We start from the raw sequence: 98,709 nt of genomic DNA on the forward strand, positions 1-98,709 counted from the left end.
ACCTGTAAAGATTACCCTGCCTTTGCAGGACGAGGCCTGCAGCTACGTGCTTAAGCAGACCGGCTCTGTGCTATAAGGGTGAGTACCTCGTCCCTGTCCCAGCTAAGAGCTGCATTTTGAATGCTTCGCATAACAGCAACGTCATTAATTTCTCTCAGTGCAGCCAGTGACTCATCAGGCATACCACCAAACCTGAGGTCCATGATATCTTTAATTGAGTCAGCATAGCCTTCATCGTAGGCTTCCTGGGCAATGCGCTTATAGCTGGCCTCAATTCTGCTTCTTAAATCCATTTGTCAGGTTCTCGTTAGTTGCTGTCCTGCAAGATTGCCTTAGGGCAGTGAAGGGAAGCCCTGAGGCTGCTCCTGGTTACGACCTGTAAAGATTACCCTGCCTTTGCAGGACGAGGCCTGCAGCTACGTGCTTAAGCAGACCGGCTCTGTGCTATAAGGGTGAGTACCTCGTCCCTGTCCCAGCTAAGAGCTGCATTTTGAATGCTTCTCATAACAGCAACGTCCTTAATTTCTCTCAGTGCTGCCAGTGACTCATCAGGCATACCACCAAACCTGAGGTCCATGATATCTTTAATTGAGTCAGCATAGCCTTTATCGTAGGCTTCCTGGGCAATGCGCTTATAGCTGGCTTCAATTCTGCTTCTTAAATCCATTTGTCAGGTTCTCGTTAGTTGCTGTCCTGCAGGATAGCTTAAGGGCAGCCAAGAGGCTGCCCCTGTTTACTACCAGTAAATATATCACCATGCCTTTGCAGGCCGAGGCCTGCAGCTACGTGCTTAAGCAGGCCGGCTCTGTGCTATAAGGTTGAGTACTTCGTTCTTGTCTCCGTAAACGGCTGCATTTTTAATGCTTCGCATAACAGCAACGTCATTAATTTCTCTCAGTGCTGCCAGCGACTCATCAGGCATACCACCAAACCTGAAGTCCATGATATCTTTAATTGAGTCAGCATAGCCGATAGCAAACCCTTCTGCATAGCCTATAGCAAAGCCTTCGGCAAAGCCTTCTTCATAGCCTATAGCAAAACCTATAGCAAAGCCTTCAGCATAGCCTTTATCGTAGGCTTCCTTGGCAATGCGCTTATAGCTGGCTTCAATTCTGCTTCTTAAATCCATTTGTCAGGTTCTCGTTAGTTGCTGTCCTGCAAGATAGCTTAAGGGCAGCCCTGAGGCTGCCCGTCTTACTACCTGTTAAGATACCCTGTCTTTGCAGGCCGAGGCCTGCAGCTACGTGCTTATGCAAGCCTGCTCTGTGCTATAAGGTTGAGTACCTCGTCCCTGTCCCCGGTAACGGCTGCATTTTGAATGCGTCGCATAACAGCAATGTCATTAATTTCTCTCAGCGCAGCCAGTGACTCATCAGGCATACCACCAAATCTGAGATCCATGATATCTTTAATTGAGTCGGCTCTGCCTAGTGCAATGCCTTTATCTAGGCATTTATCCTCGGCTTCCTGGGCAATGCGCTTATAGCTGGCTTCAATTCTGCTTCTTAAATCCATTTGTCAGGTTCTCGTTAGTTGCTGTCCTGCAAGATAGCTTGAGGGCAGCCCTGAGGCTGCCCGGCTTACCACCTGTTAAGATTACCCTGCCTTTGCAGGCCGAGGCCTGCAGCTACGTGCTTAAGCAGGCCTGCTCTGTGCTATAAGGTTGAGTACCTGATCCCTGTCCCAGCTAAGGGCTGCATTGTGAATGCTTTGCATAACAGCAACGTCATTAATTTCTCTCAGTGCAGCCAGTGACTCATCAGGCATACCACCAAACCTGAAGTCCATGATATCTTTAATTGAGTCAGCTCGGCCGATTACAATGCCTTCATCTCTGCCTTCATCTCTGCCGATTACAATGCCTTTATCTATGCCTTTATCCTCGGCTTCTTGGGCAATGCGCTTATAGCTGGCCTCAATTCTGCTTCTTAAATCCATAAGAACCTCCTCTGCATCTAAATTGCTGCGAAGATCGTTGATACCTAAAATGTTTTTGGCATACTTGTCGACATATTCGACAACTGTACGCTTCTGAGAATCGTCAATCTCAGTGGTCCTGATTAATTCCTTCAAGTGTTGAATCAGTCTCTCAACATCATGAACTTCAGAGGGAGTCATAAATCCCAGCAGGCAAGTGCCGATATTCGCACAGGCTATCAATCGACTTATACCATAATTTCCAAGATCAATAAATACCCTGTTCTGCCTGCATGCGAACTCTTTAAATGATGCAGTGGTTTTGCTGTCAATAACACCACATATCCTTCCTTTATTCCATCCTTCAGAACCGGTGTAAATGACGATCTGAAGCATACCTGGCCTCATTTCTGTAGAAGAAAAGATGGCAAACTCTTCGTCACTGTTAGCAAGGCCACTGGCGTAGACATCAAGACGAAAAGGCATCAGGCGGTCAGGCTTGCTTTGAAACTCAAAGTGAATGATGATTCTTGATTCCGGATAGTCCCTTAATGAGACTGCGAACGCACTGTCGGCATATTTCGTAGTCCATTTGTCCGTGAGAATCTGGGTATCCAGTTTCCGGAAGCTGTCCCAGTCTATGTTTTTGACTTCAGGGAACTGATCTGAGCACAAAGAACTCACAATTTCCCTGCAGAAATGTCTGTTTCCTGTTAATAATTTAGCGCCACCATCGTGTGTAAATTCACTGGATCTCAGTACATTAATGGTGTCGTCTGCTTCTCTGTCTGCAACAAGATCATTATTGACCTCTCCCTCCATAAGCTCTCTCTTTCCTTCTGTTACCTTCTCTTTCCTGTCATCCATGCCTGCGTCTACGTTAACCAGGTCGCATTGCAGGTCTTTTGAACCAATTTCATTGCTCAAAATGGCTCCTCGCATACATTGCGTATGCACAAAGTACAAAGATGGCGATGCTCTTGAAAGCACCTTTTGCAGTATTAATATTAAATTAGAAAATACAAAAATAAGTTGACAGTGATCACAATTATGCTTAAATCTTTCATTGCCAAGTCAGAATTTAAACATTTCTAATAATTATGCCAGGATTATTTGACGGATCTGATGAAAATGGCAGTAAAATTCTAGCCATGTGGCGGCATCATGGCCTGAATTGACCCTCTCTGTCAGCAAAAATGACAGTTTCAATGTTAATTACATGCGTTATTTAGCTGGAAATGACTCCAATTCTCCAGTCAGAAGCTGTTTTTCATATAATTTACCATCAATGTATTGGTGCACATTTTGGGCTTTAATAAGCTCTGCTCGGGCCATATCTATTCTTTTTCTTTCCCCTGTGTGCTGTTTGATCAGCTCAATCAGCTTGTTGGTGGGTGCCCGGTAAGCTCTCGTACCGGACAGCAAAGACTATTTCTGATTCTGATACTGCGTATTGACGGCTCCCTGAGGGTAGCCTCAGCCGATGTTGGGGCTGGGAGGTGATCGGTATTTAGGAGTTTGCATCATTGGGGCTGCAGCTCCTGGTCTTTGCTGTTTGCTTTTTCTACTTCGGCCTGCTGTTATATGCAGGTGCCTGTCCTGTTGTGCCGCGTTTAAGGCTGGGGCCGATCTGTGGCTGGTTACAAATATGAATGGAGATATGGTATTCATAGACTGTTAAGGCTGCATGTATGAACATCAACATTTCAGCCGATTAGCCAGCAAGGGCCTGATAACAGCTGTTTGCCGTCCCTTACGGTTCTGTTTGCGATATTGGTTACAGTATCAATAAATCATGATTTTTAGAGCTTTTCATGTCTGTTATGCTGTAAGTGACGCAGCTGCCATCCTGGATAAAGGTTGCCGTGTTATGACTGAGCTGAGCCGGCTCAGCTTTATCTGTCTCGGGCATAAATATCAGGCTGCTCTCATGACGCCGCGCTGCTGTAGCTTGTCTGCGCAGCAAGATGGCAGGCCATGACTGACCCGTGCAAGACCTGTCTGGCCTGGCCGTACCGGTCTTGAATGGTCTGTCTAAGAAACGGTTTCCCGTATATGGTATGGCCTGCCCGGTACGGGACTGGTCTTGAATGGTCTGTCTGAGATGCTGGTTTTCCGTATCTGGCATGGTCTTTTCGGTACGGGACTGGTCTTGAATGGCAGGAAAGCTTTATTGGCACAGCGGGCAGGTGGTTGCCTTCATCACATGCCTTGTGAGCAATGCATGGTTTTTATCGTGGTGATTTTCTCTGGCTGGAGGCCTGGCAAAGCTGTGGCTCCGAGACCTGGTATGGAAGTTTGTCGTGGAAAACCAGGTATTTCTGAGCTTTGCTTTCTTACTTGAGAATCAGGGCACTGGTTTATCGGTCTACAGGTTTTGCTGGGACAGATGCGGGCGTCATTGCTGTTATCTTCGGCACACTGCTGGCCTGTTGAGGCCTGTAAGGAAAAATTTATGGCTGTTATCAAGCGTACTCTGACCCCTCTGGTCAGAGAGCACAATACCCGTAAGATTCTGGCTGTTTACGGCCCTCACTTCTGTGGCAAAAGCTCACTGGTAAACGAGATTCTTCAGGAAAGAGGCGCCAGCGTCAGCCTGGATGGCGGCGATCCCTCTGATACCCTGTACCTGAGATCAGTAAGTGAGGACAATGCCGCAGAGTTCCTGCAGGACAAAAATTCCCTGCTCATCAAGAATGCCCATAAGGTACCTGGCATCAGCAAGATTCTGTTTGCTCTGGCCCGCGCCAATAAAGCCAGTGAGCACCATAAGCTCATTGTGATAACAAGCGCCATTGACCTCAGACTCAACCGCTCTGATGATGATCTTTTCAGCTTCAATATCGAACGTCTGGTCAATATAGACGAGGAGTCCCTGCTCTTTACCGAGGTTTATCTCTGGCCTTTTACCCTCAATGAAATTGTCGCCAGTGATGATCCTCGGCGCGTCTCAGCGGAGGTCGATCTGTGCATGGTAAGAGGACTGATGCCTGAAAGTGCCACCGACAGTGAGGTCCGATCAGATAATGGCCGCGCTCTTATTACCACGCATGAACGCTTAAGGGTGGAGTGCAGTCAGCGACTCGAGTTGCTGCTCAATGATCTGTTGCTGGCCGCCCCACGTCTTAACAGAGACAAGTTTCATGAGTTGCTGGTACTGCTGGCCCAGAAGCTGGGTCGTGAGCTGGACCTTGATGAAATGAGTCAGGTTCTGGGCCTGGGACCTGAGGTGCTCAAGGAGTATGTATCGGCTCTGGAGCGCTGCCTTGCCATTAAATCCTGCCGTTCCCTGCATCTGGCCATTTCAGGTGAAAAAAGCGATGGCCTGCGCATTTACTTTACCGATATTGCCCTGCGCAATTTCCTGATCAATGATTTCTCCCCTGTAGCCGATCGCAACGAGCAGGAGCTTCAGGCCCTCTTTGCCAGCCTCTTCTTTATGGAGCGCTATAAGAAACATGACCTTGAGCGCCGTCAGATCAGTATTTTCTACTGGAAAAAGACCATAGCAGAGCCTGGCAGCACCAACTCAGTAGATTTCGTGGAGCTCGGTGACGGCATGCGTGCCTGGCAGTGCGGCTACCGTGAAGATTTGTGCGCGCATTTTGACCCTCAGTCCCTCTTTGTTAAGACCTACCACCAGTGCAGTCTCCACAGAGTAACTCCTGCATCACTGGCAGCCTGCCTGTAGCCCCTGTCAGCCGTGTGACCTCAGCCATCCGGGATTTGTTGTCACGCGGCTTTAATCATGACCCTCTAATCAAAGCAGAAGCACATCCGGTCATAGTGCTCGTGCCGCTGTCTGAAAACTTTTCCGCCTTTAAGGCCCGCTGCTTTTGCAGTCGGAGCGGTCCTCTGTGCCAGTGCTCTTTTGCTCCTGTTTCTACCCTGTTTCCGCCCCTGTTAGTATTTGACATGCATCCAGCACAGTATTCAGCCCTGCACCTGGTCCATGACATTTTCGCAGCCTTAAAGACCTTGAGCACCTTCGCTGCTGTGCCTCTAACCACCAGGCTCTGTAATTTTCTGCACCCTTTGACCTCGAGAGCAGCCCCTGTGCGGCTGCCTGCGCATGCTGGTGGCCATACAGCTGCTGTTTTTAACCACTCAGACAGTCTCAGTCAGTCAGCCCGCCAGACAGGCAGGTCCAGGAGTGGAAGCAGCGTTACCTTGCAGGACCTTTAGTCAATGAGACCTGGCGGGCGTTTGCAGTACTGATGATGTTAAGGCATAGGTAAGGTCCAGGTGCAGGTGCAGACAGGTGCAGGTGGTCTCATGGTACATAACAGCCGTGCTGCCGGGGGTACAGGTGACACTGCGCTGGCGCTTTGTGCTTTTCGGACTGGCCTGTACCTGCATGACATTGGCCTATGGGAAGCACTTCTGCGGACTACGGTCTGTTTGTGGTGGGTGTCAGTATAAATTTTCTGCGTAAGGGCGGTTTTGCCACCGTATTTTTTTGCGGTAAACCAGCTCAGTGGCGCATTGGCGGCCCCGGCAGGATCCATGCAGGGCTTTGTGCGGTTATAATGGGTGTTCAGGTTTTAATTTGGATGGGAGCTTACTCATAATGGATCAGCAAGCACGCCGCAGCGTCAGAAGCAGTCGTGACAACAGTGCCGCTCAGGACACCAGTGAGTATGCTGATGTCTTCAACGGTATTGTGCTGCTCTCTGATGATCATTTTGACAAGGAAAAGCTGCTGCGCGATCTGTGGCAGATCTGGCGTCTTAATGTCCAGAACATAGAAAATGCCACTGCCGGTGTGCCTACGCTCATTTTTACCTGTGAGCAGTGCCGCGTCATGATCTCCCTGCAGTCCCGTCCTGTAGGTGAACCACGCCTTGCCAGCTATATCCAGTCTCCTTTCCGCCGTAAGGGTGGCTTTAATCCCGTCCATCGTCATCAGGCCCACATAATTATTGCCATGCTCCCCATGGTAAGAAAGACTCAGCTTGAGCAGGCCTGTCTGTTTACCCGCATTATGGATGCCCTGAGCTGTCAGGAAAGTACCCTCGGTATTTTCTGCGGCCACATTGTCTATCATCCTGATTACTATCACGATTATGCTCAGGTACTGCAGCATGGTGAGCTGCCGGTATGGCTGTGGCTGTGGTACGAAAAAAGCGGCAGCGGAGCTGACTTTACTCTGCGTACCAGAGGCATGGACATGTTCGGCAAGGAGGAGCTCGAGCTTACTGATCCCCACGATCATGAGATGGTAGCCCTGGCCTTCTTAGGCGAGGCCGCTGCCCTGATTATCAAGGAAGATCTCAAGCTTACCGAAGGCAGCTTTGTTGAGCTCATGCCTGATTTTCGCCATCTTATTGGCCGCCGTCTGCTTGAAAATACCTTTACCGGAGATAAATCCCTGCCTGGTGAAGCGTCTGAGGCTGCCAGTGGTGCCCAGAATGCAGCCGTGCAGTCTGGCAGCGGCCGGGCTGGTCTGGTTCCAGCCGGCATCAGTACCCCAGGTCAGACCGCAGGTCTTACTGACGGCCTGTCTGCACAGACTGACAGCACAGGCAGGCCTGTTGATGAGCCTGGTCTGCTGCGCTCAGGTACCAGCGTACTGACCATTGCCGGTCACTATTATGATCATGTCCTTGATGACGAAAATTATGTCATCGACGACATGTCCTCCTATATGGAGTCAGCTCAGCGCCATCTTATTGAAGATCAGGGCATGGATCCGGGGCATATTGACCTGGCCCTTGCCGAGCTGTCAGCCTGTACCAATATGGCCTTCTATCTGCGCTGGTGTATTGAAAATGACATGGTCAGTCCCATGCTGCGTCAGACCTGCCCGGAAATGATAGAGATGGTGCGCAAGTCTCCTCAGAGCATCAATCTGCGCGGCCTCGTGCGTGATGTCTTCCATGGCCGTCTGCTGTCAGCCTTCTTTACCAGCAGAGGACGCTCTTTTGGTGACTTTATACACGTAAGAGAGCGCAAGGGCGGCCTTAATGAGCCTCAGCGCATCCCTGTAGAGATTAACAGCTGGAATGAGGCCGGTTATCAGCAGCGCGTGGCTCATTACAAAAAGGAAATGGTACGCTGGCAGGCCTATGATCTTAGCTCCAGCTCGCGCGAACCATCTCCTCTGGTACGTGCCTTTATCCGCTATATGGACTGCGACTGCACCTATTTCCCGGCTCAGCGCAAGGACGATCAGATTATCGCCGCCTGGCAGGAAGCCCGCGACAGGGGCCCAGCTCAGGGTACTTTCCCGCTGATTGTCATCCCTGATATCAGACTGTGGCGTACCATTATGGCCAACAGCGATCGCAGCAATTTTGACTCACCGGGCCTGCACTTTAACAGAGACAAGGTCATCAGCCTGCGCCAGCAGCTCATTGCCCACGATGTCTCCGATGGTGATGAGGTGCTGCGCAGCCGCTATGAAGGTCACGTCCGTCAGGTAGCCAGAGCAGCTTCAGATCGTGCCCGACTTGCTACCCGCGCTGCTGCCCGTGCCGCCCTGGCCTCAGGTCGCAGTACTGAGGAAAAGGTAGAGGCCCGTGCAGCTGCTGCCGGACGTGCAGCAGCCGCATCTGCAACATCAGCCATTACTGCCGCCTGGAACCGCCTTGGCAATGGCAGCTGGCAGCGTTTTGCTCACTGCGGTACCTCCTGCAGCCGTCTGAGCTCTTTCTGGAACAGCCGCCTTAATGTCAGTCTGCCTGTTATCCTGGCCCATATTCCTGTAACCCGCTGCCATGAAATCTTTGCCTGGCTGCCTGCAGGCCGCTGGGGTACAGCACCTGACAATACCGACCTCATGTCCGTAAGCTATTTGTGGCATCAGCGCTACGAGGCCGTACCGGCCGTGATTGGCTACAACCGTATGGAATTTGTCCTGCCTCGTGCCCCGGCTCCGGAAACAGTACCGGCCATCACCCGTGAGGTCAGCGCCCTGTGCCCTGACCTTACTGCCGCAAGCCACAGCCTTGATCTGCTGGCTGCCTCATTAAGCCGCTCCAGCGTCTGGCAGCTGTTCTGGCACTGATATCTTTACAGCCCTGCAGGCGCCGTCCGCCACCGGCCACCCCTGCAGGGCTGCACACCGCCTGTCACCAGTGTCGGCCAGAGCAGACCATGACTTTGCCTTCTGGCCCTTGCGCAAGGCCACACTCCAGTACCAGTCTCATCCCGTCCCGTACCTTACAAAACTGCAGCCCTGTTCCTGTCCCCTGCCTCCTGCCCTCTGTCTGTATTGTCAGCCTTCTTGCTCTGTCAGTGACATGTGGCCTCCATGCAGCACAGCCGCACCTGTTCATGTGAAAGCTTAATACAGCTCTACCCTGTAATTATGTGTAAAGTGCTTTAGTAAGCCATGGCATACCATGGCTGCTCCTGCAGGTTAAGAGGCTGTCCATGGCCTTGCCGCTTTCGTCGGTTAATGTACCGTGCCTGGCCTGGCTGTTCTCGTCATTGCAGGGACTGTGCTTACCCTGACTGCTCTCATCAGTGAAAGGACGATGATGGCGCCCGTTTACGGGCGCAAACAGAAAAGTCTCATTACCGTCCATGGCGGCCATTCAGGCCTGCACGAGAATGACAGTCAGTGCACTTAAATTATGTCTGGTGTGCAGCTGCGCGCGAAACCTTGCTTAAATGTTATATGCGTAAACAGATGAAAGTATGTTTGGCTTTCAATACTGCAGCCCTCAGGCTTCCATTTGATAAGGTAAAACGACATCATCATTTTCACCAGGCTGAACGTGCTTTGCTCATACAGCCTTTCCGGCGGGCTTGCTCACACTTTACTTCAGACTTTTCGCCACTTTGAGCAGGCAGCCTGATTTGAACACCTGCTGTCGGCTTTCATACCTGAATACAGGTCAGAACACAGCATATTGGGGTATGAGCAGTGCAGCAAGGCCAGTTGTGCATAAGAATCAGCCAGTTCCGGGCTGTCTGTGAGAGGCAGTTAAGTGTACGCAAACGCAGAGCACAGTAATCAGCTGGAGGTCTGGCTCAAGGTACAGCCAAATGCCGGAACAGTATGAGCAGCAGCGGATGTCCATAAGGCTTCAGCTGCGAGGGCTTTTGCAGGAGCCGGTGCAGCTGGAGGCTTGAGTTTGCACCACTGGTGCGATCCCTGTCGTAAAACGGGAGTGAAATTTTTCAAGTTGTCCTGATAAGTGCTATTCTGTGGCGTCTATTTAATCAGGAGTAACACAGACCATGTCTCATAATGAAGCTGATCAGCTGCCGGAGAATCCTCTTGAGCATCTGAACTTCAACCGCGCGGACTACTTTATCCAGTTCTTTATTGTTTCCCCTCTGCCTCTGATTTTCCTCGTCTCTCTTTACCAGTCCATAGAAAAGGGGGCCCGTAATATTGAGGACCTGGCCACTATCGGTCTTGGCCTGTACTTTATCTTCAGCTGGATACTCTATCCTCTGTCCTATCTTGCCATTCAGTTCATGGCCGCACGTCGTATCAATCTGCGCAAGGCGGCAGACAAGGCCTCAAGCCGTATTACCCTCAAGTATCTGAGTGTACTGGGCGGTTACTTCCTGGCTATTCCCCTGTCCTTTGTAGGCTATACCGTTTTCAACAATATCAAAACCTTCCGTGCCCTTAAGAAAGGCTGCCCATCCTGCGTCTCATCTCCGGCAGCAGCCGATGCCATGGCTGCGCAGCGCGCTCAGGCTGAGGCTGAAGAGCTCTCCGAGCTCAATGCAGCCAGTGACAGCAAAGACAGTGACACTAAGGATAATGCAGAAGGTCCTGACAGTGCTGACCTCAAGGATACACCTGCACCGGCTGCCAGGTCTGATTCTTCCTCTGCAGGCGCAAATGACAGTGGTGCAACAGCAGCCTGTGCAGACAGATCTGAACTCTCTGATAAGAAGTAAGCTCAGAGCAGGGGACTTACCATGAGCGCAGCAAGTGATGCACTGTATCAGGTCCCCCATTGGTAAGTGAGCACAGCATGCCGCACCTTTGATAAAAGCACTTTTGATAAAAGCCCCTCTTTCCCTCAGGGAATCAGGGGTTTTTTCATGCCTGCAGATAACCAGTGCACGGGCTGACTCTTTCCTGAGCAAGGCCCCATGACCCCTGTCTCCACAGGCCCAGGGCCCATATGCTCTAATTATCTTGCTGTCAGCGCCCGCTCCAGCATTCCCGGACGGAGCTCAACCAGCCGCCAGCTCGACTGACTGCATGGCACTGCCCAAAGCCAGGCTGCATGATTTCAGCTCACCATCTGCCCCATGCAGACTGTCCCTGCCTGTTTTCTCAAAGTACAGTCACCTGAGCCGCTTAAATCATCTCTCAACAGCATCGCTTCAGACGTCCCATCATCCTGTCTTTCCCCTACGTACTGTACTGTAATGATATTCATCCCGGCGTGAGTGTCAGAGTAACCCGGCTCCCCGGCCACTCCCTCGTCAGCAAGCCTGACTCCGCTGCGTTTATTGCACAGCAGTGTCGGTCTTACTCTCAGTCAATCGGCCCATCACAGTCCATGGGCCTGACACAACGGTTTGATGGGGTCGTTCTCACTCTCAGTTAATCGGCCGATCCCAGTCCATGGGACAGGCACAGCTGTATGAAGGTGTCAGTATCTCTCTGAGTTAAGGCCTTATGCTCTGTGTATGGGACTGACACAACAGCAAGAAAACGCCCTTTTTGCTGCGAATGGGCCTGAGTTGCCAGGATATGCACTGTAAAAGACTTTGCAGCACCATTTGGGTACTGGTTACAGCATCAACACACTGCAGAGGGCGGCAGACCAGGTGGCAGCAAGTCCACGGATATCTCTAGATGCAAGCTGATAAACAGGCCATTTCCTGGCAGAAAATTATCGCTCTTCAAAGCGGGATCCACATCATAGTTTCAAGCTTTTATCTGTGCCATGGCTTCAGGAAATTACTATTATGGATGTATCACTGCACAATTTTTACAGCTGCCATGATATGACAGCCAGGCAGGAACATTCACCTCAATCCCGCTCCACAGGTATAGAGCACAGGCAGTTTGTGGTCCACTTGAGCTAATGCAGAGCCCGGATGATGCCAGAGGAGCTTATCTGCCATGGCGACCTGAGCAGTTTGTGGTCCACTTGAGCTAATGCGGAGCCCGGATGATGCCAGAGGAGCTTATCTGCCATGGCGATCTGAGCGGCAAATGCGCAACAGCATAACAGCAGGCCGGTGAGCCTGCGCCGGAAAGCCTGACACCTGCAGAGCATGCAGGAATATGCATACCCATACTGTATTAAGCTCTATATGACTGCCATATTTATCCTGTACTTTGCTATGTCTAAATCGCAGGCGCTAAGCGCTGTGCAACAGTTGCAGCCCACTGCTCAGAACCTGCCTGAGTCGGTCGCCAGATGTGTTTTACCGGCTTATTGAGACAAGGTTTATGCCGGACACAGCGTGATTTTTAAGGGGCAGTTGCCGCACATGAGTCGCGGCTATCGGACTTTCATGGCTGACTGAGATCACCTGCAAACAGAGCAGCATACTGAGCTGCACACAGGGTTGCGCTTTATCAGCGGAGGCAGCATACGGCCGGTAATCATGGCATATGGGGCCTGTCTGCAGATGGCAGCATGGGGCTCATTGACAATGAAAGCCCAGTCACAGGCCTTATGAGGCCAGAAGGGTTTTGTCACCGCGACCCTTGAGGTCAGAGGCAACTGGTCTTAGGGATGGCGGGGAATGAAGGGAGTAACAGGAACATTTCCTGAACAGTATCCTGGCGCATTCAGGCTGGGGCAGTATCGCCCTGATATGAATGCAAGGAGGGAAAAATGAGTGTATGGGGGATAAGAGCACTGGAGTCCGATAAGGGACTTGATGCTATCGACTGTCTATCGGCCAGTTATCTGCGTGACAGACAGCAGATTAATCTTGAAGAAATGGCTCAGCTGCTGATGTCTCAGGGCCTGCTGGGCCGTGATGAGCAAAGCAGCAGTCTGAGCTCTGATACTACAGCCCTGGTGCTGGCCGAGCTGCTTTATGAGTGGCATGTCTATGGCTCTCCTGAGTATGACTGTGACTGTGCCGGAGTAATATGGCAAAGTATCACGGCATTCAGTGCCGCACCTGAATCGGTAGACAAACTGCTCCACCATGTGGAAGACATTTATGCCGATGTCTGCGCCCGCAATGACAGCCGCCCTCTGGTACGCTACTGGCTCCACAGCGCCTGCTGCAGCGCCTGGGTAGAGCACCTTGAAAACCTTATCCAGATGCTTACTGACCTCAGAGACGAAGCCCTCAGGCAAAATGCCCTGCAGGCTTTACACTGCAGTCAGCAGCTCAACATTGGAGCATGCCGTGCACCTTAGTATCAGCGCTCCATGAGTCAGGGTCAAGTGCGGGTCATCAGCAGTATCATGCAAGACAGCTGCTGGCCATTGGGCTCAGCGCTAACCGCTAACCAGTCACGGGCACATATCAGTCCGTCAGCCACAGCCGGGCCCGGCCCTGTCTCCTGAGGAGACAGCAGCAGCCTGGTAACTCATACCGTGGAAGTGAGTAAGTTAACAACCCGCCACACAGCCAGTTTAATTAACTGACAGACATGTACTTTAAATTCTGATTTGCAAGCCACAGCTCGTCTGTGGCTTTTTTATGCCCCTGTTATGCGCGCCACTCTCTTTAAATGACGCAATAGCCGATTCTCTGCAGGCGCCTGACGACTCCTGTAGCTGGCATCTTTCCTGGCGGCTCCCGGCATCCCCCTTATCCCCCGTACTTTCATCCGTTGGGCTTGCAGTCAGAACTGTGGTCCTGTCTTGTACATGCGCTGCAGCTGTGCTGATCTGAGCTGTGAATATGCTTTGCCTGCCCAGTCTGGCAGGCTCTGCCTTTTGCTGACCATTTGCCGATAATGATGATTCTGATGATGAAGTATGTCCCCCGGCAGTAAGGCGATGCCAGGAGCTGGTTAGTGGGGATATGACTTCATGAGGTCATGGGGGAGGACTGTGTCAGCGCTCATGTCAGCGCACATGGCAGCGCTAATTTCAGTGCTCATGGTAAGGATTCCATTTTTCAATGGCCTGCCTGGATATTGCTGGCTGCTGGTGGCCCCTGGAAGCACTGGGGCATACGCCGGTGTAAGGCAGGGTCAGTTGGGGTTTTGGCGCTGATGAAACTATAATAAGTCTCCAGGCCGCCCGGCCTGTTGTCCACGGCTGTGAGCCTGAGCCATATCCTGAAGCTGGCATGAGTGCAGTTTAATCCTGTTATGTGCTTTGCTCATGCCGGGGATGAGGGTTTGGTGCGGGCGGGCGTTCAGATGATATGCATCGAGGTTAAGGTTCATGCAAACAGTCTCTAATATGGATTTCAATGTCGACTACGACTTAACGCAGCATGGCTATACTCCCGAGCAGCTGAGATCCTTTGATCGTCATCTGGAGCTTAATTTCGGACCTGTTGACCAGATAATGGCCGCCCCGTCCTGCAGCAATCCAGTCATTGACCTTATTGTCCTGGCCCCTGACCCTTTAGCGGGCCGTAATTTTTATACCCTCCTTACCCGTGGTATGGGCAGTTACATTGCCCCTGCCCGTAATGATATGGAGCGCAGCCTGCCTGAGCGTGTTGAGCTCATCATGTTTATTGAGACAGCATGGGAGGCTCCGCGCATAAGTGCCGATACCGGACCTGACACATTCTGGCCTGCCCTGTCCATGCTGCGCCTTGCCCGCATGCCTTATGCTACAGGCAGGCGTATCGGTCCTGATACCATTTTTGACAATGAAGAGCCTCTTTGTGAAAACAGCCCTTATGAAGGCCTGCTGGTGCGCTCTGTTGCCACCTCCTGTATTCCCGAGGCCCGTATCTGGACCATGCCTGATCTGCAGCAGGTAATATTTTTACAGGTCGTACCCCTGATGCGCGATGAAATGGATCATGCGCGCAACGACGATATTACTTCGCTTTATGACTATCTTGGCTGGCGCGGACACTTTACTGTCAACTTCCGATCCAGCGCCTTTGATCCCACCCGCTCATATTTTGACTATGTATTCTGTGACAGCCGCTGGTATCTGCGCTTTATTGAGCGCAACCGCCTTGAGGTCAGTGACAGTACGGCCTGGCTGCCAGGTGCCTGGTATATGCGCTTTCTTATCGACAGCGGCATGGTCAATGAAGATTTTGTCAAAGAGTTTCATGAGCTTAAGGGCTATATTGACGGTGAAGAGTGCGATTTTGATTTCGAGGCCTTTTACCGTGATGTGCTGCAGGGCTGCCTCGACAGGCGTTTTCTCAACAAGCACGGCTGGTTCTTTACCGAGCACTATTTTGATTCTTCTGACTATCCCAACTATCACAGCGATTTGCTCGATTTGCGCGCCCGACATCTGGGAGTGTCTGTGCGTGAGGGGCTGAGCTTTACCATACCTGAGGGTACTGAGCGCTCTGTCATTGAGGCCATGTGGCAGGATATACGTCAGGTGATGAAAAAGCGTCTGCATTTCATGGCCCATGAAATGTACTTTGACCGTGACTATGACCGCCTGCTCAGCCAGTGCACGGCCGTCATGATGGACTGTAAGAGCAGCTTCTACCCGCCTGTTATCGATATCTCGCCCATGGTGTGCCATTTGCGCCATGCCATGCGCACTGTGCTGGCCGGAGAAGGCTGCCCTGTGCTGGTCGAGGTCTCAGCTGACATGCTCAAGCGTCTTGCCTGCAGCCAGATAAGCGGTGTGGTAATGGCCCGTCGTGACTGGGGCAGCCTTGAGTCTCTTATAAACTCCAGCTGGCGCAGCCGCGCACCTGGGCGCACTGAAGACGAGCTTATCGTGGGCAGCGTATTCCAGGCATGGGCTGACCGCCCTTACAATCGCTATCAGGCATGGCCGCCTTTACAGAACAATGGTCAGGCCCGTATTCTGACCCTGCTCAAAAAGGCTGCCTTTAACTCAAAGGTCGCTGAGCGATCCTTTGAGCAGCTGTGTGCCCTCTATCTTAAGAGTGCAGGCAAGTCCGCCCATGAGCGCCCGGTCACTGCAGTGCCGGGGGCCCACAGGACAGCCTCCCCTGATGCCCTTGCCCAGCCGGGCGCAACAGCTGAAAATGCCCCTGCATTGCAGCCGGGCTCAGCCCCGGGAACAGTGCCTGCAACGGGATCAGTCCCTGCGCCAGGCTCATCCCCGGCTGCGGCAACTGCAGCAGCCCCGGCGGGCAAAGCCCGTGGCGGAGGCAGCCAGGAGCGCCAGTACCGCAAGAGCGTACAGAAGATTTTACAGGCCATGTGCTGTCAGCCTGAGGACGATACCTTTATGGACATGCATACCATATGGCATGACTCCCAGAGGGTAAGCCGTCCCCTGCTGCTTTGTCATCTGCCGGTAAAGCATCCTGTCGATGTCATAAGCTGGCTGCCTTATCTGAGCGGTGTACCGGGCCTGTCTATCCACAATATGATGGAAATATTCCACATGTGGTTTGACGAACTGGGCGCCATGCCTCTGGTATTGAGAGACTGGTCCATTGAATTTGTTACTGCCGAACCACTAAAGCCACGTCAGGCTCAGCGTCTTGTCCACGAGCTGGTAGCCCTGTGCCCCAAGCTGCGTCTGCTGCTGGAAATGAAGGTATGTACCCTTGAAAGTCTGCAGGATAAAATCAGGGGCAAACACAGCTTTACTGTAGACTGGTACCCTGTTGAGGCCTGCGCCTCCCATCCATGGGGCTATTAAGCACGAGGCACCGTCCTGCCATATTGCAGACGTGTAAGCCCTGCCACCGGGGCGCAGATCTGCATGAGATAAGCTGCAGATACCGGGGCCTTTTGTCCCCGTAACCTGCAGAGACACAGTCAGCCCTGGCTGTGCTCCTGCCCATAAGGTTAACTTGCCGACAGCACGACCTGAGCTTGAGTCACCAGGTCTTAGTCTGAGTATGATTCTGAGCCCGCAGCTGACCTGCCAGACTTAATGCCCATTTGTCGGCTGATACAGCCTGCATGGCGAGGGCATAACTTTAGCTGCTGTCTCAGCCATTAAGTGGCCTTACTACGCCAACCATAGTGCAGGTCAGACCTGTCGACGCCTTAACAGCTCAGCCGTCCAGCCAGACCTGTGCCAGGCCCGCTTGTCCTGTTGAGCCTGCAATGGCTGACAGCGCAGACGCAGCCACGGCCACGGCAGTCGCTGCATTACCGTGTCCGTGGCTGTGGCGGTGATCCCAGCCATTGAGTTGCCTGACCGGCTGTCCTGTGGTGCCGTTAACATCTGTTGACAGCATGATGTCCCTGGTCAGCCTTGCTCAAGCTGCCGCGCTTTGAGCCCTGCTGCGCTCCTGCCCGACGGGTAACTGGGCCGGCCTGCCTGCATTCAGGCCTGACTGGCTCTGCGCCAGCGCTCATATGGCCATTCCTGTCGTTCCCGGGCACCTGTAAGGTGGAGCATGTCCGTCAGCTCTGGACAGCCCCTGTTATCTGTTAAGTGCGCCTTCTTCACGACCTGGCGGCCACACCTGCCATGTCACAACTGTACTTCATTGTAAGTCCTGAGCACCTGCCCTGTTAATCAGTATTTGTGCAGTGCCCGGCTGTGGTGCCTGATGAGATATGCCGCTCCCGGGCTGCCTGTGCAGCTGCCTTAATGCCGCCATAATATGGCTTTCCTGCCTTCTGAGGTTTTTATCATGTCCAGTATGAGATCACAGCTTAAAGCCAGAATTGTCGGTCAGATTATGTGTGGCCAAATCAGCATTGACGAAGCTGCCGCCCGTTACAATATTTCCCGTGCCACCGTTTTCCGCCTGCTCTCAGCTGCCCGCGCCCGTATGAGCCGTTTTGATGAGGAAGCTCAGGGCAACAGTGCAGCACTGGCCAGTAACGCAGATCAGGGTTCAGCCGTATCTGACAGCTATGGATCAGGCTCTGTGTCTGACACTGGCCCTGACCAGGATAATGTTCATGGTCAGCCTCATGGTCAGGCAGTAAGTGAGGGCGATGATCGTGCTGTGCAGGGCTCTGAGCACTCATTTGCTGACAGCGCCGAGCAGGCAGGTCATGAGCTGGCTGCCCATGAGCAGGCAGCTGAGTATGGTCAGGGCAGCCGTAAGTCTCATGATTCCGACGGGCAGCACCACGGTGAGGGTCAGGATGATGGCCAGACTCAGGGTGCTTACGGCGCCGGTTCCGTGCCCGACAGTGGTGCCGGATTGGTCAGCGGATCCGGGGCTGGCAGCGGTGACAAGGCTGAGGCCCGGCCGGGCGCTGATAAAGCCGGCGCCGGATCCGGGGGCATGCCTGACGGGGCTGTGATTACCCTAATCAAGGGACAGGAAATGATCTCTTTTAATAATGGTCCCAGGGTAAGTCTGGTCAAATTTATCTCCATGGCTTCCCTCGCTGCCCATTATGACTGGTCTGATGAGCACACGGCCAAAACAGCTGCACGCCTTAACTGCAGTGCCGCGCAGATGCGTGCTGCCTGGGAGGCCATTGAATCTGAGGGTGTGGTCAGCTCAGGTCGCTATCAGCGCCAGCGCCATCAGCTTTTTGAGACAGCAAGCGCCCTTGAAATCAGCGACGGGGATCTGGAATATGCCAATAATCATATTGAGCTGCTCAAAAAGACCATTGAAGTGCTCAAGGAGAAATTTGGCATTTGTGAAGGCGAGGGCATGCGCATCAGTGAGGGTACCCGCCTGCGCATTATTGCCACCATTCAGCACTTTCACCGCAGCGGTCTGAGCATCACCCGTATCTGCGAGCTTATGGGCCTGAATGTGCGCTCATACTACCGCTGGCTCAAGTCAGCCACTGAGGAAGACAGCGCCGCCGGCCAGTCCCGCGCCTCACAAAATGCCACTGCCAGGGCCTCCGGTTCTCAGGGCAGAGGCATTGATGAGGCTGCAGCTGCAGACGGCACAGCCCCCTCAGAGTACGACCTGCAGGGCAGCGCTCCCTGTGACAGCTCTGATGAGCCTGCTATCAGACCGGCCCGCATACGCCGCCTGACCATGGAGGTGAGCAGTACTGTGCTTGAGCTGCTCAATTCTCAGGAATTTGCCGAATCTTCCCTGCTCTCCACCTACCGTACCTTAAGAGAAGACGGGCGCATCAATATCTCCCAGCGCTCTTTTTACAATATTGTCCACCGCCTCAAAAAGCAGGGCCTGTGGACACCACGACAGGACCAGTCCCCATCTGCCGCTGCAGGTCGCCACAGGGGCAGCGCCCCGGCCCATAAGTCAGGCTCTGGCACAGCCATGAACAAAGGACCACAGGCCCCGGCCCAACAGGGCAGTCCAGCTGCGCCAGAAAGCGCACCAGCCCCTGATCCCCATGAGCCTGTCGAGGCCGCCGGAAAGGCCACAGAGCAGACAGCTCACAGCGCCCCTGATCAGGACACCAATCAGGCCTGTGACCAGGGCCAGGCCCAGGCCCAGGACAGCAATCAGGCCGATGAGCAGGGCCAGGCCAAGGACAGCATTCAGACCCATGAGCTGGCTCAGGACCAGGGCCACAATCAGCAACAGGAGCAGCACGGACATGAATCTCCGGCTTATGTCCGCAACAGCGCAGAGAGCGCTGAGCATGAAATGAACAGTACCAGTCAGGATATCTCTGGTGCGGGCGCTGCCCCAGACGGTACTGCCGCAGGGGCTGACAGTGCCGCCAGGTTTGAGTCTGCCCTGGGCAGCCGTGTTCAGTCAGGACAGATCAGTGGCCTGGGCCAGGACCATGACCCTGTCCAGGATTCTCAGCCTGACCACAGTGGACAGAGCCCAGCTGCAGGTAATGATAATTCATACCCTGACGAGGCCAGGGCAGCCCCGGTCGCGCACCACAGTGACAGCAAGGACAGTGAGCCGGCCCTCAGTGCAGATAAGACGGCTGCAGCCGCCGCTGCAGACCAGGCCGCTGCCCTGGCTGCCCAGTTCATCAGCGACCAGCACAACACACAGGGAGCGGATCAGGATCTGACAGCTCATAATGCCCCTGCTGATGACAATATTGATGAAGAGGACTTTCCGGCGATGGAGCCCTTTTCCCTTGATGACCTTTAGGCACGGCCGTGCCATGGTCAGGGGCCGGCCTGAGCAGCCTTGCCCCGGCCAAAGCACCGGCCCCGCTTAATCCTGTGCACTGGCATTCCCCACTGTGCAGCACTCAGGTCAGGGCACGCCCTGACCGGGGACAGGCTGAGGCCGGACTGACAGTGGCTGGTACATGGTGAGTGTTGTCGGGCAGCCATGTCGGGTCCTCTCAAAATACATTTGGGGCTGACCTTGCTGCTTCGGACCTGCACATTTCATGGTCCATACGTGGCTTTCCTGCCAGCGTCGGCTGCAGTGCCTGGGACAGGCAAAGGCCATGGCAGCAGCCTGAAAAGCGTACAGGCCCCTCTAAATGCCTGTATGCCTCCACAGTCGTGTGGGTCGTACAGCCCATGGCAACAGCCCCAGGCATGGGCAAGGCGGCCTGTCTGCCTGAGTGCTGCTCGGGCATTCAGTTGCCGGGCCGGTGCCGGGCTGTCTGTCATCTTTTACGTGAGTTTTTAAGGGTCGGCCGGTGCCGGCCTTTTGCATTTGTGGACCTGGATATTTACCAGCTGGTCGACCGGTATGCCCGGGAGCTGGTATCAGTGGTACCATGTGTTCATTAAAGGCCCGACCGGCAGCGCGTGCCGCCAGACACCCAGCTGTTGCGCTTACCGGCCGGCAGCCTGCCAGGCCCGGCTCAGGCAATGTGCATTCAGGCACGATATTCCACCTCCGGGCAGGTGGTCAGGGTGCAGCCGGCCTGAGCGGGCAGACAGCTGCGGCCGCAGCGCCCTTGCTAAACGACTGCATGTCTGCCTGTCAGCCGGCCCGGCTGGCTGCTGCCGGGGCAGCAGCCGCATGCTCATGTGTGGGCCCATGCGTGGGCCCATGTGCGAGCGCGGACGGTGGCGCAGATGCAGGTGTGAGCCGGCCGGGCGTAAGGCCCATGTGTGGGCCCATGTGTGGGCGCGGGCGATGGCGCAGATTCAGTGTGTGAGCCGGCTGGGCGTAAGGCCCGGGCGTGGGCCCATGTGTGGGTGCGGGCGCCGGCGCAGATTCAGGTGCGGGCAGGCTGGGCGTGTGGCCTGAGAGTTATTTCTTTTCTTTGACAAGGAGTATGGTATGGCAATGACCCTGGTGCAGCAGTGCAAGGCATGGTTTGAAGCCTCTGAGGATGACAGAATTATTGCCGCTGTGGTGCAGTCTGACGGGGGTAAGGGCAGGGTCGCTGACAGCTCAGTGGCTGTGGCCATGCCCCCGGGCCCTGAGCGCCAGCAGCGCATTGACGCCCTTTTCTGGCTGGGCGCTGCTACCTGCCGCAAGGCCATACGCAGCAGTGACAGAGATCTGCTGCGCTCGGGTGTCAGGGTGCTGCTGCCTCTGTACGGCGATTACTGTGACGATCTCAATTATTTCGTCTCCCTTGCCCTGTCCTTTGATTATCTGGGCGAGCATGAACAGGCCCTGATGTACCTCTATGAGGCTCTGGCTCAGTTCCCGGCCGTAGCTCATATCGATGACATGATTGCCGACAGTGCCCGGGCCCTTAATGTCAGTGATTTGCAGGCCCTGCACAGTGCCGGCTTTATCAGCTGGCACAGCCGCTGCCGCAAGGCATGGCTTGATCTGCTCCAGGAGCGCGAGCGCCTTGAGCATATGGCCAGTGAAGCCGGCAGCGGCGGCCCTGACCTTGACGGGATGCAGCGCACCATAAGCTCCATTGTCAGCTCGCTCAGCCGCACTCTTACCTGCTCGGTAAGCATGAGCGGCGAATATATCAATGTAATAATCGGATCCGTCGGCCATGACAGCATGCTCCTGCCCATAAAGCACTTCCTTGCTCTCATGCCCCGCCCTTTTGCCGGAGGCTGGCGCTTTATTACCGGAGAACCGGCCCTTGACCATGCCTGCATCAGCTCCGATGGCCTGACCTTTGGCACTGAGGAGTGCTGGTGTTCCCTTGAGCCTGCCCGTACCCTGCCTGTGTGGCTGGGAACCACCCCTGACCTGAACTCTGCCACCGGCACGGCCGGAGTGCCAGGCCCTCAGGCCGGCACCGACGAGGCCATTGCCCGGGCCAACCTGACCAATAACCTGGGCCAGAAAAAGACCAAATTCTCGCACAGCTCTGCCGCCGCCGGATCACAGGCAGCTGCAAGATCAGCTGCGCAGGCCCCTTCCGCTGCAGGAGGCTCCCAGGACAGCACCGTGGGCTGTAATGCAGGGGCATCTCAGGGGGCTGTGGCTGAGGCCGGGGCTGCGTCTGCAGCAACAGCAGCCGCTGAAGATCCTCTGGCCGGGCTGGACCCTGATCTCTTCCCTGATCTCTTTGATGATGACTTTGACAATGAGCCCGGCACTGATGGCAGTGCCTCGTGCAGTGAAGGTCAGCTGCGCCTGAATGCCGCTGTGGACAGCGCTCTGGTCAGCACAACAGGCCTGCGCCGTCTGCATGTGGATATTTACCATCCCATGCTCTATACCTGGTTTAAGGCCAGCCGCTCCCAGCATCCTCAGGTGCTTGACCGTATGCTAAGACGCCTGCTGGCCTGCGCCGCAGGTGAGCTCAATATCCTGACCTATGTCGACAGCGTAGCTCTGGTGCAAAGCCGTCCTGAGCTTGCCTACCGCCTTGATATGCTGCCCCTGCCGCTTAAAGCCATGGGCATTGAGCCTGTAGACAGTGATGCCGCCGCTCAGAGCACCCGCTGGTTTTACTACTCAGGCTGGAACTCGGATTTAAGTAAGCCCGGCCTTACAGCTCCTCAGGCCGCACTCAGGCGTGGTGAGGCCATTGCTCCAGGTGCAGGTCAGCTCAGCGCCATCAATGGCCCGCAGCGTGAGGGCATGGCCGCCACCTGCAGCAAGGACAGCTGTCATGACAGCTGCAGGGACTGCAGCCCTGAGCACCACCTGAGCTCCACCCCGGATTCAAACGCAGGCTCAGACTCAGACCCAGGCATGGCCGTGGCCGCAGCTGCAGCTCCAGGCTCACAGTCTGCAGGCCAGGATCACAGCGCCCCTGGAGACCTGTCAGCCCCGGCTGGCAATGGCACTCAGGACAGTGCCCAGGGTGTGGCCTGTAAGGGCTCAGGTTTACCTGCAGAGCATGGCTGTGCTCAGCACAGTACCGCCAGTGTCGGCTCTAAGGCTGGTGCAGACAGCCGGGCTGACAGCCCGGCTGCCATGGCACAAAGTAATGGTGGTTGCGGGTCAGGGGCACAGCACGATGGCGCCAGAGGATGTGACAGCAGCGCAAGTGAGCGCCCGGGACCGCTGGTTTTTGATCCCCATGCCTGGCTTACTGTGCCTTCATCTGATTTAAACAAATGCACTGAACCCTGCCCGGATCTGCGTGCTGATATCATTGAAGGCGTATCCTGCCTGCGTGACCTCATGCTCGAGCTTAACAGTGCATCAGTTGATGCTCAGGCCATTGATTTGATGAGTGCCGGCGTGGTGCCTTTAACTGTGGCCCTGCCTGTATCCTCCTGTGCCCGCCTGTTAAGCGTACTGCTCGAGAACTGCACGGATGCCGCCCCGGATGCCGCTGCAGGAGCAGCCCCGCAGGCAGCTTCGGCCAGACCCGGCAGCGCAGCTGCAGCAGGCAGAGCTTCTGCTTCAGCAAGCGCCACTGGCTCTGACCTTTCAGGTCAGTGCAGCGCCATAATTGAGGCCTGCGCCCAGGGGCAGATGCCAGAGGGTACGGCCGGCCTTGAGTGCCTTGGCCGTCTGAGCCGTGAGCTTACCTGTCATCTTAAGAGCAGCGATAGCGCCTTTGTGATGTCTGTTACCGGCTGGGCCGTGGGCCGTGAGTACTGCTACCTTGATGTGCTTAGCTGCGATCTTGATTTAACCATCGACGCTCTGTGCCAGTGGCTCGAACAGCTGGTCTTAAAGCAGACTGGCGCCGCACCGGCCCAGGATAACGGGCAGCTGCGCACCCTATATGTTCAGCCTATGGTAAAGGGCAGCATGGTAAGCAAGGTGCACTTTACCACCCGAGTGCGCGTCTGAAAGCAGCCCGGCAGGCGCCATGTCCGCCCAGCGCCTGCCCGGGCCATACGGCCAGCCTGACCCTGTACACACTTAAAGCCAGGCTGTCCCGGGCGCAGGTGGTGCTGCAGGCTGCGGCGCTCCCGTCTGCCGGCCTGACAGCGTACTGTCATGGTGCAGGCAGGCCCCTGTTTACAGGCCAGCTGAGGCCTGGCAGGCAAAGCCATGCACAGCTGCCGTCAGGCCAGTCGTTGAGCTGCCCGGGCGGCTGCGCCGTGCTGTCGGCTTTGACTGAGCAAGAATCTGGGCAGCCGGGCGGGAAGAATGGGCCACGCCGGTGTTTATATTTGTCAGGAGAGAGTTATGTCACAAATCAAAGGGGCCATGGGAGTTCGTGGTGCCGGGAGAAAGGCCGGAGCTGCGGCCATGGAAAAGTCCGGGGATTTTGCCCGCCGGGCTGCTGCGGCCATGACAGCTGCTGCCTGGGGCGATGCCCTGGGCTGGCCTCAGGAGAGGCGCAGGTCAGCCGGTGTTTGCGTGCCGGGTATTGTTGCCCCTGCCTGGGAGCGCAAATGCGGCGGCCGTTATTTTCCGCACTATGACCTCATTGGTGCCGGTCAGTACAGCGATGATACCCAGCTGATGCTCTGTGTGGGCCGCGCGCTGCTGCACGGGGACAGCTGGACAGAGTATCTGCGCCGCGTGGAGCTGCCTTTATGGACCCTTTATGAGCGCGGCGGCGGCAAGGCCGTTAAAAAGGCCGCCCAGCTGTGGCTTGCTGACCGTGCTCCCTGGGATGAACGCTGCAGACAAAGTGATGTTGCCGACTACTTTGGGGCCGGTGGCAATGGCGCAGCCATGCGTATCCTGCCTCATGTCATTGCCCTTGCTGACCGTGATTTCAGTGATCTGGCCGGGCATATTCTCAGCGACGGCATTTCCACTCATGCTCACCCTGCAGCCCTGGTGGGCGCCCTTGCATGGGGCTATGCTCTGTGGAGCGCGGTGCGCCTGAGCAGCGATGAACGTGCAGCCCTTACTCCGACCGGCCCTGTGCAGCAGCTGCTTGATAATAAGGCCGCCTGGGCGGCAGCTCCTGACCTGTCAGCCCTGCCTGCTGCCTGGACAGATGCCATGCGCACCTGCCATAACAACTGGGAGCAGCTGTGGCAGGAAAATGTTGACTTCATGGTAAGTGAGCTTGAACTTGTCCGCGCTGCTCTGAGCGCCCCGCAGCGCCCAGCAATAACTGAGATTATGGAAAGTCTGCACAGCTTTGACCGCAGTTGCAGCGGTTCGGGCATAGTGGCCGCCGCCACAGCACTGATGCTCTCCTGTGCCCATCTTGACCAGCCTCTGGAGGGCGTGAAGGCTGCAGCCTTTGCCTTGGGCAGCGATACTGATACCTGTGCCTCCATGACAGCATCTGTGCTGGCCCTGCTAAGCGACGGCACCTGGGTCGATTCCATCAGAGATCAGGTCCAGGATGCAGGCTGTATTGAGCAGCTGGCCACCAGCCTGTGCAATAAGGTAACCCTGGACTCAGCCCTGCCTGTCATCAAGGCCTCTGCCCTTAAAAAGTGGCACAGCTGCGCCATGCAAAGCCACGAGGGTCAGATCATGGAGCTGCCTGACCTGCGCTGTGCCACCATTCACGTTGAGGATGACTTTCTCGCTCCCTGCGGTAATTTCAAGGTAGCAAGACGCACCTTTGCCGTAAATGACGGTCAGACCCTCTACATCAAGAAAATTTCCAAAACCCGCAAAAAGGAGCAGGACTGACCCGCCCCCACCACAGCCTGTCCCCGATACATCACCATGACTTTCAGCTGCGGTACCCCGCTGCCGCACTTTGAGCTTAAAGCCACCCCGGTCGCACCAGTCCCGCAGCCCCATGTAAATCAGGCTCGGACGTACGCCCCTGGCCTGCAGGCCTCCTGCCTTAACAGCCCACCCGATTTCACAGTCATAAAGCCATCAGGCTGTGCAGCTGTACCACCATCAGTTCTGCGGCTTCTAATGGACTTTCTTTATCTGATCCTCATGACCTGCCCCTTGTGTATGGCAAGTGCAGGTGACTGAGCTCTCCATGCCCTGCCTGCAATGGGCTGGGGCTGGTGGGCCTTACGCGTCTGTGGCCTGTAAGGGACTGTCTTTGTCTGACCCTCATGATCTGCCCCTTGTGTATGGCAAGTGCAGGCAGCTGAGCTCTCCGTGCCCGGCCTGCAATGGGCTGGGGCTGGTGGGCCTTATGCAGGCCCTGAACAGCAATCCCCTGCATGGTTTAACCTTCAGTGGTCTACTGATCGACTGGTCGACTGATTGACCGGTTTTGTCCGGCCCTGTCTTACCGCGCACCTCCCATGCTTTCGTCCTCGCCTTCGGTCTGTATATCAGATACGCGCCTGGGCCGGGGCAATGCCATCCATATTGTGACTGTGAAAGTGATTATTTTTGGCACAAATGAGCCGGTCTGGCATTGCCGTGGTGTGAGCGCGCTCTATATCAGGGCTGTGCCTTTTTCGGTATCATAGCTCCAAAGCTGTGCACCCACGGGTGCTGTGGCTGACTGAGCTTGCACAGTGCCCTTGCCGGCTGTGATGAGCAGGCCACACTTGAGCCTGTTACTGTGCTTCTGCTTTGCGGGCGCGGGCGGTGCCTGCCCTGATGTAACTGCCCTGCCCAGGTAAGCTGCCAGGCGCTCAAAGTGGCCGGACGCAGGCTGTTGTGCAGCTGGCAAAACAGTCCTGCACAGCCCTGAGCATCTGAGCATCTGAGCCTGCATATGACCGGGGCGGCTCTTACTGGTATGGCTGGCAGCTGTGCCTTGCTGTGCCTCATGCCATGGCTGCAGTCAGGCGCTGCCGGAGACTGGGGTTCGTACGCGTGAGTGCCGTCTGGTCGAGCACGCCCGGCCCAGGCCACGGGCCCTGCAGGGCCTGTGGCCCTCGGGGGCGGGCGCTGAGGCGCAGTGCACGGATCAGGTACTTAACTTAAGAGGAATTGTCATGGAAATCGAAAATCTGTCGGAAATGAAGAATTATGCCCTTGAACTGGGCCTGAGCGGCGAAAACGCATGGAGCCATGCTGCAGCCATAACTTACTGGGCTGTGAGCAAGGAATTCATTGCACCCGAATATGTATCCGCTCTTGATGGCCTTGATATTGTCGGGGTTCGCAAGTGGCTCAATGACACCTTTGACAGCTCTTTTTCCGATGAGATTTTCAATGAGGATGCAGCTGACTTCCTGCGCGATTATTACAATGTGGATCGCGGCCCTTCTTTCATTCATGACTTTGAGTTATTTGTTATCGAAGACAGTGAACTGCTTGAAGACTGCGATGGCGACGTCTCTGATGACAAATTTGACGAGGCTACCCTTAACATTGTCTGTGATGACGACTTTGCCGACTATTTCTGTGATTTGCTCGACGAGCGCTACGAGGAGTGGTCAGAAACTGTCTACCGTGTAAGTGACAATGATGAGCGCATTTTTGAATGCCCTGTCATGCCAGCTGAGGTAAGCGATCAGGATGTGACCGTTGACAACTCCTCTCTGGCCGTACTTTGCAATACCTACAACCGTTTTGCCGGTGGCTGCGGTACCTTCTACCGTCCGGGCACTGATGATTATGTGCTCGGCTGTGACTTCAACTACCGTTTTACCGAGCTTGCCGGCCCTGATAATACCCGCCCTCTGATGGTAGTGCTCACAGAGCAGCTGGTACGCGATACCATTACCCTGTCATGTCCGCGCTCGGCCACCCAGTTTCTGGACTTCTCGGAAATGGAAGCGAACAACAGCATAGCCGGTGTACTGCGTGAGGCCGGTCCTGTCTATGAGGGCACACGCGCCCTGCTCGATGATCTCTTTGAGAGCAATTTTGGCTATCTCCTGGAAGCTGGCATGAGCATGGACGAGATTGAAAACAGTCTCATGGAATATGCCGACGATTTGCAGGAGGGTGACAATTTTGACTTTGCTACCTTCTGGGAGGAAGATGAGGACGGTGAAGATGACGATTCCGGTGAGGTTTTCCACTGTCCTGTGCTGCTGTGCGATCTGCCTGTAGATTACTCCTGGCAGACCCTGGCCTATGTACAGTTCACCGCTACCGGCGATGCCATCGGCCAGGTTGAGCTCATGGGCATTGCCCGCTATCTTGAAGAAGAATATGGCCTGTGCGTAGCCGCTGTCAGCGACAACAGCATTGAATTTGCCATGCAGCGCGATCTGAGCACTGAGCAGGCCTCCCGTGCCGCCCGCGATCTCTTTGCCCTGTGCCCTGATGTTCTGAGCATGCCTGATCTGTACACTGACGATTGCCCTGAGGGCGTTCTGGCCGGCCTCAACCTGCTGACCCGCTACCTTGAGCTCAACCGCACCGTTATATGCGTGTGGCCTTGCGATGAAGAGGAGGATGACGAGCAGAACGCCGACAATGACGGCGAGGGCGCATTCAGCTTCTAACCTCCAGGTGCCCATCTGCTGAGCGCAGGGGCAGCGGCCGGGCTCTGTATGCCCTGTCAGCCCTGTCAGCCCTTTCAGTAGCTGATGAATGGCATTTGCCTGCTGGCCCGGGCCCGTGATATGGTGCGCATGCCCTCAGCACTGTCAGTATGAGGTCCTCATGGCTTGCGTGCCACTGCACGACCGGCCGGCCTGCCAGATCGGATAATTATCCGGGCCGGTAAGGCCTGCTGACCATATGGACCTGCAAGTCCTGCAGGTCCTGCAGGACAGGCTTACAGAGCGGGCAGTCAGTATGCCAGGTCAGCGCAGCCAGGATTGAGTGCTGCCCTGCAGCAGTGAGGCTGCCCTGAGGCTGCACTGCGCTGACGGGCATCATATTTAAGGGCCGGCTGTAAGCTCTGGCATTAGTGCCAGGGGCGGTGGGCTCTGAATAAATCACTTACAACATTTGCAGTATTAATTATCGGCTGCTCTGAGCTTCAGGGCAGCCGTTTTACTTTTCTGTGCTTATGATGCCGTTTTTATGGGGCGCGCTGCCGCGCCGGCAGACCTGGCGCCGGGCCTGACCTGTGTCCTGACAGAGCTCCTGACGGCGGGCGCAGGGCCCGGGCATGCCATGTGGCAGAAATTAGAATATGGTATGCTCTATAATTATTGCTGGTGCAGACCGAGGTCTGCAGCAAATCAGGGCCCGGGCCGCTGCAGCTGCAGGATACTGCTTTTGCACCATACGGGCGCCATCAGTCATTTTGCAGGAGCCTCTCAACCATGGCAGTCAAGGATAGTTCACAGCGCAGCTCAGGACAGAACATGTCTTTAAGTCCTGAGGACTACAATGCTGAGCTGCAGCATATTGAGCATTACTTTGGTCCTGTTTCCTTTGTCCTGAGTGAGGAGAAATGGGAACATGTCAAGGTTGATATTGCCGTTATCGAGCCGTCGGCCGAGCGCAAGTACTACACCCTGGTCACCATAGGCTTCAGCGCCGTTGAGCAGAAGGACGAAGATACCACCGAGCGTGTTGAGCTGGTCATGATGCTCCACGACAACTGGATTATCCCAAGTGCCTCCGAGGAGTATTACTGGCCGGTTCGCCTGCTTAAAAACATGGCCCGTCACTACCACACAAGCCATCAGCGCATTTCGGCAGGCTACTGCTACTGCAACGATACCACCTTCTGTGAAAAGACCAGCATGCGTGCCGCTCTGGTCTACTATCTCAACCGTCTGGTAGCCCCGGGCGCCCAGAGTCTGCAGCTGCCAGGTGATCGCGACGTTTACTACTACTCCGTTACTCCTCTTCATGGCGAGGAAATGGAAATGTGCATGGAAAACGGCGCCGAGTTCCTTATCGATCAGATGATCTACACCGATCCTCTGGTAGACAATAACCGTACCAGTGCCTTTGCAAACGCGGCCGAGTACTATGCCATGATCATGGATGACGTGCGCTGGCACGCTTCCACCATTGAATACAAAGAGTTCTCCATTCCAAGGGAAAATGCCGCTTCGCATATGGCAATTTTCCTGCGCTACATGATTGAAAACGGCATGATGTCCCAGAGCTTCATGCAGGCCGGCGAAGAGATTGTCAAAGATATTGTCGAAGGCAGAAACTCCATTGATGTGCGCGGCTTTCTTATTGAGCAGCTCAACAGCGTGCTGGACAGGCGCTTTTTCAATGACAAGGGCATGACCTTTGTCCAGCATTACTATATGCAGGAGGCCTCACCTTACTATGCTGCCGATGTCGACTCCTATGCCCATAACTACCTTTCACCTGAGGAGTATTTTTCCAGGGAGTATGACACCGAGGGCTATCTGTTCGTTCCTTATAACAGACAGTATTACGAGAACATGAAAAAGGTCATCGACGCCCGCCGTGGGGTCCTGGCCAGTCTGCAAAGCTATGCCGATGACGAGGCTGCACAGCTGTCTGAAGTGATGAAAATGTGGCTCAGCTGCAAGTGTTACTCCTTCCCGGCCCTGTCTCATGACATGCCGCTGATGTCCCGCTATGCCTACTCGCTGCGTCAGGCCCCGCAGTCTGAATATGTGCCGGTAATGATTGAGGTCAGCGACAGCCTGTTCACACGCATGATTAACAACATGAAACAGGCCAGTCCTGGCCCTGCCGACGAGAGAACCGAAACACTGCTGGCTGCAACACCTTACAATCCTTACTACGAAAAGTTCATCGAGCGCTTTGGTGTTGACCACAAATGGTATTTTGACCAGCGGGATCTCATTCGCTGGCGCTGGCATATTGCCAATACTCCGCGCATTCTCGACAGCAGGTATTTCTACGAGCGCATTGAAGCTCTGGACAGAAGCGCAGTCCTGGACTTCAGCTTAAGCGCTGTCTACCGTGATGCCCTTGCCCATACCAGTGAGCGCATAGCCGCCGAGGCCGTCAGGATCCGTGTTGATGTCATGGACAAACTCCAGCAGGAAAGCAACACCAGGGGACGCATGAAGCTCAGCCCGGCCAATCTGAGCACAACGGCAGACATGCTCACCTCACGACAGAGAAAGTTAAAAGAGGTATACGAAAGAGCCTCACCTGCCCGTGTGGCCCCGGGTGAAGTGGAGAGTTTCGGCTTCTTTACCCACCGCGCCAACAGCGATGATTACACAAAACCAATGATCATAGCTGAGCTGCCTGTTACAGGTCCGCAGTTTGCCCTGTGCTATATAGGCTATTTCTTTGAGGGTAAGGTTATTGCTCAGGACGATCTGCCGGGCGTGCTGGTTCACTGGTACAAGACCTACTGCGCCATGCCGGCTGTTATCACAGCCGACGGCATAGAATTTGTGCTGGGCAGGCCACTTGACAGCGACTCGGGCCCGGCCCTGGCCTGTGAGCTCATAGCCCTGTGCCCTCAGACCTATATCAAGGGCAATTTCAGCCAGGATGTAGTCAAGGCCGTAGCCCGCATGATTAGAAAGAGCAACTCTTTCTACCTGCCGCTCACCCACGACTAAGCCCGGCCCGCCACACGGCTGCCTGTTTGCAGCCGTCCGTAACGGCCGGTACAGGCATGGTCTGCACAGCCGTGCCTGCAGTGCCTGTACTGTCCGGCCGCATCCCCTGCCCCTGAAGCAAGCCTTCAGGGGTTTTGCTTTTCAGGGATCTGTTTTGAGCACGGCATGATCAGGCCTCAGAGTCCTGTTTTAGGCAGGCAGGCTGGCCGGCAGGCCGGGACGGGACGAAGCGGGCCTCCGGATCTGCAGGGCACCCGGGGCATCAGCCGATGCGGCGGCAGGCAGCTGGCCGGCGGCCCCTGGTTGCCGGTCGCAGCGCTGCAGGGCCAGCTGGCCCTGGCCGCAGCATTGAGCCAGGCTCAATGCCGGGGGCGATACTTGCTGTGGTGAGACCGGCTGCTGCGGGTGCTGCAGTGATGGTAGCTGCCGGTGCGGGGCTCAGGGCGTAATTGCGGTGCTTTTTAGTGGCTTTGGGAAAGGAGACCGGGCTTTTGGTGGCGTGAGAGTTGGTGGGCAGCGGTGGCAGGTGGCTGTGCTGCCGGCGGCTGTGGACTGTGCGTTTGTGGCTGCGGTTCAGGGCGTGTACCTGCGGGCGCGGGCAAATGGGTGTGGTCTGCAGACATGATTTTTAGTATGCTTATGGCTCCAGAGCCCCGGGTGCAGCATACTGTATCTTAAGGGGCGGCATGTTATCGAGCGCAGTTCAGCTCAGGCTCCGACTGACTGGCATTTGAGGTTAACGGGGCTGCACCAAGGAAATTACAGTGTTACAGAATCATTTCAAAAAGGCCGCTCAGGATCTCATCAACGAGCTTAACCGCTCAGGACAGAGCCAGGGCAGCATAAGTGAAATCTCCCTTAACAGCGCCGTAATGTGCGATCAGCGCCTGTTCTACCTTTTCAAGGTTATCTACCCTGCTGCAAGTGAGCCTCAGATGGCCATTGCCGGTGACTATAAGAGCTTTGATCCTGAAGGTCAGGGCACAGTTATGACCGGCCTTGGCAACTTTGATGAGGCTGTAGGCTATACAGTTATCAAGGGTTTTGTACAGAACCGTCCTTTCAATGCTGCTGAACTTGTCTGCGATGAGCAGTACCGCTTTGACAAAGTGGAGCACCCTTATCAGGAAATCTCCGCCTCCATTGAGGATCTGGACAGCAATGCCCTGGCTGCCTTCATGCAGAGCCGCACCATCATGGGCTATGTACTGCTCAGTGAAAACAGCTTTGATGTCAATGCCGCACTGGAGAGTTACAAAAACACCTGGGGTGTGGATCTGTGCACTCTTGAGGGCTATGAAGTTACCAGCGGTGACAATGGCAATGTGGCCATTACCTACCAGGATTGCGTTATCGATATCGCTCTGATGCCTGAGCCTGTTGACAGCGCTCTGCTGCAGGCCTCTGCCGCCCTTAACCGTGACTGGCCTGAGGCTGCCGATGTCTGCTCTTCAACCACAGGAGCTCTGGTGGTTACGGTCTGCTGTCACAGCGGCAAGCTGGCCATGGCCTGCACCATGGTACGCTGGCTGGCAGTGCTGGCCTCCATGGAGCATGGTGCCGCCGTTTTATACAATGGCTGTCTGTTTGAGCCAGGCTGGTATGCTCAGTCGGCTGCCGTCATGAAGGAAAATGAGGGCGCCATTCCGGTTAACAATCTGGTATGGGTACATTTTGAAGAGCTGCCTGATGGCAATCTTTCTGCCCTGACCATGGGCCTTGCCGCCTCAGGTCACCTTGAATTTGCCATTGAAAGCTTCAAGGGCAATCACAAGGCAGCAAGTGATATTCTGCTGCGCCTTGCTGGCTTCGTTCTTGCCAACAATGCTGCCCTGCCTGATGGTGTAACTGTAGAGTTCCCTCCTGTATGCAATGCTACCCTGCATATCACCCACAGCTCCATGCTCGACAGCCGCGTCTATTCCCTGGAGCTCTTTGCCTGTCAGCCCGATGGCGAGCAGAGCGCACAGAGCGCTGATGTCCAGGCCCAGGACCAGGACCGGGCTGCAGCTGACGCCCCGGCTGAGGGCTCAGAGGGCTAACCTGCGGCCTGAAGCCGGCCTGAGGATCATAAGGGCTGACAAACCACGGCCCCACAGGGCAGTTAATCTGCTCCGTCGCATAGCAGAGCCTTTTATCCGGCAGCTGACCTGCCATGATGGGCAGGCCGCCGCCGCTGCGACTACTGGCGCAGCAGCTGCCAGCCCATCAGCGCAGGGTGCTTTGCCAGTCTTCGGCCTGCTGCATGTCTGACAGACAGCTGCATGCCGGGCATCAATTTGATGTCAGGCCACGCAGCAGTGCTCAGAGCGCTCTGCTCGAAAACACTCACATTGCCCCTGACATAAGCCCCTGCATCAGCTGATCCTGACGCGGGGGCTTATACTGTCAGACTCAACTGTTTCAGGCTTTACAGGCCATTAATGGCCCACAGCCCGGAACAGACCTGCTGTGCTGCGCCCTGCACGGCCACCTCCAGTCACGCTTATTGTCTGTACCGGCCCGCCCGCCAGTGCGCCCCTGCACTGCCCTGAGAGCTTTGACGGGGCTGTGCGCTGAGTACACAGGGCTCCGGGGGAGTCACAGAGGCAGCGCAAGGACGCAATGCCTGCCGTGCCAGAGTACGGCCAGGGCCGCGCTGTTGCTCGTTGTGATCAGGGGCGCGCCGTGTGCCAGGCCTGGCCTCCCATGGCTGTGACCGGGGGCAGTCGGCCGGGGCGGCGCTTTTATATTGGATTTTTGCCATCAGTAGAGGATTTCATGTCAACAGCTCAGGACCATGTCTCAAAGATTATCAGGGTTATCAAGGCCAGTATGGCCCGTAATGGTAACGGCGCCGAGGCCTTTGCCCGCAATGGCAAGGTTCAGGAGCTGCCTCCTGAGGAAATCGAATTTGCCCAGGGCTATTTCTTCCGTGGCCGTCTGTATTACGCCTTCAAGGTTTACCTGTGCGCCGAATCCCTGCCGCAGCTGATTGTGGCCGGCGGTTTTGACAGCTTTGAAACCGGTGCCACCTTTGATATTTCCGAGCGTACCTCCATGTACCGCGAGGAGCTGGCTCCGCTGCTGGTCAAGGCCTTTGCCCTTGAGCAGGAAGAGCGTCAGCGCACCGAGGCTGCCCTGCAGGCCGTATCTGACGCGGCAACTGCTGCAGCCCGCGCCGCCTCCGGCGGTGCGACCAGTGCAAGCGGTGAGGCAGGCGCGACAGGTGAAGCCGGCTCAGGTGGCTCTGATTCAGTGACCGCCGCAAGCGGTGCCTCTGCATCGCAGTCAGTCTGTGAGGCTGGTGTATCTGCAGACAGTGGCGCTGCTGGTACTGGTGGCCAGGAGAGCGTTAGTGGTGGCGTGCGCACTGTGCCTGCCAAAATGCGCTTTTCCAGCCACAAGCTCAAGTATGTCACTCTCAAGGATGACTTCACCGCTCAGGAGCAGCAGCGTCTTGGTGAGGGCCGTCTGAATATCTGCTGTCATGCCCGTATCCTCCTCAAGGGAAGCAGCTTTGATCTCTCAACCTTAAATGACAGACTCAACACCGCCCAGGGTCACCGCCTGCCTCAGAATTTTGCCCTTAACATGGCCATGAATCAGGATCCGGTAGAGTGGGTGCGCAAGGTCGATCAGGCCTCTATTCTGCTCAACTGCTCAGGTCAGCCGGTACCGGCAAAGGAGCTGGAGAAGGCCGTGGGTTACAATTACCGTACCCCTGATCTCATGAGCCGTGCCAGTGAGCATGGCTGTGTGCTTGATCTGTACTATCTTGAGATGACCCGCCCAATGCCGCTGGTGTTTATGAACTTTGCCATGATCCTGGGGGCACTGTGCTGCCTTGAGGAGACTGTGGGCATTATGCTCAATGGCACTGTTTATGATCCTCAGGACTATCTGTCTCTGGTAAAAGAGCTTGATAACAACTCCCTTATGCCTCAGCTGCATACCTTTATCCGCATTTCCACCAATAAGGACGGCACCATCAATGCCCTGTCGCGTGGCCTTAACCGCTTCCTCATTCCTGAGATGGAGCTTAAGAACTCACCACTGTCACGCGACGAGCTGCTGACCAGTCTGCATGCCATTATTGCCCGCATGGTTCAGGTCAATCATCCTGTACCTGATGGCGGTGTGTGCCGCACCTACAATGGCCATGCCTTCAAATTCACTCTGGTGCGCTCCAGAAATGCCCCTCAGAGCGCCACCTACTCCTTAAGCGAGGTTGAGCTCGACAAGTAGCCCTCCCCAAGCCCACTCAAAGTAAGCAGCTCAGCCTGCAGTCCCCAGCCTGCTGCCACCAGCAGGCACCAGCATTGTCGGCTGCCCCGCCCGTCGCACGCCATGGCCATGGCCACGCAGCGGCCGCAGCTGCATGTGCTATACCCTGGGAACATAAGTGGCTCAGTGACGCTCGGGCAGCCGCTGCCGCAATCCCGCCCTGGCCATATTCCTGCGGAGGTCATGAGAGGTGACAACGTGCAGCACTGCCGGACCACCGGGCTCGGGCAGCCGCTGCCGCAATCCCGCCATGGCCATGCCCCTGCGGAGGTCATGAGAGGTGACAACGTGCAGCACTGCCAGAGCATGGAGCTCGGGCAGCCGCTGCCGGCATCCCGCCCTGGCCATGCTCCTGCGGAGCTCATGAGAGATAACAACGTGCAGCTCAGGCAGGCCATAGAAGCTGTGCAGGCAGCTGCTGACATACTTTGCATAGCGAGTTGATTCACCTTAGCGCTCGGGCATGATGCTGCAGCCGGACCAGACATTGAGCCTGGCAGCTGTGGCTGCTGTGGCTGCTGCTTCGTTCCCACGGAGCATGGCTGCTTTGACTGCCCTTGGCGCTCGGCTATGATGCTGCAGCCGGACCGGCTATGCCGGTGCTGGCCTCAGTCCGGGAATCACAGGCGCCCTAATGCGCCTTTATCTTTTGCGCTGCAATTGAAGCCTTGCGATTGCTCAGGAATTGATGCCGGCAGGCCAGAGGACTGCCTGCCGGGGCTTCCTGCCACGGCATAAGCTCAGCTCTGTGCTGCCGTTATGGTTCAGTTGGGCTTTGGTCGACCATCAGGTAACGGACTGACAGCAGGACTGATGCCTGAGTTTCATTGTGCCCGGAGCCGTTTGGAGCGCATTTTGGAGGCTTTGCCGGGGCGTTCAGGTATTTTTCGTAGGGTCAGTGCAGTACTTACCGGTAGCTTCTGCCCGTGGCGTTACAGCTCTGTGGGGCATGGCCATACAGCACTGAGCGTATAACTGGGCTGACAAAGTGGCACTTTCTGTATCTTTTTTGTGACCGGGGACGGCAACATTGCAATGTCATGGGCCCCATTTATCCCAGCCATTGGTATCATGTGTCCTTAACAATGAATCTGGCCTGCATCAGCACGGAACGCGCAGGCGGAGCCGGTCAAAAGTCTGTGCCTTAAACTGTACGTTTACTTAACAATGCCCATGCATCAGGTTACACATGGTCTTATGTTGCCATGGCGCTGTGCAGCATCTGGCAGCCGGTCCTGGACGGCTCCGGCAGGGCGGCATTCCTGATGGCGCCGTATGGTGCGGGCGCTGCCTTTGTTTATTTGGGGCAGTGATGCTGCCGGGCAGGTGGCGCTGCCGTATTAAAAGGCTTAACACTGCTGTAAGCCGGGATTTTGTCCCGGAAGTAGCTGCAGGCAAAAATTACTGTCAAAGTGAAAAAGGATCAAAGATGTCTATCCCTCAGAAGCATATTCAGAGCGCTCAGGAACAGGTTGTTGCAGAATACCGCAGAAACTTTCCCGACTTTGAGAAGCTGCAGCACATTGAGTTTGCAGCAGGCTATCTGTGCCTTGGTCAGTTAAGCTATGTCTTCAAGGTCAAACTGCTCAATGAGGAGCAGGATCACTTTGCTCTGGTAACAGGCTTTACCAGCTTTGACCCGCGTCAGGGCTGCAGAGTCTTTGCTGACATGGGTATTTTTGATGAAACTGCCGCCCGCAACTTCATCAAATACATGGGCCGCCGCATTAAGAACTCAGGCGCCCATACCGCTGATCTTTCCGGCATTGACCCTGATTACATTTTTGATAATCATGATCTTGACTATCAGGAGCTCGATCCTTTCCGTACCACCTTCTTTGCCCAGTGCATGTCCTCAGTAGATCACAGCCGATCTCTGGTAGGCTTCATGCTGCTCAATAAGGCCGTGCTCGACCGTGACAGCGTGATAAAGGCAGTAAAGGAAATGTGGGGCCTTGATTTCAATGAACATGCTGATGCCGTCATTGAATCTGATGAGACTTCAGTATCGATAAGCTTTGCGCATGTAACAGCCAGGGTAACCCTCAGTGACGAGCCTATGGAGAAAGACCTTGCTTTGCAGGCTGCCCGACTTAATTACATGTGGCCAATGGGAGCATCGGTAATTTCCGAGCATCAGGCTGTGCTGTGCATTACCATGACCAGCTCCGAGCTTAAAAAGCATGAAATGGCAGCTGCTTTTGTCATGCTCATGGCCGCGCTGGCCTCACTGCCTGAGACTCTGGGCGTGTTTTACCGTGGCTTTATCTTCGAGCCTCAGTTCTATATCGAGCGCGCCGAGATTATTCACGACAACCACTTCCCTGTAGGCAACCTTATCTGGAAACATCTGGAGCAGGGTGAGGGCAACAGCATCAATGCATATACTGTTGGTCTTGAGGTACTGGACAAGCTTGAGCTTGAGATTCACAACTGCAATATGGAAGTGCACCAGCTGCTCGACATGATAGACATCCTGACCATGAACATTATCGAGTGCAATCTCAATATCCCTGACGGTGAGATCCTGCCTCTTACCGATCACAGTGACATCCGCTTTACCATCAGCATTGACCGTTTTGGAGAGCATAATTCCTACAAGCTCGAAATCATCGACCGCAAGCACTAATCTCCGCCACGCTGCACTTGTCCCAGCCCGTGATGCATAAAATTATCTGAAGTCACAGACAGGCAAACAAGGGCTGTCAAAGTGCATTACTCCTGTACCAGGTCCTGCACTGCCCAGGGGACCGCAGGGCCGCATCGCAGCGCGCGGGAAAGGTGGAAAACTGCTCTGAGGTACGGGGCAGTTGCTGTATTGCGCCTGTGCCTGACCGTAAAGTCGCTGACACAGTAAAGTTACTGAAACAGTAAAGTTACTGACACAGCCGGATATGACCGGATCATGTGCATCTGACAGGTGGTGCTGAGACGCTGTATAAAATCTTTACACATGCAGCTGCAGGTACTGCACAAAACAGGCAGCAAAGAATTTTCAGGCCGTTCAGAGCAAAATGAGCGGCCTTTATTTTGCCTGCCATACTCTATGCTTTATAAAGCGTAACAGGTTCAGGACAATGTGTTGGTGCACAACTGTGAACAGGCATCGTTTATGGACATGATGTGCTTGCACCTTGAGATGAAAAGGACGATGCATTTGATAATGATGTAATGGTCAGGTAAGAGCTCTGGCAAGCTCTCACGTGGCCGTGCGGTCTCCTGGCCCTTTGACAGGGTACAGCCGGCAGATGTGATACAGGTACAGAAATTTTAAACAGCGCCTTGACCGGAGCAGGAGTTAAGGATACTTTCCTTAATTACAGGCAGTATGAGCTCAACCTGGGGTGATAAGGAGGGTTAATGGGCAAATATACAAAGCGCGATTACCAGGAGTTTCTGGAGAAACGATTTTCAGGTACTGGCGAAACTGTTAAATATGTTGGCAGGCATAAGGGCGACTTCGTATTTGCCATAGTGCCTCCCAAAGACGAATTTGGTAACTTTCCATGCGTAGGGCCACCATATTACTATATATGCTCACCTGATGAAGACCACTTGCGTACTTATTGCGGCTTTGACCTGGAGATAGACAGTAGAAAAAAGAGGACCAGCAAAGCCCGGTCTGAAGCTGAAACTCAAACCAGCTGATAAGAAGCACCCGCTAAGGGTGCTTTTTTTCATGTCTGAACAAAGGATGCCATTGCCTGCCTTACCTGCTCTGTGCACGCCGCATTGAACATTTTTGGCCATGGTCAATACAGTCTCAGGCGGTTAACTGCAGTGCATGCTACAATTTAGCCTCACCACACTTTGCTTTAGCAGCCATGGAGCTCAGCGTCAGTCTTGACATGATCAGATCCAGATTTCGACTGTATGAAACTGTAAGTTAAGCTCAATGAACCTGTCAGTTACGCTCATACAGACTTTTGAGCTGACTGTTATTGAGCTGCGTCCCTTTGCCTGATGTTAAGGGAGACTTGCCGGGGCCGAATGCACAGCCTTTATGGCTGACAGGCTGACAGCTGGAAAACTCAAACAGCAGGTGGGGTGATTGCCGTCTGGCCGGACATGGGCTTTGGAGATTTACTCTTTAAAACCGCTGATGTCCTGCATGGCTGCAGATATGTTATTGAAGGGGCAGCGTACTGCCCGTACAGACAGGAAGGATTGCTGTAATGGCCAATGAGAACAACACCAACGTTGATGAGAATCAGGAATACGACGCTGAATTTGTCCGAAACATGGAAGTATTTGCTGCCAGGGATCCTCAGAGCCGCACTGCTGAAGAAGACTGTATGCTGGCCTCATGGTACTTCATGCAGTCTGAGGGCAAAGATCAGGAGCTGCTGCAAAGTGCCGTTGATTTGCTGATGCGTCATGCTATTACTCTTTACGAATCCCCTATCTGGAACTACCACGTGGGCATGTGCTACTACTATCTCAGACAGCCTGAGAGCGCCATGCGCTATCTGGAGAAGGCCTCAGCCGATCCGGAATACACAGAGCCATGCACCCAGTATCTCAACAGCTGCCGGGAGACTCTGCAGGTTCCTGTCTTTGCTCACAACTTTGCCGAGCGCTGTCAGGAATGCTATCGCAATCTGCTCGAAGAAGTGCCACGTCTGCTTACCGATATCCGCCAGCAGTTTGAAAGCCCGGAGGGCATCAGCTCCGAGCTTAACGACAGATTAAGAAAGCTGCTTAATTTTGCCTTTGCCCGTGTTTCTTTTTCCATTTCCTGTGAAAAGGAGCCAGGAGCCCAGGTATTAGACCCTGTCATTACCATCAAGCCGGTAGGCAGCATTGCCCGTGCTCTGCAGATTCGCTATTTCATCGAGCATGCCCCAGGTGAGCTTACTCAGCTTATCAGGCTGCGTCTTGGTCAGCAGCGCGATGATAGCCTGCGTATTCCTCTCAATGAGGGCAAGGACAGCGCAGGTCTTGAGGATGTCAGCTGCTACATTGCCCGCCGCAACAATGACTATAATGTCTACCTGTACTGCAGCAAGCTCAAGGATCAGCTCGAAGCCAATGTCTACAGTGCCTACAGCCTCTATCTGAGCCTTGCCTATGCAGCTCTTGGAGAGCTTGCATCCCTTACTCAGCATGTAACCTTTGACGTCATTTATGATGACAAGGCCCCTGAGGATGCTCAGGGTGAAGCTGTGGCTCTGACCGATCTGTATCAGTGGCTGGTCAATGCCGGTGTCAGACTCGACCAGAGCGAAGACGATCTCTTCACTTCCTCATACCGCGACTATGACTTCAGTGTTGCCCCTCCAGCTGGAGCAGCCGGTGGCTGTTCAGCCAGTGCCACTGCTGATCGCAACGTGGCTCCGGCAACAGCAGCAGCTGCTCATGAGGACAGCCCTGAAGGCGCTGCAGCCGCCTCTTCCGGCTCAGGTGATGCTGTCCCTGCCGTAAATGTCCTTGCTGATCGTACCGATATCAAGACCGGCAGCAGCCGCACCTTCCAGCTTATCAATGAATTCAGTGGCAACAGCTACAGGATGACTGATGAGCTCCATCAGAATGGCTCAGTGGCCGGTTATCTGGCAGTTGAAGCTGCTTCGGTATTCGGTATTAATGCCAAAGTAAGCTTTGATGACCTCATTGGTCAGATTCATGATGCCATTAATGGCTCTCAGGATGCACAGCTGGGCGTGGTAACCGGTCAGGCCGTAGGATCACACTTCTACTACATCGACTTCATCTCCTGGGATCTGCTTTCCATTCTGTCCAACGCTCTTGCCGTATTCAGCAAGTACGGAATCAAGCCATCCTTCGGCACATTCCGCCGCTCCGTTCCTAGTGTGTTTTTAAGCGACAGGCAGGAATAAACAGGCACTTCATCTTATCCCTGGCTGCACAGGCCCCACCTGATGCAATAGCCAAAGGACCTGTGCTGCACATGCACCAACCGATGTAATGGCAAGTAGACCTGTGCTGCCTGGCACCACCCGGTGTAATGGCAAAAGGACCTGTGCTGCCCATGCATCACCCCGTGTAATGGCATGTCGACCTGTGCTGCCCATGTTCTGCCATCTAATCATCTGACGGCTGGCCTTGCCTGGCAGGCAGTGCAGTAACGACATGTGCTCTGTGGCAATAGGACAGCCGGGCAGCCACTGGCTGGCAGATGCCATAAGGTCATGTCCCTCTGCTGCAGCTGAAGCATCGGCGGTGTGTGGTCGGGCATTTGCTTTGACGGCACCGGCGCTTGCTGCTGCGGCTGATATCAAAGCTGCAGCGAGCGACATTGCCATAGTAAGACGCAATGACCATGGCCAGGCCAGTGCTATAGCCAGGGAGATGGCTGCTGAATTAGCTGCCGTAGCTAAATGTCTGAAAGGCCTGCAACAAAAAGGCTCCTGAGGATATCCTTCAGGAGCCTTTTGTTTACCAGTTGAAAGTGGCACGCGGTTTTTTGCTGAGTACAGAGTATTTAAAGCCCTTGCCTGTATAGCGCAGAACCCTGATCTGACGTGATTTGCGACGGCGGATATTGTTCAGATATGAATGTGCCAGTTGCATAAGCTCTTTGCGGCGTGCCCAGCGGTAGCGGGCCATGACTGCGCGCAGCTGCGGTATGGTGAGAGCAATACGGTAATTACGCATTACAAAGTCTTTTAGCTGACTGTAATTGATCCTGAGATCGGTAGCATCTTCCAGGGTCTGACTGAGGCTGGTATATCTGAGCGCTGCAAAGAGCAGCTCAGTATGGTCACTGCTTAGCTCTTCCCATGAGGTACCCTTTAGTACAGGAGTCATATGGCCGTAACGCAGCGGACGGACATACCAGTCACGGGTATTGTGCCTGAATGTGTTGAGCGTCATATAGGTGCTGTAGCTGCGATGGAACTGTCCTGTCAGGCACAGAGCATTATGTCTCCTTACTCTGATATGGCGGGCAATACGCATTTCCCTGAGCATATCGGCCATCATGGTGCGCTCGAAAACTGCACTTACCTCTCTTTGCAGCAGATTCTTGCGGCCACGCCACTGCTTTTTAAAAGGAATCAGGGCTTTGAGGCGATCTTCATCAGTGATAAGTTTCCATGCATAGTCTGGGAGGCTCACTGAGGGAAGTCGTGCAATACCGCATGGTCGTGTGCTGCCATCAGGGTAGCTGCGTTTGCTGAAAGTGTAGAGTATACGGCGACGCCAGATCCGTTTTTTGACCCTGTCGATTCTGTCCTCATCAGTGGTGCGGTACCATCCAGCCTCATCGTGACAGTCAAAACGGGCTGTCATCAGATCAAGATTATCAGGCTGCTCAGGCCATACAGGCAATGGCCCGGGTATGTTCACATCGTGATAAAGATAGTACATGCTCATGGCTTACCTGCCAGTACCTGCAAAAGCAGCTCAAAAGAGAAGTGAAATAAAGGGAAACACCGCAACCCCACTTATGGCTCGCGTGCGCTACTGAAAGCTTACATATGCCATGAACAGCCCCTGAACTGGCCCTGAACATGTCCCTTATGAAGCCAGTATCCGGCCACAGGACCATGCTTCAGGACCAGGCTGCACAGAACCTGCGCTTTTGCATTCTGAACATATGCTGAGAACATACGGGGTAGCATGTCTTGTTGCAGCCTGTGACCTTGGGAGCTCCAAAGCACCCCCACTGCTCACTGGAGTCCTCCTGCGACATTGGGGCCAATGGCTTCACTAAGTCTTATTTCAGGGCTGAGCCCCATGGCGCCGTTAAGTTTCAGTCAGGCTTGAATAACATGGCTGAAATAAGTCTCAGTACGAATAGAGTCACCTGGCTTAATTGAGACTGACTGCAGCATTGAGGTGTCAGAGCGGGCCCTGAGAGCGCTTAGGGCGGCGCAGATGAGTCAGCGGGCGTGAGGCATCAGCAATATAACTCGACGGCGGCATCAGTCTTATAAGGGTGCGGGCGCTGTAGCTTTCAGCATAGGCAATTTCCTCAGCATACAGAGGAATAACCTGATAGAAGTTGACCACCTCGTCCTCCCCTGATGAACCATCGCTTGCTGCAGGCAGGGAAAGGTGCAGGGCAGCTCCCTCATCAAGGGCCGGCTTATGGCCATTATTAATCTCAGGAGCATGATTTAAGATGATGGCTCCGGCAAAGGTAGTGCCCGGGGCATAGTTTTCATCTTCAGGGAAGGTAATCAGATGTCCCTGGGCCAGCCAGGAGTCATACATTACTGGCAGGCGGGACAGAACATTTAGCAGGCTGATAGGCCAGGTGCTTTCTTCGCTGTCCTTTTCCAGATCCCATGAACCAGGAAGAGCCATGTACAGCTCACAGCGGTTGAGTCTGAGATCAGCAAATTCCTCAGGAACAGGCATCTTATGAGCGCCCATGCCCTTGGTAACAAGGTACTGCACCCCACCAGAGTGACTGTCACCAGCCTCAGTGTCTTTGCTGACCTGTGCCTGCCCTTGTGACCTGGTTGCAGAACCATCTGCTGCTGAAGTTTCGTCCTTGCCCTCTGGCTCACTGGAGCTGCTGCCAGCAGCTGCGTATTTGCCCTCAGGGGCGTCGCAGCCGCTCTCTGAAGCAGCGTCCTTGTCCTCAGGGGCGGCGCAGCCGCTGCCCGATGAAGGTGCCTTGCTGTCCTTGATGATCACAATGTCACAGCGGATGTGCTCGGTGCCGGCATCTTCAACCTGCAGATAGATTGGGCCAAAAACCTTTTCAATATGCTCACGCACAGCCTTGAGCTGTTCACGGGTATAAAGCTCCAGCTGCGGAAGCTTCTTCTTGATGACTGCAGCTGTGTCCTGATTCTCAACGAAGTCATCTCCAGATACGACTTCAGCCTCACCATCCTGATGCTCATGATTTTGCTCACTGCGCTTTGCAATGTTGGCCTCACAACCGGTACAGGCATCAGCAGAGCCCTTTGACTGCCCTGCACACTGTGCACCGCCAGCATCGTTTGTACTCTGAACGGCTGCGCTGTCAGTGCCTTCGGTAGTATTGTTGCCATGATCCGGCTTGCCAGGGTCAGGCTTGCCGCTGAGCAGAGCCTGCAGACGGGCCTGGACATTTCCAGTCAGACTCTCACCGCCACCATCTCCAAGAGCTGCATTAACCACAGCCTCAGCAAAGGCATCCTTGAGCATGCCCTCCATGGCCTTTCCCAGCAGAGCAGCATTTTGCTCCATCTTCTGCAAATCTTCACCCTCGGTACCAGCAGCAGAGCCAATCGATACAGCTGACGGAGAATCTCCGCTAACATTGGCGCTGGCGTCGGCAGCGGTACCTGAAGGGATGTTGGCGCCGTGGCCGGTGCCTGAACGGGCACTGCCTGTATCACTGCAGGCTGCAGATACAGTTGTGCACGTATCACTGCTCACAGGTCGCGCACCTGGGGCTGTGGAGATACGGGAAACTATGGAACCACTGCTTTTGTGGCCTTCAGGGGATGACTTGTTCTGAGCGTCCTCAAAGTCCTGAGAAGTCAGATTAGGCTCATGTATGGACATAACTTTTCCGTGTGATCAAAAAAGACGACTCATAGTACACCATTGTTTGGCGATCATCACCCTGCAAATGGCCTTTTTGCGTGACAAACAGTCAAAATATACCTGCTCAGGCTGATTGCTGGGCCGCCGTCCTGACAATTTAACTACAGACACTCCAGGAATAAGGCGGAAGCACCTTCATATGCATCAGTATCAGTTCAGCATGTAACACGGGGTTACAGGAAATGCCTCTCAACTTCGTAAGAGCAGATATTGTAGCGCGCAACTGCATCTATCGATATTGATTGATACGTACAGGCAAATTAAACATGCTGCGAACATTGTTCGTAAATGTAAATTTATAAATGTCAGTGAAACTGGTAATGATGAATAATAAATGAGAAGAGAAATGTGAAGCCGGGGGATGAATGTGCAGGAGATGCATATTCGTGGCGGTGCCCGAAAGAGAGGAAGCTGTGGCGTAAGCCGGAACGGGACGGGATGCCTGAGGAATATGAAGACAAAATGGGGAAATCCGGCATTGGACCAGTGCCGGTGTACATGTAATGAATGCTTATAACAATAAACTACAATGTATGAATGTTTGATCGAGCCACCCTTAAGGTGCATAGGAAAGGTGGCACCGCCGTTGCCAAAGTTCACTTACAATGCAGTGTGGCAGCGGATACATCTACAATCTTTTCTTTGACCTCTGAGCATGACCTTACGGCCTGCCATAGGTGGAGCTGAGTCTATATGACTCAACTCCTCTGATTGTTTGATTATGGCAGTCAAACTGCCTTTAGATAAGAAGACAAAGCATACATTTGCATGTAAGATTTGTGCTGCGGTTACTTTCAGTTCTCAGGCTTCCAGATATGGAAGCGCATGGTGGTCTGAAAGACCGTTAACCTCAGTCGCGAGACTGAGACTCAAACTCGTCCATTATGGAAGTAAACTCGTTGAGGCTGTCCTGGCAGAGTTTAACTCCGGTACGGTCGTATGAGTAGTAAACCCACTTGCCCTGCTTACGGCCTTTCACGATACGAGCCTCGCACAGAATCTTCATGTGGTGGGAAAGAGTTGGCTGACTGATGTTGAGCTCCTTGAGCAGGTTACTGCCGCAAATGTCACCCTTCTTAAGAGCATGAAGAATATGCAGACGGTTTGGATCGCTAAAAGCCTTGAAAACCTTTGCCTCGTGGGAAAAATCAATATCGCTCACTTCTGTTTGAACCTCCGTTATGAGATATAGTGAAACCAACAAATATGTTGAGCTATTATAGCGCGAGAAATGCACTTTTCTGGATATTTTTAACTTACATTTGCTTCAAATTTGAACGTATATCGCGAGACCGGGCGTAGGAATGGGGCTTTTGAAGAAAATTTTCGTAAAAATTTTTGTTTACATTTTTTTACTTGTACGTCATGTAAAAGATCCCAAATACCACCGATACGCCGATTGACGATGTAAAAATCTTATAAATTCACAGTTGTCAACATCTTAGGATGCTTGCATTCAGGGCTGATTTGTGTTCAGAAAATTATGCGGGCTAAAATAGTGAAAATGAATGCATTTTTTGCATTTGGTTCATTGCAAAATTTCAATATTTACTGAAACAAATTGCAGGTAAGCCATTGATAACCATCTGTACAATGCCTGGATATGTGCTTTATAAAAAATTCATAGTAAGAGCATTTTGCAGTACTTTTGCAGTGGAATGTCGCATTTTTGCATTTTGTTGCAGCAAAACTTTGCACAAAAAAGCAGCACACATGTATGGTAGTGGTAAATAATTATAGTTTTAGCCCTTCCAAAACACAACGGCATACATCAATGTAACAGGAAATTTGTAGACCACAAATGACTGGTTTGAAGGCTGAAAATTTCCTGTCATACAACTTCGGCAAAAACCATCTTATGTATCTATGGAACGGTAAATTTCACAAATTTTGCCCAATCATCTGTATATAACCATATATGTATCAATGTGTTACATCGTTATATAACGAAACACTTACTGTCCAGGACTTAATTTACATTGATGAGCTCGATAAGATTTACAGAAATAAGAGCATATCCCCGCAACTTACTAAAATAATCATATTAAAGAACTACAGTCGTTCTGTATTTTTCCCGTTTAGTGCTAATCCAGTGGGTAGTTTTAGTACCTTACCAGGATTCAACCTAATATTAGCCCCAGGCGTCGGCATCATATCTTCCCTTCTTCTCCGATTCACAGCCAGCGCTGGCAGAGCATTGCTCCCACACATTTAGTCTTGCCTGTTCTGGCACATAGCCCTTGCACATTTCCCTGGTTCATTGCTGTTTCACGCGCAGACATATCTGCCATAACCAGTCTGCCTTACTGCATTCCTGACAACTAACTGCATGCACATGCTGCCGCATTAGCCCAGGCTGATTGATCTGAGGAGGAGGCTCAGCCTTATACCTCATACCTCGCATAATGCTTTTCTCGCTGCTTTGGCCGGACAGTTGTACGCCCTTGCAGGGACGACCCTCCTGATACCATATCATGTGGCTATTGCAGCCATGGCATGCGGCTGTAAAACATTCCCAATGTTGCTGCCCTGAGGCCACGCATCCTGAGTTTCAATTATCTCTATCTGATGCTAATACGCTCATATCAGTATTATGAATGTCCATTCACACTCAGGCTGGATGGGGTCGCTTGTCTGCTTACAGACTGCACCTACTACTCGTACATTCCGTCCTGTATTGATGCTTTGTTTTTGTCACGGCAGCAACAGCTGATGATTTATGTCCATGCTTATGCAGCATGGTTATTGGTTATGAGGTGTCAGTTTGCCTCGTCGAATAAGGCAACCTTGACGGGAGAGTCAGCAGGAGTGGGAACTGTTGCGTCGGAAACTGTAATGGAGCTCACAAAATGTCATGTCTGATCGGGAACATTGATACAAAATCCCAACTGGATCTGGCCAGTGATTGAGCTATTGGCTATGATGCAGGCCAGTGATTCTCTGACATCTATTACCTGCTGACAGAGCCTGTCCGTACATAAAAGCTCAGGCTGAATGATTAGAATGCTGCAGATGCCAGTGTCTGTTATTATGGCTGTGCAGGTAAATGTCTACTGACGGAAGATAGCTGTGGTTCTGCTTTTCAGTGGTTGTGACTCCTGCGAACAGAATAAGCCCTGCAGATAATGAGAATCACATCAAGTACGCTCTGAGCACGCGCCTGTGCCGTTGCGACTGTCTCACATGTGGCATGCTTTAACTGATCTTTGCTGTGCAGGAGGTCTTGTCGGCTGTTTCATTGAGACCAGGCGATGGTACCACCTGTATAAAGGCAGTTCTGCGGCCACTAATAGTGAACAATGTCCCATGGTCGCACAGGGAGTGTACATACCAGTCAGGAGCACCTGATCACTGGTAACATCATTGTGTATTTGGTCAGCAATACATCGCTGCATATACCTGTACATATTCTGAGGAAAGCGACAGCTCCATCTTTTTATCAATCCTTAGTTCTGATCATTTCCGTCTTTTCCCCGAAAACATCAATGCGATCCCAGCGTTCGCAGTAACCTCTACGCCCTTTTTTCTGTCATTCAAACTCTACTTTTTTGGTTTGAGCAGAAAGGTGGACGTTTAGAGCACCGTGTGCGCAATGTGGACAGAGCAATGCTGTCTTTTTCTTGAACCCGGGTGTATGTTCTGGCACTTTTGCCGGTATTTGTCCAGGTTGGCTATAGGCAGAGTTGACGCAGTATGGGTAACCCGGGTTGAGAACATCCCTCCAGGCATTAATCAGTCTGAGTGATGATCAAATGGAGTGTGCATCTGCCTTGCAAGAATATGGAGGCACTAAAGCAATCGCAGGGACAGCCCTGGACAGACTGTGACCGGTTCTCTCAGGTCCTGTCCATACATTCAGGACCTGTTGTCCAGGGAAGCGATCGCCTGTGCTGGCATTGCCAGTCCTCTGGCTGGTACCGTCAGACATGTGGCTGTGCCTGCAGACGTATGGCGTGTACTGCCTGCCATGTGGTCAGTGCCTGCAGACATATGGCGCGTACTGCCTGCCATGTGGCCAGTGCCTGCAGTGATGTGGCGGGTACCGGTGGACATGTGGCAGGTACATGCAGCATGGCCATAACCTGAGGCGAGCTGACACCATAATTTTGGCTGCTTTGTAAATCTGGAGTTGTTAACGCGTGGAACCGTAAGGCTTTGACAGGGCTGACAGGTTCCGGGACAGATTTTCAGGCAGCAGGCGAGTTTTAAAGTTTGTAATGAGGCTGAGTATGTTTAGCTGTTTTTTCAACCTGAGCAGCAAAATCAAGCTGACAGTTTTGTCTGTTTCCTTAATATCAATGACAATACTGGTTGCGGTAATGTCATATTTTGCAACTCTGAACAGTGTCAGAGCTGCAACCGACCTTTCAGTTATTCTTAACCGTTCTGCCGTTCGCGTAACCAATCTGCAAAATCACCTGCGTGACCTTGACAACATTACTCTGAACTATCTGTCAGGAGCGAAGGGAGCGCCTGGTAGCTTTCAGGACTTCCAGAACAGGACCAATCAGATTATCGATGCCGTTACGGAAGCCTCAAAAGTGATGAATCCGCAGCGTATCGGCGATCTGCAGTCTGCACCTGAATATGTTGCCAGGATTCAGGAGCTTAAGGACAAGTCCCTGTCTTTGATCAAGGTATATGAGGACAACCTTAATGTCATCAGAAACGACCGTATTCGCGGACTTGGCAACTATCTGCATTCCCTGCGTCCAGTTATCATAGACATGTATGAAACCTGTACTGAATCTATTCGAATGCAGGATCTGCTGGTTATCCAGCTTGCCAGTGAAGGCTCTGATATGCGCATGGCCTACTACTCTCTTGCGGTGGCTGCCCTTTCAGTAATAATTGGTGCGGCTCTTTCCCTTGCCATTGTTTCTTATATTACCCGCTGTATTACCCGTCAGGGTCACTTCCTTGACAAGATGTGTGAGGGCGACTTCTCTTTCCGTATTGCCGAGTACTACAACGATGACTTTGGAACCATCATCGACAAGATCCGCATTGTTCGTGACAATATGAACAAGGCACTGCTTGAGGTTAAGGAAAACTCTCTGCTGACGGAAAAGACCCTCAATGAGGTTATTGCAATGTCCGGCAATATCGCCATTAAGGTAAACGACTGCGAAGACAAATCAGTTACTGTATCAGCTGCCTCACAGCAGATGCTCTCTACTACCAGGGATATTGCCAAGAACTGCGAGGATGTGTCCAGCCAGTCCTGTACAACCAAGGATATTATTTCTGAGGGTGTAGCCCGCATTCAGAAGACCATCGAAGCTATTCGTGACCAGAGCAATGAAATTCAGTCCAACTCCCAGGCTGTAGAAAAGGTAGCAAAGCGCTCTCTGGACATTAACTCTATTGTTAATACCATTGAGGAAATTGCAGCTCAGACCAATCTTCTGGCCCTTAATGCAGCGATTGAGGCTGCCCGTGCTGGTGAGGCTGGTCGTGGCTTTGCCGTGGTAGCTGACGAAGTTCGTGCGCTTGCCAGTCGCACCTCTGATTCAACCAAGGAAATTGCCGGCATGGTCGCAGACATTCAGCAAGATGCAGCTACAGCAGCTGAGTCCATCAACCAGTCAGTAGCCACCATGGAGGCTACAAGCCAGGACACTTCCCAGGTTGAGGGCACCATGCACGATATGATCAATCATGTTGAGCAGGTAAATCTTCAGATTGCTCAGATTGCAGCCGCAGCTGAAGAGCAGACTACCGCTACCAACGAAATCTCTCAACATATCCACGATATCTCCGATCTGGCCAAGGATGCCAACAAGGACACTCAGGACACTCAGGAAATTATCGACAAAACTGTGGAGGCTCTCCACAACCTGCGTGACTCTCTGTCTTACTTTAAGGTAACCACCAGTATGCCAGTATAGTTAACATACTCGCCAAAGACCGTCTCAGGGCCGCTCAGAATAATCTGAAAAGCACTGAGGCAGTCTTACTAACTCAAGGCCCCGCACTGCCCAACAACACAGTACGGGGCCTTTTTGCATCTGAAAATTCTGATCTTGCTTCCGGCTGCCAGAAAGGCACAGCTCTGGTCACAACCTGAGCCGGATGACGGCCCCTGGTACATACGGCTAACCCGCACAAAGGAGGCTAAAGGTCATTAATCAAGAAGATATCCAGCACCGACGTGCAGACTGGCCCCGGGAGCCATGCTTGTCACCGCGCCAGATGAGTACTCAATCAGCACGCCTCACTGGTACTTCAAGAGGATTTAAGTACTAATGAGGTGACCGCGTGACAGCATAAGTCCATCCCCATACCTTGCAGCACAAGGCCATCTTCGTGCTATGCAGCATAAGTCCATCCCCGTACCTTGCAGCACATGGCCATCTTCGTGCTATGCAGCACAAGTCCATCCCCGTGCCAATCAACACAAACGGCAATGCCGCACATGCGGCAGCTGTGAGGTCATTTTGCAGACAAAGCGCTTTATCAGGGCAGATAAAGGCGGAGCTGATGTGCATGCTATACTCATGCGCCTTATAACAAACAATAAAGCCACTGTTCGCCACCTGTGTCATCCAGTAACCATGTGAGTCCCTGCAAGTCACTCTCTACTCAAAAGACGAAGTTGCAGGCCATTGCTGCAGCGCAGCATCTGCAGGTCGGGCCGAATATGGTTCATGCGGGCTGACAGAGCTATAAAGTACGCCTGTGAGCTATTGTGAACAGTGGCTTATACTATGGACCAGGCAAGTGGATAATTTCAGGCTCGTGGCCTGCTCCGGGAGAGTTTTATGACCCTGACTCAGCTGCGCTATCTGATTGCGGTAGCACATCATTCATCTTTGCAGAAAGCGGCTGCCTCTCTGTATATTTCGCAGCCAAGTCTTTCCAAGGCCATTTCATCTCTTGAAGATGAGATGGGTATCATCATTTTCAGGCGCAAGTCTACTGGCGTGGACCTTACAGATGAAGGTTACCGTTTTCTGTCATATGCAAAGCAGGTCATTGAGCAGGCCGATGTGCTGCTGGCCCATTACAGCAGGGGACACAAAGTCAGACGGGTACTGTCAGTATCCTCCCATCACTATGCCTTTGTAGTTAATGCCTTTGTCCGTCTGGTCAATGAATACAACAAGGATGAGTATGAGTTTTCCCTGCGCGAGTCACGCACCTGTGACATTATCGAGGATGTCTTAACCGGCCGTTCGGAGCTGGGCATTATCTACCTGTCCAACTATAACCGTGAGGTAATCAAGAACATACTGCGCAGCAAGGATCTGGCTTTCAAAGGCCTTTTTATGGCCCGCCCTCATGTTTTTGTATGCCGCACCCATCCACTTGCAGAGCGCAGTTCAGTAACCCTTGGAGATCTGGTCGATTTTCCTCGCCTGACCTACGACCAGGGAACCAACAACAGCTTCTACTATTCTGAAGAGCTGCACTCTACCGAAATAGTGCCCAAGAATATTGTAGTTACCGATCGCGCTACTCTTTTTAACCTGCTCATAGGCCTGCAGGGCTATACCATTGCTTCAGGCATTCTCAGCAGCGATCTTAATGGCGATCAGATTGTCTCTGTCCCTCTTGAGTCTGACGAAAACATGGAGCTGATATCGGTATACCGCAAGAGTCAGAAGTTAAGCACACTTGCATCTCGATACCTCGAGCTTCTCAAGGACTATGTTCTTGAATTTATCCATCCCGATGCCATCATCATCGATGACCAGAAACGCAGTCAATAACAGCCTGCAGCACCATCTGCGCATAACGGGCACCTCGAAGCCGCTCTGCCGTTGATGTTACTGTGCATCACTGCACACATCTGCTGCACAATTAACTTTATATTGCAGAACCATCACCGCATAATTGGATGCCCGGAGCTGCTCGCTCTAATGTTACTTTGTATCAGTGCACGTATTTGCTTTTCACTTCACTTTATGTTTTAGTCAGCATTACCAGCAAGCCCTGTAATGCCGAGCCGGCATCTTATGTCAGGCATATTACTCTGAGCATTTCTGTTCACAGCTTCCTCATTATCTGTTGTTTCCCCGCCTCAGTTTTCCACTCCTGAATGCACTCTCTTATGACTGCGCTTACAGCTTTGACAGCGCTGTCAACGCCTGAACTGACGTACATTTTCTTTGAAGTTCACGCCTGACAAGCGATGCAAAATAACACTTTCTAAAGCAGTTTCAAACTCATTAGATGCGCACTTTGTGAGACCACCTTTCTGTAACCTGATTATAGCTGCACTTTATAATACTCTGTAAAAGACAATAGATTGATATATTGCCTTGACTGGGAGACAGCTCATGACTCGTCTCTACACTTTATAAAACAATAAATAGTGCAACAGGTATACGTTCGTAAGTTTTCGCTGATGCCGCTCTTGCCCTGCCGTGTCCTGTCTTAATGGCTCCGCCTGACATTGCACATGAATGGTGTTACGGCAGAGCTATGGACAATAAATTAGGCAGTTAACTGCTACAAGGGCGGACCCCAGGAGCAGAGGCACTAAGTTCTATCGGAAAGGGGCTATGGTTGAGCTGCCATATGTAAATAAAAAGTACTATTGAATTATTGACTGTTGGTTGTGATTCTTGCTGAAACGCTGATATTCATCGCATTTTCAGTGAATTATTATGTTGCCCGGCGCCATGGTTTGCACTGTTTTGGGGATTAATTCAGGGGTGCAAAAAGTACTTTCCGGAGGTATTTGCAGTACAGATTTGCCAGGGCTTAGTTGTGATTTTCCTGTAATTTATGGGCATTTAGAGAGGTATAACTTAAGGCTATAACGGGGCATGAATAATTAGTATTAGACTATGAGCCTGAGTCAACGTAATCTTAAAGCCACGCAGAGACAGCGAGCCACCTGAGGCTCACAAATCCCGCAGCAATCGGCAGTAACGACCGCTCACCCAGTCTGATTAACAACAGGCTGACCATGAACAGAGCCAGGGGTTACCCGATGACAACTGCCTCTGACACATAATCAAAGTCCGGAACCGCCGGCTGTTTACTGATTACAATGAGGGATATGCATTAAAGTTATGGTCTGACGAAAATGATTAAATTCGACCCGACACTCAGATAGCCGCTGAGCATGGGATAGCCTCTTATTTAACACGGCAGCGACCATATAAATGCACTTGCCCATACATCAGACAAACAGCAGGACAGGTAATAAAGCCGGACTGATACTGGACTTTTAAATTACAAAGCAGACAAGGCAGACTCACATTACATGCCACAGGCGCAGAAATATGGAGCCTCCTGGTACTGACTGAGCACAGTGCTCAGACTTTGCAGTGAACAGTACCCTCACTGTAATGCTTCCTGTAATAAGGTACTTCTGGAGAATTATCATGGCTTTCACCATCCCGCAAAATGCCCCTTTCCGCGCTGATATAGTCGGTTCTTTCCTCCGTCCTGACAAGCTTAAGAATGCACGTAACCTGCACCGTCAGGGCCTGCTTGATGATGCAGGTTTAAAGCAGGTTGAAGATGAGTGCATCACCGATCTTATCAGCAAGCAGATCAGACATGGTCTACGCGTTATTACCGACGGTGAGTTCCGTCGCAGCTGGTGGCATCTTGATTTTATGTGGGGACTTCAGGGTGTAGCCAAAGCCAGTCGTGAACGTGGTTATGGTTTCGTAGGCATTGATACCCGTGCTGAGACAGCTGTTATTACTGGCAAAATTACCGGTGAAAACCATCCTTTTGTAGAGCATTTCAAATTTGTAAAGCAGTTTGAAAGCAAAGGCTATGGCCTGGTAGCACGTCAGACTATCCCGGCACCAGCCCAGACTCTTGCTACCTTCCTCAATGTACGCAACAGCGAATTTGCCACCTCATGGCAGGAACATTACGAAAACGAAGATGCCTTAATTGAAGATCTGGGCGCCGCCTATCGTCAGGTAATCAAGGACCTCTACTTTGCCGGTTGTCGCTCCATTCAGTTTGATGACTGTACCTGGTCAGTTCTTTGTGACAAGGAACTGGTCGAAAAGAGTGGCATAGACGTTGATCGTCTGGCTGCCCTGTACCTTAAGGCCAACAATGCTGCCATTAAGGACAAGCCTGATGATCTGGCTATCTGCACCCACATCTGCCGTGGTAACTACCGTTCCCACTACTTCTCAAGCGGTGCATATGACCGAGTAGCCAATGTCGTCTTTGCCCACGAAAATGTTGATGCATTCTACCTTGAGTACGATGACGACCGCTCCGGTACCTTCGAGGCCCTCAAGTTCATCCCTCAAAACAGGAAAGTTGTGCTGGGCATTATCACTTCCAAGAAGCCTGAGCTTGAGAACATCAATGAGCTTGAAAGTCGTGTCCGTGAAGCAGCTAAGTACTTCCCTCTTGATAATCTTTGCGTATCTACTCAGTGCGGATTTGCCTCAACCGAGGAAGGCAATGAGCTTAGCGAAGCTGAACAGTGGGCCAAAATTGACCTTGTAATTGATCTTGCCCAGAAGGTCTGGGGCTAAAATCATCAGGAGCTGCCCACACTGTCACGACAAGAAAGCAGAGGTCGTATACCTCTGGAACAGGTACTCAGTCTGGGGCGATATCCATGCCCCGGACACAGCCATGGAAATGAGCCATTCTTATCCCTGGATATAAGCAGGCACCCATCCCCTGACATAGCCGTGGATATGAGTCGGCCCTATCCCCTGACATAGCCGTGGATATGAGTCGGCCCCATCCCCTGACATAGCTGTGGATATGAGTCGGCCCCATCCCCTGACATAGCTGTGGATATGAGTTGGCCCAATCCCTTGACATAGCCATGGATATGAGACCGTCTCAGCTATCGACACAGCCTGGCAGAGGCAGCTCCACTACCCTTCAAATACTGGACATTATCAATCAGGCCTGAACGTTCAGCCTGGCAAATCATGAAGCTTGCGCAGGCGTTATAGCAAGGGAACATCACTTGCTCCCAGCAGCGCACCAGCCTTAGGCACATGGCAACAGCTAACAGCCGGCAGCAATGACTCTGATAATCATTATAGCTGGCATAAGAAACATTTTTTAAACGGCTCTGGTGAGCAAACCTCTGTCAAGAGCCCTGCCCCTTATGGGCAAGATTTTTTGAGCACCTTGCATCTCATCTTTTTCAATACCAGAGATGACATGTTGTCTGTTCGTAACACGACATTAGCCATCAGCCATAAGTCCACGCAATCAGCATTGTCGGTTTTAACTCAGTGGCAGATGATGCAGCTGATCCCTCAATTGTTTTTCAGACTTTGCTACTGGTGCACAAGTACGGTTTTGGGCCCTGCCCAAATCAGGAATATGCACAGTATTCCTGACCAGCAGAGCCATGAAGGCGGTGCCAAATCCAGCAAATTCAGGCATCGCTTTCAGGCCCAGGCAGTGTTCCTGCCTGCACAGTGCGCATCTGGCGCACCCCTGTTTGTATCAGGCCGCATGGCGGCCGCCCATTTCACAATGCCTGACGTGCTGCAATGAGGGCCTTGAATTGCCACAGGATGCATTTTGCTCTGCAGTCTGGCTAATAGAATTTGACAGGTTATGGCTGCTCCTTATCCGGCACAGATAAGGACTCTCCCAATACAGTCGAGCCTGTCAAACCATACAGTGCCGCAGTTATCCATAGGGCTGTGGCTTACTATTTAAGATGGTAATCGTGTCTGATCAAACCCCGGCTACATGAAGGCCACATGAGAATGCATTCAGGTTTTAATATGCTGTCTGTATCGCTTTGTAGAGCGTATTCAGCACTCAAGACAATCATATGCCATAACTTATCTTTGCAACAGGAGGCTTAATTCAGGAGCTTGATATGAACCGGCCTGCACTTGACACCTTGCCTGCTTCACGGCAGTTTTGCGGCATTAGCTGCAAGTGTCATCTGACTGGAGTTTTATTCCGGTCAGCTCACAAAGGTAAATTCGTGTCAGCTTCAAAGGAGAGATGTTCACAGGTTCTGACAGTCATAAACATGCAGAGATACGCATAATTGGTACAAAGTTCACAGTAAACGTTACGTTGCCCGGTTCGTCCGGGCGTTCTGCGTTTTTAAGGTCCGGTATTGCTGACAGTTTGCACGGCTGTCAGCAGCCGGACCTTGCTGTTTGTGCTCACTGCAATCTGTCACTCCATCGTAGAACATAGATGTGATTCGCTGCAAAACAATGACTGATCGGCGGTCTTTCTCTCTTGTCTGATCACTTACGAACGCATGCAGAGGGTGGATCACACGTACAAATGGCTTATTTTGCCCGTTTGTGCTGCATGATATCTGTTTTGCGTACTTATCTGGCAGTCAAGTCAGCCATACTGATGCTTTATTAAGCAGCGTTTGAGCTAAAAAAGGGTAAAATTCCTCAGACACGATGTACTGCGCACCGTAAAATAGACCGCTTGTGATATGTCAGCCGTATTAATGTGCTGACTTTCATTTCCCTCATTACAGATGAGCAGTTCAGGATAAGCGCTGCAGCAGCGTTGAGTGCGACAGCTGCTGTACCGTAACAGCATCGTTGAGTGCGACAGCTGCTGCTGCTACAGTAACGGCAGCGGTGCATGTGACGGGAGCTGCCTTAATGGCAGCAGAAGTTTATGTAGCGGCTGATGCTGTAACACAGCGGCATGCTAAACACCTCTAATCCGGCCAGGCCGCAGCTTTTCTTATCAGAATATCTATCAGGAGTTATTATGAGCACCGCCTCAGACAGTTTTATTACCTATACCAGCCAGGAATGCTGTCCTGTCTGTCAGTCAAGGAATTACTCCATTGGCTCAGAGCATAAGGAAATCATCCAGGCTCTGCCAATGAAAGCTGAAGAGATATCACAGCAGGCGGTGCTGAGATTTACCCCTGTTCTGTGTGAAAATTGTGGCATTTCTTTCAATCTAAAGAGCATTGATGCCCAGAGCCGCGCCACTATCAACCGCAACTATCAGTTCATCAAGGCAACCTCCATGGGTGCTGCCAACTATCAGACTTACATGAATGAAGTCAAAAAGCACCTGAAGAGCAAGTCAGACAAAATTCTGGAAATCGGCGGCTATGACGGATATCTGCTGAGGGAACTGGCCAGCGACGGATATACTGACCTAACCCTTATTGATCCAAGCAGCAAGACCGATGATCTTGATGACAGCCTCAAGAGCATCAAGGTAGTCAACGGCTTCTTCCCAGAGCATGATCCTGTTTTTACAGCTCGTAATGGTGGTGGCAGCAGCGGTCTTTATGACGTGGTCTGCGCCAAGGATGTGCTTCAGATGATCCCGGATCCACTGGGCTTCATGAAGGCCATTAATGCTGTTATCAAAAAGGGCGGCATGCTGGTCCTGACTTCAGTTCCGCTGCATGTCATGCATGCTCTGCAGTGCAATCATCTTGGCATCAATGTCTACAGCTACTTTGCCCAGCACAGCGGCTTCCAGCTGCTTGAGCACTACAAGAAGCCAGAGAATGGCTATATTGTGTATGTATTGCGCAAGGAGACTGACCTTATTGATGAGCCTGAGCTCAGTGCCGATTTTGCAGCCCAACCTCAGCGCAGCCCTGAAGACTTTGCCGCTGAGCAGGAACGCAACCGTGAGCTTATTAAAAACAGCCACTCCTTCTCAGACAAGGCATCTGCATTCCTCAACGAGCGCATCAGCCATTACAGCCAGTCAGACAGTGAAATTGTCATTTACGGCACCGGTTTTTACACCTTCAACATCATTGATGCTGTAACCACCGATCTGTCCAGACTCAATTTAACTCTGGTCAACTCATCAGCTGAGCAGGATGGCTACCTATTTATGCTCCCTGACAGCTCTACCTGCCCTGTGCACTATGCCATGGAGTACCTCAAAGGCAGACATATCCCACTGCTCATTCTTGGTGTTCAGTCACCTCTGTTTAAAAACGAGATTGCCGATACTCTCCAGAAAATTGGCTGCACCTTTGACGAGCTGCTCTATCTGCCAGACCACGAGTAAACCTGCCTGATATTGTTACACGCTGCAACGTCCCTGCACTCATGAAGCAGCGCAGCTGTACACCACCATTTGACCGTCCGGCACAGCTGGACGGTCAACATACCATCAAAAGTCCTGCGTACCGGTTGTGCCGTATCTACGCAACCTTTCGGTCACAATACTGCCCCCCATGTCCAGCCCTGCCCTGCCCTGCCCTTCATTGCCTTTTTATTAATCGGTCTATGCTCTCCATTACTCGCTGCAGTCAAGGCGTGGGCTGAAACACACCCTGCATAAGCACTTCCTTAATCACGTTTCCCTGGTCATGATCTAATTGCATTATTAACAATTTATCTGAGCACAATATGCCTGGGTTCCAAGTAAGCCTGATGATGCATTGTAAAACTTTTTGTAATGTTTTTTATCTGCCTTTTCACATGCTGTTGACTTGATATTATTACACCCCATACTTCACATATAACTGCATTGCATTGAACTTACAGGGCATGCCAGGCATAGATTGCACTGGAAGCCATTAAGGCAGGGCTTTCATTGATGGATTTATCTTCGCATGTATTTATTTAGATCCATCAAATAATGCAGTTTTACTGTGGTCAATTTCACACGCATTTTAGCTTTGTTCAGTTTGTTTGCCCGTAACGGAAAGTTTGACACGGTCAACAGGTTTTACATAAGCAATTGTAGATGTATACGTTCATACGCCCTGTCTGATCTCGATAAATGTACGAAATAGCTGTATGTCAGACAATGGATTTACGTGCGTTAAAGTAAGGCAGTCTCTGCACTTATGAGTGTATAATGCTGAAGTTTGCTCACTCATGCGTTAATCTCATATTTATGCGTAGTAGCATGACACCAAATTTACATTGGGCTTAATACTGGGCGTTAAAACATAACGTATTGTTCAATGAGCTGCATTACAGGCTGCGTCAGGCCCAATGGTGTCAGCACTCCTGAACAGCACACCTGCTAATACACCAGTTTATATGTATAACTGCAGGCTGGCTCAGCCTGATGTCTGTTTTCTTATCAGTTTTGTAGTTGAGCTCTAAATTATGTTGTACCTGCGTACGCTCAGGGCTCCCGAGATGCCGTAATGTCTTCTTTCATCAAATACGAGGAACACTTATGCTGCCCGGTATGTGGCAGTACCCACTATGTCGAGGGTTGTGATCACAGAGATATGGTGAACTCTCATCCTTTCAGGCCTGAAGATGCCTGGAAAAATGAGGTCATAACCTTCAGACCTGCTCTTTGTGAAAACTGCGGCGTTGCATTCAATGTGCGCGGCATGAGCAATGAAACCAGATCAGGCATTACCGCGAACTTCAATTTTATTAAGCCTTCATCAACAGGTTCCTCTCAATTCCAGCACTATGTGGATACTGTTGCAGAAATGTGCAGCAGCAACCAGTGCAAGGTCCTTGATATTGGCGGGTACGATGGCTATTTACTGCGTGAGCTGAGCAGACGCGGGTTTAAGAATCTGACCCTGTTAGACCCGTCTACAGTAACTGATGGTATGGATGAGAGCATGCTTGCCATACGCGTAGTCACAGGTTATTTTCCTGATGCTGACCCGGTATGGCAGGCACGAATGAACAAGTGCGGGAAAGATACAGACGCCACCTCTGCCGATGCAGGAAATAAATCAGACGCTGCAGCAACCAGCACGTCCACTGCAGGAACCAGCCCAGCGGCTTCAGGAACTGTCCCATCAGCTGCAGGTGATGAGGGAACAGTTGAAGATCACAGGCTTTATGACGTTGTGGGCTGCAAAGATGTGCTGCAAATGGTGCCGGATCCTGTTTCATTTATGCGTGGACTTAACAATGTAATGGTCAAAGGCGGCCGCGCGCTCTTTATCTCTTCTCCGCTTCATGTAATGCATGCGGTTCAGAGTCTGCACCTTGGTTCTAATGCCTACCACTATATAGCCCGTATGGGTGGATTTACCATGGATCGCTGCTATATGGTAAAAGGTAATGGCTACATGGCCTATGAGCTGACCAAGGCTGTTGATCTCATTGATGATCCGGAAGCTGCTGAACGTTTTATGAGCACACCACAGCTCAGTGACGAGGAATTTGAAGCCGAACAGGCTCGTAACCGAGAGCTCATAAAGTACAACCTTCATATCTCTCAAGAGGCAACTCATCGATTCAGGTATGCAGTTGAGTATAACCATACCAGAGGCAGAGAAATTGTAATTTACGGTACTGGGTTTTACAGCTTCAGCATTTTGGACTCTCTGGGCGAAAATCTGAGCCGATATAAATTCACTATGGTTAATTCGACTCCAGAGATGGATGGCTTGCAGTTCCTGAGGCCGGACAACAAAGTTGAGCAGGTGCACTGGGCAGACTCCTGCCTCAAAGATCGCCATGTGCCATTACTGGTTTTGGCAATAGGATCACGCAAATTCTACAGTGAAATCATTGCCAACCTGGCCCGTATCAACTGTACCTTTGATGAAGCAATCTATCTCAGCCCGGTCTAATCACAAGCTCTCAGGCATCCTGTTATGATTGATAACATCAATTCAACACCGTCGCATGAATACCCCATATCATCCTTTATGTAACGGTCTGCTTTTAAACAGTATGCATGATTAGAGTGAAGTTGCATCTTTATCTCATGAATGCCTGGTCAAATAGATATATAAATGTATCAATATTAGGTTGCCGGTATTATTACAGATAATCTTGTTTACATCTGTGTATTTATACATTAGTCCGTAATTTCCGGTAACCTGTGACAGACAAGCTGATGTGCATAGTGCAGATTCTGCACCTGGCATTCACAACGCGAATCGACTTACCAACACCTAAATCTCAGAGATCTACGCTATGAGTTCTATGCAGGGAAAGAGTAACCAGCCCCCACGTATCCTCGTTTTAGGGGCAAACAAGGAAAGCACTCAGTATTATGAACTGCTGCTTGCCCAAAATGTGCATGTACTCGCCCTTGATTGTGATCCAGTGCTGCCGCAGGACTTTCTTGACCGCTGGAAAGACCGACTGACCTGTATTAAGCACGATTTCAGTGACCATGTGGGAGCAGCAAAGCTGGCTCGTGAGTATGGCGTCACCCACTCCATTGCATTTCCAGTAGGACGTGCACTTACAGCTCTCGGCAAAATCAATGATGAGCTGGGACTGCCGGGAGCCAGTTTCACTGCCATTGATACTCTGACCCACAAACTCAAGCTCCATAATTTTTTAGAAAGCTGCGGTATCGATAACTATCAGTGGATATATGTACCTGTTGAAAAGATCCATTCACTCTCATCATATGCCGATGAAATCCAAAGCTCTATTGGCTACCCTTGCATCATAAAGCCAGTAACCGGCTCGGGATCTGTCGGTGTTCGTATGATCAGATCTGCCCAGGACCTCAAGTCCTATAAGGCCCCTGAGCGCTTTTATGATGACGGACTGCTTATTGAGCAGCTGTTGAAGGGAGATGAGTTTTCCTGCTCACTGCTGGTCGACAATGATGGTAAATGTCATCTGCTGGGACTGTATTTTAAGGACATATCTACTGCCCCTTACAGGCAGGAAACAGCTTATTTTTCCGAGAACAGCACGGCCGTATCCCTGGCACGTGAGGCCATAATGCCGCTGATGCAGAAGCTGTCATCAGCCCTTGAGCTGCGCTCAACATTCCTCACCGCTGACGTCATTAACTCCTGGTCTGGAACACCTTACATTATTGACTGTTCAGCGCGACTGTCAGGGAATCAGGTAATATCGCTGCACTGTTTTAATGGCAACAATCCCATGCAGCTTTACCGAGAAAATGTAATTGAGGGTAAGAGCATATCGTGTAAGTTGCCTTCGCGCGCATGCGCTATTCGTTTCTTCGACTTTACCGAATGCGCTGTATGGCCAGAAAATGCGCCGGAATCCCCTATGGCAAAAGCCCGTACCAGCGATACGGCTGTCGCTTTCAATGCCAGTGAGCTGGCATGTATTCGAGCTCTCAATTCAGGCATGCATTACACAATTAATTCTGACAAATCTGTAAGTAATTCATCTGACTCAACACCTGAGACTGAACTCTCTTGCGTGAAGACCAGTGATGGTGTAGCTGACAACAGATATTCTGCCGGGAAAGCAGTCGGGAAAGCAACCGGCTGCGCCTCCGGCTGTGAACATGGGACTGTTCTCTCTACGTCACACTCATCATGCTGTGATATCCAGAGTGATTGCTGCGACGATGTTATAGCTGCAAGTATATTCAATGCCCAGGAACTCAGTCACATTGTTACTCTGGAAAACTACCTTCACAGAGGCGCTGAATACGGACCACTGAAAACCGGAAGCGATTTAAGCAGCGGATTTATCATGGTAGCCCATGACACAGTAACTCAGGCGGATATGCTCGCACTGCGCTATCTGAAATGGCTTAACTCTCATGCAGTAAGCCGCATAGCTTAATAATTTCAAAAGGCCCTCACCTGACATCAGATGAGGGCCTTTTGGTTTTATAAAGCATATTCGGGCGCCACGCCCCATTTTTCCCATATCATGCAAAGTATGAGTATGGAGCCTGCGCTTTCATCCTGCTTTGTATGATTGCTGAAAAACCTTTGAGCTCAAGTTTCAGCGGCATTTATTCAGTGCTCTAATGGCTTCTGATCAGGCCAGCACCTGCTTGCTGCGCAGCAGGTCAATGAGATCCAGCAGGTCAAAAGCGGACATGTTCATAATAGTAGTCAGCTGTTCCACTGTGTAATTACCGTCAGCAAGGCTGAGCAGATTCAGGATCTTCATCACTGGATATGATTCTGGGCGTGACATCTTGCCTGACTTTCCATGGCAGTTGAGGGTTGGATACAGACCTCTGGAACCAAGCTGTGGCTCACCGGCAATCAGTGCCTTTATCTTTTCATCACGACGCTCATAGAAACGGGTGAACTTAACCAGCTGTACTGCTGCATGTATTACGCTGTCCAGAGAGAAGAGATCCTGACTGTCAAACGATGAGTGATACTCACCATAACTGCAGTACACGGTGCGGAACGCACTGACTACAGGCAGATTAAACAGCGCTGAACCGTACTGCCGCTCATCAGAGCCGCTAAATGGCATAAAGACGCAATGTTTGAACTCACTGCCTGCTGAACAGTTGAGTCTGGCAATTAAACGATCTACTGTGCTGGAAAGCTTTACCCCTGGGCTTACACTGACACTGTCAGGGTTGATAGTCTTAGTTATGGAGAAAATCCTAATCTGACTGTTAACAGCCCAGTTCGTAAGGGCAACACGCTCTCTGTCCGAGAGACCTGTATTAACTGCGCCATTAAGGACATAATGTCCCTCGCGCTCCATATCGCTGAGCTTGCTTATGGCATTTTCAAGATCACAGCCTTCGACCATGTCCTGGGACTCAGTCGCCAGTGGTGCATGGGACATAGAGTGTGTCATGGATGGCTGTGCAGCAGCGCACAACGCCGTACCGTATGCTGCTGATGGGGCTGGTACTGGTACTTGTGCTGTTGCGCCATAGAGGGCCTGCTGCTCGACATGATGATTGAACTCATCAAGCAGACTCTGATGGGTCATCTTAAAGGTCAGAGGAACAGGCAGAAAGTTCTGCTCAGTGCAGTGATCAATCTGATAGAGCAGATTGTTATAGCAGGTCATGTCCTTTTCCAGGGCAATGTTCTGTGAAGTTTCACTGCTCAGGTGTTCGTTGAGCAATGACAGGTCCACAGGCCTGATGCTGTTGTACTTGCCTGCATAGTCGCTGGAGTAAAAGCTTCCAGTGCAGGTTACGGTCATACCATACTCAAGCTTTTCTTTAAGCTCGTCAGCATGTCGAGACAGATAGCACAGAGATCCTATGGTCTCAGGATTGATAATAAAACGGTATGTATAGCGGCGGGCACTGGCAGGCAGTGATGCAAGCATCAGGTACATCCAGATCAGACTAAGCGGTCCTGACAGCTCGTTATTGAGCATGGATGGATGACATAGATATGAGGAGATCAGCACTATACGATCGCTTTGGCCCGGCAGGTCACATACGCCAATTACAACGCTGCCTTCAGGATCTTTTGATGCTCTGATGTCCACTTCATAATGAGTGTCGTTGAGGCTGTCCTTCGCTTTGCTGCTCAGACAGAATCCCCAGCGGTCTTTGTAGTATGAGGTAACGTAAGGTATATGATCCGGATTGCGAGAGTCGGTATAAAGGTGACTTTCAAGCTCCTCACGACTTACGGTTCCCTGAAAACCAACAGAATAATTGAGTACATGCAGGGGATTATCATCGCTGTCCAGGATGATATTGCCCTTTGAATCCTTAAGCACGGCGCGCTCAAACTTCCACTCAGGCGGTACATTCCAGTCAAGCACCTTGCTGCCAGACGGGTAGTGCTCTACTTCAAAAGGAATATAGCGGCTGATAATTTCCAGAGATTTTTTGAAGCCATCGCCTGTAATGGAGCGTGGAATCATCAGGAGCTCGTTGTAGAGAGCCTGAAAATCTACAGTTTGTGGAAGGGACTTCATAAGAATAACCTGAGGAAGACATGCACCAGTCTGTAACTGTTGCTGAGGACATGAAAAGACGATTTCACTCTCTAAAACAATTTATACTAATACATAAATTTCAGAGTTTGAAAACGTATACAATCGCTGTTGAATATCAATGCTCTTATGTTTGCAAATCTATGCTAACCAGTATGGCGTACACAGCCACTGACATAATCATAGTAGCAAAGCATGTGCCTTAATCATAAAAAGACATATCTATATCATTAGTAAATGCCCGATTGTATCGGCATGGCGTGGCTATAAGCTCCTGAGGATACTTCATTTACTATTTCTTCAGGCCCTACTCAGAAACGCAAAAGCTCCCCTGGAATTGGTTTTAGTCCATGCCACTCAAGTCAGAATGTGACGAATAAGCATGATATGCAGCAGAAAAATGACATGGCAATCCCTGACAGCATTGAATCCCTTAAATGCTGTGTCCCATTTCTGACGCTTTTGCCACCTGTTCAGTCTGGACCAGCAACGCCACGCAGTAACGCATGCAGTACCCCCCCAGCAACCCCGGTAACCAGCAGGGCAGCCTGCACATGCACTGTCATGCCGCTCCAGTAAACAGGCAGATGCGCTATGAAGGTCCCGGCCAGACAAAGCTGTCCCACGTATCATGGAACAAGACTGTCGCGCCAAGCAGCAATAATATTCAGGGCATCAAAGCGACAGCATTAGCTGCTTATATGGTGCTCCGCAATGCCCTTGCTGGTCTACGCGCATTTTCCGCGCGTTCATGTTCTGAAATGCTGGTCTACAGTAATGAGCGCAACAGGGCAGAATTTGGCAACATGATGTGCAGTGTATGTCAGCATTTTATAGCTACATACATACATACATACTAAAACATAAAAGAAAGGGCCTGTATCATAATAGAGACAGGCCCCCTGTTTTTAATCGTTCTGGCCCTGGATATCAGGCCAGCAGCTCCTTACAGCGCAGCAGTTCAATCAAGTCGAGCATTTCAAAGGCTGGAATGTCCAATATGCCACTGAGCTCCTCAACCGTGTACTGACCATCTGCCAGATTAAGCAGAGTAATGATATTGAGCACGGACCATACACTGCTTCCATGTAATGGGCCATCATTGGCACGGCAGCTTAGAGATGGATAAAGGTCTCTGGGCCCCAGCTGTGGTTCTCCTGGTATCAGAGCCTTTGGTTTTTCTTCACGTCTTTCATAAAAGCGCGAAAACATGACCAGTTGTATTGCCGACCAGATGATACTGTCAAGGGAGAATAGCTCCTGACTGTCCCGGGATGAATGATACTCACCATAGCTTCCATAGGCTGTAAGGAAAGCACTTGCCACTGGAAGGTTTATTAAAGCAGAGCAGTACTGGCGCTCATCAGAGCCGCTGTATGGCATAAACACGCAACTTTTGATATTGCTCTGCGAGGACTTTTCAAGCACGGCTATGACATGGTCCACTGTACAGGAGTGCTTAACTGCAGGATTGCAACTGGCATCATCAGAAGTGACGATTTTATTAACTGATGGAATTTTCAAATGATCTGATATGAACCAGTTCATCAAAGCCATACGATGGTCGTCGCTCAGTCCACTGTGAAGGCCGCCATTGAGCATGTAATGCCCTGACTTTTCCTCATCTGTGATACAGGTCATGGCGCTTTTGAGTATCTCTTTATCTTTCCATGCTGGAGCTGGCGATACAAAGCGTCTGGCAGCATCATCAGCGCAGCAGTCGATATCACTCTGAGCTCTTGATCCTGCACCCACTGCACAAGCCTCTGCCATTACGGATGACCTGACATATTTAATTTCGTCAGTCAGACTTTGTCTGGTCATTTTAAATGTCATAGGAAATGGCAGAAAATTGCGCTCACTGCACTCTTTAAACTGAGCAATAAGCTTATTAAAACAGCTGTGGGTATCCGTGCAGCTGTGGCTGGAGCAACCGCCAGCAGCTCTTTGGCTGCCGTTGAGACTGCCATTACAGCTGTTGAGATCCGGCTCAGCCTTGAGTTTTATTGACTCTGAAGCAAGATGCTCCTTGAGCAAGGTCAGATCAACCGGCTTGATGCGGCTGAAATTGCCAGCGTAATCATTTGAATAAAAGCTGGCAGTGCATGTTACGTTAATGCCGTACTCGAGTTTTTCCTTGAGGTCATCGCCATGGCGTGACAGGTAGCATATGGCGCCTATGGTTTCCGGATTTATTACAAAACGGTATGTATAGCGTCTTGACTCTCGTGGCAGTGATGAAAGCAGCAGCCACATTAAAACCAGAGTCAGGGGGCCGGACAGCTCGTTATTGAGCATATTCGGATGGCACAGATATGAAGAGAACTGCACTATGCGGTCAGACATACCGGGAAGATCGCAGACACCAACCAAAATCTCGCCATCATTGTCCTTTTCAGCCCTGATATCTACCTCATAATGGGTATCAGTCAGCTGCTCTTTCATTTTGCTGGACATGCAGAAGCCCCAGCGATCCCTGTAATATGAAGTGACATACGGAATCTGATCCGGGTGACGGCTGTCAGTAAACAGGTGGTCCTCCAGCTCTGCACGGGTCACTGTGCCCTGAAAGGATGTGGAGTAATTGAGTACATACAGGGGATTGACATCACTGTCCAGAATGATATTACCGCCAGTGTCCTTAAGCAGAGCACGCTCAAGTTTCCACTCGGGAGGCACAGTCCAGTCCAGAACCTTGCTGCCAGATGGATAACGCTCCAGCTCAAAAGGGATATAGCGTCGTAAAATCTTCAGTGACTTGAGATAGCCCGGGCCTGAAATTGAGCGTGGAATCATGAGTAGCTCATCATACAGGTCCTGGAAATCTAATGAATCTGGAAGTAAATGCTTCATCTGATGGCCGCCTGGTTGTTAAGGACATACTGGGCTGATTACTGGCCAGCAGGTCATGTGTGATTATCGATTTTAATTGTTTGATTATGAGCAATGGTGTGTATCTTATGGCTTGAACATACTTTCACTATGCTGTTTTAAGGCTGTGCCATGATGCAAGACTATGGCGTACTGACGGATGCTAATAACAGCCTAACGCTCATAGCAGCTGTTTATCACTGCCGCCACGGTGCCGTTCAATGTTTACTGGTATACATGAGTGCCGGCACATTATCTGAATGAGCTGCATAATTTCAGTGCTGAAAAATGCAGAATTCCTGACTGGCAGCTGATCATTTGACAGCTGTCAAGAACGGTAATGGGGCGCAGGAAATGGGCCTCATCGTGGCAGCTGTCCAGGATGGGGATGTGGCTCAGAAAATACGCCTCATCGTGGCAGCTGCCCAGAATAGGGATGGGGCGCTGGAAATGGGCCTCATCGTGGCAGCTGCCCAGGATGAGGGTGTGTCCCTGGAAATGCGATTCGACGTGGCGGATGGCAAAACGTTTTGTAAAGCATTATGGCCGTGTGTGTGTATGACCATTATGCTATCGGGTATGATCTGCTGTTCAGAGCTTTGCAAGGACCTTTTTGCTGCACAGATGGTCTATGAGATCGAGGAGGTCAAAGGCATGGATTTGAATGATTCTGGCAAGCTGCTCTACAGTGAACGAGCCATCAGCCAGGTTAAGTACGTGCACGATATTGGCCACTGAATATATGCTGCTTTTCCTGATGGAGGTATAGCTGCCGTAACAGTTAATGGTAGGGTAGAGGCCACGGCTGCCCAGCTGCGGCTCGCCTTCGATGACAGCTACTACCTTTTCATTGCGGCGCTCATAAAATCTGGTGAATTTAACCAGCTGAATGGCACTGTCCATCAGACTGTCGAGCGAGAACAGGCTCTGATTGTCATGTGATGAGTGATACTCTCCATAACAGCTGTAGAGGCAGCGGAAAGCGTTAACGACAGGAAGTTGCAGCAGTGCTGATCCATACTGACGCTCGTCTGCACCGCCATATGGCTGGAAAATATAGCCTGCTATATCGTCACCACTGGTCTGCTCAAGCAGGGAAATGATACGATCCACAGGTGTAGTAAGCACACAGTTATGGTCTTTATGCTTCCTCAGTGCACAGTCTGTTCTGAGTACGCTTAAGCTGTTCATGCTGTGGTAAACAGCCCAGCGCATCAGCGTGATCCTGTGCTCATTGCTCAGGCCGTCATACACCGCGCCACGCTTAATGTATTTATCTTTCAGCTCATTTTCTGAGAGCATGCTTAAGGCATAGGAAAGGTCACTTTCCGTGTTTAAATTAGTACAAGGATCTTCGCTTATGTCTGTGCAGTCAGACTTATGAGAGACAGTTCCTTTTTCATTTTGTGAAGCAAGCATGTGATGAATCTCATCAACCATGCTTTGACGGGTCATTTTGAAGGTCAGCGGCGCCTTAAGGAAGTTCTGTTCATAGCATGATTCCATCTCGGTAAGCAGGTGATGGAAGCAGCTCAGGGCATCAGAGTCATTTGGACAGCTGTCCTGTACAGGGGATATCTGCCTTGCCCCTGAGATAACAGTGGCCGCAGAACTTAAGGCTGAACCAGAGGATGATGTGTTGCTGGAATCAAGATGCTCCTTGAGCAGTGAAAGATCAACAGGCCTGATACGGCCATAATTATTTACATACTCATTGGCATAAAAGCTTCCAGTACAGTTCACAGTCATACCATATTCGAGCTTTTCCCTGAGCTCATCAGCATGACGTGACAGATAGCATATGGAGCCGATAGTCTCCGGGTTAATGATAAAACGGTAGGTATAAAGACGGGACTCCTCAGGAAGTGAGGCCAGAAGCAGATACATCCACAGCAGGGTTAATGGGCCTGAAAGCTCATTGTTAAACATATTAGGATGGCACATATAGGATGTTATCTGAACAATACGGTCGGTTCGACCAGGCAGATCACATATGCCAATAACCACGTTTCCCTGCTGGTTTAAGGAAGCTTTGATATCTACCTCGTAAGATGGATCAGTGAGCTTTGCTTTCATGTTCTCAGAAAGACAAAAGCCCCAGCGTTCCTTGTAATATGAGGTCACATAAGGAATCTGGTCTGGATCGCGGCTGTCAGTATACAGATGCTCCTCAAGTTCCTCACGGGAAACTGTGCCCTGAAAACCTGTGGAGTAGTTGAGAACATGAAGGGGATTTACCTCTGTGTCAAGAATGACATTGCCCTTGAGGTCTTTAAGCTGGGCACGCTCAAGATGCCACTCAGGAGGCACAGTCCAGTCAAGTGCTTTGCTGCCGCTTGGGTAATACTCAAGCTCAAAAGGAATGTAGCGTGACAGGATTTCCAGTGATTTGAGGTAACCTTCGCCAGTGATAGAGCGGGGAATCATCAGCAGCTCATCGTAAAGAGCCTGGAAATCTAAGGTATCTGGAATGGACATAATAACGCCTGTGTTTCAGGAAAGAGCGTATTTAACATCAGACCAGGGACGGCGGCCTATACGCTATGCTTATAACAGCCTTGCACATGTTGCTGTTATTATAAATTCATTGACTGTGTTAAATCTGTCAATGATTGTATGGCACTTCTCAGTTAGAACCGTCTGGTCATGATTGCCAATCCTGATCTTAAGGAAGCAGCAAGTTGAAATAACGACCAAAATGCTTATCGCATGACGCTCGTATCAAAATTGCGACAAGGAAAAAGCTGATAAAGGCACAGCAATTTACGTACCGCCAAACACATGCAGATGCAGGCCCTGCATCCTGCCTGTTATCCCTTAAGTTCTTTACCGATAAGCTCAGAGGCCTGATTTATCACCATCTCCTTAAGGGCACGCCGGTCAACCTTGCCATTTGAGTTCAAAGGGAAAGACGGCGCAGAAACTACATATTTAGGAACCATATATGTTGCCAGCACATCATGACTTTGCCTGGAAATTCGCGCAACCTCATCGGCGTCGGCGCCCTCAATGACAGCTACCAGGATATCGGTATCAACACCTGCCATAAGCTCAGTGCACTTCATGGTTCTTACCGGGCGATCGGTAAGTTTCCCCAGCCCTTCCTCTACCTCATAAAAGGAGATACGGTAACCGGATATCTTTACCATATCGTCATTTCTGCCTATGTAGTGGAAGGTACTGAAAGTTTCCACGCCCTGAGCCTGCAGAGAGCCCGGTTTAGCCTTTGCAGTAAACATGGAGACCAGATCGCCGGTACGATACCATCTGCGTCCCTCAATGCTGATAAAGGCCTGCTCGTTCTTCTCTTTATTATTCCAGTAACCAGGAGTGACCTGTTCACCACCGATAAGAAGCTCGCCCTGAACTCCATCAGGCAGGAAATGGCCCTGTGCATCAGCTGCTGCCAGCTCTACTCCTGGCAGAGCACGACCCAGTGGAACTATGGCATGCTCAGTTGCAGGGTCATTCAGCTCTGCAAAAGTAACCTCATAATAGCTGACTGCTACCGTAGTCTCGGTAGGTCCATAGGTATTTATCAGGCGAGAGTAAGGGAATGCCTTATGGTACATGCGGGCCTGGTGATACCACAGAGCCTCTCCCAGAAAGAGGGTAATACGCACACTGTCAATGCAGACTTTATCCAGCACTTTGGTCTTTTGCATGTAAGAAACAAGAGAAGGCACAGTATGCACCACAGTAATCCCATTGCTCTGCAGATAACGGTGCGGCATCATCAAGTCTCTGGCAGATGGGCAGACCACTGTACCGCCACTTATCAGAGCTGACAGTGGGTCCTGCAGACTGATATCAAAGGTGATTTCAGCAAAATGGGAAAAGACATCTGAGCTGTTGTACTGGTAGAGCTCCAAGATACTGTTGAGATAAGCTGCATAGTTGCCATGGGACACCATCACACCTTTAGGCTGGCCGGTAGTGCCGGAGGTATAAAGAATATGCATGATGTCATCAGGCTGCACCTGGGCAGGCAAGACGACCTCGCACTCACCCTCACTGCTGCTGACTGCATTGAGCTCAGCTGATGCATGGGAAGGCGAAAGTGAGGTAGCCATTTCTGCACGTGACGCCGCTGAACTTTGCAGTACCGGGCTGACACCCATGTGCGCCAGCATGCTGCGCAGAGCAGCAGCTTTTGCCGGAGGGCAGTCGTTGCTGTCAAGCAGGGCCTGAACCATGGATTGTGCCTGATCGGATGTATTGGCAGAAACTATGAAGGTAAGACAGTCCAGCAGCGCAGGCTCGAGGTGCTCAACCATGCTAATGGCGCAGTCAAGGCACCCACCGTCGATAAATACATGACTGCACTGGGCATGTGTGATGATAAAGGCCGTCTTTTCCACAGGGAAAAGAGGATTAAGAGGAACGCAGGTTATGCCGCTCAGAAGTGAGCCAAGCAGGCTCTGGTAGGTTTCAAAGGAACGATGGGTGAGCAGACCAACGCGATATGGTCGGCGCTGACGCAAATCACGGGCAAAGGCAAATACGGCCTCACGCAGCTGGCTATAGCTGTAGTCCTCGCCATCCACGCGCAGAGCTGTTTTCTCAGGCCCCTCCATAAGGGCTTTAAAAATACGCTCAGGTACCATATGGCCAGCTGACTGATAAGTCATACATTCCTCCCTTGCCGTGCTCAAATAGAAATCTGTATAAGACAGCAGTCATGCTCTTACAAAGCATATCTGAAGTCTCTCAACAACATGATTATACAGGGAGTTTAACGGTACTGTTCAGTGAAAACCTTATCGATTCGTGCTGATGAAATGACTGGCAGACCCGCCTGATACTACTGGACAGGCAGATCTGATGTGGTGGGGACGGGCTTGTGCTGATGAAATGACTGGCAGATCTGCCTGATATTACAGGACAGGCTGGTCTGGTTCGGCTTAGGTGGGCCTGTGCTGATGAAAAGACTGCCAGACCTGCCTGATACTACTGGACAGGCTGGTCTGGTTCGGCTTAGACGGGCCTGTGCTGACGGGTTTATGGCGTTAACGCGTTTTTTGGTTAGTCGAGCAACTGTACATTGAGACTGTGTGGAGCCTGGTTGATAACCATTGCTTTGAGTGCCTTGCGGTCAGTCTTGCCATTGGCATTAAGCGGGAAGCCGTCCACAGCAATGATGTAATCCGGACGCATGTAAATGCTCATGGAGTTCTTGACCTCACTGCGCAGGTGACTGAGTTCATGCTCGTCAGCACCGGCAATGGCAACTACCAGTACCGCTTCGCTGAAGCCGTCATTTTCAATACTGCATTTCATTGCCACGGACTGCAGTGAGGTCAGATGACTGAATTCCTCTTCAACCTCGTACATTGAAATGCGAAATCCCTTGATCTTGGCCATATCGCCGCTGCGACCCAGGTAATGGTGACTGGTAAAGCTCTCACCTGCAGCGCACATTGCTGTGTTCTCAAGGGCATTATGGGTAAATGCAGTTACCTGATCGCCTGTATGGAACCAGCGCATGCCGTCACTCTCGGAAAATGCCTCTGCAGTACGCTGCTCATTTCTGAAGTATCCGGCTGTTACCTGAGGACCACCAATGAGAAGTTCACCTGTTGTACCTTCAGGTACCTCCCGACCACTTTCATCCACAACTTTGAGAGTAACAGTGTCAAAGCTGTGGCCCAGAGGCACAATGCTGTTGTCATGCTCATGACGGCTTATTTCCGCTGCGCTTACCTCATGCACACATACAATGACCGCAGCCTCAGTAGGGCCAAAGGCATTGAAAATGCGACATTGAGGGAAAGCCTGATGCCAGGCCGATACCTGACGGTACCAGAGGGCCTCACCGGCGAAAATGGCAATACGAACTGTTGGAGTCTTGACCCTTGAGAGCATGCCAGTACGTTCCATGTACTGAATCATGGAAGGGGTATTGTGAACAACTGTAATGCCATACTTTTCAAAGTAGCGCACTGGCACCATGATATCTGTCTTGGAAGGACACACTACCGAGGCTCTGCTGCACAGCGCGCAGACCACATCCTGAAGACTGATATCAAAGGTCAGCTCAGCAAAGTGGCTGAATACATCACTTTCCCTGAAGTCGTAAAAGTCCATTGTGGAAGCGAAATAGGCTTCGTAATTAGACCTGAGGACCATTACACCCTTGGGCTGACCAGTGGTGCCGGAGGTATACAGTATGTGCATGACCTCAGAGCCATCACATTCATATGGTCTGAAGCTCTCAACATTAAAATTCTGCGGATCAGCTGCTATGACTTTAAGACTGGCAAGGAATGCAGCTGCTCTGGCCTTTACAGCGTCGTCCAGACCTTCATTCTCAATGACCTGATCCACCCTGGACTTAATCATCTGCATACCGGCAGGTGACACGAGGAAAGTAATGCGCTCTATCTGCAGATCACTGAGATGATTGATGATAAGGTCACAGGCATAGTCGCAGCCGTGACTGTCGATATACAGGTGGGAGCACTGGCAGTGGTCGATGATGAAAGCGTTCTTAGGCTCAGGGTGTACGGAGCTTATTGGCACATAGCAGGTGCTGCTTAATATGGATGCCAGGATAATGAAGTAGGTTTCAGGAGCACGGCTGGTCATAATGGCCAGTCTTTGTGGCTTAAAGCTGCTTAAATCACTGGCGGCTGCATAGACATGGCTGCGCAGCTGGTCGTAACTGAACTGCTCATCATTGGCAATAAGAGCTGTCCTGGCACCGCCATCATTCAGGGCAAGAAAAAGCCTTTGATTGAGGCTGAGATGTTCAGCAGCTGAGGACATGTCCGTACTCCACAGTAAATTTAACTAAAATTCCGGTGACTGATAGCGGCGGTTCCCGCCATGGTTAAAAGAAGAGCCTGCTATACGCAGAATATCGCCCTGTAACCCCCATATCCTGCTGCAGCACCCCGTCAAACTGGTTCAGATGCAGCTGGAATGATCCCTGGTCTGCCCAATGATGTCGACACCAGTGGCTGCATGGCTTTCAAAAAGCACACCAGACAACATGGCGTAAAGGATGGGCTGTGAGCCACGATTATACAGTGCTATCAACAGTCATGTTACAGATATCCAGGTTACCAGTGTTAATTTTAGAGATGTACAGTAAAACCGGCACCATGGAAAAGCATTTTCGACAGTGAAACTGTATGATGAGCCGCGCAGCTGTGACTTCAAAACAATCACAAACCATGCAGGTTACCGGAATAAAAGCCCGCACAACTTTCCGACTTAGAGGTTATAACTGCACGAACCTGCGCAGCCCCTCCCATACCAGGCTTCAGTTGCAGGGATCCACTGTGCCAGAGCTTGTCAGACAGGCTAACTGTTATACATTCAAATGAGAGTGCATTTGACTGAGTTGCACACCTTTCATGGAGCTGCTCTGTCAGTCAGCAGCCGACCTCTTGTCACTGAGATCAATCACCTGCCATGTGGTGATTTCCAGGTTGTCAAAGGTCCATGGACTGCTTTCCATATCAGCAATCTGCGCCTGGGTCAGAGCAGGACCGTTGCAGTACCACAGCTCATTGGCTGCAAACTCGCGGCGCATACAGTCAAGCATGTACTTCAGAGGGCCAAGGCACAGGAATCGTCCTGCAAAGCGCGGACGCACGTTGACATCATCCTGTGGCCAGATATGAGGCCATTTACAGATAGCCAGAAAGAAGCGCCCCATGTTAACTTCGGTATTTGTGCACAGCTGACGCACAAAGTAGAAACAGCTGAAATCTGCACCATCGTGTTCCCAGCTGCCCCCGGCTCTGGTCATTACCTTACCCGTGAACTGCTTGAACATACGCTGGGAACTGCGCAGCTCATGCTCCAGATAGTGCACGAAGGTAATGTAATGAATACTGCCGAGCATCAGATAACGGGCATTACGCTCAAGCAGATATGACACTATGGACGGGGCGGAATAACGCAAGGTGTCATTGGTTGTCCGTATTTGCCTGATATTGTAGTACTCAGACTGTGCTGGTGCAGCGGCAACATCAGCCGTAATGGCATGGCACGAAGCTGACTGTGACACCTCACACTGTTCTTGCTCGAGATCATGTCCAAGACAGTGGTAGGGAGCAAAAGGGCGGTATTTACGGCCCTCAGCCTGAGCCTTTGCATCTGCAGCAAGGCGATGCTGCTGGTGCAGACGCAGGTCATGCATGGTAACCACTACCCAGGAAAATATCGGATCTACAGTACGTACGCCTATGCCCTCATCAATACAGTAATTGGCAATGACATTAACTGTACTGCGATCTTTCCATGGATCAAAATCCTTACCGCTGCAGAAGCTGTAAGTAAAAGCACTCATGGCCAGTACACCTGTTTCTCCAAGGATGGAGAAAAGGGCATCAAGATAAAACTGGCTCAGATGCTGACCTTTGAGATCAGGCATGCCAAATTCACCCACAGAGCTGAACATTGCTACTGTCTGGCCCTCTTTAAGGCCATTGTTGCGCAGAACTTCAATCAATTCGTCTCTGCTCCAGCGGGCAGGCTTACTTTCACTGATCTTATGCATATGATCTCCGGCTCGGGCTTATATTCAATGAGGATAAAGCCCGGATAACCATGCTGTTTGTTCCTGTCTCATTCCAGGTCGTACCATGACTTTATGTGCTGTACGAGATATTACTGTCTTTAAGGTAACACAGGCAGAACAGCGCGGGTTAAAATGACAGACCAGGAGCCAGCTGCACAATCATGGTGAATGCCTGTCTATGTAACACTTTGTCCACTGCTCTCTGGAATAAAGTCTGTTTTATGATAACCTGAATACCCCTGCATTGCCATGCGTCCACAATGTCCACTTGCCGACAGGCCAGTCCCATCAAGGCAAGCAAATTCCTGGACTAAAGATGCATCTCAGCTAAATCCACATCCTGGTGGAGGCCTTTGAGCTGTATCAACAGCTCCATCCTGAGCTCAATAAGTATGCAAGGACAACCTGTAAAGGAAAAACTGGCAGGTATGTCCGGCAAGTCTGACCGGCATATGTGTTAATTTTTGCAGACTAAAAGATTTATATTTACATATTTAAGGAGAAGTAATGCCTGGGCTCACGCTTGCCTGGCATGCTGATTAAGCTATGACAAAAGAAGAGTTTTATGAGCTGTTTGAGCAGATATGCGGTATTAAGGGTGATGACAACCTCAACTTCGTAGAAGAAGACAACTTCAATTCCGTTGCCTGTATCAGCATGATGTCGGAGCTTGAATCACGTGGTGCAGCCCTTGATATTATGGATATCATGGAGTGTGGCACCCTGATTGATTTCTACAACCTGGTTAAGGCTGAGATCGATGAGTAAAACCTCATGGTCTGATTGAAGTTCAAGCATGCTATGGACCTGCCTGAGCCAGCCTCAGGCAGTATTCTCTTGATCTGCATGAGCCGGGCTCAGGCAGTATCCTCTGGATATGCATAAGCCGACCTCAGGCAGTATCCTCTGGATACGTATGAGCCGACCTCAGGCAGTATGCTCACATGCAAAAAGATATTTGTCAGTTTTGAAATTTCTCAACCGACTTTCTTTGCCCGCAGGTCAGCAATGTGCGGTGTTCAGATCACCCTGCCTCTTGATAATGCCTGCCACTGCCTGAAGGACTGTACCAGTCAGTGTCCATGCTGAATACATTCATGCTTATAGATTACTGTGTTCCCAGTCCATGATAACTCAGACATCCCACTTTACTGACATCAAAACAGACCTTCTTATCATATTTCCGCTCCTGCCATCACACAGCGCTTAGGACCCAAAAGGTACATCATATGTTCAGCAACAATATCCATATGGAATTAAGCCGCTCACCTGATTTGAAGGTTCTCTATTCAGATCAGAAGCACCGTCTCATGCTCCATCCTGAATATGATTGCCGCTCTGCTCTCAATAAGCTAATTTATACAGTAAAGCCTCTGGCCCCAGCCGGAAAAAGCATCGGCGATCTGAGCATTGACAATGCCGCAGCATCAGACAAGTTCATGAAGGTATGGGACAGCGCGGGCAAGCTTGTAGATGACAGCATGCTCCGACTGTCTGTACTGTTACGTATCTGTACCAGTGTCGGTTGTGAGTTACTAAAAGGCAGTGCCTGTCACGTTCCCGGTACGATGGGAAATGAGGCAGCATCTGATTCTGATGCCCAGGGCAGTGGCCGTATATACGCACTCACCCCAGTTGAAGCCCGTAAACTTCTTGGAGACTCTCTTTCATTATGGAATGAGTCAGGCTATAAGGTTCCTGATGGAGAGGACCTGCACGGAGTCGCTTTAAGCATCTACCTTCCATCCATGCCTGCTGAACTTTTTGACCCCGCTACATGCTTTATAATGCATTATGGTACATGGCACTGTCAGGAAAGTTTATTCAACAGGTGCTTTGCCGGTGTTATGGACCAGAATGTCCACTTCGACGGTGTTACTCTGCCAGTACCAGCCAGTGACCCGGCATCAGATGCAGCCCCATCAATTACTGCGCCCCTGGCTGATACAGCCCTGTCAAGCACTGCATCTCAGGCTGATACAGCCGTCAACGACGAGCGCTCATGGTCCGACAAGATGGGAGATGCCAATTTCCTTGCCCAGTACGGGCTGGAGCCGTGTGACTTTGCGACAGAAGATGAGCTCTCTGAGATTTACTCAATAAATGATAAGGCCTTTGCCAGCCACTATCTGTATAACAACTTCAATAAAGAAGTCATAAGACAGCGCATTGAACAGGGTATGGTACAGGTGCTTCGTGACGACGAGGGTAATATCGAGTTTGTCACTGTGTTCAAATGCCTGACAGACCGTGGCTTCATCGACTTCTTTGTACGCAATCCATGCTCTAAAAACCGTGGACTTGCCATGCAGATGACCGCTAAAAACATTGCTTTTGGCCGCATGAGGGGCTGGAATCGCATCACTCTATGTCATCTGACCAGAACCGGCGCACTCAAAAGAATATATACCAGTGTAGGATATCAGCCTGATCAGCCTTTCAACTGCATCATTTCCCACAATGGCCCGGCAATATAACCACCTTGATCTGCTCCGCCAGCCTGTCCTATACCATTAGAGCCCGAGCCTGGCAGCAGACAGCGGCTGCACAGCCTGAGTATTCGCAAGGTGGCGGTGCCATACGGTTTCGGACCCCATGTTCCTGCTCAAAACCCAGGTGTTCCTGGGCTGCATGACAAATTCAAAAGGCTGAAATGACGAACAGGCCCTGGCTTGATGCCGGGGCCTGTTCGTATGTACCGCCAATACGGTCAGCTGACCGCAGCGCCTGCGGGGCCTTATGGGCTCTGCTCCGGTCCATTGACCGATGCGCCTGTGGGACCTTATGGGCTCTGCACCGGTCAGCTGACCGCAGCGCCTGTGGGGCCTTATGGATGGAGCTTAAGTCCGAAAATCTCAGGAGCTTTCTCCAGAATGATTTCCTTAATCGCTCTGCGGTCGACCTTGCCACTGGTGTTCAGAGGAAAAGCAGGCAGGAAGGTCATATAACGAGGCCACATATACCCCGGAAGTACCTGTGGCATTTGCTTTTTGACTGATTCGACAAGACTGCTGTCTGCACCTTCAATAACTGCTACTATTACCGGATGATCGACACCGTCGAAAGGTTCACAGCACTTTATCGCTCTTATCTGATGATCGGTTATGAAGCTGATCTTCTCCTCGACCTCAAGCAGTGAAATCCTGAAGCTGCTAACCTTGACTGTATCATCATTGCGCCCCAGATAGTGATAGCAGACAATTCTTTTTCCTGCCTTTCCATGATAGCAGTCATGTTCGAGCAACCTTACAGATGATTTGACAAGGTCTCCTGTGCGATACCAGTGGCGGCCATCGAGCTCAATAAAGGCCTGCCTGCCATTTTTCTGCCCTTGCCAGTAACCAGGTGATACCTGATCGCCTGATATAAGCAGCTCACCTTGCTGACCTGCCGCAACCTCATCAAGATTTTCATCAACGATCCTGAACTCAATGCCAGGCAGACATGGTCCCATAGGCACATCGGCATAATAATCAAGACCCTGCTCTATTTCATCGGGCAGAGCCTCATAAGCTGTTACATGCACAGTACCTTCTGTAGGGCCATAGGCATTAACAATACGGGCATCAGGAAAGACCTTATGAAACTGTCTTGCCTGTGAGTACCACAGAGGCTCGCCAGCAAACACCGCCAGACGCAGACAATTTACTTTGACCCTGTCGATAATGCGCAGGCGCTTGAGGTATGCAATAAGTGGAGGGGTAGCCTGAGTTACAGTAATGCCGTTATCGGCGATATATTTATGAGGCACGGTTCTGTCGCGCTGCGACGGGCATACCAGTGTTCCGCCGCAGATAATTGCGCAAAGAGGGTCTGCAAGGCTGGTATCAAAGGTAATTTCCGCATAATGACTGAACACGTCATCACTGGTGAACTCGAAGAGATTCAGCAGCTTGTCAAGGTAGGCAGCATAATTGCCATGGGTAATCATGACTCCCTTGGGATTACCTGTTGTGCCCGAGGTGTATATGACATGCAGCAGGTCATCAGAGTCCACGGTGCCCACCAGTGCAGCAGCACCGCCTTCATCATCACCCAGATCCTTGAGCTCAAGCAGCTTCAGGCGCGATTTGAACAGAACTGCCCGTCTATTAAAATCATCATCAGCTCCAGTATCCCTGCCATCCGGAAAAGACTGAGTTTGGCGGCTGGCAGTATTGCGTGCTCTGTTATCAAGTTCACTCTCTATCAGTGCAGCCGTTTCTGGCAGGACAAGAAAGGTTATATCTGACAGCTGCACATCAGTCATATGCTCCAGGGCAGCGTCTGTTACTGAAAGGGCGCTTACACTGTCCATTAAGACATGGGTGCACTGAGCATGGGTAATGATAAAGGCAATACGGGATGCAGGATGAATTGGGGTAAGAGGTACGCACTCGGTGGCGGTCATCAAGGCTGCGTACAGACACTGGTAGGTCTCAAAAGACTCACGGGCAATGATACCAAGACGGCCAGCCTTGATATCTACAAGAGCTGCAGCCAGACTGAAAACACCGTTCTTAAGGTCTTTATAAGTATATCTGTTACCGTTTACTACCAGAGCAACTTTATTGCTCTCACCGTTCAACAGGCCATTATAAATTCGTTCAGGAATGCTTTTTCCTGATGCTATGGCTCCCAAAATAAGCTCCTTGATATTTTGTAAAGTGTTTAGTCGCACAATCATTGACGCAGGCATATCCACTGCTACTGCAGGCACATATGCAGTACAGGTACATGCAAAACATCTTGCACAATTGCTGATACAGTTTCTGATACAGGTGCTGATGCTGCTGCAGGTGCAGCAGGTGCAGGGAAGTATACGGTGATGTTCTGGCCACTGCATGCATGCATGGGAAACAAGGCGCTCTGAAGCTATATGTTAAAGGTGCTTTTGACGAACCCGCTATGGTCTTAAAGTTATCCCAAATTTCTCTGGTGCGACGCTGATGAGCATATCTTTAAGAGCGCGTCGGTCTACCTTGCCATTGGTATTGAGCGGAAACTCTGGCACACAGAGCATGAATTTTGGCCTCATATAGTCAGGCAGAACCTGAGCCATTCTGTCTTTGATGCTTTCCATATCCTTATCACTGCCACCCTCAATAAGTGCGGCCATGACAGTTACATCAAGTCCGTCATAAGTTTCATTGCAGGACACGGTCACTACTGCGTGCTCTGTGAGCATGGCCAGCTTTTCATCAACCTCATACAGGGAAATGCGGTAGCTGCCTACCTTGACCATATCGTCATTGCGTCCAATATAGTGCCAGCAGGTAAAGCCTTCACCTGCGCTGCCGTGCAGGCAGTCAGAGACTGCAGTGCCGGTGCTGGCCCTGACTATGTCGCCGGTACGGTACCAGCGGCTGCCATTACGCTCTATAAAAGCATTACTGTTTTTTGCCTCGTTGTGCCAGTACCCGGCTGTTACCTGATCGCCGCCAATCAGCAGCTCTCCAGCTGCTCCTGCAGCGACAGGTGCAAGATGCTCATCAACAGCCAGCAGTTCGACGCCAGTAAACGCACGGCCCAGAGGTACTATGGTGTACTCAAGGCTGTCATCTTCGAGATCAGCTGGTAATACCTCGTAGCCGCTTACAGCAACAGTAGCTTCGGTAGGTCCGTAGGTGTTGATAAGCCTTGCTGAGGGAGCCATTTTATGAAGCTGACGCAGCTGATGGAACCACAGCGCCTCGCCAATCAGGATACACATACGCAGTGATGGCAGTTTTATTCTGTCAACGACTCTTATTCTGTGCATGTAAGAAATCATTGATGGAGAGGCATGAAGAACCGTAATTGCATTGTCCAGCAGATACTTGTGAGGCGCTGCTCTGTCCCTGTCAGATGGACAGACCAGAGTTGCACCGCTGATGATGGAGCAGAGCACATCCTGCAGACTGATATCAAAAGTAATTTCTGCAAAATGTGAAAAGACATCGTCACTGCCAAACTGGTACATCTTAAGAATTCTGGTCAGATAAACAGCGTAATTACCCTGCGTTACCATTACACCTTTAGGCTCGCCTGTAGTGCCTGAGGTGTAAAGAATATGCATGATATTGTCTGCATCGACCTCCGGAACTTTAAAGTCCACATCATCTGCGGCCACGGCTTTAAAGTCAGGCAGAGTCACCAGTCGTGCTCTGAACAACTCGACCTTGCCAGATGTACCAGCCATGTCAGCAGTTGCAGCCGCGTCGGCTGCTTCGCCTGCTTTGGCTGATTCACCCTCATTGACTGATTCACCAGCACTGGCTAATAGCTGCAGTTGCTGGTCCAGTGCCTCATTAACAGCTATGACTGCTGACTCAGACGCAATAAAGGTGAGCCTGCTTATTTGCTCTGCAGACAGATAATCAAGCACGGTCTTTACCACGTCACCGGCATATTCACTGTCAATAAAGACGTGAGTACATGCCGAGTGCTCGATGATGAAAGCATTCTTGAGTGCAGGAAAACGTGGATTAAGGGGAGCTGCTGTGATGCCACTGAGAAGTGAGCCCAGCAGAGACTGATAAGTCTCAAAGGTACCACGGGTATACAGAGCAATCCGCCCGGCATTTAGATGCTTTACAAAAGAGGCAAAAGTGAATACTGCTTGCCTAAGCTCTGTGTAGCTGTATCTGCTCCCTTTAACAATAAGGGCACAATCCCGTTTACCCCCCCCCCCATTGATAAACCATTATATATGAATTCAGGAATGCTTTTTCCTGACTCTATTTCAGACATCAATTTTCCTTATTCATTTTTCAAAGCGTTCAATTGCATAACCGACCGACACACGGACAGTATACAGGTGTGGCGAAGTGACTTCATGAACGCAAATGATCAACTTTTGAGCCATAGACCTAAAGGTACCTTTGCTCAATATGCTACGGTCTTAAAGTTAATCCAAACTTCTCTGGTGCGTTGCTGATGAGCATATCTTTAAGAGAGCGTCGGTCTACCTTGCCATTGGTATTGAGCGGAAACTCTGGCACACAGAGCATGAATTTTGGCCTCATATAGTCAGGCAGAACCTGAGCCATTCTGTCTTTGATGCTTTCAATCTCCTTATCAGTGCCACCCTCAATAAGAGCGGCCATGACAGTAAAATCAAGTCCGTCATAAGTTTCATTGCAGGACACGGTCACTACTGCGTGCTCTGTGAGCATGGCCAGCTTTTCATCAACCTCATACAGGGAAATGCGATAGCTGCCTACCTTGACCATATCGTCATTGCGTCCAATATAGTGCCAGCAGGTAAAGCCTTCACCTGCGCTGCCGTGCAGGCAGTCAGCGAGTACAGTGCCGTTGCTGGCCCTGACTATGTCGCCGGTACGGTACCAGCGGCTGCCATTACGCTCTATAAAAGCATTGCTGTTTTTTGCCTCATTGTGCCAGTACCCTGCTGTTACCTGATCGCCGCCAATAAGCAGCTCTCCAGCTGCTCCTGCAGCTACAGGTGCAAGATGCTCATCAACAGCCAGCAGTTCGACGCCAGTAAAGGCACGGCCCAGAGGCACTATGGTGTACTCAAGGCTGTCATCTTCGAGATCAGCTGGAAATACCTCGTAGCCGCTTACAGCAACAGTAGCCTCGGTAGGTCCGTAGGTGTTGATAAGCCTTGCTGAGGGGGCCATTTTATGAAGCTGACGCAGCTGATGGAACCAAAGCGCCTCGCCAATCAGGATACACATACGCAGTGATGGCAGTTTTATTCTGTCAACGACCCTTATTCTGTGCATGTAAGAAATCATTGATGGAGAGGTATGAAGAACCGTAATCCCATTGTCCAGCATATACTTGTGCGGCGCTGCTCTGTCCCTGTTAGATGGACATACCAGAGTTGCACCGCATATGATGGAGCAGAGCACATCCTGCAGACTCATATCAAAGGTAATCTCTGCAAAATGTGAAAATACATCGTCACTGCCAAACTGGTACATCTTAAGAATTCTGGTCAGATAAACAGCGTAATTACCCTGCGTTACCATTACACCTTTAGGCTCGCCTGTAGTGCCTGAGGTGTAAAGAATATGCATGATATTGTCTGCATCGACCTCAGGAACTTTAAAGTCCACATCAACTGCGGCCCCGGCTTTAAAGTCAGGCAGAGCCACCAGTCGTTCTCTGAACAACTTGACCTTGCCAGACGTACCAGCCATGTCAGCAGTTGCAGCCGCGTCGGCTGCTTCAGCTGCTTTGGCTGATTCACCCGCATTGGCTGATAGCTGCAGTTGCTGGTCCAGTGCACCATTAACAGCTGTGACAGCTGGCTCAGACGCAATAAAGGTGAGCCTGCTTATTTGCTCTGCTGGCAGGTGTTCAAGCACGGTCTTTACCACGTCATCGGCACATTCACTGTCAATAAAGACGTGGGTACATGCCGAGTGCTCGATGATGAAAGCATTTTTAAGGGCAGGAAAACGTGGATTAAGGGGAACTGTTGTGATGCCACTGAGAAGTGAACCCAGCAGAGACTGATAAGTCTCAAAGGTACCACGGGTATACAGAGCAATCCGCCCGGCATTAAGATGCTTTACAAAAGAGGCAAAAGTGAATACTGCTTTCCTAAGCTCTGTGTAGCTGTATCTGTTTCCTTCAACAATCAGGGCGCAATTTTGTTTACCCCCCCCCATTGATAAACTGTTATATATGCGTTCAGGAACGCTCTGTCCTGAGGCTATGGTATGCATAAATGCTCCGTTAAAAGGTGGGATATTTGCCCTGTTTATCAAAATCTGACTGTATTTCACTATTGCTACCTGGCCAGTGGGCCCCATTCAGACTGATACTATGTATAAGCTTAAATATCAGCACTGACTGCAAAGCTGCTGGAAAGTTGCAGGATATTGAAATGCGAGTATAAACTTTCTTACTAAACCCGTAAAGAGAGTATCCTGGCGTATAAAAGCTGATAAGAGATCCAGCCTGAGACCAGGACCAGGCCATCCAGATTTAAACGCTCAACGGGCAAGTGACTTTAAACTCCCCAGCAGCCGGCATATTAAGCTGATAATGCTCTACAAAGCCGTTAGAACAACACATAATCTTGTTAGAACACGGTGCAAGGTCTTGTACAGTCGTGCACGTTGTTGTTAAGTCATAAAGTAGACTGAGATGCCCAACATTTAATGGGGTACAACCGGACTCAGGTCAGAAGAGAGCATGGCAGAGGGCTTTATGGCTGTATGACTGTTCCAGCACAGTGTCATGCCAAGTGCAGCATGCATGCCGGCGCCTGTACTCTATGCATGGCTGATATACTGGGCAGCGCCGGGCATTGCAGTTATGACGTGATGTCTTTAACAGCTATGGGTTGAGTTTTATGCCGTACTCGTTCCTTGCCTTTTCAATGACCATGTTCTTGAGGGCAAGACGGTCTGTTTTGCGGTTGACGTTGCGCGGGAACTCTTCAATGCTGAAGAAGTGTCGTGGCTGCATGTATTTGCTGAGCTTTGAGCGCATTGCCTCATTGATGCTGGCCAGCTCCTCATCAGTTGCGCCCTCAAGAGCTGCAACGACTCTGGCCTCATCAAACTCTCCATTTCTTACAGTGCAGCGCATTACCTTGACTGGTCTGTCAGTCAGCTTGCCCAGCTGCTCCTCTACCTCGTAAAAAGAGACACGGTAGGTACCTACCTTCATCATGTCGTCATTACGGCCAATGTAGCGGTAGCAGGTAAAAGTTTCACCGGCCTTGCCATGCAGGCAGTCCTCAGTAATGGTTTCGGTGCCGGCTACCACCTGATCGCCTGTACGGTACCAGTTAACACCATCCTTTCTGAAGAAAGCAGCAGCATTACGTTCAGGGCTGTTGTAGTAACCTGAAGTAATCTGATTGCCACCCACGATAAGCTCACCAGGTGTTCCATCAGGGACAGGATTACCCTGCGCATCGGCTACATAAACCTGTACGCTGTCGAACATCCTGCCCAGAGGTACTATGCTGCGCGGACAGTCGTCCTTTTCAAGCTGTGAAAATGGAACATCGTAGTAGCAGAAGATGACGGTGCACTCGGTCGGACCATAGGTGTTTAACAGTATTGAGTTTGGAAAGGTATTGTGGAACATTTTCAGATGATGCATCCACAGAGCCTCTCCGACAAAGATTGTCAGACGAAGGCTCTCAAACTTCTTTTTCTCCAGAACATGGATAGTGCTCAGATATGAGATTATGTGAGGTCCGGTATGCAGCACTGTGATCCTGTGATCATCAACATACTTATGGATTAGCATAAGATCGCGCTTATCCGGTATGACTACTGTACCGCCACATACCAGAGCGCAGGCAGTATCCTGAAGGCTGATGTCAAAAGTGGACTCTGACAGTGAGCTGAAGACGTCAGTCTCCCTGAGCTGGTAGCGTCTCATGATCTGGTCAAAGTAAATTGAGTAATTGTCCCAGGTGACAGCAACACTCTTGGACTGACCAGTAGATCCTGAGGTAAACATGAAGTGCATGATGGCCTCAGTATCAAAATCCTCCCCAGGATACCAGCTGGTTTCCGGCATGCCGTCAGCTGTGAGTGGGCGCGGCTCAAAAACCATGAGCTTGCTCTTCATGGCATCAATGCGCTCACTGATGTCAGGTATCTGTGCTGTCAGTACGCTCTCGTCCGATTTGCTCTGTGTTGCCTGAGCAGTGCTGTCCGCTGCCTGGTGCAAAATTGCTGCTTCAGAACTTTGAGACAGGGCTGATCTGACAGCTGTGTCGCGTAACTCATCAAGTGCTTTAACTGTTGCTTTGACGCCATCTGCCAGGGCAAGGAAGGAAAGAGAGCTGATCTTTTCAGGGGACAGCTGAGTAACGACTGAGCTGACAGCCCGCTCGGCAGCGTCTTCATCAATGAAAATATGAGTAAGCTCAGAGTGGCTGATGATAAAGCCATTACGCGGATCAGCAAATTCCGGATTAAGCGGAACGTTGGAGATATTGCTCAAGATTGAAGCCAGAACAGCAACACTGCCAAAATAGCTGTGACGGGCATAGATTCCCAGTCTAATTCCAGGCACACTACGCAGTTGACTGATGGTTGCAGCGAAGCTGAATACATCATTTCTCAGCTGAGTGTAGGATACATTATTGTCCTTATAAACAAGAGCGGTCTTGTCGCCGCCCTTTTCCAGGGACTTATAGAGCCTTTCGTGGAAGTTTGGGATTTCCTTTGACAGAGACATTATGTTTCCTTGATTGAGTAAACCTGTAAAGTTATCTGTGGGACGGTCAATACAGCCTCACATGCAGCAATGGCGTTTGTGATTATAAATATATAAATGCTAACCAAAACGGCTTATTTTCGGGCAATTATACAGAAAACAGCGCAGGGAACAATCACATCTGAACAGAACAGTTTTCGACTGAAATACTGTCTGGCTGTACCTGAAACCCTTTGAATTTCTTATTTCCACCTGTCGTTGAGATCAGCTACCAGATATGTACGAATATCCATATCGCACTCCTCAACCATTCCTGATTTCAGAGCAAGCAGCTCTTTATCGGAAAGCTCAGGTCCAGTGCAGTACCACAAGGGATCTTCACGATTGCACTTCTCGATATTGGCAATCATGTACTCAAGAGATGCGCATATCATCCATGATGCTCCCAGAGGCAGGTAAACACAGCTCTCCGGGCCGGTATCAAAGTCAGGCCACCTGCACAGAGCCTGGAAGCACTTACGCTTATCCGCTACTGTATTAGGGCAGAAAACTCGCACATAGTAATAGCAGGTGTAATCTTCGGCATCCATATCCCAGCTGCCGTTAAAGCGTGTTTTAACCTTTCCTGTAAAAGATTTTAGAAAGCGATATGCATTACCGTCACGACGCTCCACATTATGTATAAAGGTCATGTAATAGCACCAGCCCAGCATGACATAACGGGCCTTTCTTGCCAGCAGGAATGAGGTTATAGAGGGTTCATCAAAGCGCAGACAGTCATTAGTAAAGCTCAGTGTACGCACCAGATTGTACTGTGACACCTCAGGAGGTGCTGGCCAGCAGCATTCATCATTTTCAGCGCAGCTGTCAGATCCTGAGTTAGGAGCATTTTCAAGACAGGAAAAAGGAAACAATCCTGCCTGAACTGCAGCTCCTTTGTAATTTTGACTGAGTCTTGAGCGCTGATATTGTTCAAACAGTCTGAGATCGTGGAGTGTCACCAGCATATAGGAAAATACCGGGTCGACAGTGCGCACACCAATGCCATTATCAATACAGTAATTGGCAATCACATTTACAGTACTGCGTGTTGTCCAGGGATCAAAATCCTTACCATCACAAAAGGAGTAGGTATAGGCGGTTATGACAAGAATGCCATTTTCTCCCAGAACTCTGAACAGGGCATCGAGGTAGAAATGGCAGATGTGCTCTCCGTTGAGCTCTGGAACGCCAAAGTCCATGATACTGCTGTATATCACTGCAGTATCTCCTTCTTTGAGCCCGCCTTTCAAAAGATTGTCGATGAGATCCTGTTTAGTCCAGCGCTTCTTACTGTCTGTGGCTTCAAGGGTCATGTTCTTTTACCTTTGTCCCTGCATAAAGTTAAAATGCAAAAAAATCCGGAACAGTTTATACTTTCTGGCATAATAAGTTAACAGGCAAAATAGATACATGACTGTCAAAACGTCAACACGTATGCCCAAGTTGTTTATCCTTGTGGTTAGCTTTAATAAAAACTGCAGTACCTGTATGACAGGTTGAGAAATTTTGATGACTAAAGAAGAGTTCTACGCAATTTTTGAGCGTCTTACAGGAATAAAGGCTGAGGACAGCCTTGTCTATAATGATGAGCCCCGCTTTGACTCTGTTGCCATGGTCAGCCTTATTGCCGAGGTTGACGATAAGGGCTTCATTGTGGACATAGTGGATATTCTTGATTCTGAAAATCTGCTCGCTCTGTACCAGACAGTCAAACCTGCTGCCTGACCTGATATATCCTGAAAAGCGGATATTTCCTGAAACATGTATACACCCTGAAACGGGCTTTCACTCAAAGAAAGAACCTGCCATCAACCAAGCATGGAGACAGCATGCCAAGCAATAATCCATATCCTGATCTTTATGACTGCAGGGGTCTGCAGATTATGTACAGGGATACGGCCAATCAGCTGGTGACTCTGCCAGAGTTCTGGAGCCGGGATCACCTCAACTATCTTATTTACGTAGTTGAAGACCTGCAAGATGTAACTGAATGCCTGATTCCAGCGGATATTTCTGATCTGACCTCTCAGTGCACAGTTATGCTGGCTTACGACTCTCAGGGAAAGATTATAGCTGACGGGTGGCTGCGAACCAGCCTCCTCATGCATCTATGCTCTGTCAAGGGACATAATATCCTTAAAGGCTGGCAGACAAGAAAACTGGGCGACGGCACCTCAGAATACCCTCTTATCTATGAGCTGAGCAGTCAGCAGGTTGCTGATTTTATGGGACCGGCTGCCGATTATTTCCGCAGTCAGGGAGTTAGCCTCGACACAAGTGATAACTCCCGTCCTGCCTTGAGCATTTATCTGCCCAAAGCCCTGGAGACCCCGGTTGATCCGGCGACCTGCTTTGCCCTGCACACAAAGACTACCCCTGATCAAACACAAATGTTCAGAGAGCTTCTGGCCGGCTTTATGGACTGTGCGTTCTCTCTTACCGGCAAGTCAATTCCGGTTGAGTATGCGCCAGGAACATATCCGCAGGGAGCACTGGATCTGGGCCCTGAAATGGTTACCCCTGAGCTTCTGGCCTCAGCAGGTCTTGATGAGACCTGTTTTCCAACCATGGATGAGGCTGAGTTCATCTATCAGCAATCATTCAACAAGTTTCCAGATGGCTATATCTACAACTACCTCAGTCACGATCTGGTATATGGGCGAATGGATCTGAAAACCCTTCTGGTGCTGCGCGACGAGGAGGGCAAGATTGAGATGTTTACGATTAACAAGCACCGCCGTCAGGGCTTTGGCTTTATCGATTATCTCATCAGAGTTCCTGAATCAAAGCACACTCATCTGGGAAGTAAGATGATGGACTTATTGATGCGTTATGCCCGCCTGCGTGGCTGGAAGTCAATAGCCCTGTGTCACGACAGTATGTCTCCTTTCCATGACAGCTACTACCGCTCTCTTGGATTTGACGACGCACCTGAGTACAACTGCATTACGTCATACGTAAAGCACTGACAGCGCATATGATCAACCGTTTAAGGTTGACCACTTTCGTTTGGAGCGTATCAGGTCGGCCCCTCGCATCGAGCCTTTCAGGTTTACAACCATAGTGTCGAGCGACTACGGTTTACCTCGCTTGTGTCGAGCGTTTCCGGCTCCCCACCCTTGTGTAGAGCGTTTCCGGTTTACCTCCATCGTGTAAAGTGCCTCAGGTCGACCATTTGGCTTAACAACTACAAGGTCGAGCATATCCTGGCACCTGGGCCCATGAGTCCAGGGCCCCTGCGCCCCTGGACTACTGCTGTCGCCACTGCAGTGAAATGTTATGCTCTCCATAATACAGCCCTTACGCTGCCGCCTGGCAGGTGCCGATCATGCAGGTGCAGCTTATGCTTATACTCCCTGGTTAAGGCCATGGGCACAGCATAAAGCCCTCTGCGTAAAATTCGCAGAGGGCTTTATCTTTTCCGGGCATGAGATTTGAATGCAGGCCTTTTATCTGCGCTCTGCTACAGTGCAGTGCCAGATTCTCGCCTGAGAGCTTTTTGCCTTATTTTCAGGACCAATATGTAAGACCAGAACGGTCAGGCAGGAGCTGCCTTTGGTGATGAATTGCTGCGCCCTGGAAGTCCAGCATACGGACACAATGACAATACCCGGTGGGCAAGTGACCTGAATTTACTGTGTAGAGTGTTTTAAGGACAGCCGCTATGCACCAAATGTGACAAACAGCGGATAAACTTCCTGTCAGAGTATTTTTCTGATGAAAACAGGCTGTTTTCGGGCTTCATGCTGTGATGATGCAGTTTGGATATTGACTTGGAACACCATTTTGGTGCACTCTGAGCTGCATTTTACCGCCTTATGCCCTGGCAGCAGTGCAGGGGGTTGGCCTGTCTATCTAGATTACTGATATCATATCTGCAGTTTTACGGGCCCTCCGTATTCTTATCCCTGACATTTTACAGGCCTTATCGATACTTATTATTTGCACGTATGCAAGCTGCAGTATTAAGTTCACCTGCAAGCTCATCAGCCAGGTTCTGAAAATCGGCACTGCAAATAGCGCCATCTGTTTTGAATATGGCGGTGCTGATAATGACAGACTGACCAGTGCAGGCTGAAGCCGAAGCTAAAGCCAGCCTTGCTGAACATGATGTCTGCTGGTCCGGAAGCTCACTGGGAATGAGCTCAATATGATGCCTCCGAGCCAGTAAGCCCACTGAGAAATGAGCTGAATATGATGCCTTCTAGTCAGTAAGTTCACTGCACAATGAGCTGTGCACTCTGATCAGGCGATAATTTTGATGCGCGCGCCAGAAGGCGCGACAGGTAAACACTATGGCTGCTGCGGTGAGTACAATACGCCAGTCCTGACTGACAACGATCGCAAGGAACAACTCCATGCCAACCAACAATCCATATCCCGATCTGTATGACTTCAATGGTCTTGAGATCATGTATAAGGATGCAGCAAATCAGCTGGTGACCCTGCCTGAGTACTTTAATCGCGACGGCCTGTCATACCTGATTTACATCATCAACGATCTTCGGGATATTAACGAGACCGTGATTCCGGGATGTATTGACGACCTTACTGGCGACTGTACGGTAATGCTTGCCTATGATGCCGCAGGCGATATCATCCGTAACGGCTGGCTGCGCGCCAGTCTGCTCATGCGTCTGTGCTCTCACAGAGGACGTGCCCTAGCCCGTACCTGGAAGCGCCGCCCTATGCTTGATGACTGCGATCTCTTCCCTTTTACCTACGAGCTAACTCTCGACCAGGTAATTCAGCTGCTTGGGCGCAGTGCCGAGTTCTGGGTTGATCAGGGTTGCTGCTTTGAATTTGGCAATGGCTCAGGTCCGGCCATGAGCATCTACATGCCTCAGATCATCCAGTCATATATCGATCCGGCTGACTGCTTTATCGTGCACAACAATACATGGGCTGATCAGGTGGACATGTTCCGCCGCCTGCTGGCCGGCTTTATGGACCGCAGCTTCGCCTTAAGTGGCATGTCCATTCCTATTCGCTATGATCCAGGTACAGAGCCTCTGGGTGAGATTTACATGACTCCTGACATGATCACCAACGAGCTGCTCAATGCCTATGGTCTTGATGAGTCTTTCCTGGCCCGTCCAGATGAGGCCGAGTTTATCTACCAGCACCTGGTCAGCAAGTTCCCGGACAGTTACGAAAACAACTATGTCAGCCTGAACATGATCAAGTACCGTATTGCCAACAAGCTGCTGCTGGTAATGCGTGATGAGGAAGGCAAGATTGAAATGTTTGCTGTTACCAAGCACCGCAGACATTTTGGTTTCGTAGATTATTTCATCCGAATCCCTGACTCCAAACACCGTGGCCTGTGTCCGACCATGACCGAGGTATGCAAGTGCTATGGCCGTATGCGCGGCTGGCGTGTTCTGGGCGTATGCTACCGTGCAGACTCTGAATTTCTGCGTAATCTCTACACCAGCATAGGATTCCGATCTGAGCCACGCTTTAACAGCATTACCTCTTATGTAGGCCACTGATAACCGCCTGCGCCGCTGCAAGCCCCCGAAAGGGGGCTTTTGCTTTGTAAGCGACAGCAACCATTGCCCGCCTGCACTCAGGCCGCATCTCAGCCTGCCCCGACAGCTGGTATCACAGCACACCATGCCTGGCATTACCCGGCCATTGCCTTTCAGATCCTGCCTGCAGAAATCACGTGCTGCAGGAAAAAACGGCCTTTGTATACCCTTATGTACGGCCTGTGGCATAATGCACAACACAACATGCGGGCCTTATCTGAACGTCCCGGCCCTTATCATCAGGAGCTTATTAAAATGATGAAATTCATCCGTAACACCCTGACTGCCGCAGCTCTTGCCCTGGCTCTTACTGCCTGTGGGGAACCAACCCAGCAGGTCTGTGCCACCTACATTGAGGGCATTTACGGAAATGATCCGGCCAAGGTTATGAGCACCTTTAATACTAATGATGCAGCTCCTGAGAAGGTAAGAGAAGTCCATGGCAAGCTCAAGCTCATTCTTGACGAGGGCCAGAAGGAGATTGCAAAACGCGGCGGCATGGACTCCTACGAAATCGTTGATGAAAAGCGTGCCGGCAATGAAGCTCTGGTTACTGTAAAGGTCAAGTTCAAGGATGGCTCTGTTGATGAGCACCAGGTACCTCTTGTCAAGGTCAAAGGCAAGTGGTACGTGACCAACATGTAGCCCGGCCAGGGAGGCAGACGACTTTTGCTTAGCCCGAGCCTTATCGGAGCCTTATCCAGAGCCTCGCTCCCTCATGATTTTATCCAGTCACCAGCTGATATCGCATCTGCGTTATGTGCCTTGCCCGTGACAGCATTGACCCCGGAATAACCGGGGTCTGTCATTTTGGGCAGCGGTGCGTGCCCTGGGTTTTCGCAACCTGTACAGCAGCCAGGCAGCGGTCCCCACGTTCCCCTTGACGCCACAGCAGCCGCGCAACGGCCCCCATGCTCCCTCTGACGTCACAGCAGCCGCGCAACGGTCCCCATGTTCTCCTGACGGCACAGCAGTACATCAGACTTTACAATGAGGATCTTTAAACACTGCTACAAATCAGTCTGCCCTGTCGTTTGCCTTGCTATATCAAAGCATGTAGACCACGGAGGCATTAATGAAGGGCAACGGCGCATGCCGTAATCCTGTGCACAGAAACAGTTCCAGCAGTTGCCCCACTGCATACGGTTGTGCAGACTTATGCATGGCCCTGAGGTGCTCACAATGGCATCATTTGTCGAATATTGCCGGTGTTGCTTTTGCAGTTAGTACTGCCCTGAAAATAAATGGCACAGGGAAGGAAGCTCATGCACAAGTCATGGCTGTTTGATTGACCTTGCCGGGAGCTGTTGGCTGTCAGCTGTCATGTCATCTCAAAGAGTTTTTTCTTTCCAGGTATCAGCTAAGGCAGACAAAATATACTGACATCACCTGAACGGCACAGCCGGAATGGATGGCCTGAGCGGCCATAACTGTGGTTCCGAACAGATTCGGACCATTACATGCTTTTTTTGAATATAATACCGACTCTCTGTCATGTCGTCCTTATTTTCTCAAATTTATGTAACCTAAATTTTCCGTATGCTAAATAATTACCAAAATATATGGTTTTTGTGCTTGATATAAGGAGCTATAGGTTAATAACATACCAAAATCAGGTGATCGTCATAGGTTACATTGTAACCTATGGCCTTATTGGTGATTTGGTAGAAATTAAGCTTTTACCAACTCGTTTTCGCATGTTTTTGCCGATATTTGGTAATATTTTAACCTTTCATTTTTTATTAGGTCTTCTTAGGTTACATTTTTGGGAAAATAAGGTCATGTCGTAGACCAGTCAAACACACAGCTCCTCATTGATGAACCTGAGGATTTATCAAACAGCTTAAGGTCACTTCCTCTGATCACCATTAACCTGAGCGCCATACACTGTTGTGTTCTGGCTTTGTGTCCACTGTTTATCTGATTTCCAATCCCACTTACAGTTAAGCCTGGTACTGCAAATCACTGCCAGCAATATGTCTGACCACAATAGCCTGCATGCCAAACTCACAGGCCATTCGAGCATATTCATCAGCATCAGACATATCGCATCTGTCTTACTGGAGCTGCTTAGCAGATCCAGCTGTATATCGATGCACTTAAGTACAAGAGTGCATAACTGTACCTGAGCTGCTGCACTCGTGTTCGCTGCGGCTGGCTTCGAGCAGGGCTGCAGGACTGTGGATTGCCCTTTTCTTTTTTCATTCTTCGTGTTTAGTTGGAGAACATATCATGTTATCTAAATTCAAAACCCTCTGTGCAGGCCTTATCATGGCTGTTACTGTTGTTGCATGCGGCGGCGGTTCCACCCCTGAAGAGACAGCCAAAAACTACATTGAGGCTGTAGTTGCCTCAGATCTGGAGGCCGTCGTTGCCACAGTTAACATTCCTGATGAGTCCAAGCGTGAAGATATCAAGGGCAAGCTGGGTATGCTCATCGCAAGCTTCCAGGACAAGATTCAGAAGAACGAAGGTTTTGACAAGTACGAGATCAAGGACGTTGTAATCAAGGACAATGAAGCAACTTTAACCGTAATCTCAACCTTCAAGAATGGTGAGACCAATTCTGACGACTTACGTCTTATCAAGGTAGACGGAAAGTGGCTTATCAACCTCAAGCGCAAGTCAAGTGGCCTCTTTGATACCCGTAACTCCGCTCCAATGGAGCCACCAGCACCAGTTGAAGATCCACAGTAATCATTGAGGTCAGCAAGCACAGTAAGAGACGAGCACAAAGCATACATGTGCTCAACCAGAACTCTTACCTCAGCTGACGCACTGATACCTGTTCTGACAGTGCAGTTACCGTCAGAATGAACCGCATCAAGGCAGCCTCTGGCTGCCTTGTCTGTTTTAAACATGCCATTTTGGCGCCATTCATTCCGGACCATCCAAAAAAGCAGCGTTTCTCTGAAATGGCCTCACATCCCTCCCTGAGCTTAACATATGGCTAACCTGTCCAGCAGGTAATAACAGCCCTGGCAATTGGGCTGCTCGTCATGCGCTGTCTCTGGCACAGTCATCATGCGCGTCGCAGCAGAAATCATGGACCTCCGATGTCGCATCCTGCGCACTCGCCTGTAGTAATCATGCACCGCCATGATTTCGCCATCCTGCGCTGTTCTGAAGTCCTGCGTGAAAATGATTATGTATCATGTCTGTTCGGCTCAAGCCTGATTCCTGCCTGCCTTTGCCATTTAGTTTGGCCTGAAGTCTGGCATGCCTGAAGTGTGGCTTTTGCCTGGCATTTGCCACTTTGTGGCCTGTTTATGGGCTGTGACATTACTTTACGTCGGGGCAGATCTCAAAGCTCCAAGTGAAAAAGTCCAAAAACCATTTTATTGGCGTACAATAGTGGCGCAGGACAGGTCCTGAATTTTCTCAGCCCAGGGCACTGCAGTTTTTCGTGCCTCCATTTGACCTGCACCGTCACTTTCTGTCCGTGCAAGCTCTGCAATACGCCTCATGGCTCTGTAAGCATTTACGCTCTACAAGCTCCTGAATAGCAGCGCATCAGCCCCAGCTCAGGACAGACATGCCCGTAGAGGCCTTTATCTTTGTCTTATATCCATAATTGTGGAGACACTCATGCTTAAGAAGCTTTACCTGATTATTGCCAGCCTGATGATGGCCTTTACCTTAACCGGCTGCTTTGGCCCAAGCCCTGAAGATACTGCCAAAGAGTATATGGATGCCATTATTGCTGATGATACTGAACGTGTACTGGCCACCCTCAACCTCTCTGATAACGAGAAGATCGTTGCCAAGGGCAAGTTTGCAGTAATCATGGCCACTGCCAAGAGCAATGCTGAAAGCCACGGCGGTTTTGACGGCTACTCCATTAACGATGTCAAGATTGTCGACAACCAGGCTACCATGAAGATCAAGACCTCCTATAAGGACGGCACTGTAGAGGTGAGCGACATCACCCTGGTCAAGGTAGGAGACAAGTGGCTGGTTGAAGCCAAGTAATCTTCCCCCGGTATCACTCTGGAAAAGCCCCGTAAGCTCTTTGAGCCCGGGGCTTTTTCATGCCCGGAACTCAAGCTCGCTGTATCTGCAGTGTAGGCTTCCTTGACGGTCATCTGAATCTGCCAAAATAGTATACAAATGAGCCAAACATGGTTATGCCCATAGTGGGCCTACCGTAATCCATCGAGGTTCATATGATACACCCCTATGACAAGACCCAGATGCGGCATGCGTTCTGGACTGCCGTCTTCAGTGACTACAGCGCATCCGGCATGAGCATGGCCGAGTATTGCAGAAGCCGCCTGGCAGAATTCATTGCAAGCTCTCATTATGCAGGTCTCTTCAGCCGTACTCCCTCCTACATCACCTTTCTTAAAAGGATTAACAGCATTAGATGCTCCATTACGTGTGCTACAGCTGAGGCTGTGGTCGAAGCCGTAGCCCCTGAGCCAGTTGAGGCAGCTGTCGCCGAGGCTGTGGTCGAAGTCGCAGACTCTGAGCCAGTCGAGGCAGCTGTCGCCGAGGCTGTGGTCGAAGTCGCAGACTCTGAGCCAGTCGAAGCTGTTATCGCCGAGGCTGTGGTCGAAGTCTCAGACTCTGAGCCAGTTGAGGCAGCTGTCGCCGAGGCTGTGGTCGAAGTCTCAGACTCTGAGCCAGTTGAGCCAGCTGTCGCCGAGGCTGTGGTCGAAGTCGCAGACTCTGAGCCAGTCGAGGCAGCTGTCGCCGAGGCTGCGGTCGAGGTCGCAGACTCTGAGCCATTCGAGGCAGTTGTCGCCGAGGCTGTGGTCGAAGCCGCAGCCCCTGAGCTGGACAATGCCGTTGCCGCTGACTCATGGGCGGATGCCACTGCTTCGCTTTCTGCTGTTAACGGCTCTAATGAGGCTGAAGCTCCTGGTCACCTTTCTTACTGTCTCAATAGCCCAGACTGTCAGATTGCAGGCAAGTCAGCCACAGTCACTGCAGAGTCTGTTACCGGGTCTGTATTTTCCATTCACAAAAAG

52 protein-coding genes are annotated in these 98,709 nt (G+C 51.1%); 31 read left to right on the forward strand and 21 right to left on the reverse strand.

Features of this window, described 5'->3' with window-relative positions; all coding sequences use genetic code 11:
- Positions 1–50: 50 nt before the first annotated feature.
- From MXE41_RS05850 to MXE41_RS05870, 5 genes are all read right to left on the reverse strand, one after another.
- Positions 51–293, reverse strand: a complete 243-nt coding sequence (locus MXE41_RS05850; RefSeq protein WP_247099724.1) for a hypothetical protein — start codon at positions 291–293, stop codon at positions 51–53.
- 131 nt (positions 294–424) lie between these two features.
- Positions 425–667: a hypothetical protein gene (locus MXE41_RS05855; protein WP_247099725.1), complete on the reverse strand. Its 243-nt coding sequence runs from the start codon at positions 665–667 to the stop codon at positions 425–427.
- A 123-nt stretch (positions 668–790) separates the two neighbouring features.
- Entirely contained in the window at positions 791–1,129 is a 339-nt protein-coding gene (locus MXE41_RS05860) for a hypothetical protein (RefSeq protein WP_247099727.1), read from the reverse strand.
- A gap of 119 nt (positions 1,130–1,248) precedes the next feature.
- The gene (locus tag MXE41_RS05865; RefSeq protein ID WP_247099728.1) at positions 1,249–1,515 is read right to left on the reverse strand and encodes a hypothetical protein; all 267 of its coding nucleotides are present in this window, start codon (positions 1,513–1,515) and stop codon (positions 1,249–1,251) included.
- A 120-nt stretch (positions 1,516–1,635) separates the two neighbouring features.
- On the reverse strand, positions 1,636–2,844 hold the full coding sequence (locus tag MXE41_RS05870) for an Rpn family recombination-promoting nuclease/putative transposase (protein WP_247099729.1): 1,209 nt from the start codon (positions 2,842–2,844) through the stop codon (positions 1,636–1,638).
- Between the two features lie 1,528 nt (positions 2,845–4,372).
- Here MXE41_RS05870 and MXE41_RS05875 point away from each other — a divergent pair.
- A complete protein-coding gene (locus tag MXE41_RS05875; protein WP_247099731.1) occupies positions 4,373–5,608 on the forward strand; it encodes a hypothetical protein in 1,236 nt (411 codons plus the stop codon).
- An 879-nt stretch (positions 5,609–6,487) separates the two neighbouring features.
- The gene (locus MXE41_RS05880) at positions 6,488–8,926 is read left to right on the forward strand and encodes a DUF4253 domain-containing protein (RefSeq protein WP_247099733.1); all 2,439 of its coding nucleotides are present in this window, start codon (positions 6,488–6,490) and stop codon (positions 8,924–8,926) included.
- A 301-nt stretch (positions 8,927–9,227) separates the two neighbouring features.
- Here the strand turns inward: MXE41_RS05880 and MXE41_RS05885 are convergent, their stop codons facing one another.
- On the reverse strand, positions 9,228–9,449 hold the full coding sequence (locus MXE41_RS05885; protein WP_247099735.1) for a hypothetical protein: 222 nt from the start codon (positions 9,447–9,449) through the stop codon (positions 9,228–9,230).
- Between the two features lie 658 nt (positions 9,450–10,107).
- Between MXE41_RS05885 and MXE41_RS05890 the strand changes: the two genes are divergently transcribed.
- From MXE41_RS05890 to MXE41_RS05950, 13 genes are all read left to right on the forward strand, one after another.
- On the forward strand, positions 10,108–10,785 hold the full coding sequence (locus tag MXE41_RS05890; protein WP_247099738.1) for a hypothetical protein: 678 nt from the start codon (positions 10,108–10,110) through the stop codon (positions 10,783–10,785).
- Between the two features lie 1,907 nt (positions 10,786–12,692).
- Positions 12,693–13,232, forward strand: coding sequence for a hypothetical protein (locus tag MXE41_RS05895; protein WP_247099739.1), 540 nt, complete (start codon positions 12,693–12,695; stop codon positions 13,230–13,232).
- 981 nt (positions 13,233–14,213) lie between these two features.
- Positions 14,214–16,604 carry a suppressor of fused domain protein gene (locus MXE41_RS05900; protein WP_247099742.1) on the forward strand — a complete coding sequence of 797 codons (2,391 nt, stop codon included), beginning with the start codon at positions 14,214–14,216 and terminating at the stop codon, positions 16,602–16,604.
- Positions 16,605–17,553: 949 nt separating this feature from the next.
- A complete protein-coding gene (locus tag MXE41_RS05905; RefSeq protein WP_247099744.1) occupies positions 17,554–19,929 on the forward strand; it encodes a hypothetical protein in 2,376 nt (791 codons plus the stop codon).
- Between the two features lie 1,098 nt (positions 19,930–21,027).
- A complete protein-coding gene (locus MXE41_RS05910) occupies positions 21,028–23,922 on the forward strand; it encodes a hypothetical protein (protein ID WP_247099747.1) in 2,895 nt (964 codons plus the stop codon).
- A gap of 342 nt (positions 23,923–24,264) precedes the next feature.
- Complete coding sequence (locus MXE41_RS05915) at positions 24,265–25,683, forward strand: ADP-ribosylglycohydrolase family protein (protein WP_247099748.1); 1,419 nt, start codon at positions 24,265–24,267, stop codon at positions 25,681–25,683.
- 1,226 nt (positions 25,684–26,909) lie between these two features.
- Complete coding sequence (locus MXE41_RS05920; RefSeq protein ID WP_247099751.1) at positions 26,910–28,373, forward strand: DUF4253 domain-containing protein; 1,464 nt, start codon at positions 26,910–26,912, stop codon at positions 28,371–28,373.
- A 771-nt stretch (positions 28,374–29,144) separates the two neighbouring features.
- Positions 29,145–31,361, forward strand: a complete 2,217-nt coding sequence (locus tag MXE41_RS05925) for a suppressor of fused domain protein (protein WP_247099753.1) — start codon at positions 29,145–29,147, stop codon at positions 31,359–31,361.
- A 764-nt stretch (positions 31,362–32,125) separates the two neighbouring features.
- A complete protein-coding gene (locus MXE41_RS05930; RefSeq protein WP_247099755.1) occupies positions 32,126–33,403 on the forward strand; it encodes a hypothetical protein in 1,278 nt (425 codons plus the stop codon).
- 718 nt (positions 33,404–34,121) lie between these two features.
- Complete coding sequence (locus tag MXE41_RS05935) at positions 34,122–35,588, forward strand: hypothetical protein (RefSeq protein WP_247099758.1); 1,467 nt, start codon at positions 34,122–34,124, stop codon at positions 35,586–35,588.
- A 1,468-nt stretch (positions 35,589–37,056) separates the two neighbouring features.
- Positions 37,057–38,256 (forward strand): DUF4261 domain-containing protein, encoded by a 1,200-nt coding sequence (locus MXE41_RS05940; RefSeq protein WP_247099760.1) that lies wholly within the window; start codon positions 37,057–37,059, stop codon positions 38,254–38,256.
- A gap of 731 nt (positions 38,257–38,987) precedes the next feature.
- Complete coding sequence (locus tag MXE41_RS05945; protein WP_247099763.1) at positions 38,988–39,275, forward strand: hypothetical protein; 288 nt, start codon at positions 38,988–38,990, stop codon at positions 39,273–39,275.
- A 527-nt stretch (positions 39,276–39,802) separates the two neighbouring features.
- Positions 39,803–41,467, forward strand: coding sequence for a hypothetical protein (locus tag MXE41_RS05950; RefSeq protein ID WP_247099765.1), 1,665 nt, complete (start codon positions 39,803–39,805; stop codon positions 41,465–41,467).
- 559 nt (positions 41,468–42,026) lie between these two features.
- On the opposite strand, the gene MXE41_RS05955 is transcribed toward MXE41_RS05950, so the two are convergent.
- From MXE41_RS05955 to MXE41_RS05965, 3 genes are all read right to left on the reverse strand, one after another.
- On the reverse strand, positions 42,027–42,965 hold the full coding sequence (locus MXE41_RS05955; RefSeq protein ID WP_247099768.1) for a hypothetical protein: 939 nt from the start codon (positions 42,963–42,965) through the stop codon (positions 42,027–42,029).
- A 468-nt stretch (positions 42,966–43,433) separates the two neighbouring features.
- Positions 43,434–45,098, reverse strand: coding sequence for a suppressor of fused domain protein (locus MXE41_RS05960; protein WP_247099770.1), 1,665 nt, complete (start codon positions 45,096–45,098; stop codon positions 43,434–43,436).
- Positions 45,099–45,990: 892 nt separating this feature from the next.
- A complete protein-coding gene (locus MXE41_RS05965) occupies positions 45,991–46,302 on the reverse strand; it encodes a metalloregulator ArsR/SmtB family transcription factor (RefSeq protein WP_246977722.1) in 312 nt (103 codons plus the stop codon).
- A gap of 3,157 nt (positions 46,303–49,459) precedes the next feature.
- Between MXE41_RS05965 and MXE41_RS05970 the strand changes: the two genes are divergently transcribed.
- The 7 genes from MXE41_RS05970 to MXE41_RS06000 all read left to right on the forward strand — a co-directional run bounded on the left by MXE41_RS05970 (position 49,460) and on the right by MXE41_RS06000 (position 63,535).
- The gene (locus MXE41_RS05970; RefSeq protein ID WP_247099771.1) at positions 49,460–51,031 is read left to right on the forward strand and encodes a methyl-accepting chemotaxis protein; all 1,572 of its coding nucleotides are present in this window, start codon (positions 49,460–49,462) and stop codon (positions 51,029–51,031) included.
- Between the two features lie 873 nt (positions 51,032–51,904).
- Entirely contained in the window at positions 51,905–52,855 is a 951-nt protein-coding gene (locus tag MXE41_RS05975) for a LysR family transcriptional regulator (protein WP_247099773.1), read from the forward strand.
- 1,626 nt (positions 52,856–54,481) lie between these two features.
- Entirely contained in the window at positions 54,482–55,612 is a 1,131-nt protein-coding gene (locus MXE41_RS05980) for a 5-methyltetrahydropteroyltriglutamate--homocysteine S-methyltransferase (RefSeq protein ID WP_246977725.1), read from the forward strand.
- 418 nt (positions 55,613–56,030) lie between these two features.
- On the forward strand, positions 56,031–56,603 hold the full coding sequence (locus tag MXE41_RS05985; protein ID WP_247099776.1) for a hypothetical protein: 573 nt from the start codon (positions 56,031–56,033) through the stop codon (positions 56,601–56,603).
- 1,209 nt (positions 56,604–57,812) lie between these two features.
- Positions 57,813–59,093 carry a methyltransferase domain-containing protein gene (locus MXE41_RS05990; protein ID WP_247099778.1) on the forward strand — a complete coding sequence of 427 codons (1,281 nt, stop codon included), beginning with the start codon at positions 57,813–57,815 and terminating at the stop codon, positions 59,091–59,093.
- A gap of 1,096 nt (positions 59,094–60,189) precedes the next feature.
- Positions 60,190–61,593, forward strand: coding sequence for a methyltransferase domain-containing protein (locus MXE41_RS05995; RefSeq protein ID WP_247099780.1), 1,404 nt, complete (start codon positions 60,190–60,192; stop codon positions 61,591–61,593).
- A 349-nt stretch (positions 61,594–61,942) separates the two neighbouring features.
- On the forward strand, positions 61,943–63,535 hold the full coding sequence (locus MXE41_RS06000) for an ATP-grasp domain-containing protein (protein ID WP_247099782.1): 1,593 nt from the start codon (positions 61,943–61,945) through the stop codon (positions 63,533–63,535).
- A gap of 201 nt (positions 63,536–63,736) precedes the next feature.
- Here the strand turns inward: MXE41_RS06000 and MXE41_RS06005 are convergent, their stop codons facing one another.
- From MXE41_RS06005 to MXE41_RS06030, 6 genes are all read right to left on the reverse strand, one after another.
- Positions 63,737–65,614 (reverse strand): DUF4910 domain-containing protein, encoded by a 1,878-nt coding sequence (locus tag MXE41_RS06005; protein ID WP_247099784.1) that lies wholly within the window; start codon positions 65,612–65,614, stop codon positions 63,737–63,739.
- A 948-nt stretch (positions 65,615–66,562) separates the two neighbouring features.
- Positions 66,563–68,485 carry a DUF4910 domain-containing protein gene (locus MXE41_RS06010; protein WP_247099786.1) on the reverse strand — a complete coding sequence of 641 codons (1,923 nt, stop codon included), beginning with the start codon at positions 68,483–68,485 and terminating at the stop codon, positions 66,563–66,565.
- 609 nt (positions 68,486–69,094) lie between these two features.
- Positions 69,095–70,981: a DUF4910 domain-containing protein gene (locus MXE41_RS06015; protein ID WP_247099788.1), complete on the reverse strand. Its 1,887-nt coding sequence runs from the start codon at positions 70,979–70,981 to the stop codon at positions 69,095–69,097.
- Between the two features lie 332 nt (positions 70,982–71,313).
- A complete protein-coding gene (locus MXE41_RS06020; RefSeq protein ID WP_247099790.1) occupies positions 71,314–73,134 on the reverse strand; it encodes an AMP-binding protein in 1,821 nt (606 codons plus the stop codon).
- A gap of 394 nt (positions 73,135–73,528) precedes the next feature.
- The gene (locus MXE41_RS06025; RefSeq protein ID WP_247099792.1) at positions 73,529–75,271 is read right to left on the reverse strand and encodes an AMP-binding protein; all 1,743 of its coding nucleotides are present in this window, start codon (positions 75,269–75,271) and stop codon (positions 73,529–73,531) included.
- Positions 75,272–75,878: 607 nt separating this feature from the next.
- Positions 75,879–77,015: a hypothetical protein gene (locus tag MXE41_RS06030; RefSeq protein ID WP_247099793.1), complete on the reverse strand. Its 1,137-nt coding sequence runs from the start codon at positions 77,013–77,015 to the stop codon at positions 75,879–75,881.
- Between the two features lie 567 nt (positions 77,016–77,582).
- Here MXE41_RS06030 and MXE41_RS06035 point away from each other — a divergent pair.
- Together MXE41_RS06035 and MXE41_RS06040 are read left to right on the forward strand one after the other, a co-directional pair.
- Positions 77,583–77,804, forward strand: coding sequence for a phosphopantetheine-binding protein (locus MXE41_RS06035; protein ID WP_247099795.1), 222 nt, complete (start codon positions 77,583–77,585; stop codon positions 77,802–77,804).
- A gap of 461 nt (positions 77,805–78,265) precedes the next feature.
- Entirely contained in the window at positions 78,266–79,513 is a 1,248-nt protein-coding gene (locus tag MXE41_RS06040; RefSeq protein ID WP_247099798.1) for a hypothetical protein, read from the forward strand.
- 350 nt (positions 79,514–79,863) lie between these two features.
- On the opposite strand, the gene MXE41_RS06045 is transcribed toward MXE41_RS06040, so the two are convergent.
- From MXE41_RS06045 to MXE41_RS06070, 6 genes are all read right to left on the reverse strand, one after another.
- Positions 79,864–81,702, reverse strand: a complete 1,839-nt coding sequence (locus MXE41_RS06045) for an AMP-binding protein (RefSeq protein ID WP_247099800.1) — start codon at positions 81,700–81,702, stop codon at positions 79,864–79,866.
- 219 nt (positions 81,703–81,921) lie between these two features.
- Positions 81,922–83,658 carry an AMP-binding protein gene (locus tag MXE41_RS06050; RefSeq protein ID WP_247099825.1) on the reverse strand — a complete coding sequence of 579 codons (1,737 nt, stop codon included), beginning with the start codon at positions 83,656–83,658 and terminating at the stop codon, positions 81,922–81,924.
- Positions 83,589–83,747 carry a hypothetical protein gene (locus MXE41_RS06055; RefSeq protein ID WP_247099802.1) on the reverse strand — a complete coding sequence of 53 codons (159 nt, stop codon included), beginning with the start codon at positions 83,745–83,747 and terminating at the stop codon, positions 83,589–83,591. Before MXE41_RS06055 ends, MXE41_RS06050 begins: the two co-directional genes overlap by 70 nt.
- Positions 83,748–83,890: 143 nt before the next feature.
- Positions 83,891–85,639, reverse strand: a complete 1,749-nt coding sequence (locus MXE41_RS06060) for an AMP-binding protein (RefSeq protein WP_247099804.1) — start codon at positions 85,637–85,639, stop codon at positions 83,891–83,893.
- 673 nt (positions 85,640–86,312) lie between these two features.
- A complete protein-coding gene (locus MXE41_RS06065; RefSeq protein ID WP_247099807.1) occupies positions 86,313–88,181 on the reverse strand; it encodes an AMP-binding protein in 1,869 nt (622 codons plus the stop codon).
- 221 nt (positions 88,182–88,402) lie between these two features.
- Positions 88,403–89,515 carry a hypothetical protein gene (locus MXE41_RS06070; RefSeq protein WP_247099809.1) on the reverse strand — a complete coding sequence of 371 codons (1,113 nt, stop codon included), beginning with the start codon at positions 89,513–89,515 and terminating at the stop codon, positions 88,403–88,405.
- Positions 89,516–89,711: 196 nt separating this feature from the next.
- On the opposite strand from MXE41_RS06070, the gene MXE41_RS06075 reads away from it, so the two are divergent.
- From MXE41_RS06075 to MXE41_RS06105, 7 genes are all read left to right on the forward strand, one after another.
- Positions 89,712–89,927 (forward strand): hypothetical protein, encoded by a 216-nt coding sequence (locus MXE41_RS06075; RefSeq protein ID WP_247099812.1) that lies wholly within the window; start codon positions 89,712–89,714, stop codon positions 89,925–89,927.
- Positions 89,928–90,031: 104 nt separating this feature from the next.
- Positions 90,032–91,171, forward strand: a complete 1,140-nt coding sequence (locus MXE41_RS06080) for a hypothetical protein (RefSeq protein WP_247099814.1) — start codon at positions 90,032–90,034, stop codon at positions 91,169–91,171.
- Between the two features lie 1,389 nt (positions 91,172–92,560).
- Complete coding sequence (locus MXE41_RS06085; protein WP_246977744.1) at positions 92,561–93,697, forward strand: hypothetical protein; 1,137 nt, start codon at positions 92,561–92,563, stop codon at positions 93,695–93,697.
- A 294-nt stretch (positions 93,698–93,991) separates the two neighbouring features.
- Positions 93,992–94,381, forward strand: coding sequence for a DUF4878 domain-containing protein (locus tag MXE41_RS06090; protein ID WP_247099817.1), 390 nt, complete (start codon positions 93,992–93,994; stop codon positions 94,379–94,381).
- Positions 94,382–95,968: 1,587 nt separating this feature from the next.
- Positions 95,969–96,433 carry a DUF4878 domain-containing protein gene (locus tag MXE41_RS06095; protein WP_246977746.1) on the forward strand — a complete coding sequence of 155 codons (465 nt, stop codon included), beginning with the start codon at positions 95,969–95,971 and terminating at the stop codon, positions 96,431–96,433.
- Positions 96,434–97,324: 891 nt separating this feature from the next.
- Positions 97,325–97,708, forward strand: coding sequence for a DUF4878 domain-containing protein (locus MXE41_RS06100; protein ID WP_247099820.1), 384 nt, complete (start codon positions 97,325–97,327; stop codon positions 97,706–97,708).
- Between the two features lie 278 nt (positions 97,709–97,986).
- Positions 97,987–98,709 (forward strand): hypothetical protein (locus MXE41_RS06105; RefSeq protein WP_247099822.1); only part of this gene is annotated, 723 nt, incomplete at its 3' end.

Source organism: Anaerobiospirillum sp. NML120449, from assembly GCF_023051105.1.
Lineage (GTDB): Bacteria > Pseudomonadota > Gammaproteobacteria > Enterobacterales > Succinivibrionaceae > Anaerobiospirillum.

Bases quoted from the DNA above. Each gene is read 5' to 3' on its own strand.
- MXE41_RS05850 (WP_247099724.1), bottom strand. From the start codon at position 293: ATGGATTTAAGAAGCAGAATTGAGGCCAGCTATAAGCGCATTGCCCAG.
- MXE41_RS05855 (WP_247099725.1), bottom strand. From the start codon at position 667: ATGGATTTAAGAAGCAGAATTGAAGCCAGCTATAAGCGCATTGCCCAG.
- MXE41_RS05860 (WP_247099727.1), bottom strand. From the start codon at position 1,129: ATGGATTTAAGAAGCAGAATTGAAGCCAGCTATAAGCGCATTGCCAAG.
- MXE41_RS05865 (WP_247099728.1), bottom strand. From the start codon at position 1,515: ATGGATTTAAGAAGCAGAATTGAAGCCAGCTATAAGCGCATTGCCCAG.
- MXE41_RS05875 (WP_247099731.1), top strand. From the start codon at position 4,373: ATGGCTGTTATCAAGCGTACTCTGACCCCTCTGGTCAGAGAGCACAAT.
- MXE41_RS05880 (WP_247099733.1), top strand. From the start codon at position 6,488: ATGGATCAGCAAGCACGCCGCAGCGTCAGAAGCAGTCGTGACAACAGT.
- MXE41_RS05885 (WP_247099735.1), bottom strand. From the start codon at position 9,449: ATGGACGGTAATGAGACTTTTCTGTTTGCGCCCGTAAACGGGCGCCAT.
- MXE41_RS05890 (WP_247099738.1), top strand. From the start codon at position 10,108: ATGTCTCATAATGAAGCTGATCAGCTGCCGGAGAATCCTCTTGAGCAT.
- MXE41_RS05895 (WP_247099739.1), top strand. From the start codon at position 12,693: ATGAGTGTATGGGGGATAAGAGCACTGGAGTCCGATAAGGGACTTGAT.
- MXE41_RS05900 (WP_247099742.1), top strand. From the start codon at position 14,214: ATGCAAACAGTCTCTAATATGGATTTCAATGTCGACTACGACTTAACG.
- MXE41_RS05905 (WP_247099744.1), top strand. From the start codon at position 17,554: ATGTCCAGTATGAGATCACAGCTTAAAGCCAGAATTGTCGGTCAGATT.
- MXE41_RS05910 (WP_247099747.1), top strand. From the start codon at position 21,028: ATGGCAATGACCCTGGTGCAGCAGTGCAAGGCATGGTTTGAAGCCTCT.
- MXE41_RS05915 (WP_247099748.1), top strand. From the start codon at position 24,265: ATGTCACAAATCAAAGGGGCCATGGGAGTTCGTGGTGCCGGGAGAAAG.
- MXE41_RS05920 (WP_247099751.1), top strand. From the start codon at position 26,910: ATGGAAATCGAAAATCTGTCGGAAATGAAGAATTATGCCCTTGAACTG.
- MXE41_RS05925 (WP_247099753.1), top strand. From the start codon at position 29,145: ATGGCAGTCAAGGATAGTTCACAGCGCAGCTCAGGACAGAACATGTCT.
- MXE41_RS05935 (WP_247099758.1), top strand. From the start codon at position 34,122: ATGTCAACAGCTCAGGACCATGTCTCAAAGATTATCAGGGTTATCAAG.
- MXE41_RS05940 (WP_247099760.1), top strand. From the start codon at position 37,057: ATGTCTATCCCTCAGAAGCATATTCAGAGCGCTCAGGAACAGGTTGTT.
- MXE41_RS05945 (WP_247099763.1), top strand. From the start codon at position 38,988: ATGGGCAAATATACAAAGCGCGATTACCAGGAGTTTCTGGAGAAACGA.
- MXE41_RS05950 (WP_247099765.1), top strand. From the start codon at position 39,803: ATGGCCAATGAGAACAACACCAACGTTGATGAGAATCAGGAATACGAC.
- MXE41_RS05955 (WP_247099768.1), bottom strand. From the start codon at position 42,965: ATGAGCATGTACTATCTTTATCACGATGTGAACATACCCGGGCCATTG.
- MXE41_RS05960 (WP_247099770.1), bottom strand. From the start codon at position 45,098: ATGTCCATACATGAGCCTAATCTGACTTCTCAGGACTTTGAGGACGCT.
- MXE41_RS05970 (WP_247099771.1), top strand. From the start codon at position 49,460: ATGTCATATTTTGCAACTCTGAACAGTGTCAGAGCTGCAACCGACCTT.
- MXE41_RS05975 (WP_247099773.1), top strand. From the start codon at position 51,905: ATGACCCTGACTCAGCTGCGCTATCTGATTGCGGTAGCACATCATTCA.
- MXE41_RS05980 (WP_246977725.1), top strand. From the start codon at position 54,482: ATGGCTTTCACCATCCCGCAAAATGCCCCTTTCCGCGCTGATATAGTC.
- MXE41_RS05990 (WP_247099778.1), top strand. From the start codon at position 57,813: ATGAGCACCGCCTCAGACAGTTTTATTACCTATACCAGCCAGGAATGC.
- MXE41_RS05995 (WP_247099780.1), top strand. From the start codon at position 60,190: ATGTCTTCTTTCATCAAATACGAGGAACACTTATGCTGCCCGGTATGT.
- MXE41_RS06000 (WP_247099782.1), top strand. From the start codon at position 61,943: ATGAGTTCTATGCAGGGAAAGAGTAACCAGCCCCCACGTATCCTCGTT.
- MXE41_RS06005 (WP_247099784.1), bottom strand. From the start codon at position 65,614: ATGAAGTCCCTTCCACAAACTGTAGATTTTCAGGCTCTCTACAACGAG.
- MXE41_RS06010 (WP_247099786.1), bottom strand. From the start codon at position 68,485: ATGAAGCATTTACTTCCAGATTCATTAGATTTCCAGGACCTGTATGAT.
- MXE41_RS06015 (WP_247099788.1), bottom strand. From the start codon at position 70,981: ATGTCCATTCCAGATACCTTAGATTTCCAGGCTCTTTACGATGAGCTG.
- MXE41_RS06020 (WP_247099790.1), bottom strand. From the start codon at position 73,134: ATGACTTATCAGTCAGCTGGCCATATGGTACCTGAGCGTATTTTTAAA.
- MXE41_RS06025 (WP_247099792.1), bottom strand. From the start codon at position 75,271: ATGTCCTCAGCTGCTGAACATCTCAGCCTCAATCAAAGGCTTTTTCTT.
- MXE41_RS06030 (WP_247099793.1), bottom strand. From the start codon at position 77,015: ATGCATAAGATCAGTGAAAGTAAGCCTGCCCGCTGGAGCAGAGACGAA.
- MXE41_RS06035 (WP_247099795.1), top strand. From the start codon at position 77,583: ATGACAAAAGAAGAGTTTTATGAGCTGTTTGAGCAGATATGCGGTATT.
- MXE41_RS06040 (WP_247099798.1), top strand. From the start codon at position 78,266: ATGTTCAGCAACAATATCCATATGGAATTAAGCCGCTCACCTGATTTG.
- MXE41_RS06045 (WP_247099800.1), bottom strand. From the start codon at position 81,702: ATGATTGTGCGACTAAACACTTTACAAAATATCAAGGAGCTTATTTTG.
- MXE41_RS06055 (WP_247099802.1), bottom strand. From the start codon at position 83,747: ATGTCTGAAATAGAGTCAGGAAAAAGCATTCCTGAATTCATATATAAT.
- MXE41_RS06060 (WP_247099804.1), bottom strand. From the start codon at position 85,639: ATGGGGGGGGGTAAACAAAATTGCGCCCTGATTGTTGAAGGAAACAGA.
- MXE41_RS06065 (WP_247099807.1), bottom strand. From the start codon at position 88,181: ATGTCTCTGTCAAAGGAAATCCCAAACTTCCACGAAAGGCTCTATAAG.
- MXE41_RS06070 (WP_247099809.1), bottom strand. From the start codon at position 89,515: ATGACCCTTGAAGCCACAGACAGTAAGAAGCGCTGGACTAAACAGGAT.
- MXE41_RS06075 (WP_247099812.1), top strand. From the start codon at position 89,712: ATGACTAAAGAAGAGTTCTACGCAATTTTTGAGCGTCTTACAGGAATA.
- MXE41_RS06080 (WP_247099814.1), top strand. From the start codon at position 90,032: ATGCCAAGCAATAATCCATATCCTGATCTTTATGACTGCAGGGGTCTG.
- MXE41_RS06085 (WP_246977744.1), top strand. From the start codon at position 92,561: ATGCCAACCAACAATCCATATCCCGATCTGTATGACTTCAATGGTCTT.
- MXE41_RS06090 (WP_247099817.1), top strand. From the start codon at position 93,992: ATGATGAAATTCATCCGTAACACCCTGACTGCCGCAGCTCTTGCCCTG.
- MXE41_RS06095 (WP_246977746.1), top strand. From the start codon at position 95,969: ATGTTATCTAAATTCAAAACCCTCTGTGCAGGCCTTATCATGGCTGTT.
- MXE41_RS06100 (WP_247099820.1), top strand. From the start codon at position 97,325: ATGCTTAAGAAGCTTTACCTGATTATTGCCAGCCTGATGATGGCCTTT.